The organism is Micromonospora sp. WMMD975, from assembly GCF_029581215.1.
Lineage (GTDB): Bacteria > Actinomycetota > Actinomycetes > Mycobacteriales > Micromonosporaceae > Micromonospora.
On sequence record NZ_CP120739.1, the window covers coordinates 4823600 to 4936801 of the forward strand.

At 73.3% G+C, this 113202-nt stretch carries 105 protein-coding genes and 1 riboswitch (2 of these 106 only partly in view); of the genes, 39 read left to right on the forward strand and 66 right to left on the reverse strand.

Annotated elements, in window-relative coordinates:
- Positions 1 to 1114, reverse strand: partial view of a bifunctional phosphoribosylaminoimidazolecarboxamide formyltransferase/IMP cyclohydrolase gene (purH, locus tag O7613_RS21190; RefSeq protein WP_282289709.1) — the 5' portion only. Its footprint begins 458 nt before the window's first position; only the first 1114 of its 1572 coding nucleotides appear in the window; its start codon is at positions 1112 to 1114; the stop codon falls past the left edge of the window.
- Complete coding sequence (gene purN, locus O7613_RS21195) at positions 1111 to 1731, reverse strand: phosphoribosylglycinamide formyltransferase (protein WP_281586711.1); 621 nt, start codon at positions 1729 to 1731, stop codon at positions 1111 to 1113. The genes purH and purN overlap by 4 nt, the downstream gene beginning before the upstream one ends.
- A 173-nt stretch (positions 1732 to 1904) precedes the next feature.
- Between purN and O7613_RS21200 the strand changes: the two genes are divergently transcribed.
- Together O7613_RS21200 and O7613_RS21205 are read left to right on the forward strand one after the other, a co-directional pair.
- The gene (locus tag O7613_RS21200; RefSeq protein ID WP_281586710.1) at positions 1905 to 2201 is read left to right on the forward strand and encodes a CD225/dispanin family protein; all 297 of its coding nucleotides are present in this window, start codon (positions 1905 to 1907) and stop codon (positions 2199 to 2201) included.
- 34 nt (positions 2202 to 2235) lie between these two features.
- The gene (locus tag O7613_RS21205) at positions 2236 to 2760 is read left to right on the forward strand and encodes a DUF4190 domain-containing protein (protein ID WP_282289710.1); all 525 of its coding nucleotides are present in this window, start codon (positions 2236 to 2238) and stop codon (positions 2758 to 2760) included.
- Positions 2761 to 2886: 126 nt separating this feature from the next.
- Here the strand turns inward: O7613_RS21205 and O7613_RS21210 are convergent, their stop codons facing one another.
- Positions 2887 to 4248: a DUF6350 family protein gene (locus O7613_RS21210; protein ID WP_282289711.1), complete on the reverse strand. Its 1362-nt coding sequence runs from the start codon at positions 4246 to 4248 to the stop codon at positions 2887 to 2889.
- A gap of 160 nt (positions 4249 to 4408) precedes the next feature.
- On the opposite strand from O7613_RS21210, the gene O7613_RS21215 reads away from it, so the two are divergent.
- Positions 4409 to 4678, forward strand: coding sequence for a DUF4190 domain-containing protein (locus tag O7613_RS21215; protein ID WP_282289712.1), 270 nt, complete (start codon positions 4409 to 4411; stop codon positions 4676 to 4678).
- Positions 4679 to 4732: 54 nt separating this feature from the next.
- Here O7613_RS21215 and sucD read toward each other — a convergent pair whose 3' ends face one another.
- The 3 genes from sucD to O7613_RS21230 all read right to left on the reverse strand — a co-directional run bounded on the left by sucD (position 4733) and on the right by O7613_RS21230 (position 7623).
- Complete coding sequence (sucD, locus tag O7613_RS21220; protein ID WP_282284710.1) at positions 4733 to 5620, reverse strand: succinate--CoA ligase subunit alpha; 888 nt, start codon at positions 5618 to 5620, stop codon at positions 4733 to 4735.
- 3 nt (positions 5621 to 5623) lie between these two features.
- Positions 5624 to 6802 carry an ADP-forming succinate--CoA ligase subunit beta gene (gene sucC, locus O7613_RS21225; RefSeq protein WP_281586705.1) on the reverse strand — a complete coding sequence of 393 codons (1179 nt, stop codon included), beginning with the start codon at positions 6800 to 6802 and terminating at the stop codon, positions 5624 to 5626.
- 416 nt (positions 6803 to 7218) lie between these two features.
- Entirely contained in the window at positions 7219 to 7623 is a 405-nt protein-coding gene (locus O7613_RS21230; RefSeq protein WP_281586704.1) for a cobalamin B12-binding domain-containing protein, read from the reverse strand.
- Between the two features lie 383 nt (positions 7624 to 8006).
- Here O7613_RS21230 and O7613_RS21235 point away from each other — a divergent pair, with 383 nt between their 5' ends.
- The gene (locus tag O7613_RS21235) at positions 8007 to 8726 is read left to right on the forward strand and encodes a M23 family metallopeptidase (RefSeq protein ID WP_281586703.1); all 720 of its coding nucleotides are present in this window, start codon (positions 8007 to 8009) and stop codon (positions 8724 to 8726) included.
- A gap of 251 nt (positions 8727 to 8977) precedes the next feature.
- Positions 8978 to 9739: a M23 family metallopeptidase gene (locus O7613_RS21240; RefSeq protein WP_281586702.1), complete on the forward strand. Its 762-nt coding sequence runs from the start codon at positions 8978 to 8980 to the stop codon at positions 9737 to 9739.
- Positions 9740 to 9793: 54 nt separating this feature from the next.
- On the opposite strand, the gene pcrA is transcribed toward O7613_RS21240, so the two are convergent.
- A complete protein-coding gene (gene pcrA, locus O7613_RS21245; RefSeq protein ID WP_281586701.1) occupies positions 9794 to 12184 on the reverse strand; it encodes a DNA helicase PcrA in 2391 nt (796 codons plus the stop codon).
- Between the two features lie 290 nt (positions 12185 to 12474).
- On the opposite strand from pcrA, the gene O7613_RS21250 reads away from it, so the two are divergent.
- Positions 12475 to 12828: a chorismate mutase gene (locus tag O7613_RS21250; RefSeq protein ID WP_282289713.1), complete on the forward strand. Its 354-nt coding sequence runs from the start codon at positions 12475 to 12477 to the stop codon at positions 12826 to 12828.
- A 96-nt stretch (positions 12829 to 12924) separates the two neighbouring features.
- Here O7613_RS21250 and O7613_RS21255 read toward each other — a convergent pair whose 3' ends face one another.
- The 7 genes from O7613_RS21255 to O7613_RS21285 form a co-directional block, all read right to left on the reverse strand.
- Entirely contained in the window at positions 12925 to 13941 is a 1017-nt protein-coding gene (locus O7613_RS21255; protein ID WP_282289714.1) for a dipeptide ABC transporter ATP-binding protein, read from the reverse strand.
- The gene (locus tag O7613_RS21260; RefSeq protein ID WP_281590086.1) at positions 13934 to 14962 is read right to left on the reverse strand and encodes an ABC transporter ATP-binding protein; all 1029 of its coding nucleotides are present in this window, start codon (positions 14960 to 14962) and stop codon (positions 13934 to 13936) included. The genes O7613_RS21255 and O7613_RS21260 overlap by 8 nt, the downstream gene beginning before the upstream one ends.
- Before the next feature lie 25 nt (positions 14963 to 14987).
- A complete protein-coding gene (locus O7613_RS21265) occupies positions 14988 to 15971 on the reverse strand; it encodes an ABC transporter permease (RefSeq protein WP_281586698.1) in 984 nt (327 codons plus the stop codon).
- A 75-nt stretch (positions 15972 to 16046) separates the two neighbouring features.
- Positions 16047 to 16973, reverse strand: a complete 927-nt coding sequence (locus O7613_RS21270; protein WP_281586697.1) for an ABC transporter permease — start codon at positions 16971 to 16973, stop codon at positions 16047 to 16049.
- A gap of 144 nt (positions 16974 to 17117) precedes the next feature.
- Positions 17118 to 18764, reverse strand: a complete 1647-nt coding sequence (locus O7613_RS21275) for an ABC transporter substrate-binding protein (protein ID WP_282289715.1) — start codon at positions 18762 to 18764, stop codon at positions 17118 to 17120.
- A 574-nt stretch (positions 18765 to 19338) separates the two neighbouring features.
- Positions 19339 to 20016, reverse strand: a complete 678-nt coding sequence (locus O7613_RS21280; RefSeq protein ID WP_281586695.1) for a response regulator transcription factor — start codon at positions 20014 to 20016, stop codon at positions 19339 to 19341.
- 2 nt (positions 20017 to 20018) lie between these two features.
- Positions 20019 to 21296, reverse strand: a complete 1278-nt coding sequence (locus O7613_RS21285; protein WP_281590084.1) for an ATP-binding protein — start codon at positions 21294 to 21296, stop codon at positions 20019 to 20021.
- A gap of 150 nt (positions 21297 to 21446) precedes the next feature.
- Here O7613_RS21285 and O7613_RS21290 point away from each other — a divergent pair, with 150 nt between their 5' ends.
- The 3 genes from O7613_RS21290 to O7613_RS21300 all read left to right on the forward strand — a co-directional run bounded on the left by O7613_RS21290 (position 21447) and on the right by O7613_RS21300 (position 25383).
- The gene (locus O7613_RS21290) at positions 21447 to 23366 is read left to right on the forward strand and encodes a PspC domain-containing protein (RefSeq protein ID WP_282289716.1); all 1920 of its coding nucleotides are present in this window, start codon (positions 21447 to 21449) and stop codon (positions 23364 to 23366) included.
- The gene (locus O7613_RS21295) at positions 23363 to 23962 is read left to right on the forward strand and encodes a hypothetical protein (protein ID WP_281590652.1); all 600 of its coding nucleotides are present in this window, start codon (positions 23363 to 23365) and stop codon (positions 23960 to 23962) included. Before O7613_RS21290 ends, O7613_RS21295 begins: the two co-directional genes overlap by 4 nt.
- 173 nt (positions 23963 to 24135) lie before the next feature.
- Positions 24136 to 25383 (forward strand): phosphatidylserine decarboxylase, encoded by a 1248-nt coding sequence (locus tag O7613_RS21300; RefSeq protein WP_281586693.1) that lies wholly within the window; start codon positions 24136 to 24138, stop codon positions 25381 to 25383.
- A gap of 68 nt (positions 25384 to 25451) precedes the next feature.
- Here O7613_RS21300 and O7613_RS21305 read toward each other — a convergent pair whose 3' ends face one another.
- The 3 genes from O7613_RS21305 to O7613_RS21315 all read right to left on the reverse strand — a co-directional run bounded on the left by O7613_RS21305 (position 25452) and on the right by O7613_RS21315 (position 28798).
- Positions 25452 to 26363 (reverse strand): CDP-alcohol phosphatidyltransferase family protein, encoded by a 912-nt coding sequence (locus tag O7613_RS21305; RefSeq protein WP_282289717.1) that lies wholly within the window; start codon positions 26361 to 26363, stop codon positions 25452 to 25454.
- Between the two features lie 346 nt (positions 26364 to 26709).
- Positions 26710 to 27720, reverse strand: coding sequence for an NUDIX hydrolase (locus O7613_RS21310; RefSeq protein WP_282289718.1), 1011 nt, complete (start codon positions 27718 to 27720; stop codon positions 26710 to 26712).
- Between the two features lie 130 nt (positions 27721 to 27850).
- The gene (locus tag O7613_RS21315) at positions 27851 to 28798 is read right to left on the reverse strand and encodes an NUDIX domain-containing protein (RefSeq protein WP_282289719.1); all 948 of its coding nucleotides are present in this window, start codon (positions 28796 to 28798) and stop codon (positions 27851 to 27853) included.
- Between the two features lie 144 nt (positions 28799 to 28942).
- On the opposite strand from O7613_RS21315, the gene O7613_RS21320 reads away from it, so the two are divergent.
- On the forward strand, positions 28943 to 29281 hold the full coding sequence (locus tag O7613_RS21320; RefSeq protein ID WP_281586690.1) for a PspC domain-containing protein: 339 nt from the start codon (positions 28943 to 28945) through the stop codon (positions 29279 to 29281).
- A gap of 7 nt (positions 29282 to 29288) precedes the next feature.
- On the opposite strand, the gene guaA is transcribed toward O7613_RS21320, so the two are convergent.
- The gene (guaA, locus tag O7613_RS21325; protein ID WP_282289720.1) at positions 29289 to 30845 is read right to left on the reverse strand and encodes a glutamine-hydrolyzing GMP synthase; all 1557 of its coding nucleotides are present in this window, start codon (positions 30843 to 30845) and stop codon (positions 29289 to 29291) included.
- Between the two features lie 119 nt (positions 30846 to 30964).
- Positions 30965 to 32647 carry a GMC family oxidoreductase gene (locus O7613_RS21330; RefSeq protein WP_282289721.1) on the reverse strand — a complete coding sequence of 561 codons (1683 nt, stop codon included), beginning with the start codon at positions 32645 to 32647 and terminating at the stop codon, positions 30965 to 30967.
- A 131-nt stretch (positions 32648 to 32778) separates the two neighbouring features.
- Between O7613_RS21330 and O7613_RS21335 the strand changes: the two genes are divergently transcribed.
- Complete coding sequence (locus O7613_RS21335) at positions 32779 to 33879, forward strand: LCP family protein (protein ID WP_282289722.1); 1101 nt, start codon at positions 32779 to 32781, stop codon at positions 33877 to 33879.
- A 53-nt stretch (positions 33880 to 33932) separates the two neighbouring features.
- Here the strand turns inward: O7613_RS21335 and O7613_RS21340 are convergent, their stop codons facing one another.
- From O7613_RS21340 to guaB, 4 genes are all read right to left on the reverse strand, one after another.
- Positions 33933 to 35390 (reverse strand): M1 family metallopeptidase, encoded by a 1458-nt coding sequence (locus tag O7613_RS21340; RefSeq protein WP_281586686.1) that lies wholly within the window; start codon positions 35388 to 35390, stop codon positions 33933 to 33935.
- 154 nt (positions 35391 to 35544) lie between these two features.
- A complete protein-coding gene (locus O7613_RS21345; protein WP_282294587.1) occupies positions 35545 to 36915 on the reverse strand; it encodes a M1 family metallopeptidase in 1371 nt (456 codons plus the stop codon).
- Positions 36916 to 37042: 127 nt separating this feature from the next.
- Entirely contained in the window at positions 37043 to 38161 is a 1119-nt protein-coding gene (locus tag O7613_RS21350; RefSeq protein ID WP_281586685.1) for a GuaB3 family IMP dehydrogenase-related protein, read from the reverse strand.
- Between the two features lie 36 nt (positions 38162 to 38197).
- Positions 38198 to 39757 (reverse strand): IMP dehydrogenase, encoded by a 1560-nt coding sequence (gene guaB, locus O7613_RS21355; protein ID WP_281586684.1) that lies wholly within the window; start codon positions 39755 to 39757, stop codon positions 38198 to 38200.
- A gap of 142 nt (positions 39758 to 39899) precedes the next feature.
- Here guaB and O7613_RS21360 point away from each other — a divergent pair, with 142 nt between their 5' ends.
- Complete coding sequence (locus tag O7613_RS21360) at positions 39900 to 40304, forward strand: DUF5319 domain-containing protein (protein ID WP_281586683.1); 405 nt, start codon at positions 39900 to 39902, stop codon at positions 40302 to 40304.
- Positions 40305 to 40318: 14 nt separating this feature from the next.
- On the opposite strand, the gene O7613_RS21365 is transcribed toward O7613_RS21360, so the two are convergent.
- Positions 40319 to 41131 (reverse strand): response regulator transcription factor, encoded by an 813-nt coding sequence (locus tag O7613_RS21365; protein WP_281586682.1) that lies wholly within the window; start codon positions 41129 to 41131, stop codon positions 40319 to 40321.
- A 252-nt stretch (positions 41132 to 41383) separates the two neighbouring features.
- Here O7613_RS21365 and O7613_RS21370 point away from each other — a divergent pair, with 252 nt between their 5' ends.
- Positions 41384 to 41767 (forward strand): WhiB family transcriptional regulator, encoded by a 384-nt coding sequence (locus O7613_RS21370; protein ID WP_281586681.1) that lies wholly within the window; start codon positions 41384 to 41386, stop codon positions 41765 to 41767.
- Positions 41768 to 42228: 461 nt separating this feature from the next.
- On the opposite strand, the gene O7613_RS21375 is transcribed toward O7613_RS21370, so the two are convergent.
- The 3 genes from O7613_RS21375 to groES all read right to left on the reverse strand — a co-directional run bounded on the left by O7613_RS21375 (position 42229) and on the right by groES (position 46130).
- Positions 42229 to 43974: a sulfite oxidase gene (locus O7613_RS21375; protein ID WP_282289723.1), complete on the reverse strand. Its 1746-nt coding sequence runs from the start codon at positions 43972 to 43974 to the stop codon at positions 42229 to 42231.
- Between the two features lie 124 nt (positions 43975 to 44098).
- Complete coding sequence (gene groL / locus O7613_RS21380) at positions 44099 to 45745, reverse strand: chaperonin GroEL (protein ID WP_282289724.1); 1647 nt, start codon at positions 45743 to 45745, stop codon at positions 44099 to 44101.
- 70 nt (positions 45746 to 45815) lie between these two features.
- A complete protein-coding gene (gene groES / locus O7613_RS21385; RefSeq protein WP_088998427.1) occupies positions 45816 to 46130 on the reverse strand; it encodes a co-chaperone GroES in 315 nt (104 codons plus the stop codon).
- A gap of 257 nt (positions 46131 to 46387) precedes the next feature.
- Between groES and O7613_RS21390 the strand changes: the two genes are divergently transcribed.
- The 7 genes from O7613_RS21390 (at position 46388) to O7613_RS21420 (ending at position 53728) form a co-directional block, all read left to right on the forward strand.
- A complete protein-coding gene (locus O7613_RS21390) occupies positions 46388 to 47620 on the forward strand; it encodes a methyltransferase domain-containing protein (RefSeq protein ID WP_282289725.1) in 1233 nt (410 codons plus the stop codon).
- A 116-nt stretch (positions 47621 to 47736) separates the two neighbouring features.
- The gene (ybaK, locus tag O7613_RS21395) at positions 47737 to 48216 is read left to right on the forward strand and encodes a Cys-tRNA(Pro) deacylase (protein WP_282289726.1); all 480 of its coding nucleotides are present in this window, start codon (positions 47737 to 47739) and stop codon (positions 48214 to 48216) included.
- Between the two features lie 175 nt (positions 48217 to 48391).
- Positions 48392 to 49492, forward strand: a complete 1101-nt coding sequence (locus tag O7613_RS21400) for a substrate-binding domain-containing protein (protein ID WP_281586676.1) — start codon at positions 48392 to 48394, stop codon at positions 49490 to 49492.
- Between the two features lie 118 nt (positions 49493 to 49610).
- Positions 49611 to 50429, forward strand: a complete 819-nt coding sequence (locus tag O7613_RS21405) for an ATP-binding cassette domain-containing protein (protein WP_282289727.1) — start codon at positions 49611 to 49613, stop codon at positions 50427 to 50429.
- Positions 50426 to 51685, forward strand: a complete 1260-nt coding sequence (locus O7613_RS21410; protein WP_282289728.1) for an ABC transporter permease — start codon at positions 50426 to 50428, stop codon at positions 51683 to 51685. Before O7613_RS21405 ends, O7613_RS21410 begins: the two co-directional genes overlap by 4 nt.
- A 31-nt stretch (positions 51686 to 51716) precedes the next feature.
- A complete protein-coding gene (locus O7613_RS21415) occupies positions 51717 to 52892 on the forward strand; it encodes an ROK family protein (protein WP_282289729.1) in 1176 nt (391 codons plus the stop codon).
- Positions 52893 to 52993: 101 nt separating this feature from the next.
- The gene (locus tag O7613_RS21420; RefSeq protein ID WP_282289730.1) at positions 52994 to 53728 is read left to right on the forward strand and encodes a DUF4142 domain-containing protein; all 735 of its coding nucleotides are present in this window, start codon (positions 52994 to 52996) and stop codon (positions 53726 to 53728) included.
- Between the two features lie 64 nt (positions 53729 to 53792).
- Here the strand turns inward: O7613_RS21420 and O7613_RS21425 are convergent, their stop codons facing one another.
- The 9 genes from O7613_RS21425 to O7613_RS21465 form a co-directional block, all read right to left on the reverse strand.
- Complete coding sequence (locus tag O7613_RS21425; RefSeq protein WP_282289731.1) at positions 53793 to 54047, reverse strand: hypothetical protein; 255 nt, start codon at positions 54045 to 54047, stop codon at positions 53793 to 53795.
- Complete coding sequence (gene tsaD, locus O7613_RS21430) at positions 54044 to 55111, reverse strand: tRNA (adenosine(37)-N6)-threonylcarbamoyltransferase complex transferase subunit TsaD (protein ID WP_281586670.1); 1068 nt, start codon at positions 55109 to 55111, stop codon at positions 54044 to 54046. The genes O7613_RS21425 and tsaD overlap by 4 nt, the downstream gene beginning before the upstream one ends.
- A 5-nt stretch (positions 55112 to 55116) precedes the next feature.
- Positions 55117 to 55560, reverse strand: a complete 444-nt coding sequence (gene rimI / locus O7613_RS21435) for a ribosomal protein S18-alanine N-acetyltransferase (RefSeq protein ID WP_282289732.1) — start codon at positions 55558 to 55560, stop codon at positions 55117 to 55119.
- Positions 55557 to 56237 (reverse strand): tRNA (adenosine(37)-N6)-threonylcarbamoyltransferase complex dimerization subunit type 1 TsaB, encoded by a 681-nt coding sequence (gene tsaB / locus O7613_RS21440; protein WP_282289733.1) that lies wholly within the window; start codon positions 56235 to 56237, stop codon positions 55557 to 55559. The genes rimI and tsaB overlap by 4 nt, the downstream gene beginning before the upstream one ends.
- Positions 56238 to 56366: 129 nt before the next feature.
- Positions 56367 to 57068, reverse strand: a complete 702-nt coding sequence (ung, locus tag O7613_RS21445; RefSeq protein WP_281586667.1) for a uracil-DNA glycosylase — start codon at positions 57066 to 57068, stop codon at positions 56367 to 56369.
- Between the two features lie 53 nt (positions 57069 to 57121).
- Positions 57122 to 57607 carry a tRNA (adenosine(37)-N6)-threonylcarbamoyltransferase complex ATPase subunit type 1 TsaE gene (gene tsaE / locus O7613_RS21450; protein WP_282289734.1) on the reverse strand — a complete coding sequence of 162 codons (486 nt, stop codon included), beginning with the start codon at positions 57605 to 57607 and terminating at the stop codon, positions 57122 to 57124.
- Positions 57604 to 58698, reverse strand: a complete 1095-nt coding sequence (locus tag O7613_RS21455; protein WP_281586665.1) for an alpha/beta hydrolase — start codon at positions 58696 to 58698, stop codon at positions 57604 to 57606. Before O7613_RS21455 ends, tsaE begins: the two co-directional genes overlap by 4 nt.
- Positions 58695 to 59813, reverse strand: a complete 1119-nt coding sequence (alr, locus tag O7613_RS21460) for an alanine racemase (protein ID WP_282289735.1) — start codon at positions 59811 to 59813, stop codon at positions 58695 to 58697. Before alr ends, O7613_RS21455 begins: the two co-directional genes overlap by 4 nt.
- 95 nt (positions 59814 to 59908) lie before the next feature.
- Positions 59909 to 61378 (reverse strand): NAD(P)H-hydrate dehydratase, encoded by a 1470-nt coding sequence (locus O7613_RS21465; RefSeq protein WP_282289736.1) that lies wholly within the window; start codon positions 61376 to 61378, stop codon positions 59909 to 59911.
- A gap of 203 nt (positions 61379 to 61581) precedes the next feature.
- Here O7613_RS21465 and O7613_RS21470 point away from each other — a divergent pair, with 203 nt between their 5' ends.
- The gene (locus O7613_RS21470) at positions 61582 to 61887 is read left to right on the forward strand and encodes a hypothetical protein (RefSeq protein WP_282289737.1); all 306 of its coding nucleotides are present in this window, start codon (positions 61582 to 61584) and stop codon (positions 61885 to 61887) included.
- Positions 61884 to 63500, forward strand: a complete 1617-nt coding sequence (locus O7613_RS21475) for an alpha/beta hydrolase (protein WP_282289738.1) — start codon at positions 61884 to 61886, stop codon at positions 63498 to 63500. The genes O7613_RS21470 and O7613_RS21475 overlap by 4 nt, the downstream gene beginning before the upstream one ends.
- Positions 63501 to 63538: 38 nt before the next feature.
- Here O7613_RS21475 and glmS read toward each other — a convergent pair whose 3' ends face one another.
- Complete coding sequence (gene glmS, locus O7613_RS21480) at positions 63539 to 65452, reverse strand: glutamine--fructose-6-phosphate transaminase (isomerizing) (protein WP_281586660.1); 1914 nt, start codon at positions 65450 to 65452, stop codon at positions 63539 to 63541.
- Between the two features lie 1236 nt (positions 65453 to 66688).
- Here glmS and O7613_RS21485 point away from each other — a divergent pair.
- Genes O7613_RS21485 through O7613_RS21495 form a run of 3 tightly spaced genes read left to right on the forward strand, consistent with a single transcriptional unit; the run spans position 66689 to position 69505 of the window.
- Positions 66689 to 67183: an MmpS family transport accessory protein gene (locus O7613_RS21485; RefSeq protein WP_281586659.1), complete on the forward strand. Its 495-nt coding sequence runs from the start codon at positions 66689 to 66691 to the stop codon at positions 67181 to 67183.
- 31 nt (positions 67184 to 67214) lie between these two features.
- Entirely contained in the window at positions 67215 to 68402 is a 1188-nt protein-coding gene (locus O7613_RS21490) for a pyridoxal phosphate-dependent aminotransferase (protein WP_282289739.1), read from the forward strand.
- Positions 68399 to 69505 (forward strand): beta-eliminating lyase-related protein, encoded by a 1107-nt coding sequence (locus O7613_RS21495; protein ID WP_282289740.1) that lies wholly within the window; start codon positions 68399 to 68401, stop codon positions 69503 to 69505. The genes O7613_RS21490 and O7613_RS21495 overlap by 4 nt, the downstream gene beginning before the upstream one ends.
- A gap of 67 nt (positions 69506 to 69572) precedes the next feature.
- Here O7613_RS21495 and glmM read toward each other — a convergent pair whose 3' ends face one another.
- The 6 genes from glmM to O7613_RS21525 all read right to left on the reverse strand — a co-directional run bounded on the left by glmM (position 69573) and on the right by O7613_RS21525 (position 74211).
- Complete coding sequence (gene glmM / locus O7613_RS21500) at positions 69573 to 70928, reverse strand: phosphoglucosamine mutase (RefSeq protein WP_282289741.1); 1356 nt, start codon at positions 70926 to 70928, stop codon at positions 69573 to 69575.
- 116 nt (positions 70929 to 71044) lie between these two features.
- A complete protein-coding gene (rpsI, locus tag O7613_RS21505; protein WP_281586655.1) occupies positions 71045 to 71509 on the reverse strand; it encodes a 30S ribosomal protein S9 in 465 nt (154 codons plus the stop codon).
- Positions 71510 to 71529: 20 nt separating this feature from the next.
- The gene (gene rplM / locus O7613_RS21510) at positions 71530 to 71973 is read right to left on the reverse strand and encodes a 50S ribosomal protein L13 (protein ID WP_281586654.1); all 444 of its coding nucleotides are present in this window, start codon (positions 71971 to 71973) and stop codon (positions 71530 to 71532) included.
- 197 nt (positions 71974 to 72170) lie between these two features.
- On the reverse strand, positions 72171 to 73544 hold the full coding sequence (locus tag O7613_RS21515; protein ID WP_282289742.1) for a nitrate/nitrite transporter: 1374 nt from the start codon (positions 73542 to 73544) through the stop codon (positions 72171 to 72173).
- A gap of 123 nt (positions 73545 to 73667) precedes the next feature.
- Entirely contained in the window at positions 73668 to 73961 is a 294-nt protein-coding gene (locus O7613_RS21520; protein WP_282289743.1) for a type II toxin-antitoxin system PemK/MazF family toxin, read from the reverse strand.
- Positions 73951 to 74211, reverse strand: coding sequence for a DUF6364 family protein (locus O7613_RS21525; protein WP_282289744.1), 261 nt, complete (start codon positions 74209 to 74211; stop codon positions 73951 to 73953). The genes O7613_RS21520 and O7613_RS21525 overlap by 11 nt, the downstream gene beginning before the upstream one ends.
- 201 nt (positions 74212 to 74412) lie before the next feature.
- Here O7613_RS21525 and O7613_RS21530 point away from each other — a divergent pair, with 201 nt between their 5' ends.
- On the forward strand, positions 74413 to 74877 hold the full coding sequence (locus O7613_RS21530; RefSeq protein ID WP_281586651.1) for a helix-turn-helix domain-containing protein: 465 nt from the start codon (positions 74413 to 74415) through the stop codon (positions 74875 to 74877).
- A gap of 40 nt (positions 74878 to 74917) precedes the next feature.
- Positions 74918 to 75517 (forward strand): PIN domain-containing protein, encoded by a 600-nt coding sequence (locus O7613_RS21535; protein WP_282289745.1) that lies wholly within the window; start codon positions 74918 to 74920, stop codon positions 75515 to 75517.
- A gap of 8 nt (positions 75518 to 75525) precedes the next feature.
- On the opposite strand, the gene O7613_RS21540 is transcribed toward O7613_RS21535, so the two are convergent.
- Positions 75526 to 76236 carry a class I SAM-dependent methyltransferase gene (locus O7613_RS21540; protein ID WP_282289746.1) on the reverse strand — a complete coding sequence of 237 codons (711 nt, stop codon included), beginning with the start codon at positions 76234 to 76236 and terminating at the stop codon, positions 75526 to 75528.
- A 146-nt stretch (positions 76237 to 76382) separates the two neighbouring features.
- On the opposite strand from O7613_RS21540, the gene O7613_RS21545 reads away from it, so the two are divergent.
- From O7613_RS21545 to O7613_RS21565, 5 genes are read left to right on the forward strand one after another with little or no spacing between them, the layout of a single operon-like run.
- Positions 76383 to 78491 carry a molybdopterin oxidoreductase family protein gene (locus O7613_RS21545; RefSeq protein ID WP_282289747.1) on the forward strand — a complete coding sequence of 703 codons (2109 nt, stop codon included), beginning with the start codon at positions 76383 to 76385 and terminating at the stop codon, positions 78489 to 78491.
- Positions 78488 to 79972 (forward strand): FAD-dependent oxidoreductase, encoded by a 1485-nt coding sequence (locus tag O7613_RS21550; RefSeq protein WP_282289748.1) that lies wholly within the window; start codon positions 78488 to 78490, stop codon positions 79970 to 79972. The genes O7613_RS21545 and O7613_RS21550 overlap by 4 nt, the downstream gene beginning before the upstream one ends.
- Positions 79972 to 82503, forward strand: coding sequence for a nitrite reductase large subunit NirB (gene nirB, locus O7613_RS21555; RefSeq protein WP_282289749.1), 2532 nt, complete (start codon positions 79972 to 79974; stop codon positions 82501 to 82503). The genes O7613_RS21550 and nirB overlap by 1 nt, the downstream gene beginning before the upstream one ends.
- The gene (gene nirD / locus O7613_RS21560) at positions 82500 to 82847 is read left to right on the forward strand and encodes a nitrite reductase small subunit NirD (protein ID WP_281586645.1); all 348 of its coding nucleotides are present in this window, start codon (positions 82500 to 82502) and stop codon (positions 82845 to 82847) included. Before nirB ends, nirD begins: the two co-directional genes overlap by 4 nt.
- The gene (locus O7613_RS21565; RefSeq protein WP_281586644.1) at positions 82848 to 83936 is read left to right on the forward strand and encodes a uroporphyrinogen-III synthase; all 1089 of its coding nucleotides are present in this window, start codon (positions 82848 to 82850) and stop codon (positions 83934 to 83936) included.
- Between the two features lie 9 nt (positions 83937 to 83945).
- Here O7613_RS21565 and O7613_RS30815 read toward each other — a convergent pair whose 3' ends face one another.
- From O7613_RS30815 to O7613_RS21595, 6 genes are all read right to left on the reverse strand, one after another.
- Entirely contained in the window at positions 83946 to 84191 is a 246-nt protein-coding gene (locus O7613_RS30815; protein ID WP_348651308.1) for a ferritin family protein, read from the reverse strand.
- 154 nt (positions 84192 to 84345) lie between these two features.
- Positions 84346 to 84726 carry a hypothetical protein gene (locus O7613_RS21575; RefSeq protein WP_282289750.1) on the reverse strand — a complete coding sequence of 127 codons (381 nt, stop codon included), beginning with the start codon at positions 84724 to 84726 and terminating at the stop codon, positions 84346 to 84348.
- A 161-nt stretch (positions 84727 to 84887) separates the two neighbouring features.
- On the reverse strand, positions 84888 to 85505 hold the full coding sequence (locus O7613_RS21580; RefSeq protein ID WP_281586642.1) for an ATP/GTP-binding protein: 618 nt from the start codon (positions 85503 to 85505) through the stop codon (positions 84888 to 84890).
- Positions 85486 to 85848 (reverse strand): DUF742 domain-containing protein, encoded by a 363-nt coding sequence (locus O7613_RS21585; RefSeq protein WP_089155225.1) that lies wholly within the window; start codon positions 85846 to 85848, stop codon positions 85486 to 85488. The genes O7613_RS21580 and O7613_RS21585 overlap by 20 nt, the downstream gene beginning before the upstream one ends.
- A 62-nt stretch (positions 85849 to 85910) precedes the next feature.
- Entirely contained in the window at positions 85911 to 86318 is a 408-nt protein-coding gene (locus O7613_RS21590) for a roadblock/LC7 domain-containing protein (RefSeq protein WP_282289751.1), read from the reverse strand.
- Positions 86315 to 89344, reverse strand: coding sequence for a nitrate- and nitrite sensing domain-containing protein (locus O7613_RS21595; protein ID WP_282289752.1), 3030 nt, complete (start codon positions 89342 to 89344; stop codon positions 86315 to 86317). The genes O7613_RS21590 and O7613_RS21595 overlap by 4 nt, the downstream gene beginning before the upstream one ends.
- A 449-nt stretch (positions 89345 to 89793) precedes the next feature.
- Here O7613_RS21595 and O7613_RS21600 point away from each other — a divergent pair, with 449 nt between their 5' ends.
- Complete coding sequence (locus O7613_RS21600; protein ID WP_281586640.1) at positions 89794 to 90975, forward strand: ABC transporter substrate-binding protein; 1182 nt, start codon at positions 89794 to 89796, stop codon at positions 90973 to 90975.
- A gap of 51 nt (positions 90976 to 91026) precedes the next feature.
- On the opposite strand, the gene O7613_RS21605 is transcribed toward O7613_RS21600, so the two are convergent.
- Together O7613_RS21605 and O7613_RS21610 are read right to left on the reverse strand one after the other, a co-directional pair.
- Complete coding sequence (locus O7613_RS21605; RefSeq protein ID WP_282289753.1) at positions 91027 to 91869, reverse strand: ABC transporter permease; 843 nt, start codon at positions 91867 to 91869, stop codon at positions 91027 to 91029.
- 99 nt (positions 91870 to 91968) lie between these two features.
- Positions 91969 to 92997: an ABC transporter substrate-binding protein gene (locus O7613_RS21610; RefSeq protein ID WP_281586638.1), complete on the reverse strand. Its 1029-nt coding sequence runs from the start codon at positions 92995 to 92997 to the stop codon at positions 91969 to 91971.
- Between the two features lie 288 nt (positions 92998 to 93285).
- Here O7613_RS21610 and O7613_RS21615 point away from each other — a divergent pair, with 288 nt between their 5' ends.
- From O7613_RS21615 to O7613_RS21630, 4 genes are all read left to right on the forward strand, one after another.
- The gene (locus O7613_RS21615) at positions 93286 to 94101 is read left to right on the forward strand and encodes an ABC transporter ATP-binding protein (RefSeq protein ID WP_282289754.1); all 816 of its coding nucleotides are present in this window, start codon (positions 93286 to 93288) and stop codon (positions 94099 to 94101) included.
- Positions 94102 to 94103: 2 nt separating this feature from the next.
- Positions 94104 to 95054 carry an LLM class F420-dependent oxidoreductase gene (locus O7613_RS21620; RefSeq protein WP_281586636.1) on the forward strand — a complete coding sequence of 317 codons (951 nt, stop codon included), beginning with the start codon at positions 94104 to 94106 and terminating at the stop codon, positions 95052 to 95054.
- The gene (locus O7613_RS21625) at positions 95051 to 95359 is read left to right on the forward strand and encodes a cupin (protein ID WP_281586635.1); all 309 of its coding nucleotides are present in this window, start codon (positions 95051 to 95053) and stop codon (positions 95357 to 95359) included. Before O7613_RS21620 ends, O7613_RS21625 begins: the two co-directional genes overlap by 4 nt.
- Positions 95360 to 95434: 75 nt before the next feature.
- On the forward strand, positions 95435 to 98137 hold the full coding sequence (locus O7613_RS21630; protein ID WP_282289755.1) for a hypothetical protein: 2703 nt from the start codon (positions 95435 to 95437) through the stop codon (positions 98135 to 98137).
- Between the two features lie 231 nt (positions 98138 to 98368).
- Here the strand turns inward: O7613_RS21630 and thiC are convergent, their stop codons facing one another.
- The 7 genes from thiC to O7613_RS21665 form a co-directional block, all read right to left on the reverse strand.
- Positions 98369 to 99952: a phosphomethylpyrimidine synthase ThiC gene (gene thiC, locus O7613_RS21635; RefSeq protein ID WP_282289756.1), complete on the reverse strand. Its 1584-nt coding sequence runs from the start codon at positions 99950 to 99952 to the stop codon at positions 98369 to 98371.
- 17 nt (positions 99953 to 99969) lie between these two features.
- Complete coding sequence (gene thiD / locus O7613_RS21640; RefSeq protein WP_282289757.1) at positions 99970 to 100758, reverse strand: bifunctional hydroxymethylpyrimidine kinase/phosphomethylpyrimidine kinase; 789 nt, start codon at positions 100756 to 100758, stop codon at positions 99970 to 99972.
- A 79-nt stretch (positions 100759 to 100837) separates the two neighbouring features.
- Entirely contained in the window at positions 100838 to 101509 is a 672-nt protein-coding gene (locus O7613_RS21645) for a thiamine phosphate synthase (RefSeq protein WP_282289758.1), read from the reverse strand.
- An 80-nt stretch (positions 101510 to 101589) separates the two neighbouring features.
- A complete protein-coding gene (locus tag O7613_RS21650; RefSeq protein ID WP_282289759.1) occupies positions 101590 to 102363 on the reverse strand; it encodes a thiazole synthase in 774 nt (257 codons plus the stop codon).
- Entirely contained in the window at positions 102360 to 102560 is a 201-nt protein-coding gene (thiS, locus tag O7613_RS21655) for a sulfur carrier protein ThiS (protein ID WP_282289760.1), read from the reverse strand. The genes O7613_RS21650 and thiS overlap by 4 nt, the downstream gene beginning before the upstream one ends.
- Complete coding sequence (gene thiO, locus O7613_RS21660) at positions 102551 to 103681, reverse strand: glycine oxidase ThiO (protein WP_282289761.1); 1131 nt, start codon at positions 103679 to 103681, stop codon at positions 102551 to 102553. Before thiO ends, thiS begins: the two co-directional genes overlap by 10 nt.
- Positions 103675 to 104301: a thiamine phosphate synthase gene (locus tag O7613_RS21665; protein ID WP_282289762.1), complete on the reverse strand. Its 627-nt coding sequence runs from the start codon at positions 104299 to 104301 to the stop codon at positions 103675 to 103677. Before O7613_RS21665 ends, thiO begins: the two co-directional genes overlap by 7 nt.
- A riboswitch (TPP riboswitch) is annotated at positions 104296 to 104405 on the reverse strand. Its footprint overlaps the gene before it by 6 nt.
- A gap of 209 nt (positions 104406 to 104614) precedes the next feature.
- On the opposite strand from O7613_RS21665, the gene O7613_RS21670 reads away from it, so the two are divergent.
- Positions 104615 to 105436, forward strand: coding sequence for a DUF559 domain-containing protein (locus O7613_RS21670; protein ID WP_282289763.1), 822 nt, complete (start codon positions 104615 to 104617; stop codon positions 105434 to 105436).
- Between the two features lie 414 nt (positions 105437 to 105850).
- On the opposite strand, the gene O7613_RS21675 is transcribed toward O7613_RS21670, so the two are convergent.
- The 4 genes from O7613_RS21675 to O7613_RS21690 all read right to left on the reverse strand — a co-directional run bounded on the left by O7613_RS21675 (position 105851) and on the right by O7613_RS21690 (position 110201).
- Positions 105851 to 106813 carry an aldo/keto reductase gene (locus O7613_RS21675; RefSeq protein ID WP_282289764.1) on the reverse strand — a complete coding sequence of 321 codons (963 nt, stop codon included), beginning with the start codon at positions 106811 to 106813 and terminating at the stop codon, positions 105851 to 105853.
- Between the two features lie 267 nt (positions 106814 to 107080).
- Positions 107081 to 107878, reverse strand: a complete 798-nt coding sequence (locus O7613_RS21680; protein WP_282289765.1) for a nucleotidyltransferase domain-containing protein — start codon at positions 107876 to 107878, stop codon at positions 107081 to 107083.
- Positions 107875 to 109554 (reverse strand): ATP-binding cassette domain-containing protein, encoded by a 1680-nt coding sequence (locus O7613_RS21685; RefSeq protein WP_282289766.1) that lies wholly within the window; start codon positions 109552 to 109554, stop codon positions 107875 to 107877. Before O7613_RS21685 ends, O7613_RS21680 begins: the two co-directional genes overlap by 4 nt.
- Positions 109555 to 109595: 41 nt before the next feature.
- Positions 109596 to 110201 (reverse strand): methyltransferase, encoded by a 606-nt coding sequence (locus O7613_RS21690; protein WP_281586622.1) that lies wholly within the window; start codon positions 110199 to 110201, stop codon positions 109596 to 109598.
- A gap of 107 nt (positions 110202 to 110308) precedes the next feature.
- Here O7613_RS21690 and O7613_RS21695 point away from each other — a divergent pair, with 107 nt between their 5' ends.
- Complete coding sequence (locus tag O7613_RS21695) at positions 110309 to 111460, forward strand: hypothetical protein (protein ID WP_282289767.1); 1152 nt, start codon at positions 110309 to 110311, stop codon at positions 111458 to 111460.
- 62 nt (positions 111461 to 111522) lie between these two features.
- Here O7613_RS21695 and truA read toward each other — a convergent pair whose 3' ends face one another.
- From truA to O7613_RS21710, 3 genes are all read right to left on the reverse strand, one after another.
- Positions 111523 to 112356, reverse strand: a complete 834-nt coding sequence (gene truA, locus O7613_RS21700) for a tRNA pseudouridine(38-40) synthase TruA (protein WP_282289768.1) — start codon at positions 112354 to 112356, stop codon at positions 111523 to 111525.
- A 74-nt stretch (positions 112357 to 112430) separates the two neighbouring features.
- Positions 112431 to 112991 (reverse strand): 50S ribosomal protein L17, encoded by a 561-nt coding sequence (gene rplQ, locus O7613_RS21705; RefSeq protein WP_281586619.1) that lies wholly within the window; start codon positions 112989 to 112991, stop codon positions 112431 to 112433.
- 34 nt (positions 112992 to 113025) lie between these two features.
- Positions 113026 to 113202 carry the final stretch of a DNA-directed RNA polymerase subunit alpha gene (locus O7613_RS21710; RefSeq protein WP_007073009.1) on the reverse strand. It continues 846 nt past the right edge of the window, so 177 of the gene's 1023 nt are visible here — the last part of the coding sequence; its start codon lies off the right edge, out of view; the stop codon is at positions 113026 to 113028.

The following is a 113202-nucleotide window of genomic DNA, read 5'->3' on the forward strand; positions in this document are numbered from 1 at the left end:
ACTCCGCCGGCCTCGGCGCGTACGCCGGCGCGCGCAGCAGCCGGAGGTTTTTCTTCGCCCGCAGCAGCTCCAGCGCGTCCGCGTCGAAGCCGGGCGCCACGAGCACCTCGGTGAAGATCTCCGCGACCTGCCGGGCCAGCTCCACGCCGACCGGACCGTTCACCGCGATCACCCCGCCGAACGCGGAGACCGGGTCGCAGGCGTGCGCCTTGCGGTGCGCCTCGGCCACGTCCCCGCCGACCGCGATGCCGCACGGGTTGGCGTGCTTGATCACCGCCACCGCCGGCTGGCCGGGGAAGTCGTGCACGGCCCGCCAGGCAGCGTCCGCGTCGACGTAGTTGTTGTAGGACATCTCCTTGCCGTGCAGTTGCTCGGCCTGGGCCAGCCCCGCCGGGGCGCCCGGGTCGGTGTAGAGCGCGGCCGACTGGTGCGGGTTCTCGCCATACCGCAGCACGGCCCGGCGGCGCAGCGCCAGGCCGGCGAACTGCGGCCAGCCGTCCTCGGCCGGGGCCACCGTGGTGGCGAACCAGTCGGCCACCGCCACGTCGTAGTCGGCGATGTCGGCGAACGCCCGGGCCGCGAGCGCGCGGCGGCGGGCCAGGGTGAAGCCGCCGTCGGCGAGCGCGGCCACCACCGCCGGGTACGCGGCCGGGTCGGTCACCACCGCGACCGAGGCGTGGTTCTTCGCGGCGGCCCGGACCATCGCCGGACCACCGATGTCGATCTGCTCGACGCACTCGTCCTGGTCGGCGCCGGACGCGACCGTGGCCTGGAACGGGTAGAGGTTGGAGACCAGCAGGTCGATGCCGGCGATGCCGTGCTCGTCGAGCTGGCCGGCGTGCGCGTCCCGGCGCAGGTCGGCGAGGAGGCCACCGTGGATCTTCGGGTGCAGCGTCTTCACCCGGCCGTCCAGGATCTCCGGGAAGCCGGTGACCTGCTCGACCGGGGTGACCGGCACGCCCGCGCCGGAGATCGTCGACGCGGTGCTGCCGGTCGAGACGATCTCCACGCCGGCCCCGTGCAGGGCGCGGGCCAGCTCGACCAGGCCGGTCTTGTCGTAGACGCTTACCAGCGCGCGCCGGATCGGGCGGCGGCCGTCCTCTGTCGTGCTCACGGAATGCTGACCTTTCTGCCGGTGATCGTCCAACCTTCACGGACCAGGCGGCCCACCTGCTCGACGAGCTGGCGGCGCTCGGCGGACTTGATGCGCTCGGTGAGCGTCTCCACGTCGTCGCCGTCGAGCACCGGTACGGCGACCTGGGCGACGATCGGGCCGGTGTCCATCCCGGCGTCGACGAAGAACAGCGTGGCCCCGGTGACCTTCACGCCGTACGCGAGCGCGTCCCGGGGGCCGTGGATGCCGGGGAACGCCGGGAGCAGGGTGTTGTGTGTGTTCAGGTAGCGGTCGCCGAACGCGGTGAGGAACTCCGGCCCGACCAGCTTGAGGAAGCCCGCGCTGACGACCAGGTCGGGGCGATGCTCGGCGACCCGGGCGGTGAGCGCCTTGTCCCAGTCGCCACGGGTCGGGTGGTCCTTGACCCGCTCGACGAAGGACGGCACGCCCGCGGCGGCGGCCCGGTCCAGACCGGCGATCCCGTCCCGGTCGGCGCCCACCGCCACCACCCGGGCCCCGTAGCCGGGATCGGCGGTCGCGTCCAGCAGCGCCTGGAGGTTGCTGCCGGAACCGGAGACGAGGACGACGAGGCGGGCGACGGACGCGGGCTCGGTCACCCGGCAACCCTATCGGGCAGGCCCGGCGGTCCGGCTGCCGGGCGGCGGACCATCGGGTGACCTCCCCGGTGGCGTCCTCGCGGTACGCTGCCGGTCGCCCGGTGTTCGGCGTACGCCCGACCCGCACCAGTCAGACCAGGCACGCCGTGCCGCCGGACCGAGGAGTCACCCCGATGCAGCCCGGACACCCCCAGCAGCAGCCGCCGCAGCTCGACAACAACATGACGATGTCCATCGTCACGATCTTCCTGTTCTGGCCGCTCGCGATCCCGGCGATCATCAACGCCTCCAGGGTCAACCCGCTGCTCCAGCAGGGTGACTACGCCGGCGCCCAGGCCGCCGCCGCCGAGTCCAGGAAGTGGTCCAAGTGGGCCCTGATCGTCGGCCTGATCTGGATCGGCATCATTGTGGTGTGCTGCCTGTTCGGTGGCCTGGCGACCTTCGTCGGCGGCAGCACCGGCACGAACTGACCGACAGCGACACCAATCTGAGGAGTTCCCCGAGATGCAGCCCGGTTACCCCGGACAGGACCCGTACGGCCAGCAGCCGAACCAGGACCCGACCGCCCAGCCGCATGACCCGTACGGCCAGCCGCCGCAGGCCCCGCAGTACGGGCAGCAGCCGACCTCCGGCCAGCCGTACGGCCAGCCCACCTCCGGCCAGCCCTACGGCCAGGACCCGTACGCGCAGCAGCAGCAGCCGTACGGCGCCGCGCCGCAGTACCCGGCCGCCGGCTACCCGGCCGGCCCCGCCCAGGGGCAGGGTCAGAACAACACCATGGGCCTGATCGGCATGATCGTCGGCATCGCCTCGATCGTGCTCGGCCTCTGCTGCCCGCTGCTCGGCGTCCCGGCCGGCATCGCCGGCGTGGTGCTCGGCGTGCTCGGCCAGAAGAAGGTCCAGGCGGGCGAGGCCAGCAACCCGGGCCAGGCCAAGGCCGCCCTGATCTGCGGTGGCGTCGGCGTGGTCCTCGGCATCATCAGCGCCATCGCCGGCACCCTGATCAACGCGGGCAACTTCGGTTCCTGACCGGCTGGAAACGAGGGGCGTCCGGCGACCGTCGGACGCCCCTCGCCTCGCCCGCGCCGCGCAGAACGCGGCCTCTTTCACGGAAAGCGTGGCCGTCCCAGGCGGAATGGCCACGCTTTCCGGGCATCAGCGTGCGGAGTTCAGGGGCGGGGAGGACGAGGGTTCGGGGCGGGGTCGCCGGCGAGGTGGCGGGGTGGGACGGGTCAGGGAGCGGGTGGCGGCGGCGCCGAGCATCGCGCCCACGGCGATCACGAGCGTGGCCACGCCGGCCACCGGCCAGGGCGACGGGCCGATCTCGGCCAGCCGGCCACCGCCGAGGGACCCGCCGGACGCCGCCGCGGCCAGCCCCAGCAGCACGCCCGCGACCGGGCCGGCGAGCGCGGCCGGGACCAGCAGCTCCGGCCATCCGACCTCGGCCCGCGCCTCGGCCGCCGCCCGCAGCAGCCGCCGCGCCAGCAGCCAGCCGGCCGCCATCGCGGCCAGCACCGGCACCGCGAGCAGCGCGGCCTCCAGCCCGTCCACCGGGCCGCGCGGCAGGCCGGCGAGCAAGGGTACGGCCGGCAGCGCGCCGACCGACACCTCACTCGTGCGTACCGCGGTGTCCGTGCCGACGGCGAACCCGGGGCCGAGCAGGTAGCTGGCCGACCAGGCGGTGGCGTTCGGCGCGTAGGCGAGGCTGACGAGCGTGATGCCCGCCTGACCGGCCACCCCGGTCCGGTACGCCCCGATCATGTCGGCCGCGTCACCGCCGCCGGTGGCCACCGCGAGCCCGGCCGCCCCGGCGCTGGCGGCGAGCAGCAGTAGGGCCGCGACCAGCCCGGCGCGCAGCCCGTCGCGGACGACCGGCGGGCAGCTCCGCGCCAGCAGCGCCCAGACGCCTGTGGTGCGCAACGCGCCGACCAGGGCGGCCGGGGCGCCGAACGCGGCGAACGTGAGCGCGGCGGTCACCGGCGAGACCCGCAACCCGCCCGTGCCGACCACGAGCGCGGCGAACGCGCCGAGCAGCGCGTACCCGAAGCCGACCGCGACCGCGACGGTGAGTGCCTGCCGGGGTGAGCCGGTGCCGCGGGCGCCGACGGCCCGGCTGACGTGCACCCCGGCGCGGGTGAGTCGCCAGACGACGAGCACGCTCAGGGCGAGCGGCGCCAGGCCGAGCGGTCCGGCGTCGGTCAGCAGCGGCACCCCGTGCCCGAGCAGCCAACCGGCCAGACCGGCGCGCAGGGCGCCGGAGAACGAGCCGGCGTCCTCGGTGAGCTGGGCGAGGCCGAGCACCACGGTGACCGGCAGCCAGGAGGTCACCGCGGCCCAGAGCGCGGCCACCCCGGCGGCGACGGGCAGCGGAGCCCGGGACGGCTCGCCCGGCCGGGGCGCGGTCACGCGTGCGGCGCGGCGGGGCGCGGGGGTGGCGGGGCGGGCACGCCCTCGGGGCCGGGCGCCGGCGGCAGGACCGGCGGCCCGGCGGGGCTGGTCAGGGGTGGGACGTGACATCGTCGTCTACTCTGGCACGCCGCGCGACGGACGGCAGTCCGATACCGGGCCGGGACCGGGGTGAGTTCGCCGAACCCCCGGATCGGCGGCGGAGATCCGGTCTAGCCTCGGCTTCAGGCGCGACCTTTCCTGTCGCGGCACCGACCGCCCGGAGGAAGCCGTGAACGCTCCCTACCCGCCGCCACCGCCGCCCCCGGCCGCCGGCCGGGACCGGACCACGCTCTGGGGCGTCCTCGGCATCGTGCTCGGCCTGCTCTGCTGCGGCATCCTGGGCATCGTCTTCGGCGTGCTGTCGATCCGGGACGCCCGGCGCTTCGGTAAGTCGCCGCTGCTCGGCTGGCTGGCCGTCGCGTTCGGCGTCGTCAACATCATTGCCAGCGCGATCGTGCGGGCCCGGGGCAACTACTACTACCCGTACTGGTACCGCTGACCGACGAGGGGCCGACCGCGAACCGGTCGACCCCCTCGGCACAGCACGGACCGCTCAGCGGCCGGACATGATCTCCCGCATCAGGTTGGCGGTCTCGGTCGGGGTCTTGCCGACCTTGACGCCGACCGCCTCCAGCGCCGCCTTCTTGGCGTCGGCGGTGCCGGCCGAGCCGGAGATGATCGCGCCGGCGTGACCCATGGTCTTACCGGGCGGAGCGGTGAAGCCGGCGATGTAGCCGACCACCGGCTTGGTGACGTTGGCCTTGATGAACTCGGCCGCGCGCTCCTCGGCGTCGCCGCCGATCTCACCGATCATGACGATCGCGTCGGTCTCCGGGTCCGCCTCGAACGCGGCCAGCGCGTCGATGTGGGTGGTGCCGATGATCGGGTCACCACCGATGCCGACACAGGTGGAGAAGCCGATGTCGCGCAGCTCGTACATCATCTGGTAGGTCAGCGTGCCGCTCTTGCTGACCAGGCCGATCCGGCCGGCGCCGGTGATGTCGGCCGGGATGATGCCGGCGTTCGACGCGCCCGGCGAGGCGATGCCCGGGCAGTTCGGACCGATGATCCGGGTCCGCTCGCCCTGGGACACGTTGTACGCCCAGAACGCGGCGGTGTCGTGCACCGGCACGCCCTCGGTGATCACCACGGCCAGGTCGATGCCGGCGTCGATCGCCTCGACCACCGCGGCCTTGGTGAACTGCGGCGGCACGAAGATGACCGTGACGTCGGCGCCGGTCTCCTTCATCGCGTCCGCGACGGAGGCGAACACCGGCAGCTCGGTCCCGTCGAAGTCGACTGTCGTGCCGGCCTTGCGCGGGTTGACGCCACCGACCACGGTGGTGCCCGCGGCGAGCATCCGCCGGGTGTGCTTGGAACCCTCGGAACCGGTCATGCCCTGCACGATGACCTTGGAGTCCTTGGTCAGCCAGATAGCCATTGTCTAGACCCCCGCCGCTGCCAGCTCGGCGGCCCGCTCGGCCGCGCCGTCCATGGTGTCGACCCGCTGGATGAGCGGGTTCGCCGCGCCGTCGAGGATGGCCCGACCGGCCTCGGCGTTGTTGCCGTCGAGGCGGACCACGAGCGGCTTGGTGGCCTTCTCGCCGCGCTGGTCGAGCAGCGCCAGCGCCTGCACGATGCCGTTGGCGACCGCGTCGCAGGCGGTGATGCCGCCGAAGACGTTGACGAAGACGCTCTTCACCGACGGGTCGGAGAGCACGATCTCCAGGCCGTTCGCCATCACCTCGGCGCTCGCGCCGCCGCCGATGTCGAGGAAGTTGGCCGGCTTGACGCCGCCGTGCCGCTCACCCGCGTACGCGACCACGTCGAGCGTGGACATGACCAGGCCGGCGCCGTTGCCGATGATGCCGACCTCGCCGTCGAGCTTGACGTAGTTGAGGTTCTTTTCCTTGGCCGCCTGCTCCAGCGGGTCCACCGACGCCTGGTCGACCAGGGCCTCGTGGTCCGGGTGCCGGAACCCGGCGTTCTCGTCCAGGGTGACCTTGGCGTCCAGGAGCAGCAGCTTGCCGTCCTTCGTGGTGGCCAGCGGGTTCACCTCGACCAGGGTGGCGTCCTCGGCGACGAACGCCTGCCACAACCCGACCGCGACGTCGACGACCTGGTCGGCGACCTCGGCGGGGAAGTTGGCCGCGGTGACGATCTCGCGGGCCGTTGCCTCGTCCACGCCGGTGTTGGCGTCGATCGGCGCCTTGACGACCTTGTCGGGGGTCTCGGCGGCGACCGCCTCGATGTCCATGCCGCCGGCCACGCTGGCGATGCAGAGGAAGGTGCGGTTCGCCCGGTCGAGCAGGTACGAGAAGTAGTACTCCTCGGCCACGTCCGCGGTCACCGTGATCATGACCTTGTGGACGGTGTGGCCCTTGATGTCCATGCCGAGGATGTCGGTGGCCCGGGCCACCGTCTCCTCCGCGCCCTCGGCCAGCTTCACGCCGCCGGCCTTGCCGCGGCCACCGACCTTCACCTGTGCCTTGACGACCACCCGGCCGCCGAGGCGTTCGGCGATCGCGCGGGCCTCCTCCGGGGTCGTGGCGACGCCGCCGGCCAGCACGGGCAAGCCGTGCCGCTCGAACAGGTCCCGCCCCTGGTACTCGTACAGGTCCACGATTGCGCGTCCCGTCCCGTCTCCGCGGCGCGCCGTCGCGCCGCTACCAGCGTTGGAAAAAATCAGTTTGACGCCTGTCATCAGAACGGACAGGCCATTTGCCGCAGCCTAACGAGATGGGAACCGGGGGCAACCGAGCGGGTGTCCGGTGTGCGGTAATGCACAGCCGTCGTCGTGGGCCGGGGCCGGCGTGCGGGGTGCGGCGTCAGCCGTCCGGGGGATCTCCCGAACGGGGCGTAACCCCCGGTCAGGGGCGTCGTTGAGTGTGATGTCGGAGCGCTGGTCAAGCGCGATGACGGGAGCGGCCGATGCCCTGTCGGTCGAGGGGTGGCGGCGGGGCATCGTGCATAGAGGGGCCGGGCGTGTGAGGGGTGCGTCCGGCCCCTCCCCCTGCCCGCGTTCCGGTGCCGACGCTCTCAGCCGACCGGCTGTGCGACGTTCTCCCGCACCCAGTCCACGATCGATCCGGTGGTGGCGCCCGGGGTGAAGATCTTCGCGACCCCGAGCCGTTCCAGCTCCGGGATGTCGCCCTCCGGGATGATGCCGCCGCCGAAGACCACGATGTCGGCGGCCTCGCGCGCGGCGAGCAGCTCGACGACCCGCTTGAAGAGGGTCATGTGCGCGCCGGAGAGCACCGAGAGCCCGACCGCGTCCGCGTCCTCCTGGATCGCCGTCTCGACGATCTGCTCCGGGGTCTGGTGCAGACCGGTGTAGATGACCTCCATGCCCGCGTCGCGCAGGGCACGGGCCACGACCTTCGCGCCCCGGTCGTGGCCGTCCAGGCCGGGCTTCGCGACGACGACCCGGATACGAGAGCTCATCTACGTACACCTTTCACCGGCGGCACTCCTGACCTGAACGAACGGTAACCCGGCCGGGTGGGCTGCCGGAACCCGGGCCGACCCCTACCGCCCGATCGCGTACGCAGGAAGCCGGACACCTCCGCCGAATGGTCACCGTCCGCTACGAATGGACAGGGGCGGGGCCATCCAACCAGCGGCACGAAACCTGACAAGGATAGACGGAAACGGACATAACGAATCGCCGGTTCGGCGCTTCAGCTTGTGACAGGAGTGGCGGTTGGCTAACGTGTGCTCGGTTGTCATCGAGTCCACGGACGGGTGACGACGCGACACCGGAGGTTCGACCGAGCTTCACCGAACGGTCCGAGGTCGCATCGGATCCCCGACAACGGAGGGTGTGCGTGCGCCAGCGCCTGTCGTCTGAGCCCGATAGATATCGCGGCCGTCGCCGCGTACCCACCCCCCCGCGGAGCCGCTACGCGGCGGTCGTCACCACCGCCTTCGTCGGCGCCGGCATCGTCGCCCTCGGCGCGAACGCCCTCCCCGACGCCAAGAGCGTCAGCCCCTCGGTTCTCGACGAGCTCCGGCAGGCGTCGATCGCCAGCCAGGACGCCGCGGCCCGGGCCGACAGCGCCGACCGGGCCACCCGTTCCGACCGGTCGAGCGACGCGACCACGGACGCCACGGAGCAGGACCCCTACCTCCTCCCCCTGCACGGCTACGACTTCAAGTCGCCCTACGGCGTGCGCTGGGGCAAGCTGCACACCGGCGTCGACCTGGTCGCCCCGGAGGGCACCCCCTACCAGGCCATCCACTCCGGCACGGTCACCAAGGCCGGCTGGTTCGGCGGCTACGGCTACGCCGTGATCGTCCGGCACGCCGACGGCACCGAGGCGATCTACGGCCACTCCTCCGCGGTGACGGTCAAGGAGGGCCAGCAGGTGAAGGCCGGCGACCAGCTCGGCCTCGTCGGCAACACCGGCCACTCGTACGGCTCGCACCTGCACCTCGAAGTGCATGTCAACGGCCAGCCGCTGGACCCGGTGCCGTGGCTCCAGGAGCGCGGAGTGGACATCAAGCTCGAAACCGAGGCACTCTACGGCGACGTAGCCGCCTCCTGACTCTCCGCACCGCCCGATAGCCGCCCGGATCACGCGATCCGGGCGGTTTCGCGTCTGCACACGTGGGGCGCGTCACACCTGTGGATGTGAGCGGCCCCACAGCCCTCGATGATCGACTCTTTCGGCGAACCACCCAGTCGACCCGAAAGCCGGACACCATCCCGCGCCGCCCCCGCCGCCGCCACGAACCCGCCACCGACCCGGCCATACGCCGACACCAGTATTTCCAGGTCACACGTGCCCCTCGACTGGTGAAGGTTCCCGTGCAGCACCGCAGCCCCACCCCCGCCCGGCACCGGCGCACCGGCCGGCGTACCGCGTATCTGGCCACCGCCGCGGTGGCCCTCCTCGGCCTCGGCCTCGGTGGCGTCGTGGTCGTCACCGCCGACGACCCGGCCCCGCCGCCCGCCGCGATCGACCTCGACGCGCGGGCGCGCGCCGACGCCGCCGCCCGGGCCGACCGGTCGGCCCGCGAACCGGCCGCTCCGGTCACCCCGTCCGCCGGCCCGGCCAGCCCGTCCCCGAGCCCGAGCACGACCACCCCGAAGCCGAAGAAGAAAGTGACGGCGAAGGTAACGGCGAAGCCCAAGCCCAAGAAGGCCGCGCCGAAGCCGAGCTGGGTCATCCCGATGGAGGGCGCCGACATCACCTCCTGCTACGGGCAGCGGTGGGGCACCCTGCACGCCGGCATCGACTTCGCCATGCCCGCCGGCACCCCGATCCGGGCCGCCGCGGCCGGCACCGTGGTCAAGGCCGGCGACGTGGGCGACGGGTACGGCAACTCCGTCTTCGTCGACCACCACAACGGCTACCTGACCCACTACGCACACCAGAGCCGGCTCCTCGTCGACGTCGGCGACCGGGTGAAGGTCGGCCAGGTCATCGGCTACGAGGGCGCCACCGGCGACGCCACCGGCCCGCACCTGCACTTCGAGGTGCACCAGGGCGCCATGTGGAACCAGATCGACCCGGCGCCGTTCCTGCGCGCCCGGGGCATCGACGTGGCCTGCTGACCGCCACCGCACGAGGACGGGGCCGGTCCGGCGCACGCCGGACCGGCCCCGCGCTCAGAGCTTGTCGATCGGCGCGTGCCGCAGCACCAGCCACATGGTCTGGTCACCGAAGTCGATCTGGGCCCGCGCACCCGGCCCGGCACCCTCCACCGCCAGCACCCGGCCCAGGCCGTAGCGCTGGTGGTTGACCCGGTCGCCCGCCGAGACCTTCGGGGCCTGCTTCAACTCGCTCGCGGTGGCCAGCCGGCTGGCGTCCACACCGAGACGCTTGGCGAGCTGGGTGGCCTTGGGCGTGCCACCGGTGAAGCCACCCGACGACCGGTCCGCCCGGCCGCCGACCCCGGCCCCACCACCACCCCACGAGGTGTACGACCCCTCGGTGCGCTCCCAGCGCACCAGCTCCGGCGGCAACTCCTCCAGGAACCGCGACGGCGGGTTGTAGGCCGGCGCGCCCCAGGCCGAGCGGGTGACCGCCCGGGACAGGTAGAGCCGCTGCCGGGCCCGGGTGATCCCCACGTACGCCAGGCGCCGTTCCTCCTCCAGCTCGCGGGTGTCGCCGAGGGAGCGCAGGTGCGGGAAGACGCCGTCCTCCAGGCCGCTCAGGAAGACCACCGGGAACTCCAGCCCCTTGGCGGTGTGCAGCGTCATGAGGGTGACCACGCCCTGGTGGTCGGGATCGTCGGAGGGGATCTGGTCGGCGTCGGCGACAAGCGCCACCTGCTCCAGGAAACCGGCCAGGGTGGCCCGCTCGTCGTCGGCGCCCAGCGCCTCGACCCGCTCGGTGTATTCCCGGGCGACACTCACCAGCTCCTGGAGGTTGTCCACCCGGCCGGCGTCCTGCGGATCGAGGCTCTCCTCCAGCTCGGCCAGGTAGCCCGAGCGGGTCAGCAGCGCCTCCAGGACCTCCTCCGGGGTGCCGGTGGCGGCCAGCTCGCGCGCGGCGTCGAGCAGCGCGACGAACTCGGCGATGCCGTTGGCGGCCCGGCTGGAGATCCCCGGCGCGTCCTTCGCCCGACGCAGCGCGGCGCCGAACGAGATGCGGTCCCGCCCGGCAAGTGCCTCGACGCACGCCTCGGCCCGCTCGCCGATGCCCCGCCGGGGGGTGTTGAGGATCCGGCGCAGGCTGACCGTGTCGTCGTCGTTGACCACCGCGCGCAGGTAGGCGAGCGCGTCGCGGACCTCCTTGCGCTCGTAGAAGCGCACCCCGCCGACCACCTTGTAGGGCAGGCCGACCCGGATGAACACCTCCTCGAACACCCGGGACATCGCGTTGGTGCGGTAGAAGACGGCCACGTCGCCCGGGCGGGTGTCACCGGCGTCGACCAGCCGGTCGATCTCCCGCGCCACCCAGTCCGCCTCGGCGTGCTCGGTGTCGGCCACGTAGCCGACGATCTGCTCGCCGGCGCCGGCGTCGCTCCACAGCCGTTTGGGCTTGCGCGAGGTGTTCCGGTCGATCACCGCGTTGGCCGCGTTGAGAATGGTCTGGGTGGAGCGGTAGTTCTGCTCCAGCAGGATGGTGCGCGCGTCGGTGAAGTCCCGCTCGAACTCCAGGATGTTGCGGATGGTCGCGCCGCGGAAGGCGTAGATGGACTGGTCGGCGTCGCCCACCACGCACAGCTCGGCCGGTGGGATCCCCTCGGTGCCGGAGACCAACTCCTTGATCAGCACGTACTGGGCGTGGTTGGTGTCCTGGTATTCGTCCACGAGCACGTGCCGGAACCGGCGACGGTAGCTCTCCGCCACGTGCGGGTGCGACTGGAGCAGATGCACCGTGGTCATGATCAGGTCGTCGAAGTCGAGCGCGTGCGCCTCGCGCAGCCGCCGCTGGTAGAGCGCGTACGCCTCGGCGAGCGCCCGCTCGTTGGGCCCCTTGGCCCGGCCGGCGAACTCCTCCGGGTCGACCAGCTCGTTCTTCAGGTTGGACACCTGGGCGGCCAGGCCCCGGGCCGGGTAGCGCTTCGGGTCGAGGTCCAGCTCGCGGGCCACCATCTGCATCAGCCGCCGCGAGTCGTCCGCGTCGTAGATCGAGAAGGTCGACTTGAGACCGGCGTGCTCGTGCTCCGCGCGCAGGATCCGGACGCAGGCCGAGTGGAACGTCGACACCCACATCAGCCGGGCGCGCGGGCCGACGAGGGCGGCCACCCGCTCCTTCATCTCGCCGGCGGCCTTGTTGGTGAAGGTGATCGCGATGATCTCGCCGGGGTGCACGTCCCGGGCGGCCAGCAGGTAGGCGATCCGGTTGGTGAGCACCCGGGTCTTGCCCGAGCCGGCACCGGCCACGATCAGCAGTGGGGAGCCGGCGTGGGTCACCGCGTCCCGTTGGGGGCCGTTCAGGCCGTCGAGGAGGGCCTGCGGATCCGGCCGCGCGCCCCCGGGACGGCGCGGCGGGGTCGGCCGGGACTCCGGCGCGGGCGGGGACGCGGGAATGTCGAAGAGAGGATGCATCGCAGCACGAGTCTATGCCGTCGGCCGGACACTTCTGCGCCCGCGCGGCCGGTCCCACCGCCCGGCCGCGTCCCATCTGTTGGCCGACTTCCTTGCGCGCCCACCCCGGCGGTCGGCATACTCGACGACGTGTTCGACAGGCGCTTCTCCTTTTACTACGGCACCGGGAGTCCGGCAGCCGTGGGTCGCGCCTGATCGACAGACCTACGAAAAAGCCCCGGGCTCCCCGAGCCCGGGGCTTTTCCGTCCCGGGATCCGGGTACCGGGCCCGACCCCCGAGAGGGACGACGATGATGACTGACGTGGTGGAGTCCAGCGGCGGCCTGGCGCGGCACGAACGGCCGGCGGGCGGCGACCCGACCGGTGCCGCGGCGGCGCGGACCGGCACCGACGACTCGGCCGCGGCCGAGCGGATCGGCGACATCCGGCGGCGGATCGACGAGATCGACAGCACGCTCATCGCGCTCTGGCAGGAGCGGGCCGCGCTCTCCCAGGAGGTCGGTGCGACGCGGATGGCCTCCGGCGGGACCCGGCTGGTGCTCTCCCGCGAGCGGCAGATCCTGGAGCGGTTCCGGGCGGAACTCGGCGCCGACGGCACGCAGCTCGCGCTGCTGCTGCTGCGCGCCGGTCGCGGCCCGCTGTGACCCGCCCGGCGGAGGCGCGGACGGCCTGCCGGCCGCCGGAGACGACGAACCGTCTGCCGGCGTCGAGGTGACGCCGGGCAGACGGTCCGGTCTGGTTCAGGCCACCTCGTGGGTGACGACGATCTCCCGCTTCTCCGCGAAGTGGCAGGCGCTCGGGTGGTCCGAGCCCGGCCGGATCTGGAGCAGCGGCACCTCCTGGGCGCAGACGTCCTGCGCCTTCCAGCACCGGGTGCGGAACCGGCACCCCGAGGGCGGGCTGACCGGCGAGGGCACGTCACCCTGGAGCCGGATGATCGCCTTGCTCTCCCGCAGGGTCGGGTCCGGCACCGGCACCGCCGACAGCAGCGCCTGGGTGTACGGGTGGGTGGGCCGCTCGTAGATCTCGTCCTCGGTGCCCACCTCCACCATCTTGCCCAGGTACATCACGGCGACCCGGTCCGACAGGTGCCGCACGACCGACAGGTCGTGGGCGATGAAGACGTACGACAGACCCAGCTCGCCCTGGAGCTTCTCCAGCAGGTTCATCACCTGGGCCTGGATGGAGACGTCCAGGGCCGACACCGGCTCGTCGCAGACGATCACCTCGGGCCGCAGCGCCAGCGCCCGGGCGATGCCGATGCGCTGCCGCTGGCCGCCGGAGAACTGGTGCGGATAGCGGTTGATGTGCTCGGGGTTCAGGCCGACCAGGTCGAGCAGTTCCTTGACCTTGGCCCGCCGGCTGCCGCGCGGAGCCACGTCGGGGTGGATCTCGAACGGCTCGCCGATCAGGTCACCGACCGTCATCCGCGGGTTGAGCGAGGTGTACGGGTCCTGCATCACCAGCTGGATCTGCCGGCGCAGCCGCCGCAGCGCGCCACCGGAGAGCTTGGAGATGTCCTGGCCCTTGTAGAGCACCTGACCTGCGGTCGGCTTCTCCAGGTTCATCAGCACCCGGGCGAGCGTCGACTTGCCGCAGCCGGACTCGCCGACCACGCCGAGCGTCTCGCCGGCCCTGAGGTCGAAGGAGACGCCGTCGACCGCCTTGACGTGACCGATGGTCTTCTTGAACACGACGCCCCGGGTCACGGGGTAGTGCTTGACCAGATCACGAACCTCGATGATGTTCTCAGTCACGGCTCACGAGCTCCTCGGCGAAGTGGCAGGCGCTGGTCCGGCCGTTGCCCAGTTGGAGCAGCGGCGGGACCTTCTCCCGGCACACCGGCTGCGCCATCGGGCAGCGCGGGTTGAAGGAGCAGCCCGGCGGGATGTTCATCAGGTTCGGCGGGAGCCCCTTGATGGTCCGGAGCTCCTGCCCCTTCTCGTCCATCCGCGGGATCGAGTTGAGCAGGCCCAGGGTGTACGGGTGCGCCGGCTTGGCGTACAGCTCGTAGACGCTTGCCTCCTCGACGATCCGACCGGCGTACATGACCGCGATCCGGTCCGCGACGTCGGCGACCACGCCGAGGTCGTGGGTGATCAGGATCATGCCCATCTGCCGCTCCCGCTGGAGTTCGCCGAGCAGATCCATGATCTGGGCCTGCACGGTCACGTCCAGCGCGGTGGTCGGCTCGTCCGCGATCAGCACCTCGGGGTCCAGCGCCAGCGACATCGCGATCATGGCGCGCTGCCGCATACCGCCGGAGAACTGGTGCGGGTAGTTGCTGAACCGGCCCTTGGCGTTGGGGATCTTCACCTGGTCGAGCATCTCGATCGCGCGCTTCTTGGCGTCCGAGCGGCTGAGGCCGCGCCGGATGCGGAACTGCTCGGCGATCTGGAAGCCGACGGTGAAAACCGGGTTGAGGGCCGAGAGCGAGTCCTGGAAGATCATGGCGATGCCCTCGCCACGGATCCGTCGCCGCTGCTCGGCGGACTGCTTGAGCATGTCCTTGCCGTGGAAGCGGACCTCGCCGCCGGTGACGAACCCGGGCGGGGTGTCCAGGATGCCCATGATCGTCTGCGCGGTGACGCTCTTGCCGGAGCCGGATTCGCCGAGCACGGCGAGGGTCTCCCCCGCGTCGACGTGGTACGTCACACCGTTGATCACCTTGGCGACGCCGTCCCGGGTGCGGAACTCCACCCGCAGGTCGTCGACCTCGAGCAGGCGGCCCGAGGGGCGGCCGGATCCGTCGGCGCCCGCCGCGGACTGCTCGGACACGAGAATGTCGGACAACTCAGTTCCCCTATCGGAGCTTCGGGTCGAGGGCCTCGCGGACCGCCTCGCCGAGCATCACGAAGCTCAGCACGGCGGTGACGAGGAACGCGGAGGGGAAGAACAGCAGGTACGGCGAGACCCGGATGTAGTTCTGCGCCTCGCTGATCATGATGCCCCAGGAGACCACCGGGCTCTTCAGGCCGATGCCCAGGAAGGAGAGCGTGGCCTCGGCGCCGATGAACGAACCCACCATGATCGTGCCGTAGACCAGCAGCGGCGCCAGGCAGTTGGGCAGCAGGTGCTTGAGGATGATCCGGCCGGTGCCGGCGCCGAGCGCGCGGGCCGCCACGATGTAGTCGGCCTCCTTGGTGGCGAGCACCGAGGAGCGCATCAGCCGCATCACCACCGGCCAGCTCAGCACGCTCAGGGACAGGATGACCAGCCCCATGATCGTCCACTCGCCGTTGTCGGTGCCGGAGCCGTTGAACGTGGTCAGGATGACGATCGCGCCGAGTACGAACGGCAGGCCGAAGAAGATGTCCGCGACCCGGGAGAGCAGCGCGTCCACCCAACCGCCGCGGTAACCGGCGATGACGCCCATCGCGCCACCGAACAGCAGGGTGAGGGTGGTGGAGACCAGAGCCACCACGATCGACGCCCGGGCGCCGTAGATGACGCGGGAGTAGACGTCGCGGCCCTGCACGTCGTAGCCGAACCAGGCGGAGGACGACGGCTCGACCCGGCTGCGCTCCAGCGCGCCGTTGACCGCGTCGCCGGAGGTGAACAGCGACGGGAACGCCGCCATCACGATGAACAGCACGATGAACGCCGCCGAGATCCAGAACAGCGGCTTGCGGCGCAGGTCGAGCCAGGCGTCGCCGAGCAGGCCACGGGGCTTCTGCTGCTTGGCGTTCTCCGGCAGGCCGGCGTCGGCGGGGGCGCCGGAACCCGCCTCGGTGGGCATGGTCGACGGCGGCGGCGCGACGACCGACGCGCTATTCGGTTCACTCATGCCCGCACCTCGATGCGCTCGGCACGGGCGTGGCTACCCGCGCAGACTGCTGGGACGATTCGTTCGCTGCGGCGGTCACTCATAGCGGATCCTCGGGTCGAGGGCGGCGTAGAGCAGGTCCACCAGCAGGTTCATCACGAGGTAGACGAGCACGAGCACCACCACGATGCCGACAACGGTAGCGCTCTCCTTCGTGACGATGGAGCGCAGCACCTGCCGGCCGATGCCGTTGATGCCGAAGATGCCCTCGGTGACGATCGCGCCGCCCATCAGCGCGCCGAGGTCGGTGCCGAGCAGCGTGACCACCGGGATGAGCGAGTTGCGCAGCAGGTGCACGCCGACCACCCGGCGCATCGGGAGGCCCTTGGCGATCGCGGTGCGGACGTAGTCGGCCCGCCGGTTCTCGGCGATGCTCGTCCGCGCCACCCGGGCGATGTACGCCATCGAGGCGCTGCCGAGCACGAAGCCGGGCACGATCAGCTCGCTGAACCGCATCTCGTTGGAGACGGTCGGGTTGATGAGGCCCCACTTGACGCCCAGCACCCATTGGAGCACGAAGCCGATGACGAAGACCGGCAGGGCGATCAGGAAGAGGGTGGAGATCAGGACCAGGTTGTCCAAAAAGCCGTTGCGTCGCAGACCGGTCAGGACACCCGCGCCGAGGCCGATCACGGCCTCGATGGCGAGCGCGACCACCGCCAGCTTCAGGGTGTTCGGGTACGACGTGGCGATGATGTCGCTGATCTCGCGACCACCGAACGTGATACCGAAGTCACCCTGGAAAAGGTTCTTCATGTAGCTGGCGTACTGCACCCAGATCGAGTCGTCGAGATGATATTTCTCGGTCATCATGGCCCGGTAGTTCGGCGGGCAGCCGCGGTCGCCGCACTTGCCGGCGAAGGGGTCACCGGGCACCGACCAGACGAGCCAGTAGATCAGGAACGTCGTGCCGATGAACACCGGCACGAGTTGCAGCAGCCGTCTCAAGAGATAACGGCCCATGGGGTGGTCCTCCAGACAGGGAGCGCCGGGCACCCGACGCGGTGACGACAACGTGCGAGGGGTTCGTTGTACACCCCCTCGCGGAACGGCCCCGGGTCGGGCTCACCGGTTAGGCGAGCCCGACCCGGGGTCAGACCGTTCGGATCAGAGCTCGACCGAGGTGATGTCGAGTTCGCCGACGTTGGTCAGTTCCAGCTTCTTGATCTTCTCCGAGTGGCCGGACTGCTCGCCGCTGAAGTAGACCGGGATCGCCGGGACGTCCTGGTCGATGAGCTTGGTGGCCTCGGCGAACTTCTTGTGCGCCTCCTCGAGGCTGGGGGCCGAGGAGGCCTCCTTGGCGAGGGCGTCCACCTGCGGGTTGCTGTACTTGCCGTCGTTCGAGGAACCGCCGGTCACGTAGAGCGGGTTGATCCAGTTCTCCACGTCCGGGTAGTCCTGCTGCCAACCGGCCCGGTACATGCCGTCCATCTTGTAGGCGTTGATGTTGGCGCGGAAGACCGCGAAGGTCGGCACGCCGACGGCGACCGCGTCGATGCCCAGGTTGGTCTTGATCTGCTGGGCGACGGCCTCCATCCACTCCTTGTGGCTGGCGTCCGCGTTGTACGACAGGGTCAGCTTGCCCTGGAAGCCGCCGGCCTCCTGGAGGAGCTGCTTGGCCTGGGCCGGGTCGAACTTGCAGGAGGTGCAGTCGCCCGGGGTCGAGCCCGGGGTCAGCGGGTTGGCCCAGCTGTCGGCCGGCTTCCGGTTACCGAAGAAGATCTTGTCGGTGATGGCCTGCCGGTCGATGGAGAGCGAGATCGCCTTACGCAGCTTGGCGTTCTGGAACTTCTTGTCGTAGATCGGGAAGGCGATGATGCCGTTCGACGGGACGGTCGTCTGGATCGCGCGCTCGCCCAGGTCGGTCTTCCACTTGTCGCCGGCCAGCGACGAGACCGGAACCTGCTGCTGGAAGTCCAGGTTGCCGGCGAGCAGGTCGTTGTACGCCGCCGTGTCGTCCTGGTACATCTTGACGGTGACGTCCTTGATCTTCATCTTGTCACGCAGGCTGTAGTCGTCGAAGCGCGTGAGCTTGATCTCGACGTCGTCCTGCCAGGAGACGAGACTGACCGGGCCGTTACCGATCGGCTTCTTGCCGAACTCCGCCGGGGTGGTGGCGAAGAACGCGTCCGGCAGCGGCATGAAGGCGCTGTAGCCGAGCTTGGTCGGGAACACGGCGGTCGGCGCGGCGAGCGTGACCTCGAAGGTCGTGTCGTCGACGACCTTGAGGCCGGACATCTCCTTGGCCTTCGGCTCCGGGGCCTTCTTCGGGCCGTCCGGGCCGTCCGGGTCCTCGGTGTAGACGTCCTCGAAGCCCTGGATGTCGGAGAAGAACGAGGCGTTCTGCGCGCCGTTCGGCCCGTACGCCGCCCAGTTCCAGGCCTTGACGAAGCTCTCGGCCTTGACGGTGGTGCCGTCGTGGAACTTGGTGTTCGGCTTGATCTTGATCTTGAAGACCTTCGAGTCGCTCGTGTCGATCGACTCGGCGAGCAGGTTCTGCGGCGCCCCACCGTTGTTGGGGTACTCGACCAGGCCGCTCCAGACCCAGTCGATGATCTTGCCGCCACCGGTCTCGGTGGTGTTCGCCGGAACCAGGGGGTTCTCCGGCTGGGTGCCGTCGACGACGATGGCGCCGTCCGAACTCGCGCCGGAGCCGTCACCGTCGTCGTTGTTCCCGCTGGAGCAGCCGGACGCGATGAGCGCGAATGCCGCGCCCACCGCGAGCGCGCCGCTCGCCCGCTTCGAGACTCTCATTCCGAGGGGCCTCCTCTTTCTAACCTGGTTCCGTCGTGGGTTTCACGCACGTGTGGGGGGTGACACCGCCGACGACCCGGACCACAGGTCGTCGGTTTACCGCAGAGGAAATCGGGACACCCCTGGGGTACCGATCCGCCGGGCGCCACACCCTTCGACGAGGACACCGCGCAGGATCGACGACCACGGGCGACGCGGGTAGCGGCGTTCCGCGGTCGGTGGACCCGACGAGATGCCTCACACCGGGGGGTGAGGTGCTGCCACTGTGACACCCACCGGCCCATTCCGTGAAGGTGCCGTTATCAAGCCGTTAGTTGCCCGCCACGTTGCCGATACTTGAGAAAAGATCACAAACGGCGCGGATCGCACGCCCCTGAACAGGTAAGACACGCCCATACCGACGGAGACCACCCCGGCCGCCCGGCTCGGTGAGCGCGCTCCCACCCGCCGCGGCACCCCCCGAATTGGTGCCGATCACACCGAGTTCTACCCATCCGGCTGATGGCGTCGTCCGCTGTGCGGGCACCGTCCCCGGCTGGGTGGACGAGGGCGTCGCGGGTGTCCGGGGTCGCGGTCAGACGAGCCGGCGGTCGGCAGCCCACCGGGACAACTCGTACCGGTTCGACATCTGGAGCTTGCGCAGCACGTTGGACACGTGCGTCTCGACCGTCTTGATCGAGATGAAGAGCTCCTTCGCGATCTCCTTGTAGGCGTACCCCCGGGCGAGCAGCCGCAGGACCTCGCGCTCCCGGTTGGTGAGCTGGTCCAGCTCGGGGTCGGCGACCGGCGCGTCCGGTCGGGACGCGAACGCGTCGAGCACGAACCCCGCCAGCCGCGGGCTGAACACGGCGTCGCCGTCGGCCACCCGGCGGATCGCGTCGGTCAGTTCCTCCGGCGAGATGGTCTTGGTGACGTAACCCCGGGCGCCGGCCCGGATCAGACCGATCACGTCCTCCGCCGCGTCGGACACGCTCAACGCCAGGAACTTCACCTGCGGGTGGGTCCGCCGCATCGCCTCCAGCACCGCCCGGCCACCCCCGTCCGGCATGTGCACGTCGAGCAGCACCACGTCCGGGCCGGTGGCGGCGATCCGGGTCACCGCCTCGGCCACCGAACTGGCCTCGCCCACGACGTCGACCCGGGTGCCCAGCTCGGCGCGGACGCCGGCCCGGAACATCGCGTGGTCGTCGACGAGGAACACCCGCAGCGGGCCTCGCGGCGTCGCGCCCTCGACCGGTTCCTGCTCGGACATGGTCATCTGTCCCTTTCCGCCGTGGCGCCGGAGCCGCTGATCGGCAGGATCAGCCGGACCTCGGTCCCTTCTCCCGGCTCGGACCGGATCTCCGCCCGGCCACCGTGCCGCTTCATCCGTCCGATGATCGAACCGCTGACGCCGTGCCGGTGATTCTCCACCGTATCCGGGTCGAAGCCCTTCCCCCGGTCCCGGACGAACACGCTCACCTGCTCCGGCTCCACCTCGGCATAGAGCGACACGGTCTGCACCCCGGCGTGCCGGGCCGCGTTGACGAGCGCCTCCCGGGCGGCGGCGACGAGCGCGCCGACCCGCTCGTCCGTCTCCCGGTCGCCGACCACCACCGCCTCGACCGTGATCGCGAACGTGTCCTCCACCTCTGCGGCAGCCTGCTCCAGCGCGGCCGCGAAGCGCTCCGTCGGCGAGGCGGTCGGCTTGTAGAGCCAGTTGCGCAGCGAGCGCTCCTGGCCCCGGGCCAACCGCTGCACCGTCTTGACGTCACTGGCGTTGCGCTGGATCAGCGCGAGCGTGTGCAGCACCTGGTCGTGCACCATGGCGGCCAGCTCGGCCCGCTCCTGCTCACGGATGCGGCCCTCCCGCTCCGACCGCAGCTGGTTCCAGGTGCGCCAGAGCACCGGGCCGGTGACCACACCCACCCCGGCCAGCCCGACCAGTGCGAAGATGACGCCGTTGAGCACCGCGTCGAAGTTCTGCGCCGGCGAGTAGACCGCGGCCACGCCGATGATCCCGACCGCGACGAGCACCCCACCGCCGATGAAGCGGAGCACGAACGCCCGGCGGTCGCTCTCCTCCACCACCGCGCCCAACCAGGGCACCGCGGAGTCGCCCCACTGCCGGCGTCGCTCCGGGCCGGACTGGTGCCAGATCACGCCGGCGCCCACCGCGATGATCGCAACCAGCCATCCGGCGGTGCCGGCCGCGCCGACCGAGTCGAACGCGACCACCTGGAGCAGCAGGACGCCCAACCCGATCGCCACGAACGGCAGCAACTGGTTGAGGTCGCGGCGGGGCGGGGCGGCGGTGTCGCCGGGCCGGGGCGGGACCACCGCCCAGAAGGCCGCGTAGAGCAGCAACCCGAGCCCGCTCAGCCCGAGCAGCACCATGAACGCCACCCGTACCCGGAGCACCGGGATGCCCAGGTGGTCGGCGATGCCGGCGGCCACCCCGGCGCCCAACCGGTGCTCGGTGGCCCGGTAGAGACGCGGGGGATGCGGCGTGACGGTGCTGCTGATCGGAAACTCCCGGGTCGGCGCGGAGATGCCGGCGGCGGCCGACGCTCCGATCGTCACACGGCGGGAACGCCCCGGACCACGGGGACGCCCCGGACATTCGCCGCCGCCGGATCTCAGGGTGGGGTCAGGGTCGGGTCCTGAGGTCGTCCGGGCGGCCGGGGCAGCAGTATCGAAGGCATGACCGAGGACGCTGCCCATTCGCGCCGCCACTGGGCGGCAGCACCGGGCGATCCACCGCCGCCCCCGCCGGGGCCGGCACCCGCCGCCGACGCCGGGCCACCGCCCGGCGGCGACACGCCGTTCGCCGACCCACCACCGGGCGGGTACGCCCCACCGCCCGGCGCCGCCGGCTTCACCACCCGGTACGGTCTGGTCCGTCCCCGGGAGGGTCGCTACCTGGCCGGGGTGTGCGCGGCCATCGGCCGGGCCACGAACACCGACCCGGTGCTGTGGCGCGTCCTCCTGGCCGTGCTCGGTTTCTTCGGCGGCATCGGCATCTTCGTCTACGTCGCCGCCTGGCTGATCATCCCCGGCGAGGGGGACACCGCATCCCCGGTGGAGTCGATGCTCGGTCGGGGTCGCTCCAGCATGTCCCCGGTCACCGTGATCGTCCTCGGCATCGTGGTCGCGGTCGGCTTCGGCTACGTCGTCACCGACGGATTCCGGGCCATCCTGCTCGGCGCGGTGATCCTGATCGGTGGCGCGCTGATGCTCAACCGCGACCAGCGCGGACCCGCCTTCCGCACCGGCGCGCCCGGCCAGCCGCCGGGTCCGGTGCCGCCGGGCGCCTGGCCGCCGCCGGCGACCGGGCCTGGCACCGCGTCCTGGGCCGGTCCGCCGGCCGGGCCGGGGGCGCCGTGGACCGGCGGGTCCGCCGGGTACGCGGCACCGGCCGGGCCGGCCACCCCGGCTCGGCCCGGCGAACCGGCCGGATCCGCGTCGCCGGGTTGGCCCGCCGGCCGGGCCGAGGATGGAATCGGCTCCCCGCCCGTCGTCAGCTCCGATCCGGCCTACCGGGGCGCCACTCCCACCCGGGCCGAATCCGACCACCCCGCCGGGCACATCGAGCCGGGCTACCCGCCCCCGCCCACCGCCCCCGCCGACCCGGCCACGCGCGTCGAACCCGGCTACCCGGCCACCCGCGTCGAACCCGGCTATCCGGCCACCCGCGTCGAGCCCGGCTATCCGGCCACGCCGCTGTCCGCTCCGGGCTGGCCGGCCGCGGCGAGCACCCGGCCGACGCGGTCCGGGCCGGTGACCGCCGCGCTGCCCGGGACGGCCGGGGACACCGGCGCGTGGCCGACCTCCGGCGCGGCGTGGCCCGCCCCCCCGACCGCAGGCGCCCCGGTGGGCGAGCCGGTCACCGCGCCGACCGGCGCGCCGCCGCCGGGCGGCTACCGACCGCCGTTCGCTCCGCACGGTCCGTACGCCGGCTCGCCTCCCGCCCCGGCGCCGGCCCGTCCCCCCCGCCCGCCGAAACGGCCGAAGGAACGTTCCCCGCTCGGTGCGATCACCTTCTCGCTGATCTTCCTGGCGCTGGGCCTGGTGGCGATGCTCGACCTGATGGACGTGTTTCCGGTCGGCGCCGCCGGCTACTTCGCCGCGACGCTTGCCACCATCGGCCTCGGACTGCTCGTGGGCACCTGGTTCGGCCGGGCCCGCTGGCTGATCGCCCTCGGTCTGGTGGCCGGGGCGGCGCTCGGCGTCGCCACCGTCGCCGAGTCCTACGACCGGGTCCGGGGCATCGACGGCAACGTCACCTGGGCGCCGTCCGACCGCAACGACCTGGCCGACCGGTACGAGAACAACTTCGGCGACGCCGTGCTCGACCTGCGGGCGATCGACTTCGACAAGCAGGACACCCAGGTGACGGTCGCGGTGAACTTCGGCAAGGCCACAGTGGTCGTGCCGCCGAACGTGGACGTGACCACGGTGGCCGACGTCAACGCGGGTGACGCCTCCGTCTTCGGCCGGCACACCAGTGGGCTCAACGGCCGGCTCTGGGAGAGCACCGATGCCGGCGCGGACGGCCCCGGCGGGGGCACGCTCCGGCTCTACGTCCACGTGAACGCCGGAAACCTGGAGGTGACCCGATGAAGGCCCACCGCACGGACCTCGTGTCGTTCGCGTTCGGCCTCATCTTCCTGGGGCTCGCCCTGTGGTGGCTGTTGGCCCGGATCCTCGGACTGGCGGTGCCCCCGGTCGGCTGGTTCCTGGCCGGTGGGCTTGTCGTGATCGGGTTGCTCGGCCTGGTCGGCGCGCTGCGCTCGGTCCGCGGCCCGGAACAACCGGCCCCGCCCGCCTCGCCGGGGCAGCCGGACCATGTGGCCGCGGCGGATCAGGCGGCCCCGCCGGACCAGGCCACCCGACCCGGGCAGCCGGAACGGTCCGACCAGCCGGCCGGGCCGGAGACGACCGTGGCCGCGCCGTACCGCGACGGCAGCCCGACCGGCGCCGTCCCGGCCCCCGCCGACGCCGACGAGTGGGCCACCAGCGCGGTGACCGACGAGCCGGCACCGGCGCGGGTGGACCGGCCGGCCGACGACGATCCGGTCCGGTCACCGGCCGAACCGGCGACCGAGGAACTGTCCACCGTCGAGTCCGAGGGCTCGCGCGGACCGGCCACCCGCGAGCTGCCACCGGTACGCCAGGAGAACGACGAACCACACGACTCCGGCGGGCGGCCGGTCTGACCGCGCCGATGTGACGGCGCGAAAACGCGGCCTATGCTGGCTGAGGGAGATCTCGCCTTCGTCGTCCGGTCCGAGCCACCCGACCACGCCGGGCGCTCCCGGTCCCACCGGTCGGCCGGTCGGGTCGCCGAAGCCTCCACGCCCGTCCCTACCTCGTCAGGAGCTCGCCCGACATGACCCAGTCCCCCGCCGTGCGCGTCACCGGCCCGTCCGGTGCGGTCCGCCTCGGCGAGCGCGCCGCCCGTACGCTCGTCGCCGAATTCGCCCGGCGTAACGACCCGAAGGCCGGCCTGCTGGTCGGCGCGACCCCGGAGTCCGCGGTGCTGGCCGCGGCGATCGAGGCGCTGCTCCCGGGCGACCGCCTGGTGGTCGCGCCGGCGGAGGGCGCCGCGGCGGTGGCGCTGCGGGAGCACGTGACGGCCCAGGGTCGCTGGGTCGCCGACCGGGTACGCGTGGTCGACACGCTCGCCGAGGCGGACGCGGCGGCGGTGGTGATCGTCGCCGAGCCGTTCACCGGCACCGCCGAGGAGGCCCGCGCCGCGGTGGACGGGCTCACCAAATACCTGGCCGAGGGCGCGGTGCTCAGTGTCGCCGCGCCGCTGTTCCGCACCGAGGGCGCCGGCCCGGAGCTGGATCGGCAGGGCGTGCTGCACGGCGTCCGCACCGACGTGGTGCTGCGCAACTCCCCGCCGGTACGCGTACACCATCTCCGTTTCACCCCGGCGCCGGCCCTGCTTGCCGCCTCGCTCTCGCCCGCCTACCGGCCGTCGAGCGTGCCGTTGACCCGCCGGATGCACATCGACTCCAACGGGGTGGCCGCCGCCGGCATCACGCTCGGCCTGGCCGCCCTGGCCCGGGCCGCCCGGCCGAAGTCCCGGCTCTGGCTGCTGCCGGCGCTCGCCACGGCACCGGTGGCCGCGTTCTTCCGGGACCCGGAGCGGGACGTCCCGGAGGACCCGTCGGCCGTGGTCGCCTCGGCGGACGGCCAGGTCCTGTCCGTGCAGCGGCTCACCGACGAGCGCTTCGGCGACGGCGAGTGGCTGCGGATCGCGGTCTTCCTGTCGGTGCTGGACGTGCACGTCAACCGCACTCCGGTGGCCGGCAAGGTGGTCGACTACTTCGTCGCCGATGGCGGCTTCGTCAACGCGATGAAGCCGGACGCCGAACACAACGTGGCGGCGTACACGGTGTTGGACACCGACCACGGCACGGTGGTGGTGGCCCAGCGCACCGGGCTGATCGCCCGCCGGATCGTGCAGCGGGCGCCGGTCGGCTCACTACTCGCGAAGGGTGAACGCTTCGGGCTGATCCGGTTCGGCTCGCGTACCGACGTCTACCTGCCGGCCGACGCGGCGGAACCGCTGGTCGGCCCGGGCGACAAGGTGGTCGGCGGGGCCACCGTCATCGCCCGCTGGCGCTGACCACCGGACAAGCGGGAAAAGGGCGCCGCTCGTGCGAGCGGCGCCCTTTTCCTGTCGTACGTGCTGCCTCAGGCGGCGCGACGCTGGTGCAGCCAGAGCAGCGGGCCGCTGACCAGGTAGCCCACCACCACGAGCGCGAAGGTGAGCCGGATGTCGACGAGCGCGCCGACCACCGGGGCGAGCCAGAGCCACGGCGGCAGCTTCACCAACCGGGCCAGCTTGGCGTACGGGAAACTGGACACCATGGCGAAGGCGAGCAACGCCACGCCGGCGACCATCACCAGGCCGGGGACCGGGAGCCCGATCGCCACGGTCAGGGCGAGCACCATCGCCGCCATGGTGGTCGGTACGCCGCAGAAGAAGCGGCCGTCCTTCGGCGAGACGTTGAACCGGGCGAGCCGGATGGCCGCGCACGAGGCGACCAGGGCGCAGGCGACCGCGGCGGCGGCCGGCGGCGCCGAACCGGCGAGGGAGGCGTAGACCACCACCGGCGCGGCGAGGCCGAACGAGCACATGTCGGCGAGCGAGTCCATCTGCGCGCCGAACGGGCTGGCCACGCCGAGCTTGCGGGCCAGCGCGCCGTCGAGACCGTCGAACGCGACGCACGCGATCAGGCAGACCGCGGCGATCCGCACCTCACCCTGCATGGCCAGGAAGATGGCCAGCATGCCGAGCATCAGGCTGCTCAGGGTGCACGCGTTGACGAGCGCGAACTTGGCCCGCCGAGCGGCGGTGCGGTCACCCGGCAGCAGCGGGATCGACATCGCCGGGGAGTCGTCCACCGGCGCGACCGGGGCGAGCGCCGGGCTGATCGGGCGTACCGCCTCGTGGTCGGTGTCGAGCCGGCCGTAGCGGAGGCGCTGGCGGTCGGCGTAGCGGCGGTCGGGGGTGACCAGGTCGGTCCCGGGGCCGGCCAGGCCGTCCCGGCGGCCCACCCGGACCAGCAGCACCTGGCGGGCGAACGTGCTGCTGCGGCGCAACCGGCCCGCCCAGCGACGCCCTGCGGGGCGCGGACTGTCAGTCGTACGACGCCGGCGCCATGGGGCTCTCGGCACGTTTCCTCCATCACCGGATCGACTGGCCGCCCACGTCGGGGCGGGTGTCCGGCTGTCTCGTGCCGGACCTTTCGGGCCCGGCAGCCCATTTGCGGAGTACACCATTGCACAGGGGACAAGGGCTTGGCGATAGCTGCCGGCGGTACTTATAACTCCCCTAACCGCGCGAACCCCTCAGTTATTCCCATCTCGGGTTACAACGCCCATTTTTCTTGGCCCGTCCCAACTGCTGACTGTACCGGAGGTGGCCCAGGGCGGCTCGGTGAGCGGTTCAGCTCACCCGCAGCCGGGTCGCCCGTCGAGCCACGTCGTTCATCGACAGACCGGTCACCTGCTCCCGGGGGAACCAGGCGGCCCGAGCGGTGGAGCCGCCGGCCGACTCGGTGACCACCGCCTCGGTCGGCACGTCCACCCGCACCCGGTAGATCACCCGGACGCCGTGCCAGTCCAGCGGCCGGCCTTCGGGGCCGAGTGCGGCGGGATTGTGCAGATTGTCCACGGCCAGCAGGTCGACCACCCGACCCAGTTGCCCGGCCTCCTCGACCAGTTCGCGGAGCAGCCCGGCGGCCGGCTGCTCCCCGTGGTCGGTGCCGCCGCCGGGCAGGTGCCACCGGCCCGCGCCCGGGTACCCCTCGGCGATCATCGTCAGCAGCACCCGGTCGTCCGGGTCGGTGACCAGCCCGTACGCGGCGAAGCGCTGCCGGCGGTCGGAGGTCGACGCCGCCGGCCCGGCCGGGGCGATCGGTCCGTTCGGGGCGGTCGAGGCCCTCGGGGCCACCGGTCCGCTCGGCGCCGTCGGTCCGCCCGGGGCCATCGGTCCGCCCGGGGCCGTCGGCGGCGTCCGGGGCAGGTCTGCCGGCAGCGGCGACACGGGCAGGCCGAGCAGTTCGGCGGTGAACGGCATCAGCGGCCGGGTGGCGGCCTCGTCGGGGGTGAACCAGCCCACCTCGTCGGTGCCACCGGCCGTCTCGGGTCGCAGCCGCCCACCCCGGGCCTCGACCTCGAAGATCAACCGGTCCGTGTGCATCGCGACACCCTCGGCGCGGAAGATCGCCACGTCGGCGACCGCATCCCGGACCGCGCCGACCGCCACGGTCAGCCCGGTCTCCTCGGCGAACTCGCGGACCACGGCGTCGGCCGGGTGCTCGGCGTGCTCGACCCCGCCGCCCGGAAGCTGCCACACCCCCGGGCACGGACACCTGACGCTCCCGCGCGCCAGCAGCACCCGCCCGCGCGCATCCCGCAGAACCCCGTACGCCCCCACCCGCCGCCGCTGCTCCACCCCGCACCCTCCCCCCGCACCGCGCCCATCCCGTGCACACTCCGTCGATCATGAGATTAGCGGCAGCGGGGCGGACATTTCGCCCCGCCAACCTCATGATCGCCAGAGTGCGGCCACGGGGTGGGGTCAGTCAGAGGAGATGGGCGGCCTGGACCGCTTCGGCGGTCACCTCGGTCAGGCGGTCGGTCGGGATCGCGTCGAGTTCCTCGCGGCGGAACCAGCGGGCCTCGCACGTGGAGCCGCCTACGTCCGCCACGGTCGGCGGGGCGGGCTGGTCGACCACCACCCGGTAGAAGGCGCGGACGCCGTGCCAGTCGATCGGGTAGCCCTCCGGGCCGAGCGAGGCGGCGTCGCGATGGCTGGCCACCCCGAGCAGCTCGACCAGGCGGCCGGTCTGCCCGGTCTCCTCGACCAACTCCCGGATCAGCGCCGCGGCGGGCTGCTCGCCGTAGTCGGTGCCGCCGCCGGGCAGGTGCCAGCAACCGGCACCCGGGTAGCCGTCGGACACGCGGGTCAGCAGCACCCGCTCCTCCGGGTCGGTCACCACCGCGTACGCGGCGAAACGCTGCGCCCGGTGCAGCCCGTCCGGACCGGGGACGGCGTAGAACGAGGGGAACTCCGGGACCTCCTCCGGCACGATGTCGTCGCTTGAGGTGGGCAGGCCCAGAGCACGTGCGGTGAACAACCGCAACGGCAGCTCGCGGGCCTCGTCGAGGGTGAACCAGCGGGCCAGGTCGGTCGGGCGGTCGATCCGCTCGGTGAGCGTCCCACCGCGGACCGAGACGGTGTAGAGCAGGCGGTCGGTGTGGATCGTGATGCGCCGTTCGGGCAGCGCCCGCATGTCGGCGAGCACGTCCTGGAGGCCGGCGACGGCGACCGAGAGCCCGGTCTCGGCCGCGGTCTCCCGGACGACTGTGTGCTTGGGGTCCTCACCGTGGTCGACCGCCCCTCCGGGGAGCGACCAGGTGCCGGGGGTGCCGGAGCGCTCCGATGCGCGGACCAGCAACACTCGGCCGTTTGAATCAGCACAAACTGCGTATGCCGCGATCCTGCGCAGCGGCTCCAGCGAGGTGGTCACGGGAGCAAATTCTCCCCGGCGCGGGTTACCTCCATCGAAAAGAGTCAGATTCCTGACTCTTTGCTGGCGCATCAGGGATGGATCAGGGTAGGCGTCCGGGCAGTCACCGAGGTCGCTCGCCGCCCGGCGCGGGACCGTGGACACATGACCTACACGAACCCCTCCCAGGCCCCGTACAAGCAACTCCGCCGACCGGTGAGCGACCGCATGATCGCCGGGGTGGCAAGCGGTGTCGGCCGCTACTTCGCCCTCGATCCCACCCTGGTGCGGGTGGTCTTCGCCACTGCCACGGTGCTCACCGGCGGGTTGGCCGCGCTCGCGTACCCGATCATGTGGTTCCTGATGCCCGAGGAGCCGGCCGGCGCGCCCGCCTGGCCGCACCCGCCGGGCACCGCGCCCGGTTGGCCGCCGGTCCCGCCGACCGCGCCGGTCCCGCCGGGGACGGGGCCTCGGCCGGAGGCCGGGCCGCCGCCGGCCGCGTGACCCGGCGTCACTCCCACTCGATGGTGCCCGGCGGCTTGCTCGTCACGTCCAGCACCACGCGGTTGACCTCGGCGACCTCGTTGGTGATCCGGGTGGAGATCCGGGCCACCACGTCGTAGGGCAGGCGGGACCAGTCGGCCGTCATCGCGTCCTCGCTGGAGACCGGGCGCAGCACCACCGGGTGCCCGTAGGTGCGTCCGTCGCCCTGCACGCCGACGCTGCGGACGTCGGCAAGCAGCACCACCGGGAACTGCCAGACCCCCCGGTCGAGGCCGGCCGCGGTGAGCTCCTGCCGGGCGATCAGGTCGGCCTTGCGGAGCAGGGCGAGACGCTCCTCGTCGACCGCGCCGATGATCCGGATGGCCAGGCCGGGGCCGGGGAACGGGTGCCGCCACACCATCGCCTCGGGCAGCCCCAGCTCCAGGCCGATCGTGCGGACCTCGTCCTTGAACAGCGTGCGCAGCGGCTCGACCAGGGCGAACTTCAGGTCCTCGGGCAGGCCGCCGACGTTGTGGTGGCTCTTGATGTTGGCGGTGCCGGTGCCGCCGCCGGACTCCACCACGTCCGGGTAGAGCGTGCCCTGGACCAGGTATTCCACGTCGCCGTGCGCGGCGATCTCCCGGGCGGCGGCCTCGAACACCCGGATGAACTCCCGGCCGATGATCTTGCGCTTCTGTTCCGGATCGGTCACCCCGGCGAGCGCGCCGAGGAACCGCTCCCGAGCGTCGACCACCTTGAGCTTGATCCCGGTCGCCGCCACGTAGTCCTTCTCCACCTGCTCGGCCTCGCCGGCCCGCAGCAGCCCGTGGTCGACGAAGACGCAGGTGAGCTGGTCGCCCACCGCCCGGTGCACAAGCGCCGCCGCGACCGCCGAGTCGACGCCGCCGGACAGGCCGCAGATGACCTCCTTGTCACCGACCTGCTCGCGGATCCGGGCGACCTGCTCGTCGATGATGTTCTCCGGCGTCCACTCCGGCGCGACCCCGGCGATGTCGTAGAGGAAGCGGGTGAGCATCTCCTGCCCGTGCGCGGTGTGCCCCACCTCGGGGTGGAACTGCACCCCGGCCCGCCGGCCGGCCACGTCCTCGAACGCGGCGACCGGGGCCCCGGCCGACTCGGCGGTGACCGTGAAGCCGGCCGGCGCCTCGGTCACGCAGTCGCCGTGGCTCATCCAGACCGGCAGGTCCGCCGGCAGGTCACGCAGCAGCACACCGGGTTCGGTCAGGCGCGGACGCAGCGGGGTGCCGCCGTACTCCCGGTTGCCGGTCCGCGTGACCGTGCCGCCGAGCGCCTGGGCCATGGCCTGGAAGCCGTAGCAGATGCCGAACACCGGCACGTCGGCGTCGAACATGCCGGCGTCGATCTGCGGGGCGCCCGGAGCGTAGACGCTCGACGGGCCACCGGACAGGATGATCGCGGCCGGGTTCTTCGCCAGCATCTCGGACACCGGCATGGAGTGCGGGACGATCTCCGAGTAGACCTTCGCCTCGCGGACGCGGCGCGCGATGAGCTGGGCGTACTGGGCTCCGAAGTCCACCACGAGGACGGGGCGAGGCGTGCTCATGTGCGCAAAGCCTACCGACAGTCACGGCAGCCGTGGACGCGCCCCGGCGGCGCGTCGCTCCGAAGGTGTTAAGCGGGGCCCCCGCCTCTACCGGAGGCGTTAATAGGGGCCCCCTCCTTTCACCGCAGCGCGGCGGGGGCGTGCGGGGGCACCGCCGGCGTACGCGGGGGGACGGGGGCGACACGGGTGTACGGGGAGCCGAGTGCTGGGCGGGGGTCGGCCTCGCCCCGGTTGGGCCAGAACGACATGGCGCGCTCCGCCTGCGCGGTGATCGTCAGCGACGGGTTGACGCCCAGGTTCGCCGAGACCGCCGCGCCGTCCACCACGTGCAGCCCCGGGTGGCCGTACACCCGGTGCCACGGGTCGACGACGCCGTCGGCCGCCGTCGCGCCGATCACCGCCCCGCCGAGGATGTGCGCGGTCACCGGAATGTTGAACGGCTCGGTCACCGCGCCGCCGGGGGTGCCGTCGATCTCCTCGGCGAGCAGCCGGACCGCCTCGTTGCCGACCGGGATCCAGGTCGGGTTGGGCGCGCCGTGGCCAGGGCCGGAGACCAGGCGGCGACCCCGCCAGCGGGTGGTGAGCGAGTTGTCGACCGACTGCATGACGAGCGCGATGACTGTGCGTTCGGACCAGCCGCGGACCGACAGCATCCGCGCGGCCAGCCCCGGCTGCCGGACGATGCTGCCCAGCCAGCGCCGGACCCGGTGCGGGCCGCCGTCGACAAGCAGCGACTGGAGCAGTCCCATGGCGTTGGAGCCCTTGCCGTAGCGGACCGGCTCGATGTGGGTCTGCGGGTCGGGGTGGAACGAGCTGGTGATCGCCACGCCCTCGGAGAAGTCGAGGCCGCGCCGCCGGGCCGCCCCGGCGGCCACCGAGGCGCCGAGGATCGCCTCCGAGTTGGTGCGGGTCAGCTCGCCCAGCCGGGGCGAGAGCCCGGGCAGCGCGCCGGTCGCCCTCATCCGGTGCAGCAGCCGCTGGGTGCCGAGCGCGCCGGCGGCGAAGACCACCTGGTCGGCGTGGATCACCTCGCGACGCCTGCGCAGCCAGGCCCCGGTGCGCTCGGTGTGCACCGCGTAGCCGCCCGCCGGGTCGGGCCGCACGGCGGTCACCGTGGTCAGCGGGTGCACCTGCGCGCCGATCCGCTCGGCCAGCCAGAGGTAATTCTTGACGAGCGTGTTCTTCGCGCCGTGCCGGCAGCCGGTCATGCACGAGCCGCAGTGGCTGCACCCGGTGCGGTCGGGCCCGACCCCGCCGAAGTACGGGTCCGGCACCCGCTGCCCCGGCCGTCCGATATGCACGCCGACCGGGGTCGGGTGGAACGTGTGCGCCACGCCCATCCGCTCGGCCACCGCCCGCATGGCCCGGTCCGCGCCGGTGTCGACCGGGTACGCGGTGACGCCGAGCATCCGCTTCGCCTGGTCGTAGTGGCGGGCCAGTTCGTCGCGCCAGTCGGTGATGTCCCGCCACTGCGGGTCGGCGTAGAAGGCGTCAAGGGGCTCGTAGAGCGTGTTCGCGTAGACGAGCGAGCCGCCACCGACCCCGGCGCCGGAGAGCACGAGCACGCCGCCGCCGGTTTTCCGGTCGGCGGAGCGGAGCAGGGTGATCCGTTGCAGCCCGAAGCAGCCGAGCCGCGGCGCCCACAGGAACCGCCGTGCCTGCCAGGACGTCTTCGGGAACTCCTCGTCGGCGAAGCGCCGGCCGGCCTCCAGGACGCCCACCGAGTAGCCCTTCTCGGCCAGCCGGAGCGCGGTGACGCCGCCGCCGAAGCCCGATCCGATGACGACCACGTCGTAGCGCATGAACGCATCATTACCGACGGGTAGCTATGGCGCCAGGACGAGTTTTTCGCAGATCATGCAGAGCGCTCGACCGCCGGTGCAACCTTCGGTGCCCCCGGCCGCGTCGAACTCCACGGGGAGAGGACGGAAACGTGACGAGACGACGCCTGCTGGGCCTGGCCGTCCTGGTGGTGGCACTGTTGGTCGCCGGCGGCGCGGTGGTGACCACCCGGCTGGTCGGGCACCACTCGCCGACCCGGGCCGCCGCGCCGGCCACCTCGCCACCCGGCTCACCCACGCCGGCCCCCACCACGGGCAGCCCGAGCCCGCCGCCCGGCGCCGACCTGACCGGCCCGCTCACCCTCATGCTCGTCGGCGTCGACACCCGGGTCAGCATCCCCGGCTGGGAGCCGCACGCCGACGCCGTGCTGCTGCTGCACGTGCCCGCCGGGCTGGACCGGGCGTACCTGTTCTCCCTCCCCCGCGACCTGGTGGTCGACATCCCGGCCTACCTGAAGGCCCGCTACCCGGGCGGGAAGACCAAGCTCACCCACGCGATGAGCTACGGCAGTCGCGTCCCCGGAGACAAGGCCCACCCCAGCACCGCGCAGGGGTACGAGCTGCTGCGTACCACCGTCTCCCGCTACACCGGGCTGCGCATCGACGCCGGCGCCGTGATCACCTTCGGCGGCTTCGACAAGCTTGTGGACACGCTCGGCGGCGTCGACCTCTACGTCGACCAGAAGGTCGCCTCCCGGCACCGCCGCCCGGACGGGAAGATGCGACCGCTGAGCGGAGGCGGCTATCACGGGCCGCAGATGGTCTACCAGAAGGGCAACCGGCACCTCGTCGGCTGGCAGGCGCTCGACTACGCGCGGCAGCGCTACACCGCGGGCGGCGACTACACCCGGCAGCGGCACCAGCAGCAGCTCGTCCGCGCGCTGGCCGGCAAGCTCGTCGAGCAGGGCACGGCCCGCGACCCGCAGCGGGTCGAGCAGGTCGTCGCCGCGCTCGGCAAGACCCTGGTGTACGTCGGGGGCGGGCGGAAGCTCATCGACTTCTCCTACGCCCTGGGCGGCCTGCCGACCGACCGGATCACCCTGGTCGGGCTCCCCGGCTCCGGGGTGGGCAGCGGCGGGTCCTACCGCGGCGAGCAGCTCCAGAAGCTGGGCCGCGACTTCCTCCCCGCGCTGCGCGGCGGCCGGGCCGAGGCGTACCTGTCCGCGCACCCGTCCCTGCGCGTCAAGACCTGAGGTGTTAGGCGGGGGCCCCTTTTATGCAGAAAGCGTTAACAGGGGCCCCCGCCTTACTTCGGCTTGGGGGCGGCGGGGCGCTCGGTGCCGAACAGCCAGGCGTCGAAGAGCTTGTCGAGCTTCTTCCCGGACACCCGCTCCGCCAGCGCCACGAAGTCCGCAGTGGTGGCGTTGCCGTCCTTCCGCTCCGCCGCCCAGGTGCGCAGGATCGTGAAGAACGCGGTGTCGCCCACCGCCACCCGCAGCGCGTGCACGGTCATCCCGCCCCGGTCGTAGACCGAGCTGCCGAACAGGTTCTCCACCCCCGGCTTGCCCGGCGGCGTCCGCCAGAGCAGCGCGGACGCACCGGCGTACTTCTGCTCGAACGTGCGCTGCACGGTCGACTTTCCGGTGTGCTCGGCCCACAGCCACTCCGCGTACGTGGCCAGCCCCTCGTTGAGCCAGATGTCCTGCCAGCGCCGGATCGAGACGCTGTCGCCGTACCACTGGTGGGCCAGCTCGTGCGCCACCACGTCGGTGTTGTCGCCCCGACGGAAGAAGCTGGACCCGTAGACCGGCCGGCTCTGCGTCTCCAGCGCGTACCGGATCCGGCTGTCCGCCACCACCACGCCCCCGTACGCGCCGAACGGGTACGGCCCGAAGATGCTCTCCAGGTAGTCGGCGACCTCGACGGTGCGGGCGATCGAACGGTCCGGCGCGCCCTCCGGCAGTTGGGTGGTGACCGCGCTCCAGACCGGGCGGCCCTTGTGCTCGGCGGTGGTGACGCGGAACTTCCCGATCACCACGGTGGTCAGGTAGCTGGCCATCGGCGAGCCCTCCGACCAGCGCCAGGTGGTCCAGTCGCCGGCGGTCGTCTTTCCCTTCGGCACGCCGTTGCCGACCGCCGTCAACCCCTTCGGCACGGTGATCTCGACGTCGTAGGTGGCCTTGTCCGACGGGTGGTCGTTGACCGGAAACCAGGTGCTCGCCGACTGCGGCTGGCCGAGCGCGATCGCCCCGTCCGCGGTGTGCAGCCAGCCGCCCTCGCCGAGCGCCTCGCTGCGCAGCGCCTCGGGCCTGCCGCCGTACCGGATCTCGGCGACGAACCCGTTGCCGGAGGTGAGGCCGGCGGCCGGCGTGACCACCAGTTCGTCGTCGGTGCGGGCGTGCCGGGCGGCGGCGCCGTCCACGGTGACCGAGCGGACGGTGAGCCCGGCCAGGTCCAGGTTGAACGCGGACAGGTCGGCGGTCGCGGTGGCCCGCACCGTGGTGGTGCCGGTGAGCTTGTCGGTGTCCGGGTCGTAACGCACCTTGATCGTGTAGCTCGCGACGTCGTAGCCGCCGTTGCCGTAGGTGGGGAAGTAGGCGTCGCCGGCGCCGGCCGCGCCGGGCGCGAAGCTGCGGGCGGCGGTCGGACCGGATTCGGAGGGCACCGCGGCGCTCCGGTCCGGCTCGGCTGATCCGCAGCCGGCCAGCAGCAGCGTCCCGCAGGCCAGCAGCCCGAGCCGTCGTCGTCCGCCGCGCCGCGCCATCGCCTCGATCCTTCCCCGGACCCCGTTCGGCGGCCCCGCCCCAGGGCCGCTTCGCCCGCGGCAGCCTACCCAGTGCCGATCACGCCCGCGTCACGGCAGCCCCGCGTCCCGGCGGGCTCGCATCAGGACAGCCCCGCGTCCCGGCAGGCTCGCATCAGGGCAGGCCCGGCGGGGTCGCGCCGACCAGCCAGGCGTCGAGGAGCGCGCGCAGCGGGCGGCCGGCGGCCCGCTCCGCGTACCCGATGAAGTCGGCGGTGGTGGCGTTGCCGCCGCGTCGCTCGACCAGCCACCCGCGCAGCACGCGGAAGAACGTGTCGTCGCCGACCGCGCGGCGCAGCGCGTGCACCGCGAGCGCGCCCCGCTGGTAGACCGCGTCACCGAACATCCCGGCCCGGCCCGGGTCGACCGACGGCTTCGACCAGTCGGTGGCGGCGTACCGGTCGGCGACGGTCCGCGCCACGGTCCGCCCGCCGTCGTGCTCGGCCCAGAGCCATTCGGCGTACGTGGCGAAGCCCTCGTTGAGCCAGATGTCGCTCCACCGGGCCACCGACACGCTGTCGCCGAACCACTGGTGGGCCAGCTCGTGCGCGACCACCTCGGTGTTCGGCCGACCGCCGCGGAAGAAGCCCGGCCCGTAGACCGGGCGGGTCTGGGTCTCCAGCGCGTACCGGATCCGGTCGTCGGCCACCGCCACCCCGCCGTACGCGTCGAACGGGTACGGCCCGAAGCGCGCGGCCAGGAAGTCCACGACCTCGCCGGTGCGGGCCACCGACGCGGCGGCCGGACCGTCCGCGGGCAGCGTCGCGGCGACGGCGGTGACGAGCGGCTTGCCGTCGTGGGTGCCGGTGGTGACCCGGTAGTCGCCGATCACCAGCGTGGTCAGGTAACTGGCCATCGGCGAGCGCTCCGACCAGCGCCACGTGGTCCAGCCGCCGGCGGTCGTCCGCCCCTTCGGGACGCCGTTGGCGAGCGCGGCGAGCCCGTCCGGCACGGTGACCGCGACGTCGTAGGTGGCCTTGTCCGACGGGTGGTCGTTGACCGGGTACCAGGTGCTCGCCGACTGCGGCTGGCCGAGCGCGATCGCCCCGTCCGGCGTGTGGTGGAAACCGCCGTCGCCCAGCTCGGGGTCGGGCAGCGCCCGGGGCACCCCGCCGTAGGCCACCTCGACGGTGAACCGCTTCCCGGCCGGCAGCCCGTGCGCGGGCGTGACGATCAGCTCCGCGCCGTCCCGCCGGCGCTTCGCCGGCTCGCCGTCCACGCGGACCTGGTCCACGTCGAGGCCGGCAAGGTCGAGGTGGAACCGGGACAGCGCGGTGGTGGCGGTCGCGGTCAGCGTGGCGGTGCCGGTGAGCCGGTCGTCGGCCGGGTCGTAGCGGACGTCGAGCGCGTAGTGCCCGACGTCGTAGCCGCCGTTGCCGGCCCCCGGCACGTACGGGTCACCGGCGTCCGCCGCGCCGGGTCGGAACCCGCCGTCGTCGTCACCGTCCCCGCCCGTGCATCCGCCCGCCGCGAGCGCCACCGCCAGCACGCCCGCCGCCCAGACCCGTCTCCGTGCCACCCATCGACCCTAGGCCGTACGACGGCGTCGACCCCGCCGGTCGCGGCGAAACGGTTGCCGCGACCGGCGGGGCCGACCAGGTGCGGGAGACCGGTCAGCGGTCCAGGACCAGGCTGACCTTCTGGAACTCCTTGAGGTCGCGGTAGCCGCACTTGGCCATCGCGCGGCGCAGGCCACCGAAGAGGTTGAGCTGGCCGTCCGGCTCGTCGGCCGGGCCGAACAGCAGCTTCTCCATCGAGCCGAGCGGCTCACCGGACACCTCGAACGCGCCCCGGGGCAGCGACGGGTGGCTGGCCGCCGAGTGCCACCAGGCGCCGCCGGCCGGCGCCTCCGCGCAGAGCGAGAGCGGCTCGCCGAGCATCACCGCGTCCGCGCCGCAGCCGAGCGCCTTGGCGATGTCGCCGGAGGTCTGCATGTCGCCGTCGGCGATCAGGTGCACGTACCGGCCACCGGTCTCGTCCAGGTAGTCGCGGCGGGCCGCGGCGGCATCGGCGATCGCGGTGGCCATCGGCACCCGGATGCCGAGCACCGACTCGGTGGTCGACCAGTCGTCGCCGCCGATGCCCACGATCACGCCGGCCGCGCCGGTGCGCATCAGGTGCAGCGCGGTCTTGTAGTCGGTGCAGCCGCCGACGATGACCGGCAGGTCGAGGTCGGCGATGAACTCCTTGAGGTTGAGCGGCTCGTCGGTGGTGGAGACGTGCTCGGCGGAGACGAGGGTGCCCTGGATGACCAGGATGTCCACGCCGGCGTCGAGGATCACCGGGGCCAGCGCCAGGGTGTGCTGCGGCGAGACCCGGACCGCCACCGTGCCGCCGCCGGCCCGCAGCTCGCGGACCCGCTCGGCGATCAGGTCGGGACGGATCGGCTCGGCGTAGACCTCCTGGAGCCGCTTGGTGGTGCGGGCGTCCTCGCCCAGGCCGGCCAGCTCCTCCAGGATCTTGGTGGGGTTCTCGTACCGGGTCCAGAGGCCCTCGACGTTGAGCACGCCGAGTCCGCCCAGCTCACCGAGGCGCACCGCGGAGGCGGGGCTCATGGTGGCGTCCGAGGGGTGCGCGACGCAGGGGATGCCGAACGGGTAGGCGTCGAGCTGCCACGCGGTGGAGACGTCGTCGACGTCCCGGGTGCGGCGGCTCGGCACGATGGCGATGTCGTCCAGGTGGTAACCGCGCTGCGCGGTCTTGCCCAGCCCGATCTCGACCACGTCACGCATGGATGCTCCAGGTGTGTTCGGGGGTGGTGGGAGGGGTCAGCGGGAGTGGTAGTTGGGCGCTTCGACGGTCATCTGGATGTCGTGCGGGTGGCTCTCCTTGAGCCCGGCCGCGGTGATCCGGATGAGCTGTCCACGCCGGTGCAGCTCCGGGATGCTCTCCGCGCCGACGTATCCCATCGCGGCGCGCAGGCCGCCGGTGAGCTGGTGGGCGACCTGGGCCAGCGGACCGCGGTAGGGCACCTGACCCTCGACGCCCTCGGGGACCAGCTTGTCCTCGGCCATCACGTCCTGCTGGAAGTAGCGGTCCTTGGAGTAGGACTTGCCCTGACCGCGGGACTGCATCGCGCCGAGCGAGCCCATCCCCCGGTACGCCTTGTACTGCTTGCCGTTGATGAAGATCAGCTCGCCGGGGCTCTCCTCGCAGCCGGCCAGCAGGCTGCCGAGCATCACCGCGTCGGCGCCGGCCACCAGCGCCTTGGCGATGTCGCCGGAGTATTGGATGCCGCCGTCGCCGATCACCGGCACGCCGGCCGGGCGGGCGGCCCGGGCCGCCTCCATGATCGCGGTGACCTGCGGCACGCCCACCCCGGCCACGATCCGGGTGGTGCAGATGGCGCCCGGCCCGACGCCCACCTTGATGCCGTCGGCGCCGGCGTCGACGAGCGCTTTCGCGCCCGCGTACGTGGCGATGTTGCCGCCCACGATGTCGACGGTCACGTCCCGCTTGAGCCGGGCGACCATCTCCAGCACGGCCCGCTGGTGGCCGTGCGCGGTGTCCACGACGACCACGTCCACACCGGCGTCGACCAGGGCACGGGCCCGCTTGTAGCCGTCCTCGCCCACGCCGACCGCGGCGGCGACCCGGAGCCGGCCCGCCTCGTCCTTGGTGGCGTTCGGGTACTGCTCGCTCTTGGTGAAGTCCTTGACCGTGATCAGGCCGCGCAGCTTGCCGGCGTCGTCGACGATCGGCAGCTTCTCCACCTTGTGCCGGCGCAGCAGGGCGAGCGCCTCGTCCTTGCTCACCCCGACCGGCGCGGTGATCAACGGGGTGCGGGTCATGATGTCGCGGACCGGCGTGGCCGGGTCGGAGACGAAGCGCATGTCACGGTTGGTGACGATGCCGACCAGTTGCCCCTGGCCGTCGACGAGCGGGACGCCGGAGATGCGGTAACGACCGCAGAGCGCGTCGACGTCGCGGAGCGTGTCGTCCGGGCTGGCGGTCACCGGGTTGGTGATCATGCCGGACTCGGAGCGCTTCACCAGGTCCACCTGGAGCGCCTGGTCCTCGACGGACAGGTTGCGGTGCAGCACGCCGATGCCGCCCTGGCGGGCCATGGCGATCGCCATCCGCCCCTCGGTGACGGTGTCCATCGCGCTGGAGAGCAGCGGCACGGTCAGCTCGATGGTGCGGGTGAGCCGGGTCCGGGTGTTGACCCGGCTGGGCACCACGTCCGACTCGCCCGGCTGGAGGAGCACGTCGTCGAAGGTCAGCCCGAGCGGCACCACCCGGGCGGAGCCGGCCGGCAGCTCGGGCAGATGGCCGCCCAGCTCGCCGTCCGGGCCGGTCGGGATCTCGGTGCTGGGCGAATTCTCCACGATTGCTCCCCTAGGTGACGGCGCGTCGCCTCATCGTACCCATTGGCCCGGCCGGCTCCGGCCGGTGGCGGGCCCTGCGTAGGCCGGGCCACAGCGCGGCCGGGGGCGGGCTTTCCGGCGGCGCGGGGTCTACGGTGAGGGGGTGCACGACGAGCCCATCGACCCGTTCAACGGCGACCCGGCCGATCCGGCTGCCGGCCTGCACGATTCCGGCGAGGAGGACGCACTCGACCCGCTGACCGAGGTCGAGCGACAGGACGTGCTCGAGGATCTGGCCGACCTGGAGATCTACCAGGCGCTGCTCCAGCCGATCGGGGTGCGCGGCCTGGTGATCGAGTGTGAGGACTGTCGCGAGCCGCACTACTTCGACTGGGATCTGCTCCGGGGCAACCTGCGGCACCTGCTCAACTCGGGCCGCCCCCGGGTGCACGAGCCGGCCTACGACCCGGATCCCGACCACTACGTGAGTTGGGACTACGCCCGCGGCTACGCGGACGGCGTGCACGACACCCTCACCGAGGGCACCGACGACGCCACCACGGAGTGACGCCCCACCACTGATCAGGCCACCAGGCCGGCCCGGAAGCCGGCGGCCACGGCGTGCGCCCGGTCGCGTGCGCCGAGCTTGCGGAACAGCCGCCGGGCGTGCGTCTTGACCGTGTCCTCGGAGACGAACAGCTCCCGCCCGATCTCCGCGTTGCTCTTGCCCTCCGCCATGCCGAGCAGCACCTGAAGCTCGCGTTCGGTGAGCCCGACCGCGCCGCGCGGTGACCGCGCCGGGCGCTGGCCGGGACCCGGCTGGGGCGTCTCCGCCCCGTCCGGGGCCGGGTCGTTGGCGTCCTCGCCGCGCTGCACCGGCACCATCGTGGGCAGGCCCGCGGCATCCGTCGGCGTCCCCGGCCAGCCCGGCCCACCGGGGGTACGCCCCAGCGCCGTCGCCCGGACCGGCCCGCCCACCGCCGCCGCGTCCCGGGCGGTGTCGGCCACCCGGTTCCGGTGGGCCCGGCCGGGGGCGGAGAGCAGCAGCAGGGCCTTCGCCACCGCGCTGGTCAGGTCGTGGTCCGCGTTCTGGATCAGACCGCGCGCACCGGCGCTGATGGTGGCCGCCGCCGACTCCGACTCCTCGACGCCGAGCAGCAGCACCGCGGCCTGCGGGGCGCGGGCCAGCACCCGACGCACGAAGCCGGCGCTGTCCGGCCGGGTCAGGGCGGTGTCGGCGAGCACCACGTCCACCGGGCGCTCGGCCAGCCGCAGCATCACCTCGGGATCGGACACTGCCGTCCGGACGACGCCGGACAGCCCGAGCCGCGCCGCCGCCGAGGTCAGATGCTGGGCCGCCAATGGTGTCCGAACGCACACGAGAACGCTACGCACAGTGGGCTCCTCTCCGACTCAGAGCAGACCACGTGCGGCTCCGGTCGGGAGGGGGTTCCGGGCAATCATCCGAACTTTTCCGGCATATGGGTCATATGACACCGGTTGTCCGAGCTTTTCGATCACACATGTGTGAGCCGGGGACGGCTCGGGTACCGAGACGTTCATCCGGAACCGGCATCCCGCGCGGACCGCCGCCCGGTAGCTGGCCACGAACATTCTCCGCGGTGCCGCGCGGGAGGAGGGGTGCTGATGTCGAACGTACGTAGGCTGCCTGGACCCATCGTCGACCTGTGGGACTGGCAGCGGCTCGGCGCGTGCCGGGGCCGCGACAGCGCCCAGTTCTTCCACCCGGACGGCGAGCGCGGCTCGTCCCGGCTGCGCCGCGAGTCCGGCGCGAAGTCGGTCTGCCGCGCCTGCCCGGTGCGCGCCGAGTGCGCCGCGCATGCCCTCGCCGTCCGCGAGCCGTACGGCGTCTGGGGCGGATTCAGCGAGTCCGAGCGGCTGCGGCTGCTCGCCCTCGGTTGGGAGGACCTGGCCGACCGCCGGCAGTCCCAGGTGGACGTCGCCCGGCTCGAGGCCCGCCTCGGCCGGTCGCACAAGACCGCCGTGCCGGACCAGCGCAAGGTCGCCTGAATCAAGGTCGCCTGACGCAGGGTTGCCCGAACCGCCACACCTCCGCCGCCGTGTCCCCGCATTTCCGGGACACGGCGGCGTTTCTTCGCCCGAGCCGCCATCCGGGCCAGGCGTCTGCGCCGCCTTCCACCCGCCACCCCCGGCCGATCCGCGGAGACCACGGTGAGCACCCGCCCGACCCGGTAGCCCGAGACCCGGCCTGCCCCGCGCCAGGGAGTACCCGTCCGGCGCCTACAAACTTGATGACGCAGGTGACTCAGGCAGCGGACCCGGAGGTGTTCCGCAGCACGACGCCGCCGGCCAGCCGAAGCCGAACCATTGACGCCATCAACTTGCCAGGCAGTTGCGAACGACGGCCGGGCCAGCCCGCGCGGTGACGTCCGGGCCGGCCAGTTGGCTGGGCGGGACGCCGTGACGCCCGGCTGGCCGGCCCACGGGCCGGCGGCGGCGACCGGGACGGGTCAGGGCACGGTCACCTTGACGGTGTGCCAGCCGGTCGCGCCGTCCGGGGCCACCGGGCTGCGGCGCTCCGGCTGCGTCTCGCCGGCCGCGTCGGTGGCCCGTACCGCGAGGGTGTGCTCGCCCGGCGTCGCGTCCCAGCGCCACGACCACTGGACCCAGGTGTCCGACGACACCGCCGGGGCCAGCGTCGCCTCGCGCCAGGGGCCGTCGTCGACCCGTACCTCCACCCGGCGGATGCCCCGGTGCTGCGCCCACGCCACGCCCGCGACCGTCACCGGGCCGGCGGCGGGTCGGCTGCGCGCTCGCGGCGTGTCGATCCGGGACTGCGTCTTCACCGGGCCCTGCGCGGACCAGCCACGCGGCACCCAGTACGCGTCGAAGTCGGCGAAGCTGGTCAGCTCCAGTTCCGTCACCCACTTGCACGCGGAGACGTACCCGTAGAGGCCGGGCACCACCATCCGCACCGGGAAGCCGTGTTCGATCGGCAGTGGCTCGCCGTTCATCCCCACCGCGAGCAGCGCGTCCCGCCCGTCGCGCAGCACCGACGTGGGGGTGCCGCAGGTCCAGCCGTCGACCGCGCGCCCGACCACCTGGTCCGCGCCGTCCTCCGGGTCGGCCTCGTCCAGCAGTTCCTTGAGCGGTACGCCGAGCCAGCGGGCGTTGCCGATGAGGTCGCCACCCACCTCGTTGGAGACGCAGGCAAGCGTCACGTAGCGCTCGACCATCGGCCGGGCGAGCAGGTCGTCGAAGCTCAGCTCGATCGGGTTGCGGACCCGGCCGTGGATGCGCAGCCGCCAGGTGACCGGGTCCACCTGCGGCACCACGAGCGCGGTGTCGATCCGGTAGAACTCCCGGTTGGGCGTGACGTAGGGGGCGAGCCGGGGCAGGGACAGGTCCGCGCCGGCCGGCACCGGTGGGGCCGGTGTCGCCGGGGCGGGGAGCGTCACCGCCTCCCGCGCCGCCGAGACCCCCCGCCGGCCGGCCAGCCAGTGACCGCCGAGCCCGGCCACCACGGCCGCGCCGCTGACCAGGCCGGCGCCGCGCAGGAACCGGCGCCGCGACTCCGCGTCCCGACCCTCCAGCGGCTCCCAGCCACCCGGCGTCTCCTCCTCGCGTGCGAGCGCGGCCACCGCCGGAGGCGGCGGCGGCCGGTGCCGCGACGCGGGTCCGGGGACCGCCGGAGGCGGCGTGGGTCCGGGCGACGGCGTCCGTTCCGGGACCGCCGGAAGCGACGTGGGGCCGGGCCGGGACGCCGACGCGGGTCCGGTGGCGCCGCCGGAGAACGTCGCCGGGGCGGCCGGGTCGCGGTCCGGCCGCAGCGGGCCGGCCACGAACGCCCAGAGCGTGAGCCCGCCGAGGGCGGCGCCGACGAGCGAGGGCAGCGCGTCGAACGCGTTCGCGCCGGCCCGGGTCAGCGCGGCGGCCACCCCGAGCACGGCGAACGCGCCGATGCCGGCCAGGCCGACCGCCAGCCGCCGGGCCGCCGCCAGGCCGAGCAGCGCCGCGAAGCCGGCGAGCAGCAGCGCGGTCCCGACCAGCAGCGCGATCTTGTCGTACGTGCCGAAGAGGTCGATGGCGAACTGCTTGAGCGGCTCGGGCACCAGGTCGACCACGAGACCGCCGACGGCGATCAGCGGGGCGGACCGGGGACCGGTCAGGACGGCCACCGGCTCGGCGACACCGAGTGCCACCACGGCGGCGACGACACCGGCCAGGGCCGCGGAACGGCGGGAGATCGTGCTCACGCGGCCCAGTCTGGTCGACAGGTCGGGTCCGCTGCCAATTCCGTCAGCGTTCCGTAAGCGAATACGCCTCAGGGCACACCGCCGGCTCGGCGGTGTGCCCTGAGGTCGGGCTGTGTTCCTCGGGTCAGAAGCCCGGGCCGTGCTGGTGGCCGTGGCCGTGCGAGTGGCCGTGCCCACCGGCGGCGGCCGGCTCCGGCTCGGCCGGCTTCTCCACGATGAGGCTCTCCGTGGTGAGCAGCAGGCCGGCGATCGAGGCGGCGTTGGTGACCGCGTTGCGGGTCACCTTCACCGGGTCGAGGATGCCGGCCTTGGCCAGGTCGACGTATTCGCCGACGGCGGCGTCGAGGCCGGTGCCCCACTCCTGGCCGGCGACCTTCTGCACCACCACGTAGCCGTCGTGGCCGGCGTTCTGGGCGATCCAGCGCAGCGGCTCGACGAGCGCCTTGCGCACGATCGAGACGCCGACCTTCTCGTCACCGGTGAAGCCCAGGTCGTCGTCGAGCACCGGCAGGATCTGGGCCAGGGCGGCACCGCCACCCGGGACCGTACCCTCCTCCACCGCGGCCTTGGTCGCGGCGATGGCGTCCTCGATGCGGTGCTTGCGCTCCTTCATCTCGACCTCGGTGGCCGCGCCGACCTTGATCACCGCGATGCCGCCGGAGAGCTTCGCCAGCCGCTCGGCCAGCTTCTCCCGGTCCCACTCGGAGTCCGAGGCCTCGATCTCCTTGCGGATCTGGGCGACCCGGTCGGCGACCTCGGCGGACTGGCCGCCACCGTCGACGACGGTGGTGTTCTCCTTGTCGACCACGACGCGGCGGGCGGTGCCGAGCACCTCCAGGCCGACCTGGTCGAGCTTGTAGCCCAGCTCCGGGGCGACCAGCTCGGCGCCGGTCAGGATCGCCATGTCCTGGAGCATCGCCTTGCGCCGGTCGCCGAAGCCGGGGGCCTTCACCGCGCAGACCTTGACGGTCTTGCGGATGGCGTTGACCACGAGCGTGGACAGCGCCTGGCCCTCGACGTCCTCGGCGATGATGAGCAGCGGCTTGCTGTTCTGGAGGACCTTCTCCAGCAGCGGCAGCAGCTCCTCGATCGCCGAGATCTTCTGCGTCGTGATCAGGATGTACGGGTCCTCCAGGACCGACTCCTGACCCTCCGCGTCGGTGACGAAGTTCGGCGAGATGAAGCCCTTGTCGAACTGGAGCCCCTCGGTCACCTCCAGCTCGGTGGTGAGCGCGGAACCCTCCTCGACGGTGATCACACCGTCGCGGCCGACCCGCTCCATCGCCTCGGCGATCAGCTCGCCGATGGTGGCGTCCTGCGCGGAGACGGTCGCCACGTGCGCGATCGACTCCTTGCTGGCGACCTCGACGGCCCTGCCGAGCAACGCCTCGGAGACCTTCGTGGCCGCCGCGTCGATGCCCCGCTTCAGGGCGGTCGGGTTGGTGCCGGCGGCCACGTTGCGCAGGCCCTCGCGCACCATGGCCTGGGCCAGCACGGTCGCGGTGGTGGTCCCGTCGCCGGCGACGTCGTTCGTCTTCGTCGCCACCTCCTTGACCAGCTGCGCGCCGAGGTTCTCGTACGGGTTGGTGAGCTCGATCTCCTTGGCGATGGTCACACCGTCGTTGGTGATCGTGGGCACACCGAACTTCTTGTCCAGGACGACGTTGCGCCCGCGGGGGCCGAGGGTGACCTTGACCGCGTCCGCGAGGGCGTTGACACCGTGCTCGAGCAGGTGCCGGGCGTCATCCGAGAAGCTCAGGATCTTTGCCATCAGTATCCCTTCGAAGCATCGTTGCCCCGGCCCGGCGAGCCGGACCGGGGCAACGACACTGATCGGTTGCTTACTTCTCGATGACCGCGAGGACGTCGCGGGCGGAGAGCACCAGGTACTCCTCGCCGGCGTACTTGACCTCGGTGCCGCCGTACTTCGAGTAGAGAACGGTGTCGCCGACCTTCACGTCGACCGGCACGCGGTTGCCCTTGTCGTCGATCCGGCCCGGGCCGACAGCGAGGACGGTGCCCTCCTGCGGCTTCTCCTTGGCGGTGTCGGGGATCACGATGCCCGAGGCGGTGGTGGTCTCGGCCTCGTTCGCCTGCACCACGATGCGGTCCTCGAGCGGCTTGATCGCAACCTTGGTCGCGGTAGTCACGGGCATACCCTCCTGGGGTACTTGGTGTCGTTACCGGTCGGCACGCCGACCAGCGTCAATCTGCCACATGCCACCGGGCGGGGCCGTCGTCGCGGGTGCCGGTCCGCCTGGCGTTCAACCCCCGGACACCAGGGCCCGGGCGTTGGCACCCTCAGGGTGAGAGTGCTAATCGCAGGTTATTCCTCGGCTAGCACTCCGTCAAGGAGAGTGCCAGCGCGTCGTCCGCCGTGTCGCTCCGCGAGGCGGGTCGGGACAATGGGCGGGTGGATCTCGACCAGCTCGCCGCCCTGCGTACCCCCGAGGGGTCGGCCGCGCTCGACGCGGCGGCGCGGGTGGCCGGCGGCGACCCGCTGACGGCGGCGGGTGCGCTCCGGTCGGCCGGGGTGCCGGCCGGGCTCGCGGCGGCGGCGCTGACCCAGGCGGAGCTGCGTCGCCGCGCCGTCGGCAAGTTCGGGTCGGCGGCGGCCCGGATGTTCCTCACCCGGGCCGGGCTGGAACAGGCCACCCGGCGGGTGGTCGCCGACCGGCGGGCCGCCCGGCTGCGCGCCGTGGGGGTGACCACGCTGGCCGATCTGGGTTGCGGCCTGGGCGCGGACGCGCTCGCCGCCGCCCGCGCCGGCATCCGGGTGTACGGGGTGGAGGCCGACCCGGTGACCGCCGCGATGGCCGCCGCGAACGCCGAGGCCGCCGGGCTGGCGGAGCTGTTCACGGTGGAGTGCGGCGACGCCACGGCGTTCGACGTGACCGGGGTGGAGGCGGTCTTCTGCGACCCGGCCCGGCGGCGGGCCGGCACCGGCCGGCGGATCTTCGACCCGAACGCCTACTCGCCGCCCTGGGACTTCGTCACCGGGCTGGCCGCGCGGGTGCCGCACACCGTGGTGAAGGTGGCCCCCGGCCTGGACCACGCGCTGATCCCGGCCGGCGCCGAGGCGGAGTGGGTAAGCGTGGACGGCGACCTCGTCGAGGCGGCCCTCTGGTGCGGCGCGCTGGCCGAGGTCCCCCGCCGCGCCACCCTGCTGCACGAGAAGGAAGGGCCCCCACTTAACGCCTCCGGTAGAGGAGGGGCCCCTTCTTATCACCTCACCGGCACCGGTGGAGAGGAGGCGACGGTGGGGCCCGTGCGGCGGTTCCTGTACGACCCGGACCCGGCCGTGGTCCGCGCGCACCTGGTCGCGGAGCTGGCCGCCGACCTCGACGCCACCCTCGCCGACCCGTCGATCGCCTACCTCTACGCGGACGCGGCGCGGCCCACCCCGTTCGCCCGCTGCCTGGAGATCACCGACGTGCTGCCGTTCTCGCTGAAGCGGCTGCGCGCCCTGCTGCGGGAGCGCCGGGTCGGCCGGGTGGAGATCCGCAAACGCGGGTCGGCGCTGGAGCCGGAGAGGCTGCGCCGCGACCTGCGCCTGGCCGGCGACGCGGCGGCCAGCCTGGTGCTGACCCGGGTGGCCGGCGCGCCCACCACGCTGATCTGCCGGCCGGTGCCGGCCGCCGGCTGAGCGGCGTCACCGGCCGGGCGCGTCGCCATCGCCCCGACGGCACCGGCGCCGGCCTACGTTGAGCACGGTCGGGTTTCGACTCGCCCGGGAGCGGTGGCCGGGTTAGCTTGGCGGTCATGGCGGGACAGGGCACTCCGGCGACCGCGCTGCTGACCAAGCGCAAGATCGTGCACAGCACGCATCCGTACGACGTCTCGCCGGACGCGCCGAACTACGGCGCGCTTGTCGCCGCCGCGCTCGGGGTGCCGCCGGAGCGGGTGTTCAAGACGCTTGTCACGGACGTCGACGGCGGGCTGACCGTGGCGGTGGTGCCGGTGACCGGCGAGCTGGACCTGAAGGCGCTGGCCGCCGCCGTCGGCGGCAAGCGGGCCACGCTGGCCGACCGGATCGCGGCCGAGCGGGCGACCGGGTACGTGCGGGGCGGGATCAGTCCGCTCGGGCAACGCCGGGCGCTGCCGACAGTGGTCGACGCCTCCGCGCTGGCGCACCCGACGGTGTACGTCTCGGCCGGCCGCCGGGGTCTGCAGGTGCAGCTCGCCCCGGCCGACCTGGTCGCGCTGACCGGGGCCGTGACCGCCCCCGTCGCCGGGCGCTGAGCGGGCGGTTCTTTCCCCGGTGTCGGCCGGGTGACAACCGCGTTGCTGAATTGTTACCGCCGCCAACAAACTTCTGACCTCGGCACTCTTGCGGAGGGCGGGAAGCGCGGAATACGTTGCCGGACACAACAAAACAACCGAATGCAACTCCCCACCCCCGAAAGGACCCGTGCACATGCGCAAGGGCTTCCTCACCTTCGCGGCCGTCGGCCTCCTCGCGACCGGCAGCATGGCCGCCTGCGGCGACGACGGCGGTTCCGACCAGGCCGGCGGTTCGAACGACAAGAAGCCGAAGATCGGCGTGATCCTGCCGGACAGCAAGTCCTCCGCCCGCTGGGAGGGCGCGGACCGCAAGTACCTCAAGGAGGCGTTCGACGCCGCCGGGGTCGAGTCCGACATCCAGAACGCGCAGAACGACAAGACCGCGTTCCAGACCATCGCCGACCAGATGATCACCAACGGCGTCAACGTGCTGATGATCGTCAACCTGGACTCCGGCACCGGTAAGGCCGTGCTCGACAAGGCCAAGTCGCAGGGCGTGGCCACCATCGACTACGACCGGCTGACCCTGGGCGGCTCCGCCCAGTACTACGTCAGCTTCGACAACGAGGCCGTCGGCAAGCTCCAGGGCGAGGGCCTGGTCAAGTGCCTGACCGACAAGGGCGCCAAGAACCCGGCGATCTCCTACCTCAACGGTTCGCCGACCGACAACAACGCCACCCTGTTCAAGAACGGGTACGACTCGGTGCTCAAGCCGAAGTTCGACGCGAACGAATACACCAAGGTCGCCGACGACTCGGTGCCGGCCTGGGACAACGCGCAGGCCGCGACCATCTTCGAGCAGCAGATGACCAAGGCCCGCGGCAAGATCGACGGCGTGCTCGCCGCCAACGACGGCCTCGGCAACGCGGCCATCTCGGTGCTGAAGAAGAACAAGCTCAACGGCAAGGTCCCGGTGACCGGCCAGGACGCCACCAAGGAGGGTCTGCAGAACATCCTCGCCGGTGACCAGTGCATGACCGTCTACAAGGCGGTCAAGAAGGAGGCGGACGCCGCCTCCGAGCTGGCCATCGCGCTCGCCAAGGGCGAGAAGAAGGACACCGGCCAGACCGTCAAGGACCCGGAGGGCAACCGGGACGTCCCGTCCGTGCTGCTCGAGCCGAAGGCCATCTACAAGGAGAACGTCAAGGACGTCGTGGCAGACGGCTACGTCACCAAGGACGAGCTCTGCACCGGTGCTTTCGCCAAGCTCTGCACCGACGCCGGCGTGAGCTGACCCACCCCGCATCAGGCGGCGCCGCCCGGCCCGGGGAAACACTCCCGCGCCGGGCGGCGCTCCCCGCCCCACGCCCGGACGGGATCCGAGACCTCCCCTCCGTTTGAAGGAGACCCCCGTGTCCGCAACCCCCCTGCTGGAGCTACGCGGGATCGACAAGAGCTTCGGTCCCGTCCAGGTGCTGCGTGACGTCGCGCTCACGGCACACGCCGGCGAGGTGACCGCGCTCGTCGGTGACAACGGCGCCGGCAAGTCGACCCTGGTCAAGTGCATCAGCGGCATCTATCCCACCGACGCCGGCCAGTTCCTCTTCGACGGCAGGCCGGTGAGCATCAACAGCCCTCGGGACGCCGCCGCGCTCGGGATCGAGGTCGTCTACCAGGACCTGGCGCTCTGCGACAACCTCGACATCGTGCAGAACATGTTCCTCGGCCGGGAGAAGCACAGCGGCATCGTGCTCGACGAGCCGACCATGGAGCAGATGGCCGCCGAGACCCTGGACGGCCTCAGCGTCCGCACCGTGAAGTCGTTGCGCCAGCACGTGTCCAGCCTCTCCGGCGGGCAGCGGCAGACCGTGGCCATCGCCAAGGCCGTGCTCTGGAACAGCAGGCTGGTCATCCTGGACGAGCCCACCGCCGCGCTCGGCGTCGCGCAGACCGCCCAGGTGCTGGAGCTGGTCCGCCGGCTCGCCGACAACGGCCTGGCCGTGGTGCTCATCTCGCACAACATGAACGACGTCTTCGCGGTCTCCGACCGGATCGCCGCGCTCTACCTCGGCCAGATGGTCGCCCAGGTGAAGACCACCGACATCACCCACTCGCAGGTGGTCGAGCTGATCACCGCCGGCCGCTCCGGCGACCTCGGCCTCGCCGGCGAACCGGGCAGCAACGGCACCGGCGCCGCGCCCGTCGACACCACTCCAGGAGCCGTCCGATGACCGCCACCGCCGTGAAGAAGGAACGCCCGGCCGGCCTGGCACCGGCACCGACCGTGGGCACCCACGTGAACAACTACTGGCGCCGGGTACGCGGTGGCGACATCGGCGCCCTGCCGGCCGTGGTGATGCTCGTCGCGCTCGCCGTCGGCTTCTCGATCGCCCGCCCGTCGTTCTTCACCGCCGGCAACCTCGCCAACCTGTTCACCCAGGGCGCGGCCGTCACGCTCATCGCGATGGGCCTGGTCTTCGTCCTGTTGCTCGGCGAGATCGACCTCTCCGCCGGCTTCGCCAGCGGTGTCTGCGCCGCCATCCTGGCCAACACCGTCACCGTGCTCGGCTATCCCTGGTACGTGGCGGTGGTCGCCGCCGTCGGCACCGGCGTGGTGATCGGCGTCGTGCTCGGCCTGCTGGTCGCGAAGGTCGGCATCCCGTCCTTCGTGGTCACGCTCGCCGGCTTCCTCGCGTTCCAGGGCGTCGTGCTGACGCTGATGGACGAGGGCGCCAACATCTCGGTCCGGGACAGCGTGCTGGTGGCGATCGCCAACCGCAACCTCCCGCCCGTGCTGGGCTGGGCGCTGGCCGTGCTGGCCGTCGCCGGGTACGCGGCCGTGCAGCTCCTGCGCTACCGCAACCGGTCGGCCCGTGGCCTGGTCACCGATCCGATCGGGGTGGTGGCCGCCCGGATCGGCGGCCTCGCCGTGATCCTCGGCATCGCGGTCTACGTGCTCAACCTGGAGCGCAGCCGGAACGTGCTGATCAGTTCGCTCAAGGGCGTACCGATCGTGGTGCCGATCATCGCGCTGCTGCTGATCGTCTGGACGTTCGTGCTCCAGCGCACCAGCTACGGCCGGCACATCTACGCGGTCGGCGGCAACGCCGAGGCGGCCCGCCGGGCCGGCATCAACGTCGACAAGATCCGTATCTCCGTCTTCGTCATCTGCTCCGGGATGGCCGCCATCGGTGGCATCGTGGCGGCCAGCCGGGCCAACTCGGTCGACCCCAACACCGGCGGCAGCAACGTGCTGCTCTACGCCGTCGGCGCGGCGGTGATCGGCGGCACCAGCCTCTTCGGCGGCAAGGGCCGCGTCCTCGACGCCGTGCTCGGTGGCGCGGTCGTCGCTGTGATCGACAACGGTATGGGCCTGATGGAATACAGCTCGGGCGTCAAGTACGTGGTCACCGGCGTGGTGCTGCTCGCCGCCGCGACCATCGACGCGCTGTCGAGGCGGCGAGCCGCCGCCACCGGCACGCGCTGACCCCGGGCGCGGACACACCATGGCAGTGGCAATGCGCGCGGGTCCCAGCCAGGACGAGATCCGCCGGCAGAACCTGGGCGCATTGCTCCGCTACGTGCACGTGCACGGCGCCACCACGCGCGCCGAGCTGACCACCGCGCTCGGGCTCAACCGCAGCACCATCGGCGCGCTGACCGCGGACCTGGCCGGCGCCGGTCTGGTCAGCGAGGGGACACCGAAGGAGACCGGCCGGGCCGGACGACCGTCACTCGTCGTCCGGCCCGAGTCGGGCCGGGTCTACGCGTACGCGTACAGCGTCGAGGTGGACCGGCTGCGGGCCGCGCGGGTCGGGCTCGGCGGTGAGGTGCTCGACCGTCGCGAGCTGGACCGGCCGCGGAACCTCGTTGCCGGGGAGGCCGCCCCGCTGCTTGCCGGCGCGGTCAAGGAGATGCACCAGACGGTGCCGGCGGAGTCGTTCTGCGTCGGCGCCGGGGTCGCGGTCTGCGGCATGGTGCGCCGCGACGACGGGCTGGTGCGGCTCAGCCCCACCACCGGCTGGGTGGACGAGCCGATCGGCGCGGCGCTCGCCGCCGAGCTGGGCATCGACGTACCCATCACGGTGGGCAACGTGGCTGACGTGGCCGCCTTCGCCGAACACGCCCGCGGCGCGGCCACCGGCTGCGACAACGTGATCTACCTGTACGGCGACGTGGGCGTCGGCGCCGGCATCATCGCCGGCGGGCGGCGGCTGACCGGGCACGGCGGCTACGGCGGCGAGGTCGGCCACATGGTGGTGGTCCGCGACGGCGCGCGCTGCGACTGCGGCCGGCGCGGCTGCTGGGAGACCGAGATCGGCGAGTACGGGCTGCTGCGCGCCGCCGACCGGGCCGACGCGCGCGGTCGGGACGCCCTGCTGGGGGTCTTCGACGCGGCCGACCGCGGAGACGCCCGGGCGCAGAGCGCGGTCCGGCAGGCCGGCGACTGGCTCGGCTTCGGCGTGGCGAACCTGGTCAACATCTTCAACCCGGAGATGGTCATCTTCGGGGGCACCATGCGCGACCTCTACCTCGCCGCCGCAGCCCAGGTGCGCAGCCGGCTCAACCGCAACGGGCTGCCCGCCTGCCTGGAACACGTGCGGCTGCGTACCCCGAAACTCGGCGACGACGCGGCGCTGGTCGGCGCCGCCGAGTTGGCTTTCGAACGCCTCCTTGCCGACCCGCTGAACTGATCGGCCCGGGGATCCGTACCAGTGTGCGGACGGCGGGACGGCCGGCGGGTGCGGCCGTCCGCGACCCGCGTAACGGTCCGGACCGAGGAGGCACCGCAACCATGGCATCGCTGGAATCCGCACGTCGCCGGCTGGCGCACCGGGTGACCCTGCTGCTCGTCGCGATCGGCGCGGGGATCGGCGTTCTTCCCGGCGCGGCGCTGGCCGCACCCAATCCCGGCGTGCAGATGAACGCCGCCGACATGACGCTGCTCAACGGCGTCCGGCTGGCCGGGCTCTGGGAGATGCCGGCCGGGACGATGGCCGCCGAGAAGGGCCAGTCCCCCCGGGTACGGGAGGTCGGCGCGGAGATCGCCCGCCAGCACGCCGAGCTGGACCAGTTGGTGGTCGAGGCGGCCAACAAACTGGGCGCGGTCCTGCCGACGGACCCGACGACCCAGCAGAAGGGGTGGCTGACCGAGATGCAGAACGCCACCGGCGCACAGTTCGACCAGATCTTCGTCACCCGGCTCCGGGTCGCCCACGGCAACATCTTCCCGGTGATCGGCGCGGTCCGGGCCAGCACCAAGGACCCGGTCGTGCGGAAGCTCGCCGAGGACGCGAACAGGTTCGTCAACGACCACATGACCATGCTGGAGAGCACCGGACTGGTCCGCTGGCAGCAGTTGCCGCCGCCCGCGCTGCCGCCGGCGCAGAGCGACTCGCTGATTGCCGCGGCCAAGGCCAACGTGGGCAGCCCCGGGCTCCAGGTGGGGACGGGGGTGGTGTGGGCGGTGTTCCTGATCGCGCTGGGCACCGGCGGGTACGCGACCTGGCGGTTGATGCGCCGCTCCTGAGCAGGTGTTAAGAGGGGGCCCCGCCTATACCAGAGGCGTTAAGCGGGGCCCCCTCCTTACACCCTCAGCGGTCGACGGAGGTGAAGTCCCAGTGGTGCGGCGGGCGGGCTACCAGGCGCATGGGGGGCTCGGGCAGGGCCCGCGGGTTGTTCCGCCACTTCGAGATCACCACCAGTCGGTGGTCAGTGGAGGCGAACACCTCGCTGGCGACGTGCATCGGGTCGTGCTCGAACTCGGGCAGCGCGGTCTCGCAGACCCAGGTGATCAGGTCGGCGAAGCCGTACGGCTCGGCCTTCGCCTCCCACATCCGGACGATCATTCGGTCCCCTCCTGCGGTCCGACGCTGACCACGGTCAGCGGCATCGCCGAGTCGGCCGGCAGGTCCAGCCGGCTCGGGGCGACACCCGCGGCGACCAGGTGCGAACCGAGCGCCGCCACCATCGCGCCGTTGTCCGTGCAGAGCTTCGGCCGGGGCGTACGCACCCGGACGCCGTGCCTCGCGGCCCGCTGCTCGGCCATCGCCCGCAGCCGCGAGTTGGCCGCCACCCCGCCGCCGATCACAAGCGTGTCGATCCCGCTGCTGCGACAGGCGTCGAGCGCCTTGCCGACGAGCACGTCGCAGACCGCCTCCTGGAAGGACGCCGCCACGTCGGCCACCGGCACCGGCTCACCGGCCCGTTGCCGCGCCTCCACCCAGCGGGCCACCGCCGTCTTCAGGCCGGAGAAGGAGAAGTCGAAGCGGTGCCCGGCCAGGTCCTTCGCGGCGGTCAGCCCGCGCGGGAACGCGATCGAGGCCGGATCACCGGCGCGCGCCTCCCGGTCGATGTGCGGCCCGCCCGGGAACGGCAACCCGAGCAGGCGGGCCACCTTGTCGAACGCCTCCCCGGCCGCGTCGTCGATGGTGGCGCCGAGCGGCACGACGCCCCGGGCCAGGTCGTCGACGCGCAGCAGCGACGAGTGCCCGCCGGAGACCAGCAGCGCGATCGCCGGCTCGGGCAACGGGCCGTGCTCAAGCGTGTCCACGGCCACGTGCGCGGCGAGGTGGTTCACCCCGTACACCGGTTTCTCCGCGGCCACCGCGTAGCCCTTCGCGGCGGCGACGCCGACGAGCAGCGCGCCGGCCAGGCCCGGCCCGGAGGTCACCGCGATCGCGTCCACGTCGGCGATGGTGACGCCGGCTTCCCGCAGCGCCCGGTCCATGGTCGGCACGATCGCCTCCAGGTGCGCCCGGCTGGCCACCTCCGGCACCACCCCGCCGAACCGGGCGTGCTCCTCGACGCTCGACGCAAGCGCGTCGGCCAGGAGCGTGTGCCCGCGCACGATGCCCACGCCGGTCTCGTCGCAGGAGGTCTCGATGCCGAGAATCAGTGGTTCGTCAGCCATCCGCGTCAGTCCTCGGTGCGCTGCATGACCAGCGCGTCGGTGTTGCTCGGTTGGTAGTAGCCGCGCCGCACGCCGATCGGCTCGAAGCCGTACGTGGCGTACAGGCGCTGCGCCGGGGCGTTGTCGGCGGCGACCTCCAGCAGCGTGCTGCGGACGCCGCGCCGGGCCGCCTCGGCGAGCAGCGCCTCCAGCAGCGCCCGACCCACGCCGCGGCGCTGGGCGCCCCGGCGGACCGCGATGTTCTGCACCCACGCCTCGTCCGGCGGGGCCACGGCCAGCCCGGCGTACCCGGCCACGCCGCCGTCGTCGTCGACGGCGACCAGATAGAAGTGCCCGTTGGCGAGTTCGTTCCAGAACATCCCCGGCGACCACTGCTCGGCGCCGAACAGGTCCGCCTCGATGGGCAGCACCTCGTCCACGTGCCACCAGCGGAACCGACTCAGCCTCATCGCAGGACCGGCTTGTGGCCGGTGGCCGCCACCGCGTCCGGCCGGCGCAGGTAGAGCGGGGTGAGCGGCTCGCCCGGCGCGCCCGCCCGGATCCGTTCCGCGGCGAGGCCGGCCAGCGCCATCGGGTCCGGGTAACGCGGCTCGGCCCGCACCGGCAGCCCCAGCACGTCCGCGTACCGGTGCGCGCCGTCGCCGACGGCGACGGCGACCGCCAGGTCGCGGGCGCGCTCGGCGGCCACCGCCGGTGCGGCCACGTCCGGCCCGGCGACGCGCCGGCCGGCGCCGTCGTAGACGGCCCAGTAGACCTCCCGCCGCCGCGCGTCGCTCGCCGCCAGCACCGTCTCACCGTCGTCCGACGGCGGCAGGCCGAGGCCGTCGAGCGAGCAGACGCCGTACGTCGGCACGCCGAGCACCTGGCCCATCGTGGCGGCGGTGACCAGACCCACCCGCAGGCCGGTGAACGGCCCGGGGCCGAGCCCGGCGACGATCGCGGCCAGGTCGGCGGGGCGCGCGCCCACGTCGGCGAGCACCGCGTCGACCTGCGGCGCGAGCAACTCGCCGTGGGCGCGGGCGTCGACCGTGCACCGGGACGCGCGGAGCGCGACGCCGTCCGCCGAGACCTCGGCCAACGCCGCGGTCACCGCGGGCGTCGAGGAGTCCACCACGAGTACGAGCACGGTTTGCCAGCCTATCCGGCCCGGTCCGGCCGGTGCGGGTCAGCCCGGCGCGAACCGGATCGGGTCAGCGGTCCGGCGCGGGCCGGACCGTTCAATCCGGCGCGGGCCGGATCGGGGTGAGCGGGGCGGTCAGCCCGCGGAACGCGCCCAGTCGACGGTGGGCAGGCCCACGTCGGCGAGCGCCTTGTCGGCCGCGCTGAACGGACGGCTGCCCAGGAAGCCCTTCGGGTTCATCGGGCTGGGATGCCCGGCCTCCAGCACCACGTGAAGCGGGTTGGTGACCAGGGCCGCCTTCTTGCGCGCGTAGCCGCCCCAGAGCAGGAAGACCACCCGCTGGTCGAGCCCGTCGAGCGCCCGGATGGTGGCGTCGGTGAACTCCTCCCAGCCCCGGTTGGCGTGCGAGCCGGGGGCGGCCTGCCGAACCGTCAGCACCGAGTTGAGCAGCAGCACACCCTGCGCCGCCCAGCCGTCCAGGTTGCCGCCGCGCGGCTTCGGCACGCCCAGATCCGCCTCCAGCTCCTTGAAGACGTTGCGCAGCGACGGCGGCACCGGCACGCCCTCGCGCACGCTGAAGCTCAGGCCGTGCGCCTGCCCCGCCTTGTGGTAGGGGTCCTGACCGAGGATGAGCACCCGGGTCTGACCCGGCCCGCACAACCGGTAGGCGGAGAACAGGTCGGCCAGCGGCGGGAAGACCGTGGCGGTGGCGTATTCCCGGGCGACGAACTCGGCCAACGCCGCGGTGCGGGCCGGGTCGAGGTGCGGGGAGAGGGCCGCACGCCACGGCTCGGGCAGGAGCGCCAACAGGTCGAGGGCGGGGGCATCGTCGGGCATCGGCAACCTTTCGCAGTCGTCCCCGGGACTCTAGGCAGCGGGTACGACAGCGCTCAGTCGAGGGTGGCCAGCCGGGCCGCCCAGTCGCCGCCGGCCGGTTCCAGCGTGACCACCCGGCTGTCGTCGTCCCGCCTGTCGATGCGGACCCGCAGGTGCGCGTCGACCAACTGCTCGACCATCCCCTCGCCCCACTCCACCACGGTCACCGCCTCGTCGACCGAGGCGTCCAGGTCGAGGTCGTCGATCTCGGCCCGCGGATCCGCGGCCTCACCCAGGCGGTACGCGTCGGCGTGCACGAGCGTCACCCGCCCGCCCCGCGCCGGGTCCGGCCGGTGTACCCGGGCGATGACGAAGGTGGGCGAGGTGATGTCGCCGCGTACCCCGAGGCCGGCGCCGAGGCCCTGGGTCAGCGCGGTCTTGCCGGCCCCCAGCGGACCGCTGAGCAGCAGCAGGTCCCCCGCGCGCAGCACGTCGGCCAGCCGCCGGCCGAACTCGCGGGTGTCGTCGACGGTCTTCAGCTCCACCACGACCACACTCACCCCAGTGACTCCAGGAACCTCGCCAACGCCGCGTTGACCTCGTCGGCGTGCTCGAGCATCACCACGTGCCCGCTGTCGTGGATCTGCACGAACTCGGCCTCCGGAAGCCGCCGGACGATCTCCTCCGAGTGCGTCACCGGCGTGATCATGTCCTTGTCCCCCACGATCACCAGCACCGGCGTGCCGGCGAGCGCGGCCAGCGCCGGGAAACGCGAGTGGGTGGCCAGGGTCCGCAGATAGCGGGTCACCGTGTCCGCCGAGGTGCGGGAGTTCATCATCTCCACGTACGACACCAGAGCCGGGCTCGGCTTCGGGGTGCCGAAGCCGTACCTGCGGGTCAGCAACCAGGCCACGTTCGAGGTGGACCGGCGGGCCTTGTCGATCACCGTGCCGCCGTACCGGGTGGCGTTGCTCATCATGTGGAGCACCGGCGCGCCGACCCGGCCGAGCAGCGCGGGGGCCACCAGCTTGGTCTCCGCCGCCAGACCGCCGGAGGTGGCCATCAGCACCGTGCCGACCACCCGGTCGCCGAACAGCTCCGGACAGAGCTCGGCCAACGCCATGATGGTCATGCCGCCCATCGAGTGCCCGACCAGCACCAGCGGCCCCTCCGGGGCCACCTCGTCGAGCACCCGGCGCAACGTGCGGCCCAGCGCGGCCAGGTCGTACTCGCCGGTCTCCAGTCGCCCGGAACGGCCGTGCCCCGGCTGGTCGTACGCGACCACCCGGTAGTCGCCCCGGTCGGCGAGCATCTTGCGCTGGAAGTGGAAGGTGCCCATGTCCAGACAGAAGCCGTGCACCAGCACGACCGTCGGGTGCCCGGCGACCGGCCGGGTCGGCTCGACCACCTCCACGTGGATGTCGGTGCCGTCCGGCATCTCCAGCTCGTACGCCTCGTCGTAACGCTGCCGGTCGAACACCTCGTGGGCGTACCGGTCGGCGGGGTCGTTCTTGAGCCGGCGGACCAGGACCCGCTCGCTTGCCACACCCGCCGCGAGCCCGGCGGCGGCCACCCCGACGGCGGCGCCGACCAGCCCGGCCACCTTGCCGGCGGCGCCGCGCGGCCGAGGCACCCGCAGCCGCGGGCTCATGTCTTCTCGCCGTCGTAGACGCGCGGGACCCGGACCCCGCCGAACCGGGTGACGATCTCGTAGTTGATGGTGCCGACCGCCTCGGCCCAGTCGTCGGCGGTGGGCTCGCCGTCCGCGCCGCTGCCGAACAGCGTCGCCACGTCGCCGGCGGCCACCTCGTCATCGCCGCAGTCGACCACGAACTGATCCATGCAGACCCGCCCGGAGATGGTCCGCCGCTCACCGCCGAGCAGCACCGGACCGGTGTTCGAGGCGTGCCGCGGCACTCCGTCCCCGTAGCCGAGCGGCACCACGGCCAGGCTGCTCTCGTTCTCGGTCAGGTAGGTGTGGCCGTAGGAGACGCCGGTGCCGGCCGGGACCCGCTTGGTGAGCATCACCCGGGCCCGCGCGGTCATCGCCGGGCGCAGGCCGAACCGTTCGCCCGCGACCGGCGACAGGCCGTAGATGGCGATGCCCGGACGGACCAGGTCGAAGTGGGTGTCCGGTCGGGTCAGCGTGGCCGCCGAGTTGGCCAGGTGGCGATAGCGGGGGCGCAGGCCGGCCCGCGCCACCATCTCCAGCCCCTCGTGGAAGACGGCGAGTTGGCGGTCCGTGGTGGGGTGGCCGGGCGAGTCCGCGTAGACAAAGTGGCTCCACACGCCCACCACCTCGACCAGACCGTCGGCCTGGGCCTTCGCGGCGGCCTCCAGCAGCGCCGGCCAGTCGGCGACGGTCGCGCCGCCGCGGGAGAGCCCAGTGTCGATCTTGAGATGCAGCCGGGCCGGCCGGTCCGCCCGCCGGCTCGCCTCGGTCATCTCGTCGAGCTGGGCCAGGCTGGCGCAGCCGAGATCGACGCCGACCGCGATCCCGTCGTGCAGCGGCAGGCCCGGGTCGAGCAGCCACGCCAGCACCGGCGCGGTGATCCCCTCCTGGCGCAGCCGGAGCGCCTCGTCGAGGGTGCAGACACCGAGCTGGTCCGCCCCGGCGTCGAGCGCCGCGCGGGCCGCCGGCAACATGCCGTGCCCGTACCCGTCGGCCTTGACCACGGCCATCAGCTCGGCGCTGGTTCCGGCCTTCAGCCGGGCCACGTTCTCCCGGATCGCGTCGAGATCGACCCGCACCTCGGACTGCCACATGCCCCCAGCCTACTTCCGCCGGTGATCATCCTGGCCGTGAGCCGCGCGGTCGGCCCCGCCGAACGGGCGCCATCCGGCCGCCGCCGGGCCGTGGATCAGCCCAGACGGGCCAGCACCGGACGCAACGCCGCGGCCACGTCGGGCGCGGTCACCGGACCTCCGCCCGCCGCCTCCCGACCGGCCAGCCCGTGCAGGTACGCCGCGGCGGCGGCCGCCCGCTCGGGAGCCAGCCCGGCGGCGAGCAGCGAACCGAGCAGCCCGGCCAGCACGTCGCCGGTGCCGCCGGTGGCCAGCGCCGGCGTGCCGGTCGGATTGACGTACGCCCGGCCGTCGGGGGTGCCGACGATCGTTCGGTCGCCCTTCAACAGCACCACCGCGTTCATCCAGGCGGCCAGTCGCAGCGCCGCGGCGACCCGGTCCTCCCCCGGCATCTCGCCGCAGAGCCGGGCGAACTCCCGGTCGTGCGGGGTCACCACGATCGGGGCGTCCCGCCCACGCAGCCGGTCGGCGAGCTTGCCGTCGACAAGCAGCGTCAGCGCGTCGGCGTCCAGCACCACCGGCACCGGCGCGGCGAGCACCGCGCGCAACTCGGCGGCGGAGTCCTCGCCGGTGCCGAGCCCCGAGCCGCAGACCCAGGCCTGCACCCGGCCGGCGTCGGCGACCCGGTCGGTGGCGATCACCGACGGGTGCTGGCGCACCACCTCGGCCCGCGCGCCGCCGGCATAGCGGACCAGGCCGGTGGGACCGGCGAGCGCACCGCCGACCGAGAGCACCGCCGCACCCGGGTAGGTGGCCGAGCCGGTCGCCACCCCGACCACACCCCGGGAGTATTTCTCCGACGAGACGCCGAGCGCCGGCCACCAGTCGGCCACGTCGGACCACTCGGTCACCCGCAGCGCCGGTGAGCCGCGCAGCCACGGCGTGAGCCCGATGTCGACCAGGTCGACCTGCCCGGCGAGCGGGGCGGCCGGACCGACCACCAGAGCCGGCTTGAGCGCGCCGAACGCGACGGTCACGTCGGCGCGGACCGCTGCGGGCCGACCGGCGCCGGTCAGCGGGACGTGGCCGGTGTCCACCGCGACGCCACTCGGGACGTCCACCGCGACCACCGTGGCCCGGGTGCCGTCCCGGCCGACGCGCTCGGCCAGGCTCCCGGCGAGCTGGTCGGCCGTCTCCCGCAGGCCGCCGGTGCCGCCGATGCCCACGATGCCGTCGAGCACCAGGTCGACCACGGCGGACGGCCGGTCGACCACCCGCCCACCGGCGGCGCGCAGCGCGGCCAGACCGTCGGCGTGCGCCCGCCCGGGCGTGAGGAGCAGGACGTCGACCGCGGCGCCCCGGCGGGCCAGGCGCGCGCCGGCGTAGAGGGCGTCACCGCCGTTGTCGCCGGAGCCCACGAGCAGCAGCACCCGGGCGCCGTAGACCCCGCCCCGGTCCGCCAGCAGCAGCGCGCACCGGCGGGCCAGCCCGGCCGCGGCCCGTTGCATCAGCGCCCCGGACGGGAGGGTCGCCATCAGCCCCGCCTCCGCCGCGCGGACATCCGCGACCCGCCACACCGGTCTCATGCCATCCCGTCCCGTTCGTCCCCGCCGGCCGGATCGGCCTCGATCACGAACTCACCCTACCGGCGGGCCGGGTCCCGGGCAGGCCGGCGAACGCCCCCTGTGGAAAACCGGCGACGTTGTCCACAGGGACGGCGCGAAGGGTGCCGTCCCGCCTAGCGTCGCCGCTGTCCGGGTCCGGCAGGTGGGGCCGGCGGGGTGGGGAGGTGGTCGTGGTCGAGGAGCCGTTCACCGTCGATCCGGAGTTGCTGCGCGCGGTGGCCCGGAGGCTGACCGACGACGCCTACCGGCTGGCCCACGGGCCGGGCGGGATGCCGACGCCGCCGGCGCCGCCGCCGGACGGCTGGCGGACCGGGGTGGCGCTCGATGATCTGGAGACCGCGGTGCGGCGCTGGTCCGGCACGATCGCGGCGGGGGTGGCCGCCGGCGCCGAGGCGCTACGCGGCGGCGCGGACGGCTACGAGGCGGTGGACGAGCGGGCCGCCCGCCGTGTCGCCGGGGCGTCGCGATGAGCGGCGACGGCGTCCGCGCGGGTCCGGTCGGCTACGCGCAGCTGTGGCGGGCGGATCCGGGCGCCTGGCTCGCCACCGGAGCGGCCTGGCGCGGGCTCGTCGACCCGGTGCGCCGTCGGGCCGACGGGCTGACCGCCCGGGCCGGCGACCTCCGGTCGGGCTGGTCCGGCGCCGCCTCGACGGCCGCCCAGCGGCGTCTCGCCGAGTTGCGCACCGCGCTCACCGACGGGCTGCCCGCCCTGTTCGAGATCGACCAGGCGCTCGCCGAGTTCGCCGCCCGGGTGGGCGCGGCGAAGGCCCGGCTCGGCGCCGAGGTGGCCCGCGCCGAGACCGGTGGCCTGTCCGTGGACCGCACCGGCGCCGTCCGGCCCGACCCGGCCCGGCCCGTCGACCGGGCCGGGCCCGCGGTGGTTCAGGCGCAGGCCGGGATCCGCCGTGCGCTGGCCCTGGCGGGCGCGGCGGATCGGGAGGCGACCGGCCGGCTGGCGGAGATCGCCACGGCGGCGGTGACCGGGTGGGTGAGCGTCCCGCCCGGCTGGCGGCCGGGGCCCGGAGCCGGGCCGGTCGAGGTGCGCCGCTGGTGGACCGGTCTGAGCCCGGCCGAGCAGCGGTGGCTGGTCGGGCACGAGCCGGGCCGGGTGGGCCGCCTGGACGGGGTGCCGGCCGCCGCGCGTGACCGGGCCAACCGGCTGTTGCTCGCCGACCGGCGTCAGGAGCTGCTCGCGCGCCGCCTCGCCCTGCTACGTCCGCTGCCGGCAGGTCCGTTCGAGGTGACCCGGCGTGCTCGGATGGCCGGGGTGGAGGCGGCGCTACGCGGCCTGGACGGGCTGGGTGAGCGTCTGGCGACGCCGTCCGCGCCGCGGGCGTACCTGCTGGGGCTCGACCTCGCCGGGGACGGGCGGGCGATGGTGGCGCTCGGCAACCCGGACCGGGCCGGCGCGGTGCTGACCTACGTCCCCGGCATGACCGCGGACCTGGCCGACGCGCCGGCCGAGTTGGGCCGGGCCGCCCGGGTGCTGGACCGGTGCGCGGCGATCGGGCCGGGCGAGGAGACGGCGGCGGTGCTCTGGCTGGACTACGACGCGCCGGACTTCCTCACCGAGGCGGCCGGCGCCCGGCAGGCCGAGGACGCCGGGCCGGCCCTGCACCGGTTCCAGGAGGGGCTGCGGGCCACGCACGAGGGGTCGCCGGCCCGGCAGACCGTGCTCGGGCACAGCTACGGCTCGCTCGTGGTCGGCGCCGCCGCTCGCGACCACGGGCTGGGCGCGGACGCGCTGGTCTTCGTCGGGTCGCCCGGGGTCGGCGTCGACCACGCCACCGAGCTGCGGATGCCGGCCGGGCAGGTCTGGGCGTCGACCGCGCCGGACGACGTGATCCGGCTCGTCCGCCAGCCGGACGAGCTGGCCCGCCGGGCCGTGCTGGCCGGCACGCCGCTCGGGCCGGCGCTGGCCGTGCTGGACCCGCACTCCGACCGGCTCTGGTTCGGCGCAGACCCGAGCGCGCCGGGCTTCGGTGGCCGGCGCTTCCCGAGCGCAGGGCACGGCCACACCGGCTACTGGGATGCCGACAACCCGGCCCTGGACGGGATGGCGCGGATCGTGCTGGGCCGGTGAGACGCCGGGGCCCGCTCCGTGCCGGGCGTCGATCCGAGCTACTCGACCGTGACCGACTTGGCGAGGTTCCGGGGCTGGTCGACGTCGTGTCCGCGGGCCGCGGCGATCTCGGCCGCGAGCACCTGGAGCGGCACGGTGGTCACCAGCGGCGCGAGCAGCGTCGGCGTACGCGGCACGTAGATCAGATGGTCGGCGTAACGGACCACCGCCTGGTCGCCCTCCTCGGCGATCACGATCGTGCGGGCGCCCCGGGCGCGCACCTCCTGGATGTTGGAGACGACCTTGTCGTGCAGCATGCCCCGGCCGACCGGGGACGGCACGATGCAGATCACCGGCGTGCCCTTGTCGATCAGCGAGATCGGGCCGTGCTTCAGCTCGCCGGCGGCGAAGCCCTCGGCGTGCATGTACGCCAACTCCTTGAGCTTCAGGGCACCTTCCAGGGCGACCGGGTAGCCCACGTGCCGGCCGATGAACAGCACGGTCGGCTCGGACTTCAACTCGCGGCCGAGCTCGCGGACCGGCTCGATCCGGTCCAGCAGCTCGCGCAGCTTGCCCGGCATGTCCTGGAGCTGGGACACCACCGCGCCCACCTCGTCGGCGAACTTGATGCCCCGCACCTGGGCCAGATGCAGCCCGATCAGATAGCAGGCGACGACCTGGGTGAGGAACGCCTTGGTGGAGGCGACCGCGATCTCCGGGCCGCCGTGTGTGTAGAGCACCGCGTCGGACTCGCGCGGGATGGTCGAGCCGTTGGTGTTGCAGACCGCCAGCACGCGGGCCTTCTGCTCCTTGGCGTGGCGCAGCGCCATCAGTGTGTCCATGGTCTCGCCGGACTGCGAGATCACCACGATCAGGGTGGAGCGGTCGAGCACCGGGTCGCGGTAGCGGAACTCGCTTGCCAGCTCCACCTCGCAGGGGATCCGGGTCCAGTGCTCGATGGCGTACTTGGCGACCAGGCCGGCGTGGTAGGAGGTGCCGCAGGCGACGATGAAGATCTTGTCGACGTCGCGCAGGTCCTGCTCGCTGAGGCGGACCTCGTCGAGCGCGATCTCGCCGCTCTCGGTGAGCCGGCCGAGCAGCGTGTCGGCGATGGCCTGCGGCTGCTCCTCGATCTCCTTGAGCATGAACCAGTCGTAGCCGCCCTTCTCGGCGGCTGACGAGTCCCAGTCGATGTGGAAGTCCTTGCCGGTCGCGGGCTGGCCGGCGAAGTCGGTGATCTCGATGCTGTCGCCGGTGATCAGGACGATCTGGTCCTGCCCCAGCTCGACCGCGTCCCGGGTGTGCTCGATGAACGCCGCCACGTCACTGGCGAGGTAGTTCTCGCCGTCGCCCCGGCCCACCACGAGCGGCGAGTTGCGCCGGGCGCCGACCACCGCGCCGGGGATGGCCGCGTCCACGGCGAGCAGGGTGAACGCCCCTTCGAGTCGCCCGCAGACCACCCGCATGGCGGACGCGAGCAACTGCGGGCCGTCGGCTTCACCGGCCGACCGCAGATCGGCGAGCGCACGGGCGATCAGGTGCGCGGCGCACTCGGTGTCGGTGTCGCTGGCGAACTCGACGCCCTCGTCCTCCAGCTCGCCGCGGAGCTTCGCGAAGTTCTCGATGATGCCGTTGTGGATGACCGCGACCCGGCCGTCCGGGGAGAGGTGCGGGTGGGCGTTGCGGTCGGTCGGCCCGCCGTGCGTGGCCCATCGGGTGTGGCCGATGCCGGTGGTGCCGTCGCCGATGCCGATCGGGCTGGCGGCGCAGTCCTCGGGGTTGTCGGCGGCCCGCTCGGAGAGAACCTTCTCCAGGTTGGCCAGCTTGCCGGCCTTCTTCTCGGTCAGCAGCTCGTCGTCGCAGACCACGGCGACTCCGGCCGAGTCGTAGCCGCGGTATTCCAGCCGCCGCAGTCCGTCGAGCACGATGCCGAGCGCCGGGCGCGCACCGGCGTAACCCACGATTCCACACATGGTTCGCAGCCTAGCCGAGTTTCGCTCATCGTGCGTGCGCGGAAGGCGGGTCATCGATCACCAAGCATGAGCGAACCGATCAACATCGCCCCACCCGGCAGACAAATCACCCAGCGCGATCTCCTTTGCCGCACCTCCCCACAACACCCACCTCAAGCGATTGGCCCCTCACCGTCCGTTTCGTCCAGCCGCCTCGACGGATCTGACCGGTAAACAGACTCAGCTTGCACCCGTTTGGCCGTCTTGATGCCCGCGGTGCTCGGGAGACGTCGGTAGGCCGGACGCCAGTTCGGTGATGTGGCGGTATCCGACCACCGGCGATGCCCCCACTTCACCGAACTGGTGTTGATCATGGCCAAACGATCACCGCCCGCGTTTCCTCGCACGAGACCCGGCCGGAGAGTAGGCCACCGTGCGGCCGGTTGCCCGTTTTCACGCCTGCGCGGCGTCCCGACGAGACCAGGTGACTTGGAAGATTTCGGCCCCGGGAGGGGCCGTTACCTTCCAAGATCTCCGACGGGGCGAGGTGAAGCGGTCGCCGGGCGGGCGGGGGCGCGGGGATGGCTTGCACGCCCTACATTGAGGGCCCGGGCGGCATCCCCGGGGTCCATCCCTCCGCGGTCGCCCGCCGCCGTACCCCTGTGAGCTGAGCCGATGTCCGAGACGGCCCCCACCCCCGAGCCGACCCCCAGGCCGAGTGACCCGACGGCGCCGCCGCCCTCCGGCGAGCCCGCCACCTGGACGTCGCCGGACCCGCTGGCCGCGCCGCAGCCCTGGGCGCCGCCCGCGCCATGGACACCGACGCCCTGGGAGCCGACCCCCTGGACGCCCGGGGCCGGCACGAGCGGACAGGCAGGCGGCGCCACCGGCCAAGCCGGCGTCGAAGGACAGGCCCGCACCACCGGACAGCCGACTCCGGACACGCCGGGATGGCCACCGGCCGCGTATCCGCCCGCGCCCCACCAGCCCGGACCGTATCCGCCCGCGCCCCACCAGCCCGGACCGTATCCGCCCGCGCCCCACCAGCCCGGACCGTATCCGCCCGCGCCCCACCAGCCCGGACCGTATCCGCCCGCGCCCCACCAGCCCGGACCGTATCCGCCCGCGCCCCACCAGCCCGGACCGTATCCGCCCGCGCCCTACCCATCTGGACCGTATCCGCCGGGACCATATCCGCCGCCGTTCGCGTACCCCGGGGGGACGCCGCGCCGGTCGGGCGCGGGCTGGGTGCTCGGCGTGGTCATCGCCGCGGTCGTCGCGCTGGTGCTTGCCGTCTGCGGGTGCGTCGGCCTGGGCATGCTCGGCAGCTTCAGCGAGGGGTCGGTCACGTCCGGGGAGCCGTACGAGCCGCCGTTCGTCGACGGGTCCGGGGAGCCGGGCTGGCCGGACGGACCCGGCGGATTCACCGACGAGCCGACCGAAACGCCGGTGGTCCCGGCCACCACCCCGTCCGCCGGGCGTGGCCGGTTCACGGTGGTGTACGAGATCACCGGCACGGGAGCGGCGAACGTCGAGTTCTACGACGCCAACGGCGACTTCCTCACCGTGAACGGGATGCAGCCACCGTGGCGGCTGGCGTTCACCGCGAACGACCGGAAACAGGTGCAGATCGTCGCCATTCCCGATGACCAGCAGCGCGACGGGGTGAGTTGCCGGATCACCGTGGACGGGAAGGTCGTGTCCCGGGATTCGAGCGCAACGGGCGGGATGGCGTCCTGCTTCGGCTGGTGAGGGGCCGGAGACGGGCCGTAGGCTGGCCGCCGTGACGACGACGGATCCGCTGGTGGCCCGCATGCGGCCGTTCGGCACCACCATCTTCGCCGAGATGTCGGCGTTGGCCGTGCGCACCGGCGCGGTCAACCTGGGGCAGGGCTTCCCGGACACCGACGGCCCGCCGGAGATGCTCGCCGCCGCCGCCGAGGCGCTGCGGACCGGTCACAACCAGTACCCGCCGGGGCCGGGGATCCCGGCGTTGCGCGCGGCCGTGGCGGCCCACCAGCGCCGGTTCTGGGGCCTCGAGTACGACCCGGACGGCGAGATCGTGGTGACCGCCGGCGCGACGGAGGCGATCGCGGCGAGCATCCTCGCGCTCTGCGAGCCGGGTGACGAGGTGGTCTGCTTCGAGCCGTACTACGACTCGTACGCCGCCTCGATCGCGCTGGCCGGCGCGGTGCGCCGCCCGGTGACGCTGCGCCCGGGCCCGGACGGCCGGTACGCCTTCGACCCGGCCGAGCTGCGCGCCGCGTTCGGGCCGCGGACCCGGCTGGTGCTGCTGAACTCGCCGCACAACCCGACCGGGAAGGTGTTCACCGCCGACGAGTTGGCCCTGGTCGCCGAGTTGTGCCGGGAGCACGACACGTACGCGGTCACCGACGAGGTCTACGAGCACCTCGTGTTCGCCGACGCCGCCGCGCCGCACGTGCCGCTGGCCACGCTGCCGGGGATGTGGGCGCGCACCCTGCGGGTGTCCTCGGCGGGCAAGACGTTCTCCTGCACCGGCTGGAAGGTCGGCTGGGTGAGCGGCCCGGCGTCGCTCGTCGCGGCGGTGCTGCGGGTGAAGCAGTTCCTCACGTTCGTCAACGCGGGCCCGCTGCAACCGGCCGTGGCGGTGGCGCTCGGCCTGCCGGACGCCTACTTCGCCGGTTTCGCCGACGACCTGCGACGCCGGCGGGACCAACTGGTCGCCGGGCTGGCCGACGCCGGCTTCGGGGTGCTCGCGCCGGAGGGGACCTACTTCGTGACCGCCGACGTCACCCCGCTCGGCGGCCGGGACGGGGTGGAGTTCTGCCGGTCCCTGCCGGAACGGTGCGGGGTGGTGGCGGTGCCGACGCAGGTCTTCTACGACGACGTGGCGGCGGGTCGCACGCTGGTCCGGTTCGCGTTCTGCAAGCGGCCGGAGGTGCTCGCCGAGGCGGTGACCCGGCTGCGCCGGCTCGGGGCGGACGGATGAGCGACGGGTACGCGGAGCGGCTGCGCCGGCTCGCCGCCCAGCGCGGCTGCGACACGATGCTCTCCGGCGTACGTCCGGAATCGGTGCGGGAGCAGGTGGCGGCGCTCGGCGCGGTGGCCGGTGACGACCTGCCCGACGTCTACGGCGAGGGCGGCCCGGTCGCGGAGCTGGAGGCGCGGGTGGCCGGGCTGCTCGGCACGGAGGCGGCCGTGCTGTTCCCCTCCGGCACGATGGCCCAGCAGGTCGTCATGCGTTACGGCGCGGAGGCGACCGGTCGGGCGGGGGTGGGCCTGCACCCGCTCAGCCACCCGATGCTGCGCGAACGCGAGGCGTACGCGCTGCTGGCCGGTGTGCGGGCGGTGCGCACCACGACCGCGCCGCGCAACCCGACGGCCGACGAGGTGGCCGCGCTCGACGAGCCGATCGGCACGCTCCTGCTGGAGTTGCCGCTGCGCGACGCCGGGTTCGTGCTGCCGACCTGGGACGACCTGGTCGCCGTCGTCGCGGCGGCCCGGGCCGGGGGCGCCCGGGTGCACTTCGACGGCGCACGGCTCTGGGAGTCGACGGTTCATCTGGGCTACTCGACGGCCGAGATCGCGGCGTTGGCCGACAGCACGTACGTCTCGTTCTACAAGTCCCTCGGCGGCCACTCGGGCGCCGCGCTGGCCGGCGACGCCGACCTGGTCCGCTATGCCCGCGCCTGGCGGCACCGCTACGGCGGCACGCTGTTCCAGCAGTGGCCGGCGGCGCTCGCCGGGCTCGCCGGGTTGGAGCGGGAGCTGCCCCGGCTCGGCGGATACGTGGGGCACGCGAAGGTGGTGGCCGAGGCGTTGGCCGCCCTGCCCGGCGCCCGGGTGCATCCGACCCCGCCGCACACCCACCAGTTCCGGTTCTGGCTGCCGTACCCGGCGGCGGTGCTCGACGCGGCGAACCTGGCGCTCGCCGAGCGGGAGCGGGCGTGGTTCGTCGGCGGCTGGCGGGACAGCGAGGTGCCGGGGCTGGCGCTGGCCGAGGTGACGGTCGCCGGGCCGGCGCTGGAGTTGGACGCCGGCGCGGTCACCGACCTGGCCGCCCGCTTCCTGCGCCGCCTGCCGACGACCTGACCGGCGGATCGCCGGACCGGGCCGCCGGACCGGCCAGGCGACCGGGCTGGTCAGGCGACCGGACTGGTCAGGCGACCGGGCTGGCGGAGCGGACCTGCTCGGCGATGCGCTCGGCGACCTCGCGCGCGGTGGCCTGGGTGGCCGCCTCGACCATGACCCGCACCAGCGGCTCGGTGCCGGACGGGCGGAGCAGCACCCGGCCGGTCTCGCCCAGTTCGGCCTCGGCCCGCTCGACCTCGGCGCGCACGGCCGGCGCGGCGGCGCCGACGGTACGGTCACCGACCGGCACGTTGATCAGCACCTGGGGCAGCTTGGTGACCACGGCGGCCAACTCGGCCAGGGAGGTGCCGGTGGCGGCCATCCGGGCCATCAGGTGCAGGCCGGTGAGCACGCCGTCGCCCGTGGTGGCGAACGCGGGCAGCACGATGTGGCCGCTCTGCTCGCCGCCCAGGGCCAGGCCGGAGGCGCGCAGCTCCTCCAGCACGTACCTGTCGCCGACCTTGGTCTCGACCAACCGGATGCCGTGCGCGGACATGGCCAGCCGCAGGCCGAGGTTGCTCATCACGGTGGCGACCAGGGTGTCCTGGGTCAGCTCGCCGGCGTCGCGCATGGCCAGGGCGAGGATGGCCATCACCTGGTCGCCGTCGACCTCCGTGCCGTCGGCGCTGACCGCGACGCACCTGTCGGCATCGCCGTCGTGGGCGAGGCCGAGGTGCGCGCCGTGCTCGACCACCGCGGCGCGCAGCGCCTCGATGTGGTTGGAGCCGCACCCGTCGTTGATGTTGAGCCCGTCCGGCTCGGCGTGGATGGCGATCACCTCGGCGCCGGCCTCCCGGTAGGCCACCGGGGCGACGTCGGCCGCCGCCCCGTTGGCGCAGTCGACCACGACCTTGATCCCGTCGAGGCGGTGCGGCACGGTGCCGACGAGGTGCTGGACGTAGTGGTCGGCGCCGTCGAGCAGGTCGTTGACCCGGCCCACACCGGCGCCGGTCGGGCGTTTCCAGGCGGTGGTGGCGTTCGCCTCGACGGCCGCCTCGATCCGCATCTCGATCTCGTCGGGCAGTTTGTGCCCGCCGGCGGCGAAGAGCTTGATGCCGTTGTCCGGCATCGGGTTGTGCGAGGCGGAGAGCATGACGCCGAGGTCGGCCTTGATCTCGGCGGTGAGGAACGCCACCGCCGGGGTGGGCAGCACGCCGACCCGGACCACGTTGGCGCCCGCGCTGGTCAGGCCGGCGACCACCGCCGCTTCGAGCATCTCGCCGCTGGCCCGGGTGTCCCGGCCCACCACCGCGAGCGGCGGATGGCTCCGGTCGGTCTCGGCCAGCGTGTGTGCCGCGGCGACCGCGACCGCGAGCGCCAACTCCGGGGTGAGATCCGCGTTCGCCCGCCCGCGTACGCCGTCCGTGCCGAACAACCGGCCCATACCCGCCAACCTCCGTGGAACTGCCGTTGAGGAGAGAAACGCGGAACGGCCGGGCCGCCCCCGCAGAAGGGAGGCGGACCCGGCCGTCCGTCAGAAGTACAAGACGCTGTAGGAGATCAGCGCTTCGAGTACTGGGGAGCCTTACGGGCCTTCTTGAGGCCGTACTTCTTGCTCTCCTTGACCCGGGCGTCACGGGTCAGGAAGCCGGCCTTCTTCAGGGCCGGGCGGTCGTCGGGCTCGTTGACGATCAGCGCCCGGGCGATGGCGAGCCGCAGCGCGCCGGCCTGGCCGGTGGTGCCGCCGCCCCGCAGGTTGGCGATCACGTCGAACGACTCGGGCTTCTCGGCGGTGACCAGCGGGTCCTTGATGAGCTGCTGGTGCACCTTGCTCGGGAAGTAGGCCTCGAGTTCGCGACCGTTGCAGGTGATCTTGCCGCTGCCGGGGACGATCCGGACCCGGACGATGGCTTCCTTGCGACGGCCCACGGTCTGGATCGGGCGGTCACCGCGGGGCGCGCGCGCGACGGGCGCCGGCGCCTCGGTGGCCTCGGGGGCGACCTCGGTCTCGGTGATGTCGGTCATGCTGCTTCCTTCGCCCGCGCTCACTGCGCGATCTGCTTGATCTCGAACGGCGCCGGCTGCTGCGCGCTGTGCGGGTGCTCGGCACCGGCGTAGACCTTCAGCTTCTTGAGGATCTGACGGCCCAGCTTGTTGTGCGGGAGCATCCCCTTCACAGCCAGCTCGACGGCCCGCTCGGGCCGCTTGGTGAGCAGCTCGTCGTAGCCGACCCGCTTCAGGCCACCCGGGTAGCCGGAGTGGCGGTAGGCAACCTTGGTCTGACGCTTGTTGCCGGTCAGCGCGACCTTGCCCGCGTTCACGATGACGACGAAGTCGCCCGTGTCGACGTGCGGCGCGAAAGTCGGCTTGTGCTTGCCACGCAGCAGCGTGGCGGCGTGGGTCGCGAGGCGGCCCAGCACGACGTCAGAGGCGTCGATGACGTGCCACTGACGCTCGATCTCACCCGGCTTCGGGCTGTACGTACGCACAGGTCTACCTTGTCTCGTCGTCGGTCTGGGGTCGCGCGCCGAGGTAACCGGGGCTTCCCAGTCGAACCAGCGCGCACGAACGACCAAGCGTACCTGATGCGGCACGCCTAAGAATGTCGTACAACAGCAGGCAACGATACCCGGCCGCCCGGCGGCTGGTCAAAACGGGGCGGCCCGGTGTGCGCTCATGGCACAGGTCACACGCCGGCCAGCCTACGCGGCCCCGGCCGCAGGTAGATCACCCAGGTCACCAGGAAGCAGAGCGCGTACCAGCCGATGAAGGCCAGGTAGGCGGCGTCGGCGGTGCCGGAGGTCAGGAACGACTGCCGGAACGCCACGTTCACCAGCACGCCGCCGGACGCGCCGACCGCGCCGGCGATGCCGATCAACGCGCCGGCCAGCCGCCGGGCCCGCCGCTGCGCCGCCTCCCGGTCCCCGGTCAGCTCGGCCTCCGCGGTGGCCCGGGCCCGGAAGATCGCCGGGATCATCTTGTACGTCGAGCCGTTGCCGATCCCGGAGAACACGAACAGCGCCAGGAACCCGGCCAGGTAGAGCGGGAAGGAGTGCTCCCGGGCGGCGTGGAGCACCAGCCCGGCGCCGCCGGCCATCGCGACGAAGTTCCAGAACGTGACCCGGGCCCCGCCGAGCCGGTCGGCGAGCTGGCCCCCGAACGGCCGGACCAGCGAGCCGACGAGCGGCCCGAGAAAGGTCAGCCAGGCGGCGTCGACCGGGGTGGGGAACCGGTCGTGGAACTGGAGTTGGAGCACCTGACCGAAGGCGAAGCCGAAGCCGATGAACGAGCCGAACGTGCCGACGTAGAGCAGCGACATCACCCAGGTGTGCGGGTCGCGGGCGGCCTCGCGCAGCGCGCCGGGCTCGTTGCGCGCCCCCGGCACGTTGTCCAGCCAGCGCGCCGCGGCCAGCGCGGCGAGCACGATCAGCGGCAGGTAGACGGCCGGCACGAGCCGGGGGTACGCGGCCCCCGCGGTGGCCAGCACCGCCAGCCCGACGAGCTGCACCGCCGGTACGCCGAGATTGCCGCCGCCGGCGTTGAGCCCCAGCGCCCGGCCCTTGAGCCGCTCCGGGAAGAACAGGTTGATGTTCGCCATCGAGGAGGCGAAGTTGCCGCCGCCCACGCCGGACAGGCAGGCCAGCACCATGAGCGTGGTGTACGACACCCCGGGCTCGATCAGCACCGTCATCGGCACCGCCGGCACCAGCAGCAGCAACACGCTGACGATGGTCCAGTTCCGGCCGCCGAAGCGGGCCACGGCAAGCGTGTAGGGCAGGCGCAGCACCGCGCCCAGCGCGGCCGGCACCGCGGTGAGCAGGAACTTCCCGGCCGGGTCGATGCCGTACGCCGGGCCGAGGAAGAGCACCGTCACCGACCAGAGGCTCCACACGGAGAAGCCGACGTGCTCGGCGAAGATCGACACGTACAGGTTGCGGCGGGCGATCCGGGCGCCGCCGGCGGCCCAGAACGCCGGGTCCTCCGGACGCCATTCGGTGATCCGTTGCGGCCGGTCGGCGGCGACCGGGGCCGGGCCGGTGGCTGAAGCGAGCGTGCTCACGGGCGACTCCTCCTCGTCGGTGACGAGGGGGACGCTAGGAACCGGCGGTTTCCGTCAGGTGCCCCATGCGGGTCGGCGCGGATACGGAGATCGCACGTCCGCCGGACGGCGGCGGTGAGGCGGTCACAACTCCTGGAGGATCCGCAACGCGCGTCCGACCCGCTGCATGGTCTCGGTGTCCGCCACGTCCACGCACTCGGTGAACCACTTCTTCATCGGCGAGGAGAGCCGGTCGGGCATCACCACGAAGCCACCCATGCGCACGGCCAGCGGCGAGTCGCGCAGCAGCGACTCGTCGACCACCTCCGCCACGATCACGATCGGCACCGCCGTGGAGTTGTAGACGTCGGAGCTGATGACCAGGCCGAACCGTTCCCGGGCACCGGAGATGCGCCAGATCTCTCCCCTACGCAGCACGCGGGCGCCGACCGCGGAACAGGGCGTCGTCGACCATGGCGGCCTCCTGGTCGTCGGCCAGGGCGTCGGCCTCCAGGTCCAGGCCGGCGCGGCCGACCGCGGCGGCGTGCGCGGTGAACACCTCGCGCAGCGCCTTCTCCCGGGCGGCCTGGTCCATCCAGGCGGAGAGGGAGAGCCCTTCCCGCTCGGCGAACCGGCGCGCTTCCTCGATTGTCTCGTCGGAGAACGACAGTGTCACCTTGGCGGTCATGCCAAGCAGACTACCATCGGTATGACCTCCAGTCATCCCGTGCAGCGTCAACAGAGAGATTGGACAGGAGTCAAGCGCAACAACCGAACTCGCTTGCGGATGTTGCGCTTGCTGGGGAAGATTGGTCCGAACGGTCAGGACACGGAGCGCGAGGGTCATTCACCCGGCGCACGCAACGCAGAGCGGTCAGGGGGAAGCATCATGAGCCTCGGCGCCACGAGGACCGCTTCGGTCGCGCCCGCCGAAGGGGCTGAGCACAAGAAGCTGGCCGCCATGGCGGCATTCCTCATGCGGCACCACGCTGCGGGACGGAAGACCGCTCGCCTCGTCATGTCGGATGGGGAGGAGGTCGACGTCCCGGCCCAACTGTTCGACCTCCTGGAGCAGATCACCGCGACGCTCTCCCGCGGAGACGGTGTTGCGGTCAGCGCCATCGCCCGCGAGCTGACGACAACCGAGGCGGCGAAACTGCTCGGCATGTCCCGCCCCACGCTGGTCCGCCTCCTGGAGAATGGTTCCATCGCCTCCCACCGGGTCGGCAGCCACCGACGCGTTTTCCTGGCCGATGTCCTCGCCTTTCGACAACGGCAGATGGAGGAGCGGCGAAAGTCGTACGAGGCCCTCATGTGGGAATCCGACGCGCTGGGTTTCAACGACGACGAGTAGATCCCGGCCGGGACCGGGGGCGCTGGGTAGGGTGTCCACTGTGATCCCCGGCGCCCCCCTGGTGTTCCTGGATGCCAACGTGCTCTTCTCCAGGACGCTTCGCGATTGGATCAGCCTCCTGGCGCTCGAGAGCGACTGCACCGTTTTCGATCTCCGGTACAGCGAGGATGTCCTGGCGGAATGGATGTATCGGCTACGCCGGAAGCGACCCGAACATTCCGAGCAGGCCATTGGAGGACAGCGGCGCAGGTTCGTCGAGGCTTTTCCCTACGGCCTGGTCACCGGCTACTCCCCCAGCGACGTGCCCTGCCCGCCGGACTCGGACGACCGGCACGTACTTGCCGCGGCGATCCACGGCGCCGTCGACATCCTGGTCACCGATGACCAACGCGCCTTCCCTCCGGAGTGTGTGCGAGAACGCCTTTCGGTGCTCACGAGCGACGACTTTCTCAACTGGGTGGCCGACCGTTCTGTGAGCCTGGTGCAACGAGTGACGACTCGCCAGATCGATTACTACCGGCGCAGCCTGGTGGCCCCGGATCGGGATGCCGTCGAGCTGATCGCTTATCTCCGGAAGGCGGGAGCGCCCAGGTTCGCCAGGCGGCTGGAGGAACAGTTGCCCGAGCCACCCGTACGCTGACCGCGGGCTCATCGGTCAGCCAGGGCCGGCGCACGGCCGCCGAAGACGGCGAAGCGCCACTCCTTGAAGAAGCAGTCCACGTCGGCCAGCCCGGCGTCGCCCAGCCAGCGGCACTGGTCGGCGACCGTGGCGGGCCGGTCGTGCCGCATCCGCTCCCGGGAGGCGGCGATCTCCTCGGCGTCGGAGCCCAGCTCGGTGATCCGTGCCGTCCACACCTCGTCGTAGCGCCGGTCGAGCGCCGGCGTCGGCCCGGCCACCTGCTCGGCGTTGACGAACACCCCGCCGGGCGCAAGCGCCTCGGCCGCGCGCCGGTAGAGCGCCCGCTTGCCGTCGTCGTCGAGGTGGTGGATGGCGAGCGCGGAGACCACCGCGTCGTACCGGCCGGCGGGCAGCGGGTCGGCCAGGTCGGCGTGGACCGTGCGGTGCGGCACGCCGCGCGCGGACAGGTGGCCGGTGGCCACGGCCAGCATGCCGGGCGCGCCGTCCACGAGCGTCAGCCGCACGCCGGGAATGGCGGCGGTCAGCAACAGGGAGAGCAGGCCGGTGCCCGCGCCCAGGTCCAGCACCTCGGGGGTACGCCCGGCGGCGAGCGCCGCCCGCAGCGGCGGTGCGGCCACCTCGACCGCAGTGCCGTAGAAGGCGTCGAAGCAGGGCACCAGTCGGCGTCGGGCCTGGTCGTAGCTGCCGGCCACGGCGTCGAACGCATCCGTCACGCTCATCGAGTCTCCCGTTATGTGAGACGATTTTCTCACATTCTAAACCTCGCGGTCCGACCCGTCACCCCCGTGCGGTGTGAGGCGCTCTTGACAGGACCGAAACAGAAGGGACCCGGGCCGGAAACCCCCCGGCGGCACGCTTTTCCGACATGACAGACGGTGCGCACGTGGCGACACAATCCGGGGTACGCCCCCGGGAGGCGGCCACGCACTGCCCGTACTGCGCGTTGCAGTGCGGCATGGTGCTGCGCGCGGTCGGCGGCGGCGTCGAGGTCGCCCCGCGGGACTTCCCCACCAACCGCGGCGGGCTCTGCCAGAAGGGCTGGACCGCCGCCGAGCTGCTCGACCACCCGGAACGGCTCACCACGCCGCTGGTGCGGGACCGGAAGGGCGCCGAGCTGCGCCCGACGGGCTGGGACGAGGCGCTGGACCGGATCGCCGCCGCGCTGCGCACGGTCACCGACCGACACGGGCCGGACGCGGTAGCGGTCTTCGGCGGCGGCGGGCTGACGAACGAGAAGGCGTACGCGCTGGGCCGGTTCGCCCGGGTGTCGCTGCGCACCCGGCACATCGACTACAACGGACGCTGGTGCATGTCGTCGGCCGCCGCGGCCGGCAACCGGGCCTTCGGCGTCGACCGGGGGCTGCCGTTCCCGCTGGCCGACCTGGGCAGGGCGGACACGCTGATGCTCGTGGGCGCGAACCCGGCCGAGACCATGCCGCCGCTGATGCGACACGTCACCGACCAACGGGCACGCGGCGGCCGGCTGATCGTGGTCGACCCCCGGGCCACCGCCACCGCCCGCCAGGCCGACCTGCACCTGCAACCGCTGCCCGGCACCGACCTGGCGGTGGCCAACGCGCTGCTGCACATCGCGCTCACCGAAGGCTGGCTCGACCGGGCTTACGTCAAGGCGCGGACCACCGGGTTCGACGAGGTCCGGCGTACCGTGGCCGGCTACTGGCCGGCGGAGGTGGAACGCCTCTCCGGGGTGCCGGTGGCCGATCTGGAGTACGCCGCCCGCGCGCTCGCCGGTGCGGACCGGGCGATCATCCTCACCGCCCGGGGCGCCGAGCAGCACGCCAAGGGCGTGGACACCGTCACCGCCTTCGTCAACCTGGCGCTCGCCCTGGGCCTGCCCGGCCGCCCCGGCTCCGGCTACGGCTGCCTGACCGGGCAGGGCAACGGGCAGGGCGGCCGGGAACACGGGCAGAAGGCCGACCAGCTCCCCGGTTACCGGCGGATCGACGACCCGGCGGCCCGGGAACACGTGGCCCGGGTGTGGGGAGTAGACCCGGCGACGCTGCCCGGGCCCGGAGTGCCGGCCTACCAGTTGCTCGACTCGCTCGGCACCCCGTCCGGGCCGAAGGCGCTGCTGGTGTTCGGCTCGAACCCGGTCGTCTCCGCGCCCCGGGCGGCCCGGATCGAGTCCCGGTTGCGCGACCTGGACCTGCTCGTGGTCGCCGACTTCCTCCGCTCGGAGACCGCCGAGCTGGCCGACGTGGTGCTGCCGGTGACCCAGTGGGCCGAGGAGGACGGCACGATGACCAACCTGGAGGGTCGCGTGCTGCGCCGGCGCGCGGTCCGCGTACCACCCGCCGGGGTCCGGACCGACCTGGAGATCCTCGCCGGGCTCGCCGCCCGGCTGACCGCCGACGCGCCGTTGCCGACCGACCCGCGGGAGGTGTTCGAGGAGCTGCGGCGGGCCTCGGCCGGCGGCCCGGCCGACTACGCCGGGATCACCTGGGACCGGATCGACGCCGACACCGGTGTGTTCTGGCCCTGCCCGGACCCCGACGGCCCGGACCGTCCCCGCCTCTTCGCCGACCGGTTTCCCACCCCGGACGGCCGGGCCCGCTTCCACCCGGTGACCCACCGCCCGGCCGCCGAGCCGGTCTGCGCCGAGTACCCGCTGCACTTCACCACCGGCCGGGTGCTGGCGCACTACCAGTCCGGCGCGCAGACCCGACGGGTCGCCGCGCTGCGCCGGGCCGCCCCGGAGGGCTTCGTCGAGGTGCACCCCGACCTGGCCGCCCGGCTCGGCGTGACCGAGGGGACACCGGTGCGGGTGGTCTCCCGCCGGGGCGAACTGCGCGCGCCGGCCCGGCTCAGCCCGGCGATCCGGCCGGACACCGTCTTCGCGCCGTTCCACTGGCCCGGCGCGGCGCGGGCCAACTCGGTCACCAACGACGCCCTCGACCCGGTCTCCGGAATGCCCGAGTTCAAGATCTGCGCGGTCCGGGTGGAGCGGGCATGACCGGGCGGACCCTCGTCGTCGGATACGGCATGGCCGGCGCCCGGCTCGTCGCCGAGCTGCACGCGCGCGGCGGCGACCGGCGGATCACCGTGCTCGGGGCGGAGCCGCACCGGGCGTACAACCGGATCATGCTCTCCACGCTGCTGGCCGGGAAGATCGACGAGCCGGACGTGGAGCTGGTCGAGGCCGTCGGCCCCGCCGTCGACGTGCGGACCGGCACGCCGGTCACCGCGATCGACCGGGACGCCCGGGAGGTACGCACCGCCGACGGCGGCCGGCACGGCTACGACCACCTGGTGCTCGCCACCGGCAGCCGGGCGGTGGTGCCGCCGCTGCCCGGGCTCGACCCGCTGCCCGCCCGGGTGATCCCCTTCCGCACCCTGGCCGACTGCCGGCGGATCCTCGCCGCCGCCCGGGGCGCGCGCCGCGCCCTGGTGCTCGGCGGCGGGCTGCTCGGGCTGGAGGCGGCCCGCGGCCTCGCCGCCCGGGGCCTCGACGTGACGGTGGTCCACCCGGTCGGGCACCTGATGGACCGGCAGCTCGACCCGGCCGCCGGCACGGTCCTCGCCGGCACGCTCACCGGGCTGGGCGTCCGGGTCCGGCTCGGCGTGCGGGCGACCGGGGTGACCACCGACGGCGACGGGGTCTGGCTGCACCTGGACGCCGGTGCGCCGCTCGCGGCCGACCTGCTGGTCCTCTGCTGCGGCGTACGCCCCGACACCGCGCTGGCCCGGGCGGCCGGGCTCACCGTCGACCGGGGCGTGGTGGTGGACGACCGGATGCGGACCAGCGACCGGCGGATCTCGGCGATCGGCGACTGCGCCCAGCACGGCGGGGCGCTGACCGGGCTGGTCGCGCCGGCCTGGGCCCAGGCGCGGGTGGTGGCGGACGTGCTGACCGGCGCCGGACCGCTGGTCCACTACCGGCCCCGGCCGGTGGTGACCCGGCTCAAGGCCGCCGGCATCGACCTGGCCGCGATGGGCGACATGGCCGGCGCCCCGGCCGGGAACGGCGCGGTGGAGGAGTTGACGTTCGCCGACCCGGCCCGGGGCACCTACGCCCGGCTGCGGATCCGCGACGAGCGGCTGACCGGCGCGATCCTGCTCGGCGACAACCCGGCCGTCGGCACCGTCGTGCAGCTGTTCGACCGGGGCGCGCCGGTGCCGGCCGACAGGCGTTCGCTGCTGCTCGGCCGGGCGGTCGGCGCGGTGGCCGAGCCGGCCGCCTCCCCGGCGCTGATGCCCGACGCGGCCACCGTGTGCCGGTGCAACGACGTGACCAAGGGCGCGCTCGTGGCGTGCTGGCGGGCCGGCGCCCGGTCCGCGGCGGCGCTGTCCACGACGACCCGGGCCGGCACCGGATGCGGCGGTTGCCGGGACGCGGTGGCCGGCATCGCCGGCTGGCTGGCCGAGGCGGACCCACCCGCGGACGCGGGCGAACGAGGCGCGAGGACGGAGCGCGAAGCGGTGGAGGTGGCGTGATGAACGAGTCGGTCAGCAGGGTCGTCGTCGTCGGCAACGGGATGGTCGGGCAACGGTTCGTCGAGGCGCTGCGCGCCCGCGACCGGGACGGGCGGTGGCGGGTCACGGTGCTCGCCGAGGAGCGACGCCCGGCGTACGACCGGGTGCGGCTCTCGGCCGTCTTCGACGGGGTGAGCGCGGAGGAGCTGAGCCTGCACACCCCCGACGACGGGGTGGAGCTGCGGCTGGGCGAGCCGGCCACCGGCATCGACCGGGCGCGGCGGGTGGTGACCACGGCGACCGGGGAGCACCGGTACGACGCGCTGGTGCTGGCCACCGGGTCGTACCCGTTCGTCCCACCGGTCGACGGCACCGGCCTGCCGGGCGTCTTCGTCTACCGGACCCTGGACGACCTGGCCGCGATCCGGGCGCACGCCCGGGGCCGGCGGACCGGCGCGGTGATCGGCGGCGGGCTGCTCGGCCTGGAGGCGGCCAACGCGCTGCGCCTGCTCGGGCTCGCGACGAGCGTGGTGGAGTTCGCGCCCCGGCTGATGCCGGTGCAGGTGGACGACGCGGGCGGGGCGATGCTGCGCCGGTACGTGGAGGAGTTGGGCGTCACGCCGTACCTCGGGGTGGCCACCACGGCGCTGCGGCCCGGACCGGACGGCACGGTGGCGTCGCTCGACCTCGCCGACGGTCGCACGGTCGACGCGGAGCTGGTCGTGGTGGCGGCCGGGATCCGGCCCCGGGACGAGCTGGCCCGGGCGGCCGGGCTGCCGCTGGGTCCGCGCGGCGGGGTGCTCGTGGACGCGGCCTGCCGCAGCGCGGACGAGCGGGTCTGGGCGGTCGGCGAGTGCGCGGCGGTGGACGGCACGTGTCACGGCCTGGTCGCGCCGGGGTACGCGACCGCCGAGGTGGTCGCCGACCGGCTGCTCGGTGGGACGGCCACGTTCCCCGGCGCGGACACCGCGACGAAGCTCAAGCTGCTCGGCGTGGACGTGGCCTCGTTCGGTGACGCGCACGGCGTCACCGCCGGCTGCCTCGACGTGACGTACACCGATCCGGCCACCCGGTCGTACGCGAAGCTGGTCCTCTCCGACGACGCGCGGACGCTGCTCGGTGGCGTGCTTGTCGGCGACGCGAGCGCGTACCCGACGTTGCGGGCGAGCGTCGGCGGGCCGTTGCCCGCTCCCCCGCTGGCGCTGCTCGCCCCGGCCGGCGGCCCGGGCGCCGGGGCCGGCGCGCTGCCCGCCGCCGCCCAGGTCTGTTCCTGCAACGCGGTGACCCGGGCGGACCTGGACGCGGCGATCGCCGGCGGGGCGACAGACGTGCCGGCGTTGAAGGCGTGCACCCGGGCCGGCACGAGTTGCGGGTCCTGCGTGCCGATGCTGAAGCAGTTGCTGGACGCCGCCGGGGTGCGGCAGTCCACCGCGCTGTGCGAGCACTTCGACCTCAGCCGGCAGGAGCTGTTCGACCTGATCCGGGTCCGGGGCATCCGCACCTTCTCCCGGCTGGTCGCCGAGCACGGGCGCGGGCGGGGTTGCGACATCTGCAAGCCGGTGGTGGCGTCGATCCTCGCCTCCCTCGGCAGCGGCCACGTGCTCGACGGCGAGGCGGCGTCGCTCCAGGACACCAACGACCACTTCCTGGCGAACCTGCAACGCGACGGCAGTTACTCGGTGGTGCCGCGGATTCCGGGCGGGGAGATCACCCCGGAGAAGCTGATCGCGATCGGTGAGGTGGCCCGGGACTTCCGGCTCTACACCAAGATCACCGGCGGGCAGCGGATCGACCTGTTCGGCGCGCGGGTGGACCAGTTGCCGCAGATCTGGCGTCGGCTCGTCGACGCCGGTTTCGAGTCGGGTCACGCCTACGGCAAGGCGCTGCGCACGGTGAAGTCCTGCGTCGGCGACACCTGGTGCCGATACGGGGTGCAGGACGCGGTCGGGCTGGCGGTCACGCTGGAGTTGCGCTATCGCGGCCTGCGCGCGCCGCACAAGCTGAAGTCCGCGGTCTCCGGCTGCGCCCGGGAGTGCGCCGAGGCCCGCGGCAAGGACTTCGGCGTCATCGCCACCGAGACCGGATGGAACCTGTACGTCGGCGGCAACGGCGGTTTCCGGCCACGGCACGCCGACCTGTTCGCCACGGACCTGTCGACCGAGGCGCTGATCACGGTGATCGACAGGTTCCTGATGTACTACGTCCGCACCGCCGACCGGTTGCAGCGCACGGCCGCCTGGATCGAGGCCATGGACGGCGGCCTCGACCACCTCCGGTCGGTGATCGTGGAGGACTCGCTCGGGCTCTGCGCCGACCTCGACGCGGCCATGGCCCGGCACGTCGCCGCCTACTCCGACGAGTGGCGGGACGTGCTTGAGGACCCGGAGCGGCTGCGCCGCTTCACCTCCTTCGTCAACGCACCGGACGTGCCGGACCCGTCCATCACCTTCGCCGTGGAACGGGGCCAGCCGGTGCCGGCCCGCGGGGGGCCACCGGGCTCCGGGCACCGCCGGCAGCCGGTCACGCTGGGCCTGCCGGAGGTACGGCGATGAGCCCGACCGTGACGCTGCGCTGGACGCCGGTCTGCCCCCTGGACCGGCTGGACCTCGACCGGGGCGCCGCCGCCCTCGTGGACGGGGTACAGGTCGCGCTCTTCCGGACGGCCGCCGGGCTGTTCGCGGTGGACAACCTGGACCCGGTCGGCGGCGCGTACGTGATGTCGCGGGGACTGGTGGGCAGCCGGGGCGGCGTGCCGACGCTCGCCTCCCCCCTGCACAAACAGGTCTACGACCTCACCACCGGCCGCTGCCTGGACCTTCCCGGGGTGACGCTGCGGCGGCACCGGGTGCGCTGCCGGGACGGCCTGGTCGAGGTGCGGCTGCGGCAGGAGGAGTGAATGCGGGACGAACTGGCGGGCTTCACCATCGGGGTCACCGCGGACCGGCGGCGCGACGAACTGGCCGCCCTGTTCCAGCGACGTGGCGCCCGGGTGGTGCTCGCCCCGGCGCTGCGGATCGTGCCGCTGGCCGACGACAGCGACCTGCGCGAGGCGACCCGGGCCTGCCTGGAGCACCCGCCGGACGTGCTGATGGCCAACACCGGCATCGGGATGCGGGGCTGGCTGGAGGCGGCCGAGGGCTGGGGCCTGGCCGAGCCGCTGCGCGCCACGATCGCCCGCGCCTACGTGGTGTCGCGGGGGCCGAAGGCGACCGGGGCGATCCGCGCCGCCGGCCTGCGTGAGCACTGGTCCCCCAGCTCGGAGAGCTGTGAGGAGGTGGTCGAGCACCTGGTCCGGCGCGGCATCGCCGGTCAGGTGGTGGCGCTCCAACTGCACGGCGACCGGCAGCCAGAGTGCACCGAGGCGCTTGTCGCGGCCGGGGCCACGGTGATCGAGGTGCCGGTCTACCGGTGGGCGCCACCGGCCGACCCGGCGCCGCTGCACCGGCTCATCGACCTGGTCGCCGGGCGGCTTGTCGACGCGGTCACGTTCACCTCCGCCCCGGCGGCCGAGGCGCTGCTGCGGGCGGCCGGGGACCGGACCGAGACGGTGCTTCAGGCGCTGCGCGGCGACGTGCTGGCCGGGTGCGTGGGCACGGTCACCGCCGAGCCGCTGGTGCGGCGGGGGGTGCCGGTGAGCGCGCCGAGCCGGGCCCGGCTCGGCGCGCTGGTCCGGACGATCGTCGAGGAGCTGCCCCGGCGGACGGTCTCGGTGAAGGCCGCCGGGCATCTGCTCACGCTGCGCGGCCACGCCGCGGTGGTGGACGGGGAGCTGCGCCAGTTGGCGCCGGCCCCGATGGCCGTGCTGCGGGCGTTGGCGGCGTCCCCGGGAAAGGTGCTCTCCCGCACCGCGTTGCTGCGGACGCTGCCGCGCGGTGCGGACGAGCACGCGGTCGAGATGGCGGTCGCCCGGCTGCGGGTGGGGCTGAAGGCTCCCCGGGTGGTGCAGACCGTGGTGAAGCGCGGCTACCGCCTGCGGGTGGACTGAACGCCCGGCTCAGCTCCGCCGGCCTTGCTGCTCCCCGCCCGTGCCGCCGAGTTCCAGGTCGACCAGGGCGAGCAGGAACGCCGAGGCGTGGCGGGCCTCGTCGTGGGCGATCTCGGCGAACAGGTCCGCCGCCTCGTCCTCGCCCACCGACGCGGCCTGCCGGGAGAAGGACGGATACATCGTGGTCGCCTCGTAGACCTCGCCGTCGATCGACTTGCGGAGGTTCTCCGCGTCGCTGCGTACCAGCCCGGCCAAGGTGGCCGTCTCGGAGAAGTGCTCACCGAGTTCCTGGCCGGCGGTGTTCTCCCAGAGCTGGGCCAGCCGCGGCCGGCCGCCGTCACGGGCGTGCCGGGCGTAAAGGGTGTACGAGGCGTTCGCGAACGCCTCGCCGTGCAGCGTCGCCTCCAGGTCAGCGGTCCCGGCGGGCCTGCCGGGCGTACCCCGGGTAGACGACGGTGGCCTCGTGCCACTCGCCCGCGATCGACGTGCGCAGGTTTGCCACGTCCGTGCCGACGAAGTCGATGAGTACGGCTTCCTCGGTGAAGTGCTCGTTCAGCTCGGTGTCGGCGGTGGCGGCGTAGAGCGCGGCGATGTCGTCGTGGCCATTGCGGCCCGCTTCCGCCCCGTAGGCCAGGTAGCTGGCGTTGGCGAATGCCTCCCCATGCATCGCCGTGAGCGTGTTGGCCCGGGTCGTGTCGTTCGTCACCGCCGCCTGGGCGGGCGCCGCCACCAGCCCCGCGCCCAGCGCGGCACCGGCAAACAGCGCGGTGATGCCTCGAACTGTCCGCATCGGATTTCCCCTCTCCTCTGAGCGCGCCGTGAACAAACTTTCACGTAGCGTGACGACGCTCGGGGGAATCCTAAGTTTTCGCAGGTCAGGGGCGGAATAGCCGCAGCTCGGTGAGCCACCCGACCACTACGGGCACCGCCGCGAACAACGACAAATCCGGCTCAGCCCACCGACGTCGCGTAGCCGTGCTCCGCCTGGAGCCGGAGCATGGCGTGCTCCACGACGGTCACCAGCACCTGTTTGACCGAGTCCCGCCGCCGCGCGTCGCACATCACCATCGGCACGTCCGGCGGAATGGCGAGCGCCTCCCGGACCTCCTCCAGCTCGTAGTGCGGCGCGTCACCGAACCGGTTCAACGCCACCACGTACGGCAGCTTGCGGTTCTCGAAGTAGTCGAGCGGCGCGAACGCGTCGGTGATCCGGCGGGTGTCCACCAGCACCGCCGCGCCCACCGCGCCCCGGATGATCTCGTCCCACATGAACCAGAAGCGGGTCTGTCCCGGCGTGCCGAACAGGTAGAGGATCAGGTCCTCGGCCATGGTGATCCGGCCGAAGTCCATGGCGACCGTGGTGGTCTCCTTGCCCGGCACCTTCGACGCGTCGTCGATGCCCACGCCGGCCGCGGTCATCAACGCCTCGGTGGTCAGCGGCTGGATCTCGGAGATCGCCCCGACGAGCGTGGTCTTACCCACGCCGAAGCCACCCGCGATCACGATCTTCGCGGAGATGATCTCCCGGCCGCGGTTCGCCCCGTCGGGGTCATAGTTCGCGAAGTCCACTTAGCACCCTTCCAAGCAGGTTCATGCGCGCCGCGAAACCCGTCGCGGGAGCGGCAGTGTGTAGCGTCAGCAGGCCCTCGGCCACCATGTCGGCGACCAGCACCCGGGTGACGCCCAGCGGCATCCGGGTGTAAGCGGCGATTTCCGCCAGCGACTGTGCCCGGCCTTCACAGACCGAGGAGATGCGGTACTTGTCGTGCCCGGCGAAGCGCGCCTCGGCGGACTGGGTGGCCGTGCTCGACAGCACCGCCTCGAGCGCGATGTTCTGCAACGGCTCGGTGCGGCCCCGGGTGACCGCGTACGGTCGCACCAGCGCGCCGCGCGGATCACGTCGCGGTTCCATCTCGCGATCACCTCCCCTCGTACGGAGCCGGACCGGCCCCGGATCCCCAGGTCAACGGCCGGTCAGGACCGGACGGCGTCCCTCGGCAGCGGCACCAGCGCCTGGCCGACCCGTTCCACGAGCAGCGCCATCTCGTAGCCCACCTGGCCGACGTCGCAGCTACGCGCCGCGAGTACGGCCATCGACGAGCCGTCACTGATGGACATCAGGAAGAGGTATCCGCTGTCCATCTCGATCACGGTCTGCAACACCCCGCCGGCGCTGAACATCCGCGCCGCGCCCTCGGTGAGACTGACCACGCCGGAGCTGATCGCGGCGAGCTGGTCGGCCCGGTCCTGGGGCAGGTCCCGGGAGGAGGCGAGGAGCAACCCGTCCGCGGACACCGCCACCACGTGGGCGATTCCCGCCACGCTGTCGGCGAAGTTGGTGAGCAACCAACCCATGTCCTGCATGGCCGCCGGCCTGTTCATCGGTTCGTCTCCTTGGTCGAGGTGCTGTTCAGATCGGTGCCGGCGGTGCGGCCCCGCTGGACGCCACGGTGGTAGGCGGAGAGCAGGCCCCGCACTTCGTCCGGACTACGCCGGCTGCGGTCGCGACCGCTCTTCGGTTCGATCCCGCCGGGCACGAGCTGCGCCTGCGGCACCCGCTTGGGCAGGCCCGAACGGGTGGTGCCGCCGGTGGTGGGCTCCGCGGCCCGGCTGGCCCGGTTCCAACCCTCGTCCGCCGCGGTCCGCCAGGCGTCGGCGTCGACAGGCGCCCCGGCCGGCTCCGGAGCCGGCCCCGGGGTCGGCGTCGGGATAGGGGCCGGCGCGGGCGGCGCCGCCGCGGCGGGCGGTGTGACCGGCACCGCGGGCGAGCTGTACGCGGCCGGTGTGGTCAGCCCGGACGCCTGGGCACCCGGGGTGCGGGTGGGCAGCGGTGGCCGTGCCGACGCGGCGGGTTGCGCCGGTGCGGGCGGCGGCTCGTCGAACCGGGGCCGGGTGAAGATGGTGGTCTCGTCCTCTCCGTGCGAGCGGAACCAGACCGCCTCCATCTCCCGGAATATCGGTACCTCCGCCGGCCGGTCCGGCCGGGCCATGACCGGCGCCGCCGGGGTGGTCTCGACCGTGGGCGGCGCGGCGAGCGGCTGGTAGGCCGGCGGGGCCGAGAGGGCGGACGGCGTCGCCTCGCTGCCCGGCGTCCGCTTGGGCAGCGGATCGACGGCCGGGTAGGCGACGGTCGGACCGCCCGCCGACCAACCGGCGCCCGAGACCGGCGCGGGTGCGGCGGTGCCCGGCGCGGGGGGCCGCGCGCCGGTCGCTCCGCCGAGCTGGACACCCGGGGTGTCGTCCCGCACCTCGGCGGGCGCCTGCCAGCGCGCGGGCTGCGGGGTGTGCACGTCGCGCCACTGGTCGGCCAGGGTGGCGGTGCCGCCCCGGCCGGCGCCGGCCAGCGCGTCGGCGGCGCCGACCTGGCTGAGCGGCGACGGCTCGACGGCCAGCGGCTGACGCGGCCGGGTCAGCGGGGCCTGCCCCCGGTTGGCCGGCAGCACCACCGTCGAGTTGGGCAGGGTGACCTGGGCCACGGTGCCGCCCTCGACGTTGCGGCGCAGCTCGACCCGGATGCCGTAGCGGGAGGCGAGCCGGCTGACCACGGCCAGACCCATCAGCCGGAACGCGGCCACGTCGACCGTCGGCGGCGCGGCCAGCCGACGGTTGAGCGAGTCGAGCTGGTCGTCGGTGAGGCCGAGCCCCCGGTCCTCGACCTGGATCAGCACGTAGTCGCGGATCCGCCGGCCGTCGGCCACCACCACCGTGTTCGGGGGCGAGAACCGGCTGGCGTTGTCGAGCAGCTCCGCGACCAGCCGGACCACGTCGTTGACGGCGTGCGCGGCGACCGAGATGTCGGTGTCGACGGTGCCGAACTCGATCCGGTTGTAGAGCTCCACCTCGGACTGGGCGGCGCGCAGCACGTCGACCAGGAGCGCATCGTCGCGACGCGGCACGGCCGAGTCCGCCCCGGCCAGGACCAGCAGGTTCTCGTCGTTGCGGCGCATCCGGGTGGCCAGGTGGTCCAGCTCGAAGAGCTGGGCCAACCGCTTCGGGTCCTCCTCGCCGCGCTCGATCGCGTCCAGCTCACCGATCATCCGGTCGACCAGGCTCTGCGAGCGACGGGCCAGGTTGAGGAACATCGCCGAGACGCTGGTACGCAGCGCGGCCTGCTCGGCCGCCACCCGGACCGCCTCCCGGTGGACCACGTTGAAAGCCACCGCCACCTGGCCGACCTCGTCGCGGTTGGTCAGCTTGATCGGGTCCCGCACCTGCTGGACGATCTCGTCCACGCCGCCGTCGCCGATGGCGTTGACGTTCTGGAGCCGGCTCACCGCGTCCGGCAGGTCGTGGTTCGCCACGGCGAGCGCGCCCTCACGCAGCCGGCGCAGCGAGTCGTTGAGCGAGCGGGCCAGCACCACCGCGAGCGTCACGGCGACCGCCAGCGTGAGCAGCACGAGCAGGCTCTCCACGATGGCCTGCCGGATCACGTCGCTGCGCGCCGCGTCGGCGTCGGCGAGCAGTTCGTCCAGAAGCTGGATCTCGGCCCACCGCATCAGGTCGTCGACCGCGCCGACGGCGGCGGACACCTCGTCCCGGTCGACGAGCGCGGCCTTCCCGACCGACCGGGTCAGGTCAGCGGCCATCCGGTCGGCGAGCTGGACCGCGTCGCCGGAGACCGTGCGGTCGACCAGGGCCCGCTGGTCCGGGGCGGCGGCCCGGGAGAAGGAGAGCAGCGCCTCCTGCTGGCCGGTGAGCGTGGCCACGAAGGAGGAGAACTGCTCCTCGTCGATGCGCTTGCTGGCGGCGAGCGCGGTGAAGGCGACCGCCTGCTCCTCCGCCACCTCGGCCTTGGCGTGGGCGAACGCGGCGACCGCGCGGCGGGCGTCGGCGAGGTCCTCCGCACCGGGCAGTTGGGCCAGCGTGTCGCCGTACGCCACCAGGTCGTCGAGGACGATCCCGTAGCGCAGGCTCGCCTCGGCCACCGGCATCTGCGCCCGGTCGAGCACCTCCTGGCGGGTGCCGTTGAGCGTCTCCAGATGGTCGTCGATCACCTTGAGCCGGTCCCGGACCGCAGCCGGCAGGTCGCCGAGCGTGCCGCGCTCCTCCCGGTACGCCGCGATCCGCTCGTCGGTCTGTCGCACCCGCAGGTTGTAGGCGTCCGGCTTCTGGTTCGGGTCGACGAGGAAGGCGGACGCCGCCATGCGCTCCTTGTGCAGGTCCTGGGTGAGCGCCGAGACGTCGACCGACACCGCGGTCAGCGCGCGGACCTGGTTTGCGTCGTACGCGCCCTGACCCACCGAAATGAGTCGGATTGTTGCCAGTGCGATGACAGCGGCCACCGGGACGACCAGGATGAGGGCGAGTTTCGAGCGGATCCGCGCGTCACGCAGCCTGGGCAGGCGCCGTCGCCGGTTCCGCTGGTCGGCGTTTGGGCTCCCGGGCAGGGTCGTAGGTCGGGTGCTCACGACATCGCCTCCGTCGTTTCTTCCACGCGCGACCCGCTGACCCGTGCCTGATGCAGCGGCCACCGCCACGCGCGGCACGGCCGCGATTTCATCAGACGAGATCCTTTTTGGGAAGCCGCGGTGAGGCAGGAATCGGTCGAGGGCGGCTCAACCCGTGATCCGGTCACCTAATACCTTCTTTTCTCCAACCCCCTGAACAGGGGATGTCACTCCAGAGTGGCCACACGTATCTGGGCAGTAATTGTCAGTTAAGGTTTCGTGTCCCCACCATGTGGGATGAGCGTCCCGAAACGGCATCCCGCATCCTCCGCTTGACCACAGGGCCCGGCATTGGCAAGGTTTTGCAGGCTTCGCGCACACCGTACGGCACCCCAATCCCGTTCCTCCACTGAGGACGGACAAGCGGCGGTGATCGGGCGCCGGCCCGCGCCGCACCCTGGAGGACTGAGTTGAGCCCCATCCGCTCCGCGAGCATCGCGGTGCTCGCATCGGCCGTGCTGGCCACCACGCTCACCGGCTGCGGGATCGGCGGGGAACCGCAGGACACCAGCCCGATCGTCATCGCCGCCGACCTCGAACTATCGGGCGCCTCCGCGTCGATCGGCAAGGTGTACCAGAGGGCTCTGGAACTGAAGAAGGAGCAGCTCAACGCCTCCGGCGCGCTTGGCGGCCGGAAGATCGAGCTGAGGATCAAGGACAACCGTTCGGACGCGGCCGAGTCCCTGCGGAACATCAACGATTTCAGCGGCGACTCACAGGTGAGCGCCGTCATCATGGGCGGCTGCAACGAATGCGCGGTCGGCGCGGCCCGCACGATCAACGACAAGCGCATTCCGACCATCGCGCTCGCTGCCGCCGGCGCCGTCACCGAACCGGTGGACCAGCGACGGTACGTCTTCAAGCTGGCCCCCAACGCGGTCGACAGCGCAGCCGCACTCACCACCGAGCTGACCCGGCGCGGCATCCGGAAGGTGGCCGTGCTGCACAGCGCCGACGGGTACGGCCAGGAAGGGCTCTCCGCGCTGCGTCGGGAGTTCGACAAGACCACGGTGCGGCTGGTGGCCGCCGAGTCGGTGCGGGCCACCGACACCGAGGTGAGCACGCAGATCGACGAGCTGACCGACCGCAAGCCGCAGGCCCTGATCCTCTGGACGCCCCCGGAGCAGGCGACGCTCGCCGCCACCACCGCCCGGCAGGACAAGTTCAACGGGTCGCTGTTCTTCGACGCCTCGGCCGCCGGTGACCTGTTCCTCGGCCCGTCGGCCCGCTCCACCGAGCAGGCCACCCTGATCTTCACGCAGACGATGGTGATCGACGACGTCATCGCCACCACCCCGGCCAAGGCGGCCCGCCGGCAGTGGTTCCAGGACTACACCGCCCGGTGGGGCGGCTACAACGGCTTCTCCTCGTTCGCGGCGGACGCGATCCAGTTGATCGCCGACGCCGAGCAGCGCGCCGGCGGGGAGGCGGGCGACATCAACCGGGACGCGCTGCGCGACGTGCTGGAGACGGCGCAGCTCGACGGCCTCTCCGGCCCGATCCGATTGACGCCGGACAACCACTCGGGGCTGATGCCGCAGGCGTTGACCACGTTGGTCGCGCGGGGCGGTCGTTGGCGGTTGGCTGGCTAGTCACCACCGCGGGTGTGGTCCCCGGGCGTGACGGGGCCACACCCGCGGTGGTCAGCGGGCCGAGGTGGTGGCCCGTACCCACGGCAGAGCGAGCCGCTCGATCGCGCTCAGGGCCGCGTAGAGCACGATGCTCATCAGCGCCACGAGCATGATGGCCGCCCAGGCGGTCGCGGTGTCACCGACGCCGTTGTACTGGAGGATCTGATAGCCCAGGCCGGGCCGGTCCGAATAGAACTCCCCGATCACCGCGCCGATCGCGGCCAATGGCATGGACACCTTGAGGCCGACGAAGATCTGCGGCAGCGCGGCCGGCAGGCGCACCTTGCGGAACGACTGCCACCAGGAGGCGTTGAGCGACCGGCCCAGTTCCGCCAGGTCGGCCGGGGTGGTGGTCAGCCCGGTGGCGGTGGAGAGCACGATCGGGAAGAAGCAGAGCAGGAACACCATGGTCAGGATGGGTTTCTGCCCGAAGCCCACGGCCACCACGAGCAGCGGGCCGAAGGCGATCTTCGGAACCGCGTTCACCGCCACCAGCAGCGGCGCGAACATTCGCTCCACCCGGCGGGACGCGGCCAGCGCCATCCCGATCAGCACGCCGACGATCGACGAGAGCAGGAAGCCGGACAGGGTCATCCAGGTGGTGAACCCCAGGGCGGGCAGCAGCACGTCGGTGGTGTCCGCAAGCGAACGGGCCACCGCCTGCGGCGGCGGCAACGCGGCCGGGTGCACCAGGTGCAGCACGGACGTGACCAGCCACCAGACGGCCACCGCGATGACCAGCCCGAGCGCCGGCAAGGCGATCACGGCCGGGCGTACGACAGGCCCGCGCCGGGCGGTCGCCGCCGGAGCCGGCTCCTCCGGCGCCCCGGGCCGGGCCTCGGTCAACTGCGTCAACGTGTCCTCCTTCTTCGGCCGGTCGGACGACCGGCACGCGAAGGGGGTGCGACCCACCGGAGGTCCGGCCGGTCGCACCCCCGTGCCCGAGCCGACCGGTCAGGCCTTCGGCGCGAGGTCGAAGTTGATGATCTGGTCGGGGGTGAGGTTCTGCTTGAGCGCGCCCGCGCCCTGGAGCAGCGCGATGCTCTTGGCCACCCGGCCGCTGTCGAGCGTGCCGATCGCGGTGCCGGAGTTGCTCGACCGGACGTACGCGGCCATCAGCTTCAGCTCGGCGGAGGCGGCGGCCGGGATGGCGGCCGGCACGTTCTTCTTCAGGATCTCGCCCGCCTCGTCCGGGTGCTCCAGCGAGTACTCCAGACCCTTGAGCAGCGCGGCGGTGAACTTCTTCACCATTTCCGGCTTCTCCTTGGCGATCTTGGTGGAAGTGATCAGCGCATTGCCGTAGAGGTCCTGCATCACGTTGCTGTAGGGCAGGACGACAGGCTTCTTCTTCGCCACCGTCTCGACCGTGGGCTGGCCGACGACGAACTGGCCGATGCCGTCCACCGATCCGGCGGCGAGCAGGCCGATGAGGCCCTGCGCGTCACCGTTGACCCAGGTCACCTTGCTGCCGTCGATGCCGGCCAGCCGGGCGTACGTGGGGAAGAGGTTGCGCACGACGGAGGTCGGGGTGTCGGCGAGCTTCTTGCCCTCGAGGTCCTTCGGGGTGGCGATGTTCTTGCCCTCGACCGTGACGATGGCGGCCATGGTGCGCTGCTGGATCGCCGCCACCGCGACGAAGTCCTTGGCCTCGCCGTTGCCGAGCTGGAGGATGCCACCGGTCAGGTCGATCGGACCGAAGTCGGCCTGGCCGCCGGTGATCGTCTGGATGACGGAACCGGTGCCCTGACCGGGCTTGATGTCGACGTCGAAGCCGGCCTCCTTGAAGAAGCCCTTGTCCTTCGCCACCCAGGCGTAGGAGTCACGGCCGAAGTTACCGAACGAGGTGAGGTAGGTCACCTTCTCCGTCGCCCCGCCGCTGCCGCCGTCGCCGTCGGAGGAATCCGAGTCGCTGCTGCAGCCGCCCACCAGGGCGAGGGCGGTCGCCAGCGCCGCGGCGGCGACCGTACGGGTCAACCTTCTCATCTGTACACCATGTCCTTTCCGACCAGGACATCTACGCCGGTCGGGTCGTGGGTTCGACGGGGTCGGCAGGGGGGATCGACCGACTGGACCGTCGCGAGGGGACTCTTCGCGCGCAACAGCGTACGAGAAGGCTGATGACGTGCCGCAACCGTCCGGGTTGCGGAAAGGAAACGAAGTCGCGTGACGGGAAGCGGACTGACGTCCACCCCGGACGGTGCTATAAGCACGGTTCCCGCTAGGCTGGCCGGGCTCGCGATCGTGACGACGGTGGAAGGGAGCCGGCGGGAGATGATCCGACTGTCCGGGGTGTCCCGCACCTTCGACGGCCGCTCGGGGCGGGTGGAGGCGCTGCGCGGCATCGACCTCGACGTCGCCGACGGTGAGTTCGTCGCCGTCCTCGGCCGCTCCGGCTGCGGGAAGTCCACCCTGCTGCGCATGATCGCCGGCCTGCTGCCGGCCACCGCCGGTGAGATCACCGTCGCCGGCACGCCGATCACGAAGCCGCGCCAGGACGTCGCCATGCTGTTCCAACGTCCGGCGCTGCTGCCCTGGCGCTCGGTGCTCGACAACGTCCTGCTGCCGGTGGAGATCTTCGGCTGGAGCCGGGCGAAGCACCGCGACCGCGCCCGCGAACTGCTGGAGATGGCCGGGCTGGGCGGCTTCGAGAAGCGCCTCCCGCACGAGCTCTCCGGCGGCATGCAGCAGCGCGTCTCGCTCTGCCGCTCGCTGATCGGCTCCCCCCGGGTGATGCTGATGGACGAGCCGTTCTCCGCGCTCGACGCGCTCACCCGGGAGGAACTCTCCGGCGAGCTCCAGCGGGTGCACATGGACACGAAGGCGACGATCGTCTTCGTCACCCACTCGATCGACGAGGCGGTGCTGCTCGCCGACCGCGTCGTCGTGCTCAGCCCGCGTCCCGGCCGGATCCGCCAGGTGGTCGAGGTGGCCGTCCCCCGGCCCCGCACCCTGGGCCGGCACGCGCACCTGGCCGACGTGGCGCGGATCAGCGCCGAGCTGCACGAACTCCTGATGGAGCGGGACGCCCCCGGCGTACCCGCGTCGACCGAGACGCCGTCGCGGGCCGCGGCGGCGGGAGGACGGTGAGCATGCGGGTCTCGGTCTTCACCGAACCCCACCGCGGAGCGGACTACGACGACCAGCTCCGGTTCGCCCGGCTGGTCGAGGAGACCGGCTTCGAGGGCTTCTTCCGCGCCGACCACTACCGGGCGATGGGGGACGAGCCGGCGCTGCCCGGCCCCACCGACGCCTGGTTGACGCTCGCCGCGCTGGCCCGGGAGACCACCCGGATCCGGCTCGGCACGCTCGTCAGCTCCGCCACCTTCCGGCTCCCCGGGCCGCTGGCCGTCATGGTCGCCCAGGTCGACCGGATGAGCGGCGGACGGGTCGAGCTGGGCATCGGCGCCGGCTGGTTCGAACGGGAGCACACCGCGTACGGCATCCCGTTCCCGCCCGTCGGCGAGCGGTTCGACCGGCTGGCCGAGCAACTGGAGATCGTCACCGGGTTGTGGCGCACCCCGCCCGGCGAGACGTACAGCTTCCGCGGCGACCACTACCAACTGACCGACGCGCCCGCGCTGCCCAAGCCGGTGCAGCAACCCGGGCCGCCGGTGATCATCGGTGGCCGGGGACCGAAGCGCACCCCCGAGCTGGCCGCCCGGTACGCCGACGAGTTCAACATGCCGTTCAAGAGCGTCGACGAGACGGCCGCCGCGTACGAGCGGGTTCGCGAGGCGTGCGACCGCTTCGGGCGCGACGCGTCCGGACGTGCGCCGCTGACGCTTTCCGCCGGCATCGTGGTGGCCATCGGGCGCACCGACGCCGAGGCGCGACGCCGGGCCGCGCCGCTGCACGTCACGAGTGCCCTCCCGCCGGAGGACCCGGTGGTCGGCTCCCCCGCCCAGCTCGTCGAACGGCTCGGCGAGTTCGCCGCGATCGGCGCCACCCGGGTGCACCTGCGGCTGATCGACTTCGACGACCTCGACCACGTGGAGCTCATCGCCGCCGAGGTGCTCCCCCACCTGGACGGACCGCGATGACCCACCCGCACACCGACCTCGAACTCGGCCCGGTGGGCCAGGAGATCGTCTACGAGAACGACCGGGTACGCGTCTGGCACATCCGGCTGGAGCCGGGCGAACGCCAGCCGCTGCACCGCCACGACCACCCCTACCTCGTCGTGGCGGTCGAGGGCGCGAAGAACGTGGTGCAGACGGTCGACGGCACCACGATCGACGCCGACGAGCCCACCGGCGGGGTGGTCTACCGCGACCCGGGCGCCGTGCACATGTTGACGAACGTCGGCGACACCACCTACCTCGCCCGCCTGGTCGAGTTGAAGTAGCCACGCCGACGCCGTTCAGCGCGCCGCGCGGTGGCAAGGTGGCGAACCACCCCACCGGGCCGTAACGTGCCCGACATGGCCTTTCGGACGTGGGGCAGGCTGCTGCTCACGGCGCTCGGGGTGAGTGTGCTGGCCGGCGCCGGCCAGCTGGGCGTGGCGTACGGCTTCGGCGTCGTCCGCCTCGACGGCGCGTTCGTCGACGGCTCGGTCAACAGGTGGCCCGCCCAGCTCGCCTGGGTCGCCTGGGTCGCCGCGGTCGCCGCCGTCGCCGGGGCCGTCCTCACCGAACGTCTCGGCCGCCGGGACGACCGGCCCGGCGGCACCACCGAGCTGCTCGCCGTCGCCGGCGTCAGCGCGCTGGGCGCGATCGTCGTCGCCCCGCTCTGCATGCAGCCGGCCCGCGCGGCCGAGCTGGGCGGCTCCGTCGACCCGGCCTGGGCCGCCGGCATCTGCGCCGTCCTCGGCGCGGTGGTGGGCGCCGGCGCGGCGATCGCCGTACTGCTCAAGCCGCCGTTCGGCTGGGGTGTCGCGTGCACCGCCGGGGTCGTCTGGTTGCTGGCCCTGCTCTCCGTCGCCCCCACGGTCGTCGCCAACCGGCCGCTGACCACCGTACGCCTCGGCGTCCTCGAGCCGTCCTGGCTGGATGCCGCCGCAGCGCAACGCCTGTCGATGCTGCTGCTGCCCACGCTGGCCCTGCTCGCGGGCGGCGCGATCGGCCTGCTGGCCCGTCGGGCCGGGCATCCGCCGCTTGTCGGCGGCGCGGCCGGGGCGGCCGGGCCGGTGCTCGTGGCGTTCGCCTACCTGACCGCGGGGCCGGGCACGACGGCCGACCGTTACCAGCTCGCGCCCTACTACGGCGCGTTGATCGCGATCGTCGCCGGCGCCCTCGGCTCGACCGCCACCTCGGTGCTGCGCCGGCCGGTCCCCGGCGGCACCGGCGCCGTCGAGCCCACCGACATCCTCGCGCCGCTGCCGGCCGGGGTTACCGCCTCGGCCACCCCGCCCACCCCGGCCTCCGCCGTCGCAACCCCGACCCCGACCCCGACCTCGGCCGGCGCGCCGGCACCCGCGCACTGGGACTGGCCGGAGGCCGGCGGGTCGAACGACGAGAGCGCAACCCGCGGCCTGCCGATGCCCGGCCTGTTGCCGCCGGGCCGGCGGACCTCGGCCATCGACGTCCTGGCCGCCGGTCGCCCCGGTCCGCAGCCTCCGACCGGGCCGGATCCGCTCGGCAGCGGCACCGGGGCGCCGGCGGGCGGGCCGGCCGGAGTCGAGCCACCGGCGACGGCCGAACCGGTCCGGACCGGACCCGAGCCCCGGACGGCCCCGCCGGCAACCGACGCCGAGCCACGCACGCCGACAACCGACGTCGAACCACGCACGCCGACAACCGACGTCGAACCGCGCACGGCGCCGATCGATGCCGAGCCACGCACGGCGCCGGCGACGGCCGACGCCGCGCCCAAGCCGGCCGCGACGCCGCGGGCCACCCGGCCGCGGCGGGGCCGCACCGCCGCCCGGTCCACGCCGACGGCGGACGGGCCGACGCCGACGGACCGCCCCGCGGAGCCGGCGGTGGACGGGGACAGGCCGGCCGGCGGCCCTGCTCCGGCGCCCATCGGGAACGACGGCACGCCGACCGCTGCCCGGCGGCCCGCCGGCCGCCGCGTCGCCCCGCCGGACGCCGCTCCGTCGCCCGTGAGCCCACCACCCGCCGCACCCCAGCCGGTGGCCCCGCCAGCTGCCGCCCCCCAGCCCGTGGCCCCGCCGCCCACCGCCCCCCAGCCCGTGGCCCCGCCGCCCACCGCCACGCAGCGGGTGACCCCGCCGGCAGCCGCCCCGCAGCCCGTGGCTCCGCCGGCAGCCACCCGGCCGGCAGCCGGAGCCGCCACGGCCGGTGCGTCCGTCCCGGCGCCGGCCGACCCCATCGCCCAGGCCGACCCCATCGCGCCGGCCGACCCCATCGCGCCGGCCGAGCCGCCGACCGCGGCACCGAAGCCGGCCCGCCGCCCGCGCAGCTTCTTCTTCGCCGCCGAGCCGGCCGACAGCCCCACCCCGCCCGCGTCGCCCCGGCCGCGGTTCTCCATCTTCGACGACGTGCCCGAACGACCGGGGGACGTGCGGCCGGCCTGGCCGATCCCCCCGGCGGCGAGCCGCCCGACCCGCCCGGCCGACGCCACCGCACCGGGAGAACCGTCGACCGGACCCGGAAAGCCGCCCGCGCCAGGCAAGCCGACCAACGCGCCAGGCAAGCCGACCAACGCGCCGGGTGAGCCGGCCGCGCCGGGTGAGCCGGCCGGCGTACGGGGCCGCGCCGTGACCGAGCGGGACGGCGACGGCGCGACGGGCCGGGCCGAGTCGGCACCCCGTCCGCGCCACCAGGGCCCGCCCGAGCCGGGCCGGAGCACGGGATGGGACGCCCTCGCCACCAACGCCCGCTCCGCCGGTCGGACCGGATCCGGCGCGACCGTGCCGGCTCAGGGCGGCGACGCGGAAACGGCCACGACCGGTCCGGGTGCGGAGCCTTCCGACCGGGAGGCGACGCCGGGCCGGCACGCCGGGGCGGACGACGCCGAGGCTGCCGGCGGGAAGTCGAAGGGCCGACGCGGCCTGTTCCGGCGCAACCGGGACCGGAGCGGTTCGGAACCGGCCGACGACGCGGCCGGGCCGAGCGCCACGCCGGACGAGGAGTACGTCGACTGGGTCGCCGGTCTCGCCGCCGACGACAACGCCGACGACGCCCGCTCCCTGCGTACCGGCCGGCACCACCGCGACTGAGGCCGGTGCCCAGATCTTGGTCCGAAACGGCTCCTCCAGGGGGCCATTTCGGACCACGTGACAGGTCCACTCGGGACGCCGCGCAGGTGTACGAACGCGAGACAGGGCGGCTAGCGAGTTCCGGTCAATGATCGACGCCACTACGGCGAAGTGGTGGCATCCCCGCCGGCCGGATACCGCCACTTCGCCGAGCTGGCGTCCGGCCATCCCGCGGGCGGACGGACGGGGTGCTCAGGCCAGCGGCAGGTAGACCCGGGAGCCGCCGGCGACGAACTCCTCGGACTTGCCGCGCATGCCCCGCACCGCGTAGTCCTTCAGCTCCTGGGTGATCTTCATGGAGCAGAACTTCGGCCCGCACATCGAGCAGAAGTGCGCGGTCTTCGCCGGCTCGGCCGGCAGCGTGGCATCGTGATAGGCCCGCGCCGTGTCTGGGTCGAGCGCCAGGTTGAACTGGTCCTCCCAGCGGAACTCGAACCGGGCCTTCGACAGCGCGTCGTCCCAGCCCTGCGCGCCCGGGTGCCCCTTGGCCAGGTCGGCCGCGTGCGCCGCGATCTTGTAGGCGATCACGCCGGCCTTCACGTCGTCGCGGTCCGGCAGGCCGAGATGCTCCTTCGGCGTGACGTAGCAGAGCATCGCGGTGCCGAACATGCCGATCATGGCCGCGCCGATCGCGGACGTGATGTGGTCGTACGCGGGAGCGATGTCGGTGGTCAGCGGGCCGAGCGTGTAGAACGGCGCCTCGTGGCACCACTCCTGCTGAAGGTCCACGTTCTCCTTGATCTTGTGCATCGGCACGTGCCCCGGGCCCTCGATCATCACCTGGACGTCGTGCTCCCAGGCCACGGTGGTCAGCTCGCCGAGCGTCCGCAGCTCGGCGAGCTGCGCCTCGTCGTTGGCGTCCGCGATCGACCCGGGACGCAGCCCGTCGCCGAGGGAGAAGGTCACGTCGTAGCGCGCGAGCAGCGCACACAGCTCGCGGAAGTTGGTGTAGAGGAAGTTCTCCTCGTGGTGCGCCAGGCACCAGGCGGCCATGATCGACCCACCTCGGGAGACGATGCCCGTCACCCGGTCCACGGCCAGCGGCACGTACGGCAGCAGCACGCCGGCGTGCACCGTCATGTAGTCGACGCCCTGCTCGGCCTGCTCGATCACGGTCTCGCGGAACACCTCCCAGCTCAGCTTCACCGGATCGCCGCCGACCTTCTCCAGCGCCTGGTAGATCGGCACGGTGCCGATCGGCACCGGCGAGTTGCGCACGATCGCCTCGCGGGTCTCGTGGATCCGCCTGCCGGTCGACAGGTCCATCACGGTGTCCGCGCCCCACCGGGTGGCCCAGGTGAGCTTCTCCACCTCCTCGGCCACCGACGACGTCACCGCCGAGGTGCCGATGTTGGCGTTCACCTTCACCAGGAACGCCTTGCCGATGATCGCCGGCTCGCACTCCGGATGGTTGACGTTGAGCGGCAGCACCGCCCGGCCGGCCGCGATCTCGCCCCGGACGAACTCCGGCGTCACCCCCTCCCGGATCGCCACGAACTCCATCTCCGGCGTGACGGTCCCGGCCCGGGCGTACGCGAGCTGGGTCGGCCGGGTCCCGGCCAGCGGGCTGCCGGCGCCCCGCACCGGCGCGACGTCCCCCCGCTCCGCGATCCACGGCCCGCGCAGCGCGGGCAGCCCCACCTCCGGGTCCGAACCGGGGCCGGAAGTGTCGTAGAGCCGCACCGGCGGGTTGTCCCCGGTCAGTGTCACCTCGGCGAACGGCACCCGGACATCAGGCCGGGTCCCCTCCACGTACACCTTGCGACGTGCCTGCATGACAGCCTCCCTGTCGCTCAAGCGGACCAGCCGAAGTGGTCCATCGGGCCGCGTCCCGCGCCCAACTCCCAGTCCCGCGCGCCGGTCAGCGCGCGGGTCACGTACTCCTTGGCGGCGGTCACCGCGACCGGCACCGGGTCGCCGGCCGCCAGCCGGACCGCGACGGCGGCGGCGAACGAACAGCCGGTGCCGTGGTTGTGCCGCGTCGCCACCCGGGGCGCGCGCAGCAGCCGCGTCGTCCCACCGCCGGCCAGCACGTCGACCGACTCACCTGCCGCGTCGACGTCGCCGCCGGTGACCACCACGAACGCCGGGCCGCGCGCCGCGAGCGCCTCCGCCGCGGCGACCATCTCCTCGACCGTCTCCACCCGGCGTCCGGTGAGGGCCGCGGCCTCCGCGCAGTTCGGCGTCGCCACCTGGGCGTACGGGAGCAGCCGCTCGACCGCCTCCACCACGCCGAGCCGGTGCCCGCTTGTGGCGACGAGCACCGGGTCGACGACGAGCCGGGGCAGCCGACCGCCCCGGGCCGCCTCCGCCACCGCCTCGGCGACCGCCGGGGTGCCGAGCATCCCGGTCTTCACCGCGCGCACGTCGAAGTCGCCGAGCACGCTGTCGAGCTGGTCGCGCACGGTCTGCGGGGGCAGCGGCAGCACCGCGTCCACGCCCCGGGTGTTCTGCGCGGTGACCGCCGTGAGGACGCTCGTTCCGTACGCCCCGAGCGCGGCGAACGTCTTGAGGTCGGCCTGGATGCCGGCGCCACCCCCGGAGTCGGAGCCGGCGATGGTGAGGATGGTCGTCGGCGTCACTGTCTTTCCTTCTCTGGTTGCGGTGAGGGCTGCGGCCGACCGTGCCCACTCCGGGCGGTCAGGCTTGATCCCTCCGTGGTCACGGTCGGCCGCAGCCCTTCTCGGGGAGATCTCCGCCGTCGGGTGCGGGGCGCGACACCGGGGTGGACGCCTCATTGAAAGCACTGCCCAGGGTGGTGGCGGTATCGCTCGGGGACTCGGCGCGCATGAGCGCGCCGAGCACGGCGACACCAACCGCACCCGCCGCGACGCAGGCCCGCACCTGCTCCGGCGTTTCGATGCCGCCGAGGGCGAGCACCGGGACCGGACTTGCCGCCACCAGTTCGCGTAACCCTTCCGGCCGCAGCGGCGGGCCGTAGCCGGGCTTCGTCGCGGTGGGGAAGACGGGTGAGATGGTCGCGCAGTCCTCGGTGGTCAGTCGGGCCAGCTCGTCGGTGTCGTGGCAGGAGCGGCCGACAAGCCCGAGGCGCGGTGGCGGGTACGGGCCGGCGGCGGGCAGGTGCACGGCGTTCCCGTCGAGCGGGTCGGGGCCGGCGACGACAAGCGTGCCGTCGACGTCGGCGAGCACCGCCCGCAGCTCGACGGCGAGGGCGTGGCGCTCGGCGCGCGGCAGGTCCCTCTCCCGCAGCACCACCCACCGCACTCCCCCACCCACGGCCGAGGCGACGACCTCGACGAGCGGCCCCCGAGCCACCCGCCGATCCGTCAGCAGCACCAATCCGCTCGGACGCCGGCGGACCTTGGTACGCATCCGCCCCTGGAGGGGCGTGCGCGTATCAAGATCGCTCTCGATGGGCGGGTGCTCGCCGGGATCGGTGGCAGCGGGGCCGGTCACAGGTCCGGTCGGCCTTCGTCGGGGGTGGACGGGAGGGCGTGGTCGCGGCGGGGGATGCGACCCGCGCCGTACGCCAGGTGGCCGGCCTCGACCGCGTGGCGCATCGCGGTGGCCATCGCCACCGGGTCGGCGGCCCGGGTGACGGCGCTTGCCAGCAGCACCCCGTCGCATCCCAGCTCCATGGCGAGCGCGGCGTCGGAGGCGGTGCCGATGCCGGCGTCGAGGATCACCGGCACGTCCACGGCCTGCCGGATCAGCCGGATGTGGTGCGGGTTGCCGATGCCCAGGCCGGAGCCGATCGGCGAGCCGGCCGGCATCACCGCCGCGCAGCCCACGTCCGCCAGCCGCCGGGCCAGCACCGGATCGTCCGAGGTGTACGGCAGCACGGTGAACCCGTCGGCCACCAGGTCCTCGGCGGCGCGCAGCAGCTCCACCCCGTCGGGCAGGAGCGTGCGCTCGTCGCCGATCACCTCAAGCTTCACCCAGGCGGTGTCGAACGCCTCCCGGGCCAGGTGCGCCACCTTCACCGCCTCCACCGCGGTCCGGCAGCCGGCCGTGTTCGGCAGCAGCCGCACCCCGCAGCGTTCCAGCAGGTCGAGCAGCCCGCCCGGCGTGCTGCTGCCCACCCGGCGCAGCGCGAGCGTCACCAACTCGGTGCCGGAGGCGTGGATCGCCGCCTCCAGCACGTGCAGGTTTGCCGCGCCGCCGGTGCCGAGCACCAGCCGGGAGCCGAACGCGACGCCACCGATCTCCAGGGGCATCCCGCTCACCCGCCCTGCGCGGCGCTGAGCACCTCGACGCGGTCGCCGTCGCGCAGCACGCTCGCCGGCCAGCCGCCGCGCGGCACCACCTCGCCGTTGACCGCGACCGCGAGGCCGCGCTGCTGCCCGGTGACCGTACGCACCACCTCGGCGACCGTGACGCCGTCGGGCAGCGTCCGTTCCACGCCGTTGACGATCAGTTCCACGTGCGCTCCTTCCCGAACCGGTCGGGGCTGAAGGGGGCGAGCGCCGGATCCGGCTCGCCGGTGACGATCAGGTCGGTGACCAGGTCGGCGGTGACCGGGGTGAGCACGATGCCGTGCCGGTGGTGCCCGGTGGCGACGAGCACGCCGGGCCGGCCGGGCAGCGCCCCGAGGATCGGCGCGTTGTCAGGCGTGCCCGGGCGCTGCCCGGCGACGGTCTCCACCAGCTCGTACTCGGTCAGCTCCGGCACCAGCTCGACGGCGGCGCGGAGCAGCGTCAGCACCCCGCCGGCGGTGACCTCGGTGTCCGCGCGTTCCTCCACGGTCGCGCCGACCACCACCTCGCCGCTGTCCCGGGGCACCAGGTAGACCGGCTCGCCGTCGGCGTACCCCCGGATCACGTGCCGGAAGCCCGGCGGACCGCCGCCGGGCGCGCGGAGCCGGAGCACCTGCCCCTTCACCGGCCGCACCGGCAGCCCGGTGAGCGGGGCCGCGCCGCAGCCGGCCGCGACCACCGTGACCCGGGCGTCCACCTCGGACAACGCGCCGACGTGCGCCGGCCGCAGCGTCACACCGGCCCGTTCGGCCGCCGTGCGCAGCGCGGCGACCAGCCGCCGCGGGTCGACCTGGTGGTCGCCGGGCGCGACCGCGCCGCCGCGCACCCGGGTGGTCAACGCCGGTTCGAGGTCGCGCAGCGCCGACGGGCGCAGCCGGGTGATCGGCAGCCCCAACCCCTGTTGGTACGCCCACAGCCGCCCCGCCACGGCCACGTCGTCGGCGGTGAGCCCGACCACGAGCGTGCCGTCGGTGCGGTGGCCGAGATCGACGCCGCTCGCCTCGGTCAGGTCGGCGGCGAAGCCGGGCCAGCGGCGGGCGGACTCGACGAGCAGCCCGGTCAGCTCGTGCTCGCCGAAGTACGCCTCGGCGACCGGGGAGAGCATCCCGGCGGCCACCCGGGACGCGCCCGACCCGGGCCGGTCGTCGTGCACCACCACCCGCAGCCCGCGCTGCGCACACCGCCATGCGATCGCCCACCCCACCGGCCCACCCCCCACCACCCCCACATCGTTAAGGCGGGGGCCCCGCTTAACGCTTTCGGTAGAGGAAGGGGCCCCGCTTAACACGTCAGCGCCCGCAGCAACTCGGCGGTGGCCTGCGCGGGATCCGCCGCCCCGCTGAGCGCGCCCACCACCGCCACCCCGTACGCGCCGGCCGCCCGCAACGCCGGCACCGACGCGGCGGTCACCCCGCCGATGGCGATCACCGGCACGGTCACCGACCCGGCGACGGCGCGTACCCCGTCCGGGCCGATCGGCGCGGGCAGGCCCGGCTTGGTGGTGGTGGCGTGGCAGGGGCCCACGCCCAGGTAGGTCGCCCCGGCGTCGACAGCCGCGCGGGCGGCGCCCGGCTCCCGGGCGGTCGCGCCGAGCACCGCGTCGGCGCCGAGCACCCGACGGGCGGCGGCCACCGGCAGGTCGTCCGCCCCGACGTGACCGCCGGCCGCGCCCACCGCGAGCGCCACGTGCAACCGGTCATTGACCAGGCAACGCGCCCGGTACGGCAGGCACGCGCCGACCACCCGACGAGCCAGGTCGTACGCCTCCCGATCGGTGGCGTCGTCGGTCACGCGCACCTGCACGACGAGTTCGGCGCGCGCCACCGGCAGGGCGGCACGCAGCACGGCGAGCGGATCCCGCCCCGGTCGGGTGTCGGTGATGAGATGCAGTCGTCCCAGGGACGGCACGGCAACGCTCCTCCCTGCGCCGGCATTATCCGGATCAGGTTCGACGGTCGGGGGCTGGCAGCCCCCCTCTCAGCCCGGTCCACCGGGCTCCCGTGGGTCACTTGCGGCCTACCGTACGACGCGCCCCCGGCCGTACGGAAGACCGGGTGACGTTTTTCCCAGGACCACGCCACTCGGCGGATCGGGTCGGCGGGTGCCCGTCGCATCACGACACGCTCTCCGGATGTCGACCCGCGCCCGCGTCCCGCATGACCTGTCCGCGTGCCCGTTCCGAGCCAGCCGAGCAGTTGCCGAGGGACGCATCACGCGGCGGATGCTGCGCGGCCCGACGTGGGTCCGCCTGCTGCCGGACGTGTACGTGCACCGGGACGCCCACCGCGCCGACGACCCCCGGATGTGGTGCGACGCAGCCGCGCTGCGACTACCGCCCGGCGCCGCCGTGGCCGGCCGAAGCGCCGCCTGGCTGTTCGGTGTCGACCTGCTCACCCGGGGCGATCCGGTAACCGTGCTCCTGCCGACGACCGCCCGGCTGCGCGCACATCCCCGGCTGTCGATCGTGCGGTCACCCGTGTCCGAGCGGGATCGCACCCGCTTCGCCGGGCTGCCGGTGACCACCGCGCTGCGCACCGCATTCGACCTCGGTCGCCATGGTCCCCGGGCGGAGGCGCTGGTCGCCGTCGACGCGCTGCTGCGTCGCCGGATGGTGGAACTGACCGCGCTACGCGCCTATGCCGCGGAACGCCCGGGCTGGCCGGGCTCGTCGCTGCTGCGCGAGGTGCTGACGCTGGCCGAGCCGGCGAGCGAGTCTCCGATGGAGACGCGGCTCCGGCTGCTCCTCCTCGACGCCGGTCTCGGCCCGCTGACCGCCCAGCACGAGGTGCGCCACGGCGGGCGTTTCGTGGCCCGGGTCGACCTGGCCTGGCCGGCTCTGCGCATCGCGGTCGAGTACGACGGCGACCACCACCGGGAACGGACACAGTTCCGGCGGGATGTGGCACGCCTGAACGCGCTCCGCTCGGCCGGGTGGGTCGTGCTCCGGTTCACCGCCGACGACGTGCTGCGCCGCCCCGAGGCCACGGTCGCCTTGGTCCACCAGGCCCTCGCGGAACGCCGCGCCACCACCCGGCCCCACTGATCCCCGCACCGCCGCACGGCCCCGCTGACCCCGCACCCGCCGCACGGCCCCGCTGACCCCGCACGGCCGCACGGCCCGGCCCCGGACCGCCCCGAGGCCGGGCGGGTCGCGTCACATCGCACCGCCCGCTCGGCCGGCCCCGCGCCGGCTGTGCCGGTGCTGGCCCGAGCACGCCGACGCACGTCCCACTGCTGAGTTCGGTGCCGAGTGGTCTCGCGGCTTGGCCAGGCTCCGCCCCGCAGACGTCCTTGGCGTTCCACTCACCGGCGTCTCCGCCCACGAGTGGAACGTCATGGACGTCAAAACCGCCCGGAGACGTCCATGACGTTCCACTCACGAGTTGCCGCGCGGGTGGGAGGGGCAGCGCGGGTGGGAGGGCAGCGCGGGTGGGAGGGCAGCGCGGGTGGGTGGCGGCTAGAGGAGGGCGTCGAGGGTGGTCAGGTCCTCGGCGGTGGGCTGCCACGTGCCCGCGTCGGCGTTGGCGCGTACCTGCTCGGGCGTGGTCGCGCCGGCGATCACCGAGGTCACCGCAGGTCGGGCGGCGAGTCCGCCGATGGCCACCTTCAGCATGCTCACTCCGCGCTCCGCCGCGTACGCCTCGATCGCCTCGATGGTGTCCCAACGCGCTGCGGCCAGCCGTTCGGCGTACCGGCCGCCGCCGGCGAGCCGGCTGCCCGCCGGGGGCTCCTGGCCCCGCTTGTACTTGCCGGTGAGCAGCCCGTTGGCGAGCGGGAAGAACGGCAGCATGCCGAGGCCGAACCGCTCGCAGGCCGGGATGATCTCCTCCTCCACGCCCCGCTCCAGCAGCGAGTAGTGGTTCTGCGCGGAGATGAACCGGGTGCGGCCCGCCGACGACGCGGTCCAGTCGGCGTCGGCGATCTGCCAGCCGGCGAAGTTGGAATTGCCGAGGTAGCGCACCTTGCCGGCGGTCACCAGGTCGTCGAGCGCGGCGAGCGTCTCGTCGATCGGCGTGCCCGGGTCGGGTTCGTGCATCTGGTAGAGGTCGATGTGGTCGGTGCCGAGCCGGCGCAGCGACGCCTCGACCGCGCGGGCGATGTAGCGGCGGGCGCCCCGGGCGCCGTGGTCCGGCCCGTTCGCCCCGTTCATCTCCATGCCGAACTTGGTGGCGACCACCACGTCGTCCCGGCGGCCCTTCAGCGCCTGGCCGAGTAGTTCCTCGGAGCCGCCCTGCGGCTCGCCGTAGATGTCGGCGGTGTCGAAGAAGTTGATCCCGGCGTCGAGCGCGGCGTCCACCACCGCCCGGGTGCCGTCGAGGTCGAGCTTGCGGCCGAAGTTGTTGCAGCCGATGCCGACCACGGACACCACGAGCCCGGAGTCGCCCAGCCGGCGATAGGTCATCTCACTCACGAGATCCACCCTATGCCCGGCGAGCGGACCATCGCCGAGCTGAGTCATCCCCGACATCAAGTTCCTAGCCGCCTCACCGCCCACCGTCCGGACGTCGAACCCTCCATCCGACGCCAGCCCCGCCAGCCCCCGGCCCACCAGCCCGCCCGCCGACACCACCGGCCACACCAGCCCGCCGGCCGACGCCGGAACGCCGGCCCGACAGCGCACCACCGGCCCACCCCGCACCACCGGCCCATTCCGCGCCACCGGCCCACACCGGCCGGCGGCGGCGGCTCAGCCGAGCACGTCGACAGCCAACGCGCGGGCGTCGGCCACCGTCGCCGACAGCTCCGCCGGGGTACGCCCCACCGCGCCGAGCAGCGCCTGCGCGCGTCCGGCGAACTCCGGCGGCGCACCGGGCAACCGGCCGGCGGAGGTGATCATGCCTTTCTCGTTGACCAGCCACCGGCCGGCCCGCCCGTGCAGCGCCTGTGCCAGCACGCCGACCGCCCGGAACAGGCAGCCGGCCACGTACCCGGCGTCGCCGGAGGTCGCGCCCTTGGCTGCGGCGTCCAGCAGCAGGCCGGTCTCCCATCCGCCGGCCAGAAGCGCCGCGCCGAGCGCCGGTGGGTAGTCGACGGTCTCGGCCCGCAGCGCGGTCAGCTCGCCGGTCGGGTCGCCGAGCACCCGGCCGAGCGCCACCTCCCCGGCGTACGCGTGGGAGTAGAACCCGAGCGGGTGCCCGGCCTGCGTCGCCACCGTGTAGCGGCCGGCCCGGCAGTCGGCCCAGACCCGGCGTACCCGGTCCAGGTCACGGTAGATCCAGTCCACCGCGACCCCACCGACGCGCAGCCAGCCGCCGCCGTCGACCCACGGCCCCCAGCCACCGGGCGCGGTGAGTTCCGCCGGGCCGTCGGCGACCGAGGCGGCGACCGCCCGCAGCCCGGCGAGGTCCGGCGCGCCCCGGTAGTAGAGGCCGACGTCCCAGTCGGAGTCGGGCCGGTGGTCGCCGCGGGCCCGGCTGCCGCCGAGCGCCACCGCGACCACGCCGTCGACCGCGCAGAGCCGGTCGACCAGCTCGGCGTCGATCACCCGACGTCCCAGACCGGCTCCGGCGTCTCCACCACGTCCCCGTCGCCTCGGAACAGCACGAACCGGTCGAAGGTGCGGGTGAACCACCGGTCGTGGGTGACCGCGATCACCGTGCCGTCGAACGCGGTCAGGCCGGCTTCCAGCGCCTCGGCGGAGGCCAGGTCGAGGTTGTCGGTCGGTTCGTCGAGCAGCAGCAGCGTGGCCCCGGACAGCTCCAGCAGCAGCACCAGGAAGCGGGCCTGCTGGCCGCCGGAGAGCGTGCCGAACCGCTGGTCGCCCTGGCCGGCCAGCTCGTAGCGGGACAGCACCCCCATGGCCGCGTGCCGGTCCATGCCGGCCCGGTGCTCGTCGCCCCGCCACAGGATCTCGACGAGCGTCTTCTCCATCAGTTCCGGCCGGTCGTGGGTCTGCGAGAAGTGCCCGGGTCGGACCCGGGCGCCGAGCCGGACCACGCCGTCGTGCGCGACAGGCGTGAGCGCGGCGGCGCCGTCGACCGGGGTGTTGCCCGGGTCGGGGTCGGTGCCACCGCGGGCCAGCAGGCGCAGGAAGTGCGACTTGCCGGTCCCGTTCGCGCCGAGCACCGCGACCCGGTCGCCGTACCAGATCTCCAGGTCGAAGGGGTAGGTCAGGCCGTCCAGCTCGAGCTGCTCGGCGATCACCGCGCGCTTGCCGGTCCGCCCGCCGGTCAGCCGCATCCGGATGTCCTGGTCCTTCGGGGGTACGGGCGGCGGCCCGGCCTCCTCGAACTTGCGCAACCGGGTCTGCGCGGCCTGGTAGCGGGAGGCCAGCCCGTCGTTGTACGCGGCCTTCTGCTTGTACATCAGCATCAGCTCGCGCAGCTTCTGGTGTTCCTCGTCCCAGCGCCGGCGCAGCTCGTCGAGGCGGGCGTGCCGGGCCACCCGCGCCTCGTGCCAGCTCGCGAAGCCGCCGGGGTGCACCCACGCGCTGCCGCCCTCCACGGCCACCACCCGGTCGGCGGTCTGGGCCAGCAGCTCCCGGTCGTGCGAGACGTAGAGCACCGACTTGCCGGATTCGCGCAGCCGGGTCTCCAGCCAGCGTTTGCCCGGCACGTCGAGGAAGTTGTCCGGCTCGTCGAGCAGCAGCACCTCGTCCGGGCCGCGTAGCAGCAGCTCCAGCGCGAAGCGTTTCTGCTGGCCGCCGGAGAGGGTCCGGACCGGCCGGTCGCGGGCGTCGTCCCACGGCAGGTCCAGCACGATCGTGGTGACGGTGTCGAAGAGCACCTCGGCGTCGTACCCGCCGCTCTCACCCCAGGCGGCGAGCGCGTCGGCGTACGCGAGCTGGGCCTTGCCGGCGGCGGAGCTGTACTTGCCGCGGACCTCGGCCGTGCGCATGGCCGCCTCGGTCTCGACGAGCCGGCGCCCGGCGTCGCGCAGCGCCGGCGGGGCGAGCGACAGGGCCAGGTCGGCGAGTGTCGACTCGTCGCCGATCATGCCGATGAACTGCCGCATCACGCCCAGGCCGCCGGAGCGGGCGATCGCGCCGCTGCGCACCGGCAGGTCGCCGGCGACCATCCGGAGCAGGGTCGTCTTGCCGGCGCCGTTGGGGCCGACGAGCGCCACCTTGGCGCCCTCACCGACCCGGAACGACACCTCGCCGAACAGCTGCCGCCCGTCCGGGAGGATGTGCCCGACCCCTGCCACGTCCACGTATCCCACCCGGGCATCCTGCCCGAGGCAGTGGTGCGGGCGACACCCGATTACCGGGTGACCCGGAGCACCCGGTAGCCCTTCTGGCTGGCGTGCCGCTCGACCCGCCATCCCTGCTCGACGAGCCAGCGGTGCAGCGAGTCGCCGCCGAGGTGGCGGGCGACGACCAGCCAGGCCACGCCGTCCGGGGTGAGCCGAGGCAGCCAGCGCAACAGCAGGTCGTGCAGTTCCGCCTTGCCGATGTGGATCGGCGGGTTGGACCAGATCTGGGCGAACGTGACGTCCGGCGGCAGTTGGTCGGGGGCGACGGCCCGGACCCGGTCGGCGGCGCCGATCCGGTCGGCGTTGGCGGTGGTGAGGGCGCGGGCCCGTTCGTTGACGTCGACCGCCCAGACGGTGGCGGTCGGCGCGACGGTGGCCAGGACGCAGGTGATCGGGCCGAAGCCGCAGCCGATGTCGAGCAGCGGGCCGGTGACGTCGGGGCCCGGCAGGTCGGCCTTGCGCAGCAGCACGGCGGTGCCGGGGTCGAGCCGGTCGGCGGAGAAGACGCCGCTCGCCGAGCTGAGGGCGTAGTCGCGCCCGGCGACGGAGAACTCGACCTCGCGCGGGCGGGCCGGGGTGGCGGGTTCAGCGGTGAAGTAGTGGTCGCCGGTCACGCCGGCATTCTCGCACCGGCCGGGCGAGGGGCCGTCGGCGCACGCCACTCTGCCGGAATTTCCCGATATTCCCCCTGAAAGGGACAATCGGCCCTACTCTATCTCGCATGGTGTATCGGTACGAGTCCGATGAGGACGCCTTCCTGGAGTACCCGCAGCCCGGGTCGGCCCCGACCGGGCCCGCGACCCCGACGCCGCCGCCGGCGGGCCCGTCGCCCTCCCGATTCCCCACGCCGTCGCTGCCGCCGGCCCGAGGCGCCGGCCCGGCCCCCGACGCCGCCCGCGCGCCCGCCCCCGCGCCGCCCGCCCCGACGCCGGGCCGACCCGCGCCGCCGCCGGCGCCCGCTCCGGTTCCGCAGCCCGCGCCGCCGGTGCCGCAGCCGGTACCGGCGGCCACCGCACGGCCCACCGTGCCGATCCCGGCCAGCCCGTCCTTCCGCGCCACGAACGTGTCCGAGCTGCCCCGCGGCCGACGGGTCGACCGACGCGGCGGCGGCCTCTGGCGGACGCTGATCGGGGGCGCGGCCGTGCTGCTCCTGCTCTCGCTCACCGGGCTGGCCGTGGCGGCGCTGCTCGACGACCGGGCCACCACGCCACCGGCCAGCGCGCCGACCACCCCGCCGGGCGAGGCCGACCCGAACGCGCCCGACCGGTCCGACCTGGACTCCCGGGACACCGACCAGGCGGCGCTCACCACCAAGGAACTCTTCCCCGGCAAGCAACTGGTGATCACCGACGGCAAGCCCGCCTACCAGGTGCTCAAGACCCAGGCGAGTACGAACTGCGCGGTGTCGGCCACCGGCGAGATCGCCGACCTGCTGACGCGGCTCGGCTGCAACCAGGTCGTCCGGGGCACGCTCCGCTCCCCCGACGGCGACCACCTGCTCACCGCCGGACTGTTCAACCTGACCGACCTGGCCAGCGCCCAACGGGTACGCGACCGGCTCCGGCCGCTGCTCGACGACCGGCAGGGGCGGTTCCGGGGGATGGCCGCGGGCGAGGACACCGAGGTGGTGGAGAAGGCCGCCGCCCGGGTCGGCTGGCAGGTACGCGGCCACTACCTCGCCTTCTGCCTGGTCACCCGCACCGACGGGGAGCGGATCCCGACCGACGACGCGACCGCTCGCGAGATCATGTACGACCTGATCGAGCTGCACCTCAACCGGGGGGTGCTGGAACGCCGGGCCTCCGGCGGTACGGCCGGCCAACCCACCGACGACCCCGACGACAGCGCCGGCCAGCAGGGCTCGGACGACTGACCCGCGCCGGCCGAGCGGCCCGTCACCTGATCCGGTGGCGGGCCGCTCGGCTGGCGGCGGGCTCAGCCCTCGGCGACCGGGACCCGGAGCCGGCGGGTGCGATCGGCGCGGCGGGCGTACTCGGCCGGATCGGTGGGGTAACCCACCTCAACCAGGGCCAGGCCGTGCGCGGGCGCCACGGTGACCTCGCTCGACCGTTCCCGGCGGGTCAGCAGGCCGGCCGGCCAGTGGACCGGCCGCCGCCCGTCGCCGGCGACGAGCATGGCGCCGACCAGGCTGCGCACCATGTTCTGGCAGAACGCGTCGGCCTGCACGGTGGCGACCAGGATGCCGTCCGGGTCGCGCCGCCAGTCCAGCCGGGTCACCTCGCGCAGCGTGGTGGCGTTCTCCTTGCGCCGGCAGTACGCGGCGAAGTCGTGCTCGCCGACCAGACCGGCCGCGGCCTCGTTCAACGCCGCCAGGTCCAGCGGTTTCGGCCAGGCCAGCGTGTCCCGCCGGCGCAACGGCTCGGCGCCCCAGGGCGCGTCGGTGACCCGGTACTCGTAACGGCGGAAGGTGGCCGAGAACCGGGCGTCGAAGTCGGCCGGCATCTCGGTCATCGCGCGGACCCGGGCGTCCGTGGGCAGGAGCCGGGCCAGCCGGCGCAGCAGCCGTCCCTCGTGCGCGCGCCACACCTCGGTCGGCAGGTCGAGGTGGCAGACCTGCCCGGTGGCGTGCACCCCGGCGTCGGTGCGACCGGCCACGGTCAGGCCGGTGGCCGTACCCGTGCCGAGGACCAGATCGAGCGTCTGCATGAGCACCCCGGCCACCGTCCGCCGGGTGGGCTGCGGGGCCCAACCGGAGAAGTCGGTGCCGTCGTACGAGACGTCCAGCCGCAGCCGGGTCCGCTCGTCCACCTCGTACCTCCGTTGACGGCGTCGGGCCCGGCACCCCGCGAGGGGATGCCGGGCCCGACGGTGCTGCCTTGCGATCAGGCCTTGTCGTTCTCGGTGGCCTCGTCGCTGTCCTCACGGGCGGCGGCGGTGTCGCCGGAGGCGGAGACCGGAGCCTCCGCGTCCTGGTCACCGGCGCTCGCCTTCGGGGCCTCCTCGGCCGGGGCCAGGGCCTCGACCTTGTCCTGCTGGGCGGCCTTGCGGGCGGCGGTCTTCCGGTTCGCCTTCGGCTCGGCGACGGCAAGCTCCTCCACCAGCTCGATGATCGCCATCGGAGCGGCGTCACCCTTGCGCGGACCGGTCTTCACGATCCGGGTGTAGCCACCGTTGCGGTTGGCGTACCGGGGCGCGATCTGGTCGAACAGGGAGTAGACCACGTCCTTGTCCTTGACGACGCCCGCCACCCGCCGACGCGAGGCGAGGTCGCCGCGCTTGGCCTTGGTGATGAGCTGCTCGGCCAGCGGGCGGAGCCGCCGGGCCTTCGTCTCGGTGGTCTGGATCTTGCCGTGCTGGAACAGCGCGGTGGCCAGGTTGGCCAGCATCAGCCGCTCGTGCGCGGGGCTGCCGCCGAGGCGGGGGCCCTTGGTGGGCGTGGGCATGCTTGGTGCTCCTCAGGTGTGGCGGCAGCGCGGACTAGAGCTGCTCGGTCTCGCGGTAGTCGTCGGTGTCGTAGTCGGCCTCGCCGAAGGCGTCCACGACGTGCGCCGGGTCGAAGTTCGGAGCCGAGTCCTTCAGCCCCAGGCCCATCCCGGCGAGCTTCATCTTGACCTCGTCGATCGACTTCTGACCGAAGTTGCGGATGTCGAGAAG

What these genes read in the sequence shown, in the direction of transcription:
- O7613_RS21645 (WP_282289758.1), bottom strand. Translation starts at nt 101,509, where the DNA reads ATGCGTACCAAGGTCCGCCGGCGTCCGAGCGGATTGGTGCTGCTGACG.
- groL (WP_282289724.1), bottom strand. Translation starts at nt 45,745, where the DNA reads ATGGCAAAGATCCTGAGCTTCTCGGATGACGCCCGGCACCTGCTCGAG.
- O7613_RS21550 (WP_282289748.1), top strand. Translation starts at nt 78,488, where the DNA reads ATGACCGGGCGGACCCTCGTCGTCGGATACGGCATGGCCGGCGCCCGG.
- O7613_RS21590 (WP_282289751.1), bottom strand. Translation starts at nt 86,318, where the DNA reads ATGAACAGGCCGGCGGCCATGCAGGACATGGGTTGGTTGCTCACCAAC.
- O7613_RS21620 (WP_281586636.1), top strand. Translation starts at nt 94,104, where the DNA reads ATGCGGGTCTCGGTCTTCACCGAACCCCACCGCGGAGCGGACTACGAC.
- glmM (WP_282289741.1), bottom strand. Translation starts at nt 70,928, where the DNA reads ATGGGCCGGTTGTTCGGCACGGACGGCGTACGCGGGCGGGCGAACGCG.
- O7613_RS21565 (WP_281586644.1), top strand. Translation starts at nt 82,848, where the DNA reads ATGCGGGACGAACTGGCGGGCTTCACCATCGGGGTCACCGCGGACCGG.
- O7613_RS21425 (WP_282289731.1), bottom strand. Translation starts at nt 54,047, where the DNA reads ATGATCGTCCGGATGTGGGAGGCGAAGGCCGAGCCGTACGGCTTCGCC.
- O7613_RS21275 (WP_282289715.1), bottom strand. Translation starts at nt 18,764, where the DNA reads ATGAGAGTCTCGAAGCGGGCGAGCGGCGCGCTCGCGGTGGGCGCGGCA.
- rplQ (WP_281586619.1), bottom strand. Translation starts at nt 112,991, where the DNA reads ATGCCCACGCCCACCAAGGGCCCCCGCCTCGGCGGCAGCCCCGCGCAC.
- ybaK (WP_282289726.1), top strand. Translation starts at nt 47,737, where the DNA reads ATGGCGGGACAGGGCACTCCGGCGACCGCGCTGCTGACCAAGCGCAAG.
- O7613_RS21205 (WP_282289710.1), top strand. Translation starts at nt 2,236, where the DNA reads ATGCAGCCCGGTTACCCCGGACAGGACCCGTACGGCCAGCAGCCGAAC.
- thiC (WP_282289756.1), bottom strand. Translation starts at nt 99,952, where the DNA reads ATGCAGGCACGTCGCAAGGTGTACGTGGAGGGGACCCGGCCTGATGTC.
- O7613_RS21545 (WP_282289747.1), top strand. Translation starts at nt 76,383, where the DNA reads ATGACAGACGGTGCGCACGTGGCGACACAATCCGGGGTACGCCCCCGG.
- O7613_RS21410 (WP_282289728.1), top strand. Translation starts at nt 50,426, where the DNA reads ATGACCGCCACCGCCGTGAAGAAGGAACGCCCGGCCGGCCTGGCACCG.
- O7613_RS21200 (WP_281586710.1), top strand. Translation starts at nt 1,905, where the DNA reads ATGCAGCCCGGACACCCCCAGCAGCAGCCGCCGCAGCTCGACAACAAC.
- O7613_RS21585 (WP_089155225.1), bottom strand. Translation starts at nt 85,848, where the DNA reads ATGGAACCGCGACGTGATCCGCGCGGCGCGCTGGTGCGACCGTACGCG.
- O7613_RS21615 (WP_282289754.1), top strand. Translation starts at nt 93,286, where the DNA reads ATGATCCGACTGTCCGGGGTGTCCCGCACCTTCGACGGCCGCTCGGGG.
- groES (WP_088998427.1), bottom strand. Translation starts at nt 46,130, where the DNA reads ATGCCCGTGACTACCGCGACCAAGGTTGCGATCAAGCCGCTCGAGGAC.
- rpsI (WP_281586655.1), bottom strand. Translation starts at nt 71,509, where the DNA reads ATGACCGACATCACCGAGACCGAGGTCGCCCCCGAGGCCACCGAGGCG.
- O7613_RS21670 (WP_282289763.1), top strand. Translation starts at nt 104,615, where the DNA reads ATGCTGCGCGGCCCGACGTGGGTCCGCCTGCTGCCGGACGTGTACGTG.
- sucD (WP_282284710.1), bottom strand. Translation starts at nt 5,620, where the DNA reads ATGGCTATCTGGCTGACCAAGGACTCCAAGGTCATCGTGCAGGGCATG.
- O7613_RS21415 (WP_282289729.1), top strand. Translation starts at nt 51,717, where the DNA reads ATGCGCGCGGGTCCCAGCCAGGACGAGATCCGCCGGCAGAACCTGGGC.
- O7613_RS21280 (WP_281586695.1), bottom strand. Translation starts at nt 20,016, where the DNA reads ATGTCCGAGCAGGAACCGGTCGAGGGCGCGACGCCGCGAGGCCCGCTG.
- O7613_RS21350 (WP_281586685.1), bottom strand. Translation starts at nt 38,161, where the DNA reads ATGCGTGACGTGGTCGAGATCGGGCTGGGCAAGACCGCGCAGCGCGGT.
- alr (WP_282289735.1), bottom strand. Translation starts at nt 59,813, where the DNA reads ATGTGGCAGTCCGAGGTGCGGGTCGATCTCGACGCGATCCGGGAGAAC.
- O7613_RS21455 (WP_281586665.1), bottom strand. Translation starts at nt 58,698, where the DNA reads ATGAGCCCGCGGCTGCGGGTGCCTCGGCCGCGCGGCGCCGCCGGCAAG.
- O7613_RS21330 (WP_282289721.1), bottom strand. Translation starts at nt 32,647, where the DNA reads ATGCGCTACGACGTGGTCGTCATCGGATCGGGCTTCGGCGGCGGCGTC.
- O7613_RS21695 (WP_282289767.1), top strand. Translation starts at nt 110,309, where the DNA reads ATGGTGTATCGGTACGAGTCCGATGAGGACGCCTTCCTGGAGTACCCG.
- nirB (WP_282289749.1), top strand. Translation starts at nt 79,972, where the DNA reads ATGAACGAGTCGGTCAGCAGGGTCGTCGTCGTCGGCAACGGGATGGTC.
- O7613_RS21575 (WP_282289750.1), bottom strand. Translation starts at nt 84,726, where the DNA reads ATGCGGACAGTTCGAGGCATCACCGCGCTGTTTGCCGGTGCCGCGCTG.
- O7613_RS21630 (WP_282289755.1), top strand. Translation starts at nt 95,435, where the DNA reads ATGGCCTTTCGGACGTGGGGCAGGCTGCTGCTCACGGCGCTCGGGGTG.
- O7613_RS21295 (WP_281590652.1), top strand. Translation starts at nt 23,363, where the DNA reads ATGAAGGCCCACCGCACGGACCTCGTGTCGTTCGCGTTCGGCCTCATC.
- O7613_RS21250 (WP_282289713.1), top strand. Translation starts at nt 12,475, where the DNA reads ATGATGACTGACGTGGTGGAGTCCAGCGGCGGCCTGGCGCGGCACGAA.
- O7613_RS21320 (WP_281586690.1), top strand. Translation starts at nt 28,943, where the DNA reads ATGACCTACACGAACCCCTCCCAGGCCCCGTACAAGCAACTCCGCCGA.
- O7613_RS21540 (WP_282289746.1), bottom strand. Translation starts at nt 76,236, where the DNA reads ATGAGCGTGACGGATGCGTTCGACGCCGTGGCCGGCAGCTACGACCAG.
- ung (WP_281586667.1), bottom strand. Translation starts at nt 57,068, where the DNA reads ATGCCCGACGATGCCCCCGCCCTCGACCTGTTGGCGCTCCTGCCCGAG.
- pcrA (WP_281586701.1), bottom strand. Translation starts at nt 12,184, where the DNA reads ATGCATCCTCTCTTCGACATTCCCGCGTCCCCGCCCGCGCCGGAGTCC.
- O7613_RS21340 (WP_281586686.1), bottom strand. Translation starts at nt 35,390, where the DNA reads ATGGCGCGGCGCGGCGGACGACGACGGCTCGGGCTGCTGGCCTGCGGG.
- O7613_RS21370 (WP_281586681.1), top strand. Translation starts at nt 41,384, where the DNA reads ATGTCGAACGTACGTAGGCTGCCTGGACCCATCGTCGACCTGTGGGAC.
- O7613_RS21625 (WP_281586635.1), top strand. Translation starts at nt 95,051, where the DNA reads ATGACCCACCCGCACACCGACCTCGAACTCGGCCCGGTGGGCCAGGAG.
- O7613_RS21475 (WP_282289738.1), top strand. Translation starts at nt 61,884, where the DNA reads ATGAGCGGCGACGGCGTCCGCGCGGGTCCGGTCGGCTACGCGCAGCTG.
- rimI (WP_282289732.1), bottom strand. Translation starts at nt 55,560, where the DNA reads ATGAGGCTGAGTCGGTTCCGCTGGTGGCACGTGGACGAGGTGCTGCCC.
- O7613_RS21270 (WP_281586697.1), bottom strand. Translation starts at nt 16,973, where the DNA reads ATGGGCCGTTATCTCTTGAGACGGCTGCTGCAACTCGTGCCGGTGTTC.
- O7613_RS21420 (WP_282289730.1), top strand. Translation starts at nt 52,994, where the DNA reads ATGGCATCGCTGGAATCCGCACGTCGCCGGCTGGCGCACCGGGTGACC.
- O7613_RS21400 (WP_281586676.1), top strand. Translation starts at nt 48,392, where the DNA reads ATGCGCAAGGGCTTCCTCACCTTCGCGGCCGTCGGCCTCCTCGCGACC.
- glmS (WP_281586660.1), bottom strand. Translation starts at nt 65,452, where the DNA reads ATGTGTGGAATCGTGGGTTACGCCGGTGCGCGCCCGGCGCTCGGCATC.
- O7613_RS21300 (WP_281586693.1), top strand. Translation starts at nt 24,136, where the DNA reads ATGACCCAGTCCCCCGCCGTGCGCGTCACCGGCCCGTCCGGTGCGGTC.
- O7613_RS21230 (WP_281586704.1), bottom strand. Translation starts at nt 7,623, where the DNA reads ATGAGCTCTCGTATCCGGGTCGTCGTCGCGAAGCCCGGCCTGGACGGC.
- O7613_RS21525 (WP_282289744.1), bottom strand. Translation starts at nt 74,211, where the DNA reads ATGACCGCCAAGGTGACACTGTCGTTCTCCGACGAGACAATCGAGGAA.
- O7613_RS21465 (WP_282289736.1), bottom strand. Translation starts at nt 61,378, where the DNA reads ATGAGACCGGTGTGGCGGGTCGCGGATGTCCGCGCGGCGGAGGCGGGG.
- O7613_RS21530 (WP_281586651.1), top strand. Translation starts at nt 74,413, where the DNA reads ATGAGCCTCGGCGCCACGAGGACCGCTTCGGTCGCGCCCGCCGAAGGG.
- O7613_RS21495 (WP_282289740.1), top strand. Translation starts at nt 68,399, where the DNA reads ATGAGCGACGGGTACGCGGAGCGGCTGCGCCGGCTCGCCGCCCAGCGC.
- tsaD (WP_281586670.1), bottom strand. Translation starts at nt 55,111, where the DNA reads ATGGCTGACGAACCACTGATTCTCGGCATCGAGACCTCCTGCGACGAG.
- O7613_RS21290 (WP_282289716.1), top strand. Translation starts at nt 21,447, where the DNA reads ATGACCGAGGACGCTGCCCATTCGCGCCGCCACTGGGCGGCAGCACCG.
- nirD (WP_281586645.1), top strand. Translation starts at nt 82,500, where the DNA reads ATGAGCCCGACCGTGACGCTGCGCTGGACGCCGGTCTGCCCCCTGGAC.
- guaA (WP_282289720.1), bottom strand. Translation starts at nt 30,845, where the DNA reads ATGAGCACGCCTCGCCCCGTCCTCGTGGTGGACTTCGGAGCCCAGTAC.
- O7613_RS21265 (WP_281586698.1), bottom strand. Translation starts at nt 15,971, where the DNA reads ATGAGTGAACCGAATAGCGCGTCGGTCGTCGCGCCGCCGCCGTCGACC.
- O7613_RS21610 (WP_281586638.1), bottom strand. Translation starts at nt 92,997, where the DNA reads ATGAGAAGGTTGACCCGTACGGTCGCCGCCGCGGCGCTGGCGACCGCC.
- O7613_RS21210 (WP_282289711.1), bottom strand. Translation starts at nt 4,248, where the DNA reads ATGTCACGTCCCACCCCTGACCAGCCCCGCCGGGCCGCCGGTCCTGCC.